We start from the raw sequence: 115,343 nt of genomic DNA, 5'->3' as shown, positions 1-115,343 counted from the left end.
CCGCAGCCCTACGACGAGGCCGAGCATACGGGCCGATCCGTGGTTACGCGCGAGTAGCGAATTGGCGCAGCCCGGTCGACGCCGGTGCTCACCGGCCATGTTCGGGCTGGGGTGCGATGGGGTTGCCCTGCCAGCGGGTCGAGTCGGGCACGCGGTCTCCGCGCATCACCAGCGACGCCGGCCCGACGGTGGCGCCCGGTCCGATGGCCGAGGCGGGCAATGCCACGCTGTGCGGGCCGAGGGTGGCGCCGGCGCCGAGGATGACGGTGTCCATGCTCATGATCCGGTCGTGGAACAGGTGGGTCTGCACCACACAGCCGCGGCTCACGGTCGCACCGTCACCGAGGGTCACCAGGTCTGCTTCGGGCAGCCAGTACGTCTCGCACCAGACGCCGCGCCCGATGGTCGCGCCCATCGCCCGCAGCCACAGGTTCAGCACGGCGGTACCGGTGGCGGCGCGGGCGAACCAGGGTGCGGCGACCGTTTCGACGAATGCGTCGGACACCTCGTTGCGCCAGACGAACGAGCTCCACAGCGGGTGTTCGACGACGCCGATGCGGCCGACGACGATCCACTTGGCCGCCGCCGCGATGCCGCCGGCAACGGAACCGGCGACGAGGAGTACGAGCCCGGACAGCAGTGCTGCCCACACGAATCCGATGCTGCCGGTGAGCGCCTCGAGGGCGACGAGCACACCGAGCCCGATCCCGAACGTGATGATCATCGGGATCAGCCGGCAGGTTTCGATCAGGGCTCGGGCGACGCGCAGGCGGGTCGGGGGATCGAAAGTTCGCGACGTCGCGGTTTCGGTGGCCGAACGGCGCAGCCGGACGGGAGGGCTGCCAAGCCAGGACGAACCGGATTTGCCCTTCTTGTCCGGGGTTGCCGAGAGTACCGCGACCAGACCGTTCTTCGGCACGGTGCGTCCGGGTCCGGTCATGCCGGAGTTGCCGAGGAACGCACGTTTGCCGATCTTCGCGGGCTCGATGCGCAGCCATCCGCCGCCGAGTTCGTAGCCTCCGACCATGGTGTCGTCGGCGAGGAACGCGCCGTCCGCGACGGTGGTGTATCGCGGGAGGACCAGTGCCGTCGAGATTTCGGTGTTCTTACCGACCTTGGCGCCGAGCAGCCGCAACCAGAGCGGGGTCAGCAGGCTGGCGTATAGCGGGAACAGGAAGGTGCGGGCGGAGTCCATCAGCCGTTCGGTGGACCATGCCTGCCACCCGATCCGGCTGCGCACCGGGTGATAGCCCTCGCGCAGGCCGAGCCCGAGCAGGCGCACCGCGACGACGGTCATGCCCGCGAACAGGGCGAGGGTGAGGATGGTCGCGGCTGGGAGCATCGGCAGTGCTGTCATCACGGCCGCGCCGAGGTCGTCGGCGTCGCGGATCCACCACCCGAGCAGGACGAGACCGCCGGCAAGCGCGAGCAGGGGCATCGCCGCTACCGCGAGGGAGGTCAGGCCGTAGATGGGTACCCATTTCGAGGCACGCGGCGGCCGGTTCTCCGGCCAGGGGTGCACGGCCTTGCCGACCTTGACTGCGGGCGAGCCCGCCCACCGCTGACCTGCCGTGACTTTTCCGGTGACCGCGGACCCCGGGGCCACCTCCGCGTGCGCCCCGATGCGGGCGCCGGGAAACAGGGTCGAGCGGGCACCGACCGACGCCCCGGCTCCGATGCGGATCGATCCGACGTGGACGACGTCGCCGTCGATCCAGTACCCGGACAGATCTGTCTCGGGTTCGATCGAGCAGCCCTCGCCGAGTTCGATCATTCCGGTGACCGGGGGAAGGGTGTGCAGGTCCACCCGCCGACCGATATTCGCGCCGAGCGCCCGAGCGAAGTAGACCATCCAGGTGGCGCCGGACAGGTTCGCCGCCCCACTCGCCTCGATCAGCCGCTCGGCGACCCAGATACGGACGTGTTCGGGACCGCCGCGGCGGTAGGTGCCCGGTTCGATCCTCCGTAGAAGCAGCCGGGAGCCGGACGCGGCGATCGCCATCCGGCCGACCGGGGTGATGAAGACGAGGAACATCACCAGTACCGGCCACCACGACAGCGTCGGCGCCCACGGCGCGGGCGAAGCCCAGGCCAGAACGTTGTTCGCCATTGCCAGCCAGGTGATCCATTGCAGGCCGGTGAGGGTGGTCAGCGGGACGGTCGCCGCGATCTGTGCCCATTGGGTTGCCCGCGGTGTCGGCGCGACAGTGCGTGGTTCGACGGCAGCGGTGGGTGCGAGTTCGTCGAGGAACTGGGCCAGTGAGCCGAGACGTGGGTGGTCGTAGAGTTGTGCGACGGTCACCTCGGGGAAGCGTTCGCGCAGGGCGCTGACCAGCTGGGCGGCGCTCAGCGAGCCCCCGCCGATGGCGAAGAAGTCGTCGTCTTCGCCGCCGATCTCGGCGCCGAGGATTCGGGTCCAGAGCCCGGCGATCCACGCCGCGGTTCCGTCGAGACCCGAGGCCTGCGCGTCGGGCCCACGGGACCCGGGCAGTGGCCACGGCAGCGCACCGCGGTCCACCTTGCCCGAGGTGCGGGTGGGTAGCTCGTCTACCCGTGCCAGCCGGGGTACGAGGGCTGCCGGAAGCTGCTGCGCCAGTTGCGCGCGGGCATGGGTGAGGTCGAATCCCTCCGGTGCGGCGAGGTATCCGATGAGCATCCCGGTGCCGGCTTCGGACGTGCGCACCGTGGCGGCCGCTGCGGTGACTCCGGGTAACGCGTGGAGGGCCGCGTCGATCTCACCGAGTTCGATGCGCCGCCCGCCCAGCTTGACCTGGTCGTCCGCGCGGCCCTGGAACAACAGTCCCTCGCGGTCGAGTCGCACCAGGTCGCCGCTGCGGTAGGCGCGATCCCAGCCGAGCGAGGGCATCGGCGCGTACTTCTCGGCGTCCTTGGCCGGATCCAGGTAGCGGGCGAGGCCGACCCCGCCGATCACGAGTTCCCCGACCTCGCCGTCGGCTACTCGGCGGCCGCCCGCGTCGACGACGGCGAGGTCCCACCCGTCGAGCGGGAGCCCGACGCGCACCGGGCCGATCCCGGTCATCTGTGCGGCGCAGGCGACCACGGTGGCCTCGGTGGGGCCGTAGGTGTTCCACACCTCGCGGCCATCGACCGCGAGCCGCCGAGCAAGCTCGGGCGGGCAGGCCTCGCCGCCGAAGATCAGCAACCGCACGGAGTCGAGGGCCTCCGCGGGCCAGAGCGCGGCCAGCGTCGGGACCGTGGAGACAACGGTGATCGACCGCGAGATCAGCCACGGTCCGAGATCCATCCCGCTGCGCACCAGCGAACGGGGCGCCGGGACCAGGCAGGCGCCGTGCCGCCACGCCAACCACATCTCTTCGCAGGAGGCGTCGAACGCCACCGACAGTCCGGCCAGCACCCGATCGCCCGGACCGAGCGGGGCGTCGCGCACGAACAGCCTCGCCTCGGCGTCCACGAAGGCGGCGGCGTTTCGGTGCGTGACGGCCACCCCTTTCGGGGTGCCGGTGGACCCGGAGGTGAAGATGATCCACGCATCGTTCGACGGTTCCGGGGCCCGGACCTCGACCGCACTGCTGTCCGAGGTTTCGATACCGTCGGCGGTGACGACCGACTTGACCGCGGACTCGCCGAACACGAGCTCGGCCCGCTCGGGCGGGTCGTCCGCGTCGACCGGGACGTACGCGGCGCCGGCGGCGAGAACGGACAGGATCGCCAGGTACAGCTCCCGCGAACCCGACGGCATCCGAATGCCGACCCGGTCGCCCGGCCCGACACCACCGGCAGCCAACTCGCGGGCGCCCGCGGTGATCCGTTCGACCAGTTCCGCGTAGCTCAGTGCGACTTCACCGTCGTCGATCGCGGGGGCGTCGGGGTGATGCTCGGCGGTGTCGGTGAGGATGTCGATGAGGGTTCGCGGGACGGGTGCGAGGTCACCGGCGGTGAACGGGTCGAGACGCGTGGGGGCAGACAATGTGCGGGCTCCTTGTGGAACGGCTCCGGCTTGCGCGAAGGAATCCGCGGGGCCGGGATGAGAACGGTGCAGTGGACACCGTGGAAACCGGGGGCTGTGCCGGCTAAGTGGGTGGGGCGGCGTACTTCTTCGGTAGGCCCAGCGCCTTCAGGACCAGGCGCTGCAAGCTCCGGCGTTCCTTCGCCGAGAGGTTGCCGTAGAGCTGATCGAATGCCTTCTCGACCAACTCGTCGCTACGCTCCCTGACCTGCCGGCCTGCTGTCGTCAACGACAGCACGTGCTTGCGCCGGTCCTTGGCGTTCTTGGTGCGGGCCACGAATCCGCGTTCCTCGAGGTCGTCGAGCAGTCGCACCATGTCGCTGCGGTCGATGCCCAGAACATCGGCGAGCTGCTTCTGGGACAGCTCGCCGGGCTCCTCGAGGCAGCAGAGGATCCACTGCGTCCGCAGATTCAGTCCCTCGGCCGCCAGTACGGCCTCGAGGTCCTCGCGTCCCACCCGATGCAGCTGCGCCACCACGAAAGTGGGGTTTCGCAGCAAGCGCTCCGGGGGCGTCGTGGATGCAGGCATGAAGCCCACCATAACAGTAGTGGGGATTTGAGATCATGGATAATCCCCACTATTTGCAGGCATCGCCCGAACCGTGCGCCTCGGCTAGTCCCGGTAGGAGGGTGCGGGCGGGCCGGTGACCGGGCCGAGGACGGTCAACCACCGGTCGTAGAGACTCATCCACGTTCCGTCCGCGCGCATCCGCTCGAGGGTGCCGTTCACCACCCGCACCAGCGCGGTGTTGGTCTTGTTGATGCCTATGCCGTACGGCTCGGTTTCCAGTGGCGGACCGACGATCTGGAGAGTCGGGTCCTGGGCGGCCAGGCCCGCGAGGATGGAGTCGTCCGTGCTGACGGCGTCGGCCTGCCGTTGCTGGAGAACCATCAGGCAGTCGGCCCAGTCGGGAACTGCGACGATCGTGGCCTGCGGCTGGACCCGCTGAATCGTGGCGAGTGAGGTGGTGTCGGCGGCGGCGCACACCCGTTTACCGGCCAGGTCCGCGGGCCCGGAGATTTCCGACCCGTAGGGTACCAGCACACGCTGGTACGCCTCGAAGTACACCGTGGAGAACGCCACCCGCTCGGCGCGCTGACACGTGATCGTGATGGTTTGCGCGACGATATCGACCTGATTCTTCTCGAGCGCGTCGAAGCGGCCGCCGGGGGTGAGGAGTCGGAACTCGACCTTCGCCGGGTCGCCGAGGAGGTCGTGCGCGACCTCCCCCGCCACGTCCACGTCGAATCCTTCGAGAGTGTCGGTGTTCGGGTCACGGAAGCTGAACAGGTTGGTGCTCTGGTCGACGCCGACGATCAGCCGGTCCCGCGCGAGGATGTCGGCGACCAGCCTCCCCGGTGGCGCGGCGCCCGCCTGGACGGATGGCGCCGGACGCAGGCTTGCCAACGCCCCGCACTCGGACGGCGCCACCGGCGCTGCGGGGGTGGCACCCGATGGCGGGATGATCTGCGTCCCGTCCGGCAGGGACAATTCCGTGTAGTCGCCCGTCACGGCGGGAGTGACGGGTTCGGGGGCAGCACAACCGGCGAGCACGGCCCCGACAGCCACGAGCACGCCGACAAGGCCACGAACGCGAGAGGCTCGACGACCGTGGACATGCTCGACGCGGGGACTCGTCACCATCCCACTCACCTCGCCGGAGGCATCAGTGGTACTCGTTCAGTCTGGGCCAGATGCCCCCGCCGACGGCGAACCCGGAGAGCACACCGAGCACGACGGCACCGACAGTCAACAGCGAAGTCGAGCGATACGCCTCGGTCGTGGCCTCGCGTTCCTCGCTCCTCAATCGATTGATCGCGGACTGCAACGCCTCGTCGAGTGCGGAGAACTGGGCGGTCGGCGCGAGCGCCCCGGGATCGACCGCCATGGCCGACGCCGCCGGATAATCCCCGTTCACGAGTTTCTGCTGCAGCAACTCGTGGGTGCTCCGCCAGCCCTCGAGCGCCGCGGTAGCGTCTGAGTTCCGGTGTTGTTCGAGTATCCCGGACAGGACCGTGGAATGCCGCGAGAAGTCGACCTCGGATTGTGGGTCCGAACCGCGCTGCAAGACCCCGAGCATCTCATCCGCCCGTGCCTGTTGCGCCAGGATCCGGGCCGCCGCGATCGCGCTGAGTGGTTCCGCCCCAGCGGTCCTCGCGCGCTCCCCCGCCGACGTGGACATCCCGAACGCCGTCATCGACCACACCAGGAGGCTCGCCATGAGGAGTGTGGCCACGATCAGGCCGGGGTTGAACAGCCGTCGGCTCTTGCGGGTCAGGTACACGTGCGCGAGCACGAGCCCGACGAGAGCGGAGGTCGTCACAGCGAAAGCGGCCACCGGCAGCCTGGTTGTGCGCGCCTGTGTGGTGGCCACCGACTTCCACTGCTCGGCGCAAAGGCGGTGCGCCAGCGGAAGGATGGTGCCCTGCATCATCGACGAAGCGTTGCGGAGATACGTGATTCCGATCGGATTTCCCCAGCGATCGTTCGCGCGGGCGGTGGAGACCAGACTGGTGTACTCGGCGAAGCGCCTCGACACCTCCGACAGCAGGCCGAGCGCTTCCGCGTCCGCGGGATCGACGCCGTTCGAGGCGGTCACCAACGCATTGGAGGCATCACCGACGGCCTGGTTGTAGCGTTCGCGCACCGCCACCGGTTCGACCCCGCCGAAGATGAAGGAGGTCGTCGCGGCGGCGTCCGCGATCGACAGCGAACTGTAGAGGTTCTGCGCCGCGTCGGCGAGAGGTTCCGAGTAGGTCCGCAAGGCGTCGATTTCCTGTTGACGGGCGGCGTTGACCGCCGAAGTCACGGTCCCCGCGGCGAGGGCGGCCACAACGAGGACCACCGCGAGCACCGACAACCGTCCGGGCGTCGACGTGAGAAAACCCCGCCAGGACGGCCGAAGCCGTTGAGGCTCGATGAGCAGGGACTCGTCCAGCGCGTGCGGGTCGTCGGCAACGGTGTCTCCGCGTAGGAACACCACTCCTCCTCGCTGATCGGCGGTCGGTCAGTGCGACTCGTCGATCGGCGTCTCGTCCGGGATGGCCCAGCCACCGGCCATGAGGTGGGCGTGGACCCGGTCGACATCGGCGTCGAGGGGCTTCTCGTCGGTGACCTTGGCGATCATCACCTGGATGTCCGGCCTGCCGATCGGGAGGTCGCCCTGGTCGACCAGTGTTGCGGTGATCTCGCGGACCTCCTCGTCGGACAGTCGCCGGCGCAGCAGGGCTATCAGGGGGATGTAGTCGGTCTCGGGCACGCCCTGTGGATAGCCGGCGCGCAACCATTCGATGATGTTGCTCAGCAAGGGCGGCAGGGCCTTCACGAGTGGAGGCTTCTCCTCGATCGGTGCCGCTAGCGGCCAGCCGCCTGCGGCGAGGCGAGAGGCCACCCGCTTGACGTCGTCCTCACCGGGATGTTCGTGCGCCAGTCGGGCGATGGCCTCCTCGATCTCCCCGCGGTCGATCCTGCCGTCCTCGAGGGCATGCCCGTCCGGGGCCGACAACTCGTCGACGATCTCGCTCACCTCGGTGTCGGTGAGCCTGCGGTGCAGGACGGCGAACAACGCGATGTAGTCCTCGCGGGGCACCCCGTGCGGGTAACCGTCGCGCACCCATCGCAGGACCTTCGCCGGAACTGAGGTGATCGGTTTCCGTACCACTGCACGCGTCCTTTCCGGGGTCAGAAGATGTGGATTCCGAAATCGTGGGCGAGAAAGTCCTTCATGATGAAGAGGATTCCGGCGACGACCGCGACGAGGATCACCGCGAAGCATGCCGACCCGGCGATCCAGGCGGTCGGTGTGCGTGCGGCGCCGTTTCCGTCCGTGGATGGCGTTACCCCCAGCGACAGGAACCGGATTCCGAGCGCGAAGACGGCGGGCAGGCCGGCACCGAAGAGCAGGCCGATGAGCACGACCTGCCAGAGCGAGTCCACGGTGTCCATGAACAGATTCACGATGCCTGCCTCTCAGACCTGAGCCGAATGCGAGGTGTGCGTCTTCTCGGACGGCGGGGTCAGGCCACCGTCCCACTCCTCGTTCACGTTCGAGGTGTCGATCGGGTTCCGCCGCGAGCGCAGGTACATGGCGCCTGCGGCCACCAGGAGCAGCGCGAACACCACGAGAACACCGGGCAGTCCGCCGATGGCATCGGCGATCACCCAGCACACGGCCCCGACCACAGCGGCGGAGGGAAGGGTGAACAACCACGCGACTGCCATGCGTCCGGCGACGCCCCACCGGACCTCCGCCCCGGACTTGCCGATTCCCGTTCCGAGGATCGACCCGGTTGCAACCTGTGTCGTCGACAGCGGCAAGCCGAAGTGGCTGGAGGTGAGGATGATGGCGGCCGAGGACGACTCGGCGGCCATGCCCTGGGGCGACGCGATCTCGACGAGACCCTTGCCGAGTGTCCGGATGATCCGCCAACCGCCGAGGTAGGTCCCCAGGGCGATCGCGAGGGCGCAGGACAGCTTTACCCAGAACGGCATCGCGGTGTCGGCGGTGATGGTGCCGTGCGCCACCAGCGCCAGAAAGATGATGCCCATCGTCTTCTGGGCGTCGTTGGTGCCGTGCGCGAGCGAGACCAGAGAGGCCGACCCGATCTGTCCCCAGCGGAATCCGTCCTCTTTGGCATTCTCCTCGACGCCGGCGGTGATGCGGTAGATCAGCCAGGTGCCGATGGCAGCGACCAGCGCTGCGACCACGGGTGCGAGGACGGCGGGGATGACGATTTTGCTCATCACGCCCGACCACTCGACGCCGCCCATCCCCAGGGCTGCGATGGTTGCACCGATGAGCCCGCCGAACAGGGCGTGCGACGAACTCGACGGTATGCCGAGTAGCCAGGTCGCGAGGTTCCACAAGATGCCCCCGACGAGGCCCGCGAAGACGATGATCAGCAGCGCCTGCCCGCCCGTGTCGCCGAGGTTGACGATGCCCTTGGCGACGGTGGCCGCCACCTCGACCGACAGGAACGCGCCAACCAGGTTCAGGATCGCCGAGAGGGTAACCGCGACACGGGGTTTGAGTGCCCCGGTGGCGATCGACGTGGCCATGGCGTTCGCGGTGTCGTGGAAACCGTTGGTGAAATCGAAACCGAGTGCAGTGACGACGACGATGAGAAGAACGAGAGATTCTGCGTTCACTGTTCCAGTGTCGTCGGGATGGACTCGGCAAACCAGTCTCCACCTGGGTGTTCATGGTGTGTTCAACTCCGGGTAATCGCAATGAGATCGCCGAGTCGAAGTACTACGGCGGCGCCTGGCCCGGGGTCGAGGTGCCGCATCCTGACGGGTCGAGATCGGTTGCCGCGACACTCCCTCGGCGTAGGCGTCACCCAGAAGTGTCGGAGGCGACGTATCAGGAACGTCTGAGTGAACGTTCTCGGGAGCCTTCGGTGGTCGAATCCCAGCACATGCCATGTGCGACCAGGCCCCGCGCGCGATGCGGCAAACGCGACCGTGCCAAGAACTACCAGGTCAACGGATGGCGGACCACACGAAACGCTCGTGAACTCTCGAACAACACAAAGACATCGGAGGGCCCGAATGGTTACGCTGCGCATGCTTTTTCGTATCGGTTGCAGTACGAACTGAATGGGGATCGGCATGACGAACATCAGCACAGCTCGACCCGGGCACAGACAATTCACCCGCCTGGCGGCGGTCGCAGGTATCGCAGTGCTCGCCATGGTGATGGGTAACGGCACCGCCTCGGCCGGTGTCGACAACGCCAGTTCCGTCATCGACGCGGACGGCAACCGCATCGAGGTCCTGCAGGGCGACACGCAGTATCAGGTCGTTCCGCCGCTCGACGGCGTACCGACCAGCGTCGAGTTCTTCCACAACGGGTATGCCGGAGTGAACATCAGCGGTCCCGACGCCGCGGAGTTCGAGGGCACCCAGCTGACCGTCGGCTACCAGATCGGCTACCCGGTTGCGCTGGCAGGCGCGACCATCGTCCTCAATTCGCCCGGCCTCGGGTTCGCGATCGGGTCGGACACCGGCATCGACCTGGGGCTCGTCCCCGACTTCACGCTGGATCTGAGCGCGGGGACCAACGCGGAGCTGGCGGGTGACATCATCCCGTCGCAGGAGCTGGACATCGACCTGGAGCCGGGCGGTATCACCACGGTCCCGCTGCTCGAGGGCCAGGAGTTCGACGGACCCGAGGCGCTGGTGCGGATGCAGGGCGTTCACGGTTCCATCTCCGGAGCTATCGGACCGGTCACCATCCGGCCGTACGCGATGGCGGTGACGGAGAACGGCGACACCGTCATGACCTACGGTGTGCCGCAGAAGCTCAACTGAACGAGATCCCGAACAGGTTTCGGTGGAGCGCGCCGGGGTCGCCATCTCGATCGTGGATGGGGACCCCGGCGCGACGACGCCTACGACGTCACCAGTTCCTGGATCTTCTCGCGGGCAGCCCGCTCGACGAGCAGGGGCACGAAGTCGCGTACCTTCCGGTCCGCAAAGTGGCTGTGCGCAGAGCGCACTACCTCGTCGATGGCCTCCCGGGAGATGTCCGGGTAACGCGTCTCGAGGCGATCGATGACCCTGGTGACGTGGAGCTGCTCTTCATCGTTCAACATTCAACAATCTTCCGCCGAACTCGGCGACGGGGTCAAGCCGCAACGAAGTCACCGGTTCGCCGCGTCCTCATCGGCTCCCGCCCGGGCCGAGACGCCGTTCACGCCGCCGGCCGGGCCGCTGACATGGGCAAACTCACCGCAAGGCAGCGCCTGCCGCTCTCGCTCCGCAGTGCGCGACACGTGGGATGCACGCACTGTGTGAGCGAATCTGTGACGAAGTGCATTCTTCATACCTGCCGCCTCCGACCCCTCGCTTCGACCTGCGAGCAGAACTCACCGAGTCGGCGAAGGAACGCTGATCAAAAGCTGCTGATCTGCAACCCCTTTCGTTGCGAACGATGGATCAGGTCATCGACCACGCAAGGTAGGGCCTGAGGAGTTTCCTATCGCGCGGGCACACTCCTCCTATCGTCGCTGCATGCCGCCGCCCCGGCGCGGGTCGGGTCGGGAATTCGGGGTGCGGTGTTCACCGCACCGTCATCCCCGGCTGCTGTGGTGTCTCCGGGAAACACGGAACAACCGAGGAGATGCGGGTGGCGCGGATAAGACTCGAAGGTGTGTCGAAACAGTTCGGCACCGCGCGGGTGGTGCGTGATGTCGACCTGGACATCGCCGACGGAGAGTTCATGGTCCTTCTCGGCCCGAGCGGGTGCGGGAAGTCGACGCTGCTGCGTCTGATCGCCGGGCTCGAGAGCCCGTCGTCGGGTCGCATCCTATTGGGCGAGAACGACATCACCAGGACACCGCCGCGACAGCGGGACGTTGCGATGGTCTTCCAAAGCTATGCTTTGTACCCGCACCTGACCGTCGCGAAGAACATCGGCTTCCCCTTGCGTGCACGCAGACGGTCGAAGGACGAGATCCGGGAACGGATCACCACCGTCGCGTCGGCGCTCGGCCTGCAAAGCCATCTGGACCGGCGCCCGGCCCAGCTTTCCGGTGGGCAACGTCAGCGGGTGGCGCTGGCCCGGGCGATGGTTCGCGACCCAGGTGCCTTCCTCATGGACGAGCCGCTGTCGAATCTCGATGCCGCGTTGCGCAGCGCTACCCGCACCGAGCTCATCGACCTGCACCACCGTCTGGGATCGACGTTCCTGTACGTCACCCACGACCAGGTCGAGGCGATGACGATGGCGACACGGATCGCACTGCTGAACAACGGGAGGATCGAGCAGGTCGGTACACCGACCGAGCTGTACGACACTCCGCGTTCGACGTTCGTCGCCGCATTCCTCGGCGCGCCACCGATGAACCTGTTCGACGCAACAGTCATCGAGCGGGCCGGGGAACTCCACCTCGTCGCCGACGGCGTCGACGCGCCCCTCGGGCTGTTCGCCGGCTCGGCGACCGGACCGCAGAAGGTGACCGCAGGCATCCGGCCGGAACGCATCCGGCTGAACGGCGCCGATACCCGACTCCGCGGTGTCGTCACCGCCTCGGAGAACCTGGGCAGCGAAGAGATCCTGCACGTCACCGTGGGCAGCAACGTCATTCGCGTCCGCGCTCCGCGCCCGGCTGCCGCCGAGGTCGGCGACGCCGCCGCGCTGAGTGTCGGTCCCGCCGACATTCAGCTCTTCGACTCCGGGACCGGCCGCCGGCTGGTCTGGCACGTTCCTCACGATCACGGTGCATCTCCACGCGATGCCTCGCTGTCGGTGGCATGAGCACCGGCACGATTCACGAGCCCCGCCCACACACGAACAACAGGAGAACCATAGTGAAGAAGACCCTGCCCGGGCTGGGCGCCCTGGTGACCAGCGCGTTGGTCCTGACCGCCTGCGGCGGCCTCGGCACCACAACCACGGATTCCGCGGCGAGCAGCACCGATCCGGTGCCGGAACTCGCTCCGGACCAGAACGTGTCGATCGTGTTCGAAAGCTACAACTACGGTATGGCGGGTGCGTGGACCGATACCTTCAACGCCCTGATCGACGACTTCACCAAGCAGAATCCGAACATCCACGTCACGGCGCAGAAGCCGCAGGGCAACAGCCCGAACCCGGCAACCGACACGATTTCGAGCATCCAGAGCCAGACGGTGGCCGGATCGCCGCCGGACGTCGCGCAGCTCGGGTTCAGCGACCTGGACTTCACGATCCACCAGCTCGGCGCCCACTCGCTCGACGACCTTGTCGGCAAGGACGCGGTGCAGAAGAACTTCGACGGTGCGAAATACCCGTACGCCCCGACTGCGCGCACCCTGGGTGACTGGGAAGGCTCCACCTACGGCGTGCCCTTCGTCTTCTCGACCCCGGTGTTCTATTACAACGCAACACTGTTCGAGCAGGCCGGGCTCGACCCCGCGGCACCACCGAAGACGTGGGACGAGGTCGCGGCCGCGGCGGACGCGATCACGACGAAGACCGGTAAGGGCGGCGTCTACCTCGACTGCCTGACCAAGACCGCGAAGGACTGGTGCTTCCAGAGCCTCGTCCGGTCCAACGGCGGACGGGTCATCGCCGAGGACCGGTCGTCGCTCACGTTCGCAGACGACCCCGCGGTGCAGGTCGCGGACATGGCGCAGAACCTGGTGCAGTCGGGATCGACACCCAAGCTCAGCCAGCAGCAGGGCTACGAGGCCTTCGCCCGCGGAGATATCGGCATGATCCTCGAGACCAGCGCGATCCAGGGCACCTTCGTCAAGGGCGCCAAGGACAAGTGGGACCTGCGCGCCACCACGATGCCCTCCTTCGCCGGCACGACCCCCGTTCCCACCAACTCCGGAGCGTCCCTGTTTACATTCGCATCCGATCCCGCCAAGCAGCGCGCCTCATGGGAGCTGATCAAGTACCTCACCAGCGAAGAGGCCTACACCAAGATCGCGCAGGGAATCGGGTACCTCCCGTTGCGCACCGGACTCGTCGACGACCCGGCCGGGTTGAAGGACTGGGCGCAGAAGAACCCGCTGCTCGCGCCTAACATCGCCCAGCTCGGCTCGATGGAGCCGTGGATCTCGATGCCCGGCAACAACTACCTGCAGATGCGAGACGGCATGATGGACGCCGTCGAGGCGGTCGTCTACCAGGACGCCGACCCGAAATCCACCCTCGACGCCGCCCAGAAGCAGGCCACCGCGCTTCTGCCCACCCAGTGACCCCCGCAGACGTCACGGTGATTCACCTGACGGACACCCACATCCGCGCCGCGGGCGACCTCGTCCACGGCACGATCGACACCCTCGACAACCTCACCCGCGCCCTCGACCGCATCGTCGGATCCCGGCAGCGCGTGGACGCGGTGGTGTTGTCGGGCGATCTCAGCGACAACGGGGCACCGGAGGCCTACCGGCGGTTGCGGAAGGTTGTCGAGCCGGCGGCCGCCGAACTCGGTGCGCAAATCGTCTACGCGATGGGCAATCACGACGACCGCACCGCCTTCCACGCCGAACTGCTCGGACTCGACTCCGGCAGTGGTGATCTCGAGGCCCCGCACGACGCAGTCCACGACATCCACGGTCTCCGGGTGATCGTGCTCGACAGCACCACGCCCGGTAGGCACGAGGGTTGGCTGACGGACGCGCAGCTCGCGTGGCTCGACGAGGAACTGTCCCAGACCAGTGAGCGGGGAACGCTCCTCGTCCTTCACCACCCGCCGATTCCGTCACCGGTCGCCACCGTGAACTACCTGCGCCTTCGAGACCCCGACCGGCTCGAGGCGGTTCTGGCCGGCTCCGATGTGCGGATGATCCTCTGCGGGCACTCCCATGTGACGAGCTCAGGGGCGGTGGCAGGGATCCCGGTGTGGGTCGGCCCGGCCCTGTCCTACCGGGTGGATCCAATCGCGGCAAAGGACAGTCACCGCGGCGTCGCCGGCTACGGGTTCAGCCGAATCGACGTCCTCGAATCCACGGTGGTCGCCACCGCGGTCGAGGCGACCCCGGCCGAGGTGGTCTACGACATACCCGAACAGGACATGCTTGCCCGGTTGCGTGCGCTCGCGCTCGAGGCGGGCTGAGGAGGCGATCGTGTTCGTTGCCGTACCGGACCTCGCTGACGTGGCAGTACCCGCTCAGGCGCCGGCGGCGGTCCCGGCCGTCCGTCACCACCCCCTCCGGGGGGTGGTGCGGGCGGCCGCCCCCTACCTGTATCTCACGCCTGCGGTCGCGCTGCTGGTCGTGTGGACATACCGCCCGCTCGTTCAGGCGGCCCAACTCTCCACCTACTCCTGGAACCTGCTTCCGACCACTCCCATGGTTCCCGTCGGCACGGACAACTACCGCCGGCTGCTCGAGCTGCCGGCGGTCGGTGACTCCGTCTGGCGGACAGTCGTCCTCATCGTCGGGCTGTTGCCGTTCACGCTCGTGCTACCGGTGGTCGTCGGATTCGCCACCCGCGGCGTGCACGGGCGAGCCCGGACGATCTACCAGAGCCTGATCTTCGCGCCCTTCCTCGTCGCCCCGGTCGCGAGCGCGGCCGTGTGGCAATGGCTCCTCGACCCGGGTGCCGGAATCGTGAACCGGGTGCTGGGCTCGGACACCAACTGGATCCACGAACCGGCGACGGCGCAGTGGGTGATCGTCGCCATCACCGGGTGGCATTTCATGGGTTTCGCCGTGCTGGTGGTGTCGGCCGGGATGGCCGGCATCAGCGGGGACTACGCCGAGGCCGCGCAGGTCGACGGGGCGACGCGGCGGCAGATCGACTGGTGGATCACCCTGCCGCTGCTGTCGCCCACGCTGGTGTTCCTCGGACTCATGACGGTGCTGCTGAGCGCGCAGTGGACCTTCCCGCTCATCGACACCCTGACTCAGGGCGGACCGTCGCGGGCGACGACCAACATCTACTATCTGTTGTGGGACTACGGGTTCCACAGCTTCGACGCGGGCCTGAGCGCCGCCGCGGGCATCATGCTGTTCATCGGATTCGGTCTCGTTGCGGGCGTTCTCGTGTGGATCTCGGAAAGGATCTCGTTCCATGACGACTAGCGAGTCACTCGTACCCGAGCCGTTGTGGCGGCGGGCGCGGGGGCATGCCGTCCTCGTCGCCATCGCAGGCGTGTGCATATTTCCCATCTACTGGCTGCTCGCAACGTCGCTGCGACGGCCCGACGACGTCGGCTCCCTCTCCCCCGTTCCGTGGCCGCTGTCACTGGGGAACTACGTGGACGCGACCGAGAAGGTCGACGTGATCCGACTGCTCGCCAACACGTTCGCCGTCTCCGCGGTCTCGGCAGCTGGTCAGCTCCTCGTCGCCCTGCTGGCCTCGTACGCGTTCGCGATGTATTCGTTCCGCTTCCAGCGGCTGCTCTACCTCGCGTTCGTCGGAACCTGGTTGGTGCCCTTCCAGGTCACGATGCTCCCCAACTATGTACTGCTGTACCAAATGGGACTGATCAACAACCTTGCCGGCGTGATCGTGCCGACGCTGTGCTCCGCGCTGGGTGTCCTGATGCTCCGCCAGCACATGGCCGGCTTCCCGAAAGAACTGGTCGCGGCGGCGAAGCTGGACGGCCGTTCGTCGTGGTCGATCCTCTGGACCGTCGTGGTGCCGAATCTGCGTCCCGCATTGGCGGCGCTGTCGATCCTGTTGTTCATCAATGCCTGGAACGAATACTTCTGGCCCGCGGTGGTCCTGCAGCGCAGCAACGCCGTCGTGCAGTTGGGGCTGAGGAGTTTCATGGGAACCGAGGGAAACGACTGGGGGCCGATGATGGCCGTCGCAGGTCTGGCGTGCCTACCGGTGTTCGCGCTCTACGTCGTCCTGCAGCGGCACATCGTCAACGCGTTCGTCCGTTCCGGTCTGAAATAGGTCTCGGAACGCGGGGCGGAACGGCGACCAGGCGGTCCTCGCCGCGGTCCAGATCGTCGGAATCGTCGACGCAGTCGAGGAAGGAGCACACCGCAGGATTCACCTCGACGGCCCGCCACACCGCATACAAGTCGATCGTCGGAATCGGATCGACCAATCTCACCGCCACAGTATTCACGCCCATCGCATCGAGTCCGCCCGAACTGGCGCGCGGCAGCGACGCGAACCCGACCAACGGCTTGACCGACACGATGTGCGCCGTCGCACCCGGGTCGTCGGCGGTCTGGGCGACATCGAGCGAGATCCGACTGTCGGACGCCGCACCGAAGATGGAGTCGTACATTGCGGGGCACTGATCGCGAGAGAACATCACGCACGCCTGGGTCGCCAACTCCGCGAACGGAACCGCAGCCCGCCCCGCCCATCTGTGGCCCTTGCCTACGATGGCGACGAGCGGAATCTTCCGCAAGACCCGGCGGTACCGGAAGTCGGCCGTCCGCGGATGCCCGTACACGAGCGCGATGTCGAGCGTGCCGTCCGCGAGATCGACGAGCTGCGGTCCGGTTCGCTTCTCCCACAACGACACCACGACGTCCGGGTGCTCTGCGCTCATCCGGGCCAGCGCCGCCGGCAGGACGTGCTTACTGGCCGGCATGTTGTATCCGATGTCGAGGGTTCCCGAGCGGCCGTCCGCGGTGGCTTTCGCTATCCGCGCCGCCCTCTCCATCTGGGAGACGATCAGCCTGGCCTGTGCGACGAATTCCCGGCCTGCGGAGGTCAACCTGACCTCATGGGAGTTCCGCGCCACGAGTCTCACCCCGAGAGACTTCTCGAGCTTCTGTAGTTGCGCGCTGAGGGACGGCTGGGAGAGATGCAGCCGTGAGGCGGCCCGACCGAAATGTAGTTCCTCGGCAATCGTGATGAACGCGACGAGATGTCTGAACTCCATAGTCACTCCCCGGCGACGAGCGCCGCCTCGATGTCCGGTAGCTCGCTCTACAAGGCTAGCGTCGAGCCGAAACCAGGGGTGAACTGCGCGGGCACGGTCCTCGCCGCGGACGTGACCGGTAAACGAACGTCTCGGGAACAGACGACCCGGACCGACGGTTTGGGCTCGGCAGCTGAGGGCAAGCTGTGTAGGAGGGCGTTCGGCCGATGATTCGGCTGACCGCTCGTGCCACACGACAAACAGGAGATGTCATGCAGAAAGCGTTGATTTTCGCAGCGGGCGCGGCCGTAGGCTTCGTCGTGGGCACTCGGTCCGGCCGACAAACCTACGAGAAGATGAGGCATCAGTCGCTCGAACTCTGGCACAACCCCACCGTGCAGGAGAAGGTGAGCAACGCGACGGAGACCGTGAAGGACAAGGCTCCGCAGGTGCAGCACAAGGTCGGCGAACTAGCGAAGAAGGCTACCCACCACGGCACCGACACGGGCTCGGCGAGCGTCCCCACCAACGGGGTGTCACTGGGTGAAGCTACAACCCCCACTCCGACGGCCACGGCACCGGCGACCGTTACTCCGCCTACGGACGGCAAGCACACCCAGGGCCCGAACTGACCGGGCAGGCGGCGGTGCGGCAGTTGATGCGCGTCGACGGCTACGCCATTCGATCGCATTGTGATTGCGTCCGTCGAATGCAGTGGCGACTATGGATCTATGGGCGGATTCGGAGGCGACATCCACGGCGGGCAGGGCCGTGGTGGATTCGAGCGGCGATTGCGGGCGGAGCTCGAACGGGTGGCGAGGGATCTGGGCGCCGAGCACGCGAGCATTCACGGCACCCTCGAGTTGATCATCCGGGCGGCAATCGAGATCGTGCCCGGCGCCGAGCACGCGGGTATCACCCTGGTGACCAGGGGCTCCTCGCCCGAGTCCCGAGCTGCAACGTCGGAGCTTCCGAAGGCGATCGACGACCTGCAGCACCGACTGGGTGACGGCCCCTGTATTCAGGCGATCTGGGAACACGAGACCGTGCTGGTGCCGGACATGGAACACGAGACCCGGTGGCAGCGGTTCGCACCGGCAGCAGCGGCGGCCGGCGCACGATCGATGCTGGCGTTTCAGCTCTACGCCACCGAACAGACCATGGGTGCATTGAACTTGCACTCGACCCGGGCACACGCGTTCGACGATGCCGCAGTCAGCGTCGGTGGTTCCCTGGCCACGCATGCCGCGATCGCGCTGATCGCGTCCCTCCGTGAGCAGCAACTCCGCGATGCCATCGCCTCACGCGACGTCATCGGCCAGGCCAAGGGAATGCTGATGGAACGCTACTCGATCGACACCGAACGGGCCTTTGCCATCTTGAAGGCGCAGTCTCAAAACACGAACGAGCCGCTCCATGACGTGGCCCGGAAGATGGTGGAGAGTGAGCGTCCGCCGGGCATCTGAACGTGTTCGGGGTAGGCGTGGTCGTCCGCGGTCACCGACAATCCAAACCCCTCGTGACGGAGGTCAACGGTCTGCGGTTGCAGGCGAGCGATCAACCCTCGCAGACGGACCCATCACCTATCTCGAAGCCACCCTCGACGACCGCTGCAGCGCCTCCAGGTCCGATCGATGACACCGGCGGGCGGGCCCGATCTCGGGTTCAGCCGTGTGGCATCGGGGTATTCAACCGTCAGGTGCTGTGATGTTCCGGATCATCAGAGGGCTCAGGCTGCGCCGGTTCAGAACCGAGAGCCGGCGCGGCCGCCCCGCCGTCGAAGTGACAGCATCGCCCACGGGGACCGCACGAGCTCGACAGCATCCGCGTCGACCCTCTGTCACTTCTTGTCTTCGGCTTTGCCGACGCCTCCTTGATGCGCGGGACCCACTCCGGAGTCGCTGCCCTCGGTCTCGGCGGCATGTGCGGCGGGCTTCTCCTCGGCCGGCGATGCCACCGCGCCGCGTGGGGTCTGCCCGGGTTTCGGTGACTGCATTCCGCCGGAGTCCACATGGTCGTCGTGCTCCGGGCGTCCTTCCTTCGTGCTGGTCGTCCGGCCGTCGTACGGCGGTGTCGCCGGCTCCGCATCGCCGGGAGGCAGCGAACCGCCTGCGGGCGCAGGGTTCGTGCCCGGCTCCGCGGTGGAGGTGACCTCTTCCTGATCCAGAGACCCCGGCTTACGGTCTGTCTGGCCTGCTCCAGCCTGGTCCGGGCCCGCGTCTCGTGAGCCCTCGGGGCCACGCTCGGACTGTGGTTCTTCGTGCAACTGCTTGCCTGCTTCGGTACCCATGATCACTCCTTCCCGACGCCGCAGAACGCCGGATTCCTACTTCGTTTTGTGGTGGACATCTGTTGTAGCTATGCCCTGGGACGTGAATGCGAAACCGCGTCTCTCGATGGGACAAGGTTTGGTGCAGCGCTCATCTTGATTCGTTTTGCGAACGTGTGGGCACTCCGAGAAGAGCGGACCGTTCAGCAACGATGCGGCGCCGATCCCACGGATTTCCAGCGAGGAGCTACGCCGTGCCCAAGAAGAACCCACCCATTCCCGGAACTCCCGGCTCCGGTACCCCGACGCTCGCCGAGCCCACGGAACCCACCGAGCCGTTGCCCCCCAAGCCTGATCAGCGGGCTCCCGCGCTGGGCACCGCAACCGGGCAACCCGTCGAAGGTCCGGACACGGCCCGCGGTCAGCAGGGTGAGCACCTCACCACGGCCCAGGGCGCGCGGCTGTACGACACCGATCACTCGCTCAGGGCGGGAACCCGGGGACCGACACTGCTCCAGGACCACCATCTCCGTGAGAAGATCACGCACTTCGATCACGAGCGGATCCCGGAGCGGGTGGTGCACGCACGCGGTGCGGCCGCCCACGGCGTCTTCCGCGGATACGGTTCCGCCGAGCCGATCAGCAAGGCGGCGTTCCTCGGCAAGGACGTCGAGACGCCGGTGTTCGTCCGGTTCTCCACCGTCCTCGGCTCCCGAGGGTCGGCCGACGCCGTCCGCGACACCCGAGGGTTCGCGACCAAGTTCTACACCGGCGAAGGCACTTTCGACCTGGTGGGAAACAACATTCCGGTGTTCTTCATCCAGGACGGCATCAAGTTTCCCGACGTCATTCACGCCGCCAAGCCGCACCCCGATCGCGAGATTCCGCAGGCGCAGAGCGCGCACGACACGTTCTGGGACTTCGTGTCCCTGCACACCGAAGCCACCGCGCACACGTTGTGGAACATGTCCGACCGCGGCATCCCGCGGTCGTACCGGATGATGGAAGGCTTCGGCGTCAACACCTTTCGGATGGTGAACGCGGCGGGCGAGAGTTCGCTTGTGAAGTTCCACTGGAAGCCGAAACTCGGTGTGCACTCACTGGTGTGGGAAGAAGCGCAGATCGTCAACGGCATGGACCCCGACTATCACCGCCGCGACCTCGCCGACGCGATCGAGTCCGGCGCGTACCCGGAATGGGAACTGGGCATCCAGGCGTTCCCGGACACACCGGACCAGACGTTCGAAGGCATCGACCTGCTCGACCCGACCAAGATGGTGCCCGAGGAACTGGCCCCCGTGCAGCCGATCGGGCTGATGACGCTCGACGCGAATCCGACGAACTTCTTCGCCGAGACCGAGCAGGTGGCGTTCCATCCCGGGCACCTCGTTCCCGGGATCGACGTCACCGACGACCCGCTTCTGCAGGCGCGGCTGTTCTCCTACCTCGACACCCAGATCACTCGGCTCGGTGGGCCCAACTTCGGGCAGATACCGATCAATCGGCCCCACGCCGAGGTCAACGACATGCTGCGCGACGGCATGCACCAGACGGGAGTCCATCCCGGTGTCGCGCCGTATCGGCCCAATTCTCTCGACGCCGGTTGCCCGTTCCTGGCCGGCGCGGACACGGCCTTCGTCGAGGTGCCGGTGCCGATGCCGGAGTCGACGAAACTACGCGCCGCCCCCGCTAGCTTCGACGACCACTTCTCGCAAGCCCGACTGTTCTACGCCAGCCTCAGCCCAGTCGAGCAGGCGCACGTCGCGGAGGCCTACACGTTCGAGTTGGGCAAGTGCTACGAGCAGGTGATCAAGGAGCGCGCCCTCGGGGTCGTCGCGAACATCGACCCCGGACTGTGCGAGCAGGTGGCCGCGGGTCTCGGCCTCCCGGCGCCGGAACCGACCGTCGCCTACGACGTGGCTCCCACGCCCAGTCCCGCGCTGTCGCAGGTCGGTGCCGAGTGGCCGTTGGACGGTCGGATCATCGGCATCGTCGCCGACGACGAGTCGGATCTGTCCGAGGTGGCCGACGCGGTCGAGACGATCGGTAAGAACGGCATGGTGCCGCTCGTCATCGGACCGCACGGTGGCGAATTGGGGTCGGGCAAGGGCGCCGTGCCGGTGTCCCGGACGTTCCTCACGATGCGGTCGGTGGAGTTCGACGCCATTCTCGTCGCGGCGCCGGCGTCGGACCCGCGGGTGCAGGTGTTGCTGACGGAAGCGTTCCGGCACTGCAAGGCGATCGGGGGATGGGCCGCCGGTCGCGGCCTCCTCGAAGCGGCGAATATCCCGGCCGAGGCTCCGGGCATCGTGATCGCCGACGACGCGTCCGCACTGTTCGACGGCATCACTGCGCTGATGAAGTCCCACCGGGTCTGGGAGCGCCAGGTGTGACGTGATCCGTGGGGGGCCGGCCCATCAGTGGCTGCTCCGGCAGCGTCGCAGTTGGCCGGACAGGTACCGCTTGGCGCGGCGATGCCCACCCACGGTGTCGAGTTCGAGGTCCAGCGCGGTCAGGAGCGTCGCGAGCAGGCTCGCCTGCGGAGCCCAGCCGTGTCGGCTCCGGCACTGCGCGAGCCAGTCGACCGGACCGGTGTGTCCGCGGTCCGAGTTGCACCGCGGACACGCGGCGGCCTCGTTGGCCGCGATGCTGGGACCGCCTTTGAGTCGTGGCACGAGGTGTTCGGTGGTCGGCGGAATCAACGGTCCGAAAAGGCGGCCGCACCACAGGCATCGTCCGCCCTGTCTGTCGACAGCGAGGGCGAGTCTGGCGGTGCGGTCCACCCGTCGATCGTGACCGATCCGCTCACCGATCGCCAGTGCTCCGCCGGTCCGCGGGCCGAAACCATTGTCGCTACATGGTCTCCTCCGCCGTGTGTGTCGTGAACGGCAGCACGAGGCGGGACCGGTGCGCGGCGTCCCGGTAGATCTTGTGGGTGACCGGGCGGCCCACCGGCAGATGGAAGGCATCCGGCGGCAGCAGTGCGTTGTGCGCGTCGGCCAGCGGTTCGTTGTTCGAGAGCTCCACCGTGAGAAGGTGTCCCGGCTGGAACGTCGCGGCAAACGGGTAGAGGCGCAGCACATACTCCTCGATCGTCCCCGGCTCGACCGGCACGGCGCGGGTATGCGGGTGGTACGGGTTGCCCTCGGTGGTGCGCTCGTCCAGCTCGCGGTGCGAGGCCTTGAGGTACCCGGACGTGATCAGCTGACGCTTGCCGCCCGGAGCCTCGTCCCACAGGCGCAGGATGAAATTCGTGTCCTCCTGGTCGATCTCCGCGAAGATGTGTGCGGCGCCGGTGCCGATCAGTTCCGTGGGCTCCTCGAACGGCTCGGTGCTCCAGCGCAGCATCGCCACCGTGTCGGTGACCGTCAGCGGCGCCTGGTAGAAGCCGTCAGGGGCGGCGTATTCCGCACCCATCGGCTCGGGCTCCGTGGACAGCTTGCCGCGCGGGCGCAGGTACAGCGACTGGTGCTCCACGTCCTTCGGCGGCCACTGACTGCCGGTGACGTGCGTCCGTGAGCCCTCGACGAAGACGTTCACCGCGGGCTCGTCCATGATCCCGTTGTCGATGCCCTTGATCCAGTAGTCGTACCAGCGGAACATCTTGTCGTGCTCCTCGATGAAGGGGCGCGACTGCATGGGCGGGTACGGACCGATGTCCAGCTTCTTCGGGCCCTTCAGCGCGTCGAAGAGTTCGATCGTGCCGTCGACCGTCCAGCCGCGGCCCTGGTCGATCTGCAGGTAGACGGGGATGTCGATGTTCGGGGCCAGCGTGGTGGGGTTGCGCTCCTCGTACCAGTCCCCGTCCAGGTCGTTCATGACGATGTCGAACCAGGCCTCGTGGTGCTTCGGGTAGTTCAACACGTGGACCAGGTTCGGCCAGGCGGCCACATCCGGATCCTCGAGCCGCTGGCCGACGCGTTCCTTCATCTCCTCGGGGGAGTACGTCTCGAGCATGCGGGACTTGACGTTGTCGGTGAAGGCCCAGCCGGAGTCGCCGCCGCGGCCCTCGCGCGCGGCACGCGGCATGAACCACATGATGCCTCCGTGGTAGGTGGTCTCGTAGAAGTCGTAGTGACCGCCGCTCACGAAGATCGCCTTCAGATGCGGCGGACGCTCCGCGGCGGCGAGCACCTGCATCGAACCGAAGTAGGAGATCCCGATCATGCCGACGTTACCGTCGCACCACGGCTGCTCGGCCACCCACTCGATGAAGTCGTACGCGTCCTGACCCAGGGACACGCCGCCGGCGTTGTAGTTGCCGATGTGCTCGCCGTCGGAGCCGCCGGAGCCGCGGAGATCGCCGATCACGTGGACGTAGTCCTCTTTGACGACGCGTGCGATGTCGCCCGCCTCGATGCAGCCGTCCCACATCGGGCTGGGGCGTCGCTGCGGCGGCGTGGTGAGCGCGAGGGCCTGCAGTTCCTTGCCGTACGGGCTCAGAGCCACCAGCGCGGGCCGGGGCTTGTCCTCCACACCGGAGTACGAGTCGGCGACGAGGGTGACCCCGTCCCGCATCGGCACCCGGAGGTCCTTGCGGACGGCGATCTTCTGCCCACCCGCGTCAAGCGTTCGAAAATCCGTCATGAGTGCACGACTCTCTTTCTCTGTCAAAATTTCTGGTCGAACTGCGTGCGATGGCCGTGCAGCGTCGTGAAGAACGGGGACGGTTCGAGCGTGGGGTCCCCCTCGTAGCCGAGTTCCTCCGCCACACGGGCGAACGGCGAGTACGCCGAGTCCGTCTCCTGCAGACCGTTCTGCAGATGCCGATGGGCCACGTCGCTGACCCGCGCCTGAATGTCCAAGCTCTCCTGGAGGGCCTGCCGCGCCTGCTCGCTGTCGAGCTCGACACCATAGGCCACACCGTCCGCCCGGCGGTACGGATGCCCCAGATACAGTTGCTGCGGACGGATCTCGTCACGAAGATACTGCACGCTCGACCGGTAGGCGACCGGATCCTCGTAGCCGGGAAAGCCGTTTGCGGCGCCGTGGACCTGCACGGCGTCGCCGACGAACACGGAGTTCTGGCCGTCGACCACATAGGCGACCGATCCGGCGGTGTGGCCCGGGATCGCATGCACCGAGACGGTGACATCTCCACCGAGGGACAGGGTCTCGCCGCCCCGGAGCAACATGGACGGCTCCATCTCTCCCGAGATGACCGCCTGCGCCGTCGACGTCTGCTTCGCAGCGCCCTGCGGGTCGTTCAGGTACTGCCCACGCACCGCCACGTACTCGTCCACGTGCGCCTGCCGCGATCGCAACAGGTGCGCGTCGGCCGCGTGGATCACGACCCGGGCACGCCTGCCCGTGAGTTCCCACAGAGCGTGTGCCCCGCCGAGGTGGTCGATGTGGCCGTGAGTCAACAGGATCCAGCGAACGTCCTCGATCCGGCGACCGAGAGCCTCGAGCGCGGGGGCCATTCCCTCGGCGGGCGACGAGGCGATCCCGGTGTCGACGATCGCCGGCTCGGGGGCGTCGATGAAGAAGCTGTACAGGCCGAATCGACCCCACGGCGAGACGAGGGGGTGAATCTTCACGTCCTGCGTCACGTCACGCCCCCGACGTGGACTGAAGGAAGTCGGCCGTCTCCTCGAACACCTTCCGGTATTCCGGGATCCAGGAGAAGTTCTGGACGAAACCGTGATTGGCGCGGGCATAGCGGCTGACCGTCGCTTTCACTCCGGCCTCGTTCAGCCGCTCGCCGTAGAGTTCACCCTCGTCGCGCATGGGGTCGAACTCGGCGGTGACGATCAGCGCCGGGGGCAGCCCGGTCAGATCGTCGCGCTTGATCGGCGACACGAGCGGGTCTGCCGGATCGGCACCGCTGTCGAAATAGAAGGCGTTGAAGGCCTTCAGCCCCGCGGTCTCGACGCCGTATCCTTCGGCGTTCTCCCGCAGGGAGTCGTAGCGGTCGATGTCGAAGTCCAGGTCCAGGGACGGGTAGAACAGGACCTGGTGCGTGATGCGATCGAAGCCCTCGTCGTGGGCCATCGCGGCGACGGCGGCGACGAAGGTGCCGCCCGAACTGTCGCCGGCCAGCGCGAGCGTCGAGCCGTCCCACTTCAGGGCCGCGCCGTTCTCCGCGACCCACCGCACCACCCCGAGGCAGTCCTGGAGGCCGGCCGGGAACGCCGCCTCGGGCGCCCGGCGGTAGCCGACGGAGACGACCTTCATCCCGGTCTCCTTCGCCAGGGACCGCGCGACGTGGTCGTGCGTGTCCAGGCTTCCGAGGAAGAACGCGCCGCCGTGGAGGTACACCAGCAGTCCGTAGGAGTCGGCGTCGACCGGGGTGTAGATCCGGACCGGCACGTCCCCTGCGGTGGTGTCCTCGACTGCGTGAAGCGGCAGGCGCTCCTCGACGGGAGCGACCTGTGCTTCCTCGCCGGCGCGCATGGCCGCCGGGTCGAGCGGGCCCTCGGGCGGGGCGGGCAGGTTGGCGATCACCTGGGCGATCTGGGGGTGTAGCGGCATTTCGGTGACCTCGTTTCTACTTCGCGACGGGCTGCTGAGTGGCGGGCTTCTGACCGGGGAAGACGTCGTCGACCTCGTCCTCGGTCCACCCCTGACGCGAGATGCGCTGCAGCTCGTCGGTCACCGGCTTGCGGGTCGCCTGGTACAGCGCCAGCGCCTCCTTGACGGAGCCGGCCTCCTGCAGGGCGTCGGCGAGTGCGCCGGCGTCCAGGATCGCCGAGTTCGCACCCTGCCCCTGGTGATGCAGCATCGAGTGCGCCGCGTCGCCGACGAGGACGACCGAGTCGGAGTGCCAACGCTCGACCGGGTCGATGTCGTAGACCGCGCGAATGCTCACGGTGTCCAGGTCGAGGCCGCGCGCGATGCTCACGATCCGCTCGTCGAAGCCCTCGACGGTTGCCACGATGTCGTCCTTCGTGATCTGCGGCGCCCAGGTACCGTCCGGGCACAGCGCGGTGATGTCGAAGGACACCTGACCCCGGTGGCGCAACGGCAGCAGGTAGACCTTCGTACCCCTGCCGATATACATCCGGAGGTTGTCGTCGACGACCATCCCGTGGGCGTCGTCGACGGAGATCACCGCGCGGTAGGCGTGCTCCCCGGAGAACACCGGGTCCTTCTCGCTGAAAAGCTGCTGGCGCACAACCGACTTGATTCCGTCGGCGCCGATGATCAGATCGGCCTCGACGGTCTCGGCATTCGCGAAGGTGAGGACGGAGCGATCGCCCCTGTCCTCGACGGTCTCGAGTTTGTGACCGAGGTGCACCATGCCCTCGGGGAGCACGCCCAGGAGTGCGTCGATGAAGTCTCCGCGGTGGATCAGGTGCGTCTTGGTCTCAGCGGCGAAGTCGTCGATTCCCGGCCACGCCTCCTTCATGATCGGATCGCCGGTGGCGGTGAGGATCTCGAAGTAGTCGCTCGGCGAGCTGACCTTCGCGATCGCGTCGAAAATCCCCCACTGGCGGAAGCGGTTCATGGTGGAAGGACGCAGACCGATGCCGGCGCCGACCTCCCGAACCGCGGAGGCCTGCTCGTACACAGTGACGTCGGCGCCGAGCAGGCTCAGGGCCTTGGCTGCCGCAGCGCCGGCGTATCCCGCGCCGACGATGGCGATGTTCAAGTTCTTCAGATCCGTTGGCTGCATGGTTCTCGTCCTTGTCAGTTCTGGATGGTCAAGAAATCGGCGGGATTCTCGACGAACAGCGTGGTGATCGTGGCCTCGTCGATGCCGGCCTCACGCAGGTCGGGGATGAGGTCCTCGAAGAGGTAGTTCACGGTGTGGCCCTTGACTCCCGGCCACCCGAGCGGGCTGCAGTTGGCGTCGACGCCGGCAAGCGCCTGGTTCAGGTGGCCCCGGGCGAGGAACCGGAGGAAGTGGTCCAGGCGCTCCTTGCGCGGGCGGGCCCAGAACGGCGGGTCCTCGAGTTCGGTCTCGTACCCGAAGGTGTCGAAGCCGACGCGACCGCCCTGCTCGGCGATCCAGGTGTCGCGGGTCTTCTCGGCGTTCACGCCGTCGTCGACGTGCCCGAACAGCACGCGGTCCAGCGGCAGGCCCTCTTCGTGGAAGATCGCGATGGCGTTCTCGGCGTCGATGGCCAGATGGGTCAGGATCGGCACTCCGGTGCTCAGGGCAGCGCGGGCGGCGGCTCGGTAGATTCGCTTGTCCAGCTCCGTCATTCGGCCACCGCGACTCACCCCGACCTTGATGACGCCGGCGCGGCTGCCGGTGTCCCCGATGCCGACGGTGATCTCGTGGACGAACTGCCGCGTCAGGTAGTCGACGCTTGCCCGTTCGAAGAACGGCAGGGCGGTGTCGCCGCCGACGAATCCGGTGCAGGCGACGATGTGGACGCCGGTCTTCGCGGACAGCGACTTGTAGTAGTCGACGTCACGACCGTTGCAGATTCCGGTGACGTCGACGAAGGTCCCGCCCCCGTAATCGTGGAACTTGCGGAGTTTCGGGACGGTCTCCTGGTACCGCTCCTCGGGGGTCTTCCACCACCTCGTATCCAGCTCGGAGCCGGGCATGCCGTATCCGATGTGCTCGTGGATGGCGACGATGCCCAACTCCTCGGTCGGGATCGGCCCCAGAACTGTATTGACTCTCGACACAACACTCCCCTTCGGGAAAGACGAAACTTCGATTGTGGATTTCGCGCGGTCAGCGCACCGACAGCAGTTCGCGCGGGTTGTCCACGAGGATGCGCTGGACGTCCGCGTCGCCGAGCCCCTGCGCGGTGAGGAGGGGTACGAACGTCGACAGGACGTAACTGAACGGAAGATCGCGCTGCGGATGACCCTTGGCCACGCCGATCGCGTTGCTCGAGAGCAGGATCCGGTTCCCGTGCCCGGACTCGACGAGTTCGCACACCACGGCGGCGCGCTCGTCGTCGGCGATGTGCGCATCATTTTCGGAGCCCACGTGGTCCAGTGCGACGAAGGCGCCGCGGCGGGCGATCTCGAGTGGTGCGCCGGCGGCGACCGCGTCCTTGCGGTCGAGCCCGCCGACGACGACGCGATGGGCCGGTAGCGTCTCGTCCGCGACGATCTCGAGGTCGGCCGCCGCGTCCCTCCCGTAGCGGAGGGAGACCGCGACTCCCGTCTGCAGCGCGGCCCGGGCGGCGCCGCGGAACAGGCTCTCGTCGGTGAGGGTCATGCCTTCGCGCGTCGCGGTCGTGGTCACCAGACCCGCGGCGCCCCACCGCTCGACACGTGGGATCACCATGCCCTCGGTGATCTCCTTGGTGAAGAGGTCGGCGAACTTCTCCGCGGGCCACGGCGTAGGCGGATTGGTCTGCGGCGTCAGGAAATAGCCGCCGAGCATCTCTTCCGGGCCCATGCCCGTCGACGCGACGATGTGCACGCCGGTCGAGCGGGAGAGTGCCTGGTACAGCCTCACGTCGCGACCGTGGAACATTCCGGTGCTGTCGACGATCGTCCGTCCGCCGTGGTCTCGGAAATCCGTCAGCTTCGCCGCCAGGATCTCGAAGATCTCGGCGCGGTCCATGGCGATGTCGAACGCATGCTCTGCGCCGGGAACCACGGAGAGCAGCGCCTCGTGAACCGAGACGACTCCCAGCTCGGCAGCGGGAACCGGGCCGAGGACGGTGTTGACGGTGTTGCTCTCGGCGGTCTGGGAGCCCTTCATCGGCACTTCCTTTCGTCAACGTCATGTCTGCATGACGTGCTGCGCATCACAGTAGAGATTCACATTACGGACTGTCAAGTGAGTGAATGAACCGACATGTGACTTTGCGGGCAGGTTCGTGGCTGTACTGCGGATAGAATCCGGCCATGTCTCTCCGTGCCGCACAGAAGCAGATGACCTATGAGCTCTTCCTCGCGAAGGCGCTCGAGCTGTTCGGCGGGAAGGGCTACTCCGCGACCACGATCGACGACATCGCCACCGCCGCAGGTTCGACCCGGACGACCTTCTACCTGCACTTCTCGTCCAAGGCCGAGGTGATGAGCGCGCTCCTGACGAAGGTCGACGCGATCCTCACCACCGCCGACGACCCCACGCTGACCGCAGTGGTCGCCTCCGGCTCACGCGACCTGATCCGGGAGTGGCTGGACCGCAAGTTCTCGCAATGGGACGAGATCAAGCCCTACCTCACCGCGTCCTTCCAGGCCGCACACGAGCCGGACGTCGCGGCCAAGACCGAGCAGTGGTTCGAGGACGCGGTCGGTCAGATGACCGAGGGGCTGGACCGGGCGAAGCGCTTCCCGCCGGACCGTCGCCAGGTCCGCTGCGTGCTCGCCTTCGGCCAGCTCGAGTACCTCTCGCGCCGCTACTTCTCGGTCGGCTGGCGGATCCCCCGCGAGGTCTGCCTCGACGAACTCACCGACTCCTGGTGCCACCTGCTCGCATCGGACAACTGAGAGTCGAAAGTCGTCGCGTCGACGAGGATCTCCCGTAACCAGCCGACGAACGCCGCATCTGCCAGGCGCGGGTTCCACACCATGTCGACCCCCAACGGCGAGACCGGCAGCGGGAACTCCTCGATCCGGAGGTCCACCCGTTCACGCATCGCGACAGCGACCCGGAGGGTATGCACCGCAACCCCACCGGCCGTCGCCACCAGATGCGGGATGAGCAGGTGGTCGGAGATGAGTTGCCCGATCCGGTACTGCACGCCGTGCGCGTCCATCGCCGCGTACGGCGCCACCCGGTGCCGGGAGTCGTAGGTGACGTGCGGCAGCGAGGTGAGCAGGTCCAGTGCAGATGCCTCGGGATCGCTGTCCGGATGGGCGATCACCACCCAACGGTTCTCGTAGAGCCGCTCCCGCGGGTACGGCGACGTGAACGCCTCGGACAGGAGCACGACGTCCACCCCGTCGTCGGTGAAATCGCTTGCCTGAGGCTGGACGAAGTTGCGCACCCGGAGGGTCGCATTCGGTGCTCGCTCGGCGATCAGTCGTGCCACACCGGGCCCGACCACGAATGCCGTGCTGGTGGTCATAGCCACCGTGATGGTACGAGGGTCGTGGGCAGGGTCGAAGCCCGGGAAATTCACCACCTGCGCGGTCTGCCGCAGCACTTCCCGCAGTGGCGCGATGAGTTCCAAGGCACGGGGGGTGAGCACCAGGCCGCTGCCCTGCCGCGTCACCAGGTCGTCACCGATCATTCGGCGCATCCGTCCCAGGGCATGACTCATCGCGGGTTGGGACATGCCGACCCGGGCCGCGGCGCGGGTGACAGATCCCTCCTCGAGTAGTGCCAGCAGCGGCACCAGCAGGTTGAGGTTGACCGAGGCGAGCCGCTCCAGGCCGAGATCACTCGAATGATCCCCGGGTTGGTTCATCCACACGAAGTTACGCGTCCTCCTCCCGAACCGTCGGCGTCATGCTCCGGCCGAGGCCATCCGGCGCAGTTTCGGGATCGGGATCCGGTGGTTGACGGCGACCGCGACACCGTGACCGTCGTCGTGGGTCCAGCGCATCACCGACGGCCCGTGTGGGCTGTCCCCGAGAAGGAAGTCGGGTTCACCGGCAGCCGGTAGGTGACCGGCGGCCTTGAGGTTCAACCCGAACTGCTCGGTCCAGAAGTACGGATCGAGGTCGAGTTCGGGCGCCTCGTCGCCGGTCAGAAGCGCGAGGGCAGCGACCTTGGCCTGTTCGATGGCGCTGCTCCACAGCGGAATTCGACGTACTCCAGTCCGCGTCGGGACGGCCGCGACGTCCCCGGCAGCGACGATGACGGGCCTGATTCGCCCCCGCGAGTCCGCCTCGAGGCGGCCGCCGGTCATCAGTCCGCTGGTGGCCAGCCACTCCGTGTTGGGGATGTCACCGACCGCACTGACGAGCAGGTCGGCCTCGACGCGTGATCCGTCCCGCAGGACCACCCCACGCGCATCGTCGATCCCGGCGGCCGAGCCGACGACGACAGTGAGTCCCCGGGCGACCGCGGCCGCGGTGAACGCGTCGGACAGGCAAGGCCCCAGATGCGACAGCATCGGCCGGCCGGCGGCCACCAGCGTCACCGGGCATCCCGCCGACAGGGCTGCGGATGCGATCTCCATCCCCAGCGGACCGGCTCCGACAACCGCGACCGACGGCCGGGCGGCCAGCCGTTCCCGGAGAACCAGGGCATCGTCCAGGGTGCGCAGGGTCAGCTCCGGGCTGTGGTCGCCACCCAGACGCCGGGCCCTGGAACCGGTGGCGATCACCAGTCCGTCGTAGGGCAGGTCCGAGCCGTCGTCGAGACTCACCCGGCGGGACTCGACGTCGAGGCCGACTGCCGCCACCCCGAGCACCTCGGCGGCGTCGTGCGTGGGCAGTGCCAGTTCGTGGGAACCACCACCGTCGACCAGGAGCGCCTTGGAGAGCGCGGGCCGCGAGTACGCCGCCCGGGGTTCGTCCCCCACGATGGTCAGGTCGCCGTCGAAACCTGCGGCACGGAGGCTGTCACACGCGGTCTGGCCGGCGATCCCGTTGCCGATGACCAGAATTCGCCTGGGAGCATCGGTGAGTTTCATGCGAGTTTGAGTGCGGCGACGGGGCAGACCCGGACAGCGGCGCCGGCGTTCGCGATCTCGGGGCTTCCCTCAGGGAGGTCCTCCACGTCGAGGATCAGTTCGCCCTCGTCGTCGAGGTGCATCAAGTCGGGAGCGATCTCTTCGCACAGTCCGTGTCCCTCACAACGGGGCCGGTCGATCACGATCTTCATGCTGGGACCACCTTCAGGATCTCGAGTGTGTCGATGGAGCGGGTGATGTTGCTGGGCAACCGAACCGGTTCGGCGGCCACCAGACGCTGAGCGTGATCGGCCAGCGCCCCGATGACGGCGTGGGCTTCCAAACGGGCCAGGCCCTGGCCGGCGCAGCCGTGCGGGCCGTAACCGAAAGAGAGGTGGTCGACCGGGTTCCGTTCGATTAGAAAGGCGTTCGGGTTCTCGTAACGGCGCGGGTCGCGGTTGCCTGCACCGAAGAGGATCGCCACCTGGGACCCGGCCGGCACCACGGTGCCGTCGATGATTACGTCCCGGGTGACGAGGCGCCCCCAGGCATGCACCGGCGCCCAGAATCGGAGTATCTCGTTGAAGGCTGCCGGCACCAGGGCGGAATCCGTTCGGACCAGGTCGAATTGGTCGGGAAACGCCGAGAAGAGCGCGACGATGTTGCCGAGCGCGGCGATCGTGGTGTCCACACCCGCGCCCAGATACTGGTGGATGATGTGGCCGGCGGTGCCGGGAGGAATGGCGCCCCGGTCCTCGGCATCGAAGATGCCGCGCCCGACCGAGCCCGGCGCCAGATCCTCGGCCCGGACCCCGGTGCACCAACCGTAGAGTTCGCCGGCGATCGGGAAGTTCTCCGCAGTCCGCTGGTTCATCGGGCCGATGACCTCCATCGCGGCTCGTCCCCATCGCAGCATGTTGTCGCGCACCTCGCCGGTGAAGCCGATCAGGTCCGCGACGACCTCGAGCGGAAGAGCGCGGGCCAGCGCGTCGATGGCCTCGAACGAGCCCCGGGCAACCAGGTCCGCGACCAGCGCATCGGCCTTGATCTGGATCTGGTCTCTCAGTCCCCGCAGCGCCCGGGGGGAGAGGTTCTCGGTGAGGGTCGCGCGCAATTCGGTGTGGATCGGCGGGTCGGAGGCCAGCGACGTGCCTTGCAGCGCCTCGTTGACCATGGGGTTGAAGCCGATCGTCCGGGACGAGAACGTGCCGGGGTCGGCCAGAGCGTCGCGGATGGCGTCGTATCGGGTCAGGGCATAGACGTCGTTGGCGGGCAGATGCACCACCGCGCCGAGATCGCGGAGTTCGGCGTACGTCGGATAGGGGTCGGTCAGGATGTCGTCGGCGAAGAGGTCGATATCGGAACTCGCGGGAGTGCTGGTCATGCACCCAGTGAAGTGACTCCACTCACATAAATCTAACTCATATTATGTATATAGGAACATGCAGGAGATTGATGTCAGCGTCCAGTGTTCTCCGCCGCCGAGCGAAACTCGTTGTGCCCCTCCTGGATTTCCGGTGTCGACTCCGCCGGGGGCGGGCCGTTCCGGGCTGCACGTCTGCCCGATCCCTACTACGGCGGTCGCCACAGAGGGAGGTACGCGCGGGGTGTCTGCCGCGCGAGCACTCGATATCCCTATCGGGCATGCCGGGACTCGGCCGGATGAGGGTCGATCGGTCTCACCTTCGCGCGGTGATGGCGTCGGCGGCGTCGTGTAGCGCCCGGGAGACGGCGTGCATGCCGGGGGTGTACTGCCGGCGGGCGAGTGAGGCGATGTAGATCGAGCGTGTCGGCACTCGGTCGGTGGGAAGAAATCGCACCGCGTGTACGTCGGGGCGATGGTGTGCGACGGCCAGACGCGGAACCATGGCGATGCCGACTCCCGCGGCGACCATCGCTTCGATCTCTTGGTAGTCGTGGGCCTCGTAGACGACGTTCGGGGTGAATCCGGCCGTCTCGCAGCTACGGTAAAGCACTTCGGCGGCCGGGTGGTCGGCGTTGCGGATGATCCACTTCGCCGATCGCAGCGATGCCACCGCGACATTGTCGGCGTGCGGCCCGTCGAGCGGGACGAGCAGAACCGTTTCGTCCTCCATCAGCGGCGCGAGGGCCAGGGATTTCTCGGCTTCCTCGGTCCAGTCGTAACTCCAGAGCAACGCCATTTCGACCTCGCTCGAATGAAGCATTTCCAACAGTCGCGGGCGGACCGCGGATTGGACGCGCACGTCGATGCCGGGCCAGTGGGCGTGATAGTCCTTCAGCGCGTCCGAGAGCAGAGAGGCGCTGACGGTAGGAAACGAGCCGAGTCGGACGGTGCCACGCTCGAGCCCCAGCAGAGCTTCCAGGTCGCCACGGGCAGCGCGCATCTCCTGACGGAACAGTCGCGCACGCGTGACGAGAATTTCACCGGCCTCCGTCAACCGGACGCCTCGAGGCAGACGGGTCAATACCGGCTGCCGGATCTCCTGTTCCAGCTTGGCGATGCGCTGCGACGCGGCGGACGGCGTGACGTTAGCGCGTTCGGCGCCGCCGGTGAGCGATCCGGCCTCGGCTATGTCGAGGAGCAGGAACATTGTCACCACATCGAACGAGTTGCGCATCGATACCTCCAACAAGCCTTTAATCTTGCTAAACCCCGCCGTAGAAATACGACATTGTCATAAACATAACCCGCTCATAGTGTGATCTGGGTAATGATCAAGCGAAGGATGTGACATGCAGACGATCGCTTCTCGCCAACCACCCGGGATCACAGCACGGAATCGCCTTGTCGGTCGCCCAGTGCGCTCACTGCAGCTCACGTCGGTCGGCATCGATGAGGTGCTGCAACCCGGTGCGGTGTGGGCGGCCGACGCCGTCGACAGTCACCTCGGGCGGCGGCGTGCACCGTGCACTGCGCCGGCGGGAGTGACAGCTCCCGATCCACATCGCTCGGCTCCGCCCCATATTTACGTTTGTCCGTCGCGACCGGCCGCCGACCAGGCGCCGTTCGATCCGCCCCGCAGCGAACCGAAAGTACGCCCATGACTTCCATCGAGATACTGCCACTGATCGCGCTGGTGGCAATGTTCGTGATAGCCACCTTCTTCCCCATCAACATCGGCATTTTGGGGTTCATCGGCGCTTTCGTCGTGGGGGCGTTCCTCCTCGGCTACGACGACAAGGAAATCCTCGCCGAGTTCCCCAGTTCGATCGTGCTGACGATCATCGGCGTCACCTACTTCTTCGGTATGGCGAAGAAGAACGGGACCATCGATCTGCTCGTCAATGCCTGTATACGTGGCGTTCGCGGACGAGTGACGATCGTCCCGTGGGTGTTCTTCTTCTGTGCCTCGGTGCTCACAGCCCTGGGCACGTTCAGCCCTGCCGCGGTCGCATTGATCTCGCCGGCGGCGATGTCGTTCGCCGCCCGGACCCGGATGAGTCCGCTGGTGATGGGCATCATGACGATCAACGGCGCGCACGCCGGAGCGTTCTCGCCGATCTCGGTCTCGGGTGTCCTCGTCCGCGACATCGTCGAATCGAGCGGCCTGACGATCGCCCCCTGGACCCTGTTCTTCGCCAGCTACGGCATCAACCTGCTGCTCTCGGTCCTGACCGTGGTCGGCTACTCAGTCCTCGCCCGGGTACGGAACCTCGAATTCACCGCCACCGGCGCGAGCGACGGCATCGACTCCGACGGCGGCGGGAGGGCACTGCGCACCCCCACCGCGGGACCCGGTGGAACCCCGACCGGCGGATCGTCCGGTGCGGGTGGTACCCAGGTACTCATCCGGACACCGCGCACCGAGGCCGTCACCGACCACGCCGTGCAGCCGGTCACCGGGGTCCAGAAGCTCACCCTCGTCCTGATCGCCGCAGTGTTGGTGCTGGTCCTGGTCCTGCATATGCCGATCAGCTTCGTCGCCATCGCGGCCGGTGCGATCCTCGCCTTCACCGACCTGTCCAAGCAGAGTGAGGCCATCGCCGGTATCAGCTGGTCCACGGTCCTGCTCGTCGCCGGCATGGTCACCTACATCTCGCTGATGCAGGAGATCGGAACGATCGACCACCTCGCCGCGATGGCGATCACCATCGGCGCACCGCTACTGGTCGCTATCGTCCTCTGCTACGTCATCGGCGTCACCTCGGCCTTCGCATCGTCGACGGCGCTTCTCACCGCCGTCATCCCGCTCGCGCTTCCACTGCTGCAAACCGGCGCACTTCCGGTCGTCGGAGTCGTGGCCGCCCTCGCCATCTCCGCCACCGTCGTCGACGTCTCCCCGTTCTCGACCAACGGCGCACTCGTCCTCGCCAACGCCCAGAACATCGAGCGGCCCCGGTTCTACCGCCAGCTGCTCCTCAACGCGGGCATCGTGGTCGCGATCGCACCGGCGCTGTGCTGGCTGCTGCTGGTGGCCGTCCCGACTCTGGTCTGACGCACAGACAGCACCCGCGAGGGTTTAACTGAAGTTAACCCTCATCGACTTATTCGCCATTGTTCTCCACCCTGATATCAGTCAGGGTGGGTAGTGGGACACCGCTGGGAAGCACGCTCCCCATCCGATCAGAGCCTCCAGCGGTGCCTCACAAACTCTTCGAACCCGAAAGGTGGGCCGGACCGTGTTCACACTTCATGGAACTTGGATGCGGGGAGGCACCAGCAAGTGCTGGCTGTTCAACGCATTCGACGTCGATCCGCTCATTGCCCAGGCCGGTGGCCTGAACGCCATCTTGACGTCGGCATTCGGATCGGGTGATCCGCGTCAGCTCGACGGTGTCGGCGGCGGCAGCTCGACCACATCGAAGGCGGCGATCGTGCGCCGCTCCAGCGAGCCCGGAATCGACGTCGACTACCTGTTCGCGCAGGTCGCTATCGGTGACCGCCAGGTCGAATGGGGCAGCAACTGCGGGAACTGCGCCACGGCGATCGGGTTGTACGCATTGCAGTCCGGGTTCGTTCCGGTCGACTCCAGGGCGACGACTGTGCGGATGCGTAACCAGAACACCGGCGCGATCCTGAACGCCGAGATCGCCACCCCAGGCGGGATGATCCCCACCGAGGGCGACGCGGCCGTGCCCGGTACCAGCGCGTTGGGTGTCCCGGTGGGGCTCACCTTCGCCGGTCTCGCCGCCGGTGCGGCCACACTGCTGCCCACCGGCGCGGCCGCCGACCAGATCTCGATTGCCGACCACACCTACCGCGCCACGATGGTCGTCGCCGGAGCCCCGGCGGCGTTGTTCAACGCCGCCGACCTCGGGCTGACCGGCGCGGAGGACAACCAGACGATCGCCGAACACCTGCCGTTGCTTCTCCGGCTGCGACAGGAATCATCATTGCGGATGGGACTGAGCAAGCCGGGAGATCCTATCTCCCATGCGATTCCGAAAGTCGGAGTCGTGGGCCCGCCGGCGGACTACCGCACCAGTGCCGGCGTCGACATCAGCGCCGACGACTACGACATCTCGGTCCGGATGCTGTCGATGCTCGCCCCGCACCCGGCGATCGGGCTCACATCCGCGGTCGCCGTCGCCGCGGCATCCACCGTGACCGGTGGTGTCGTCACCGACAACACGCAGGTCCGGTGGCCGGGATCACTGCGGGTGGGGACACCCGCCGGAGTACTCGACGTCGACCTCTCCGTTTCCCCCGACGGGGTACTCGAATCGGTCACCCTGCGCCGGGCGGCACGCCGCATCGCATCGGCGGAACTGTTCGTCACCGCCCCGGCGCCGGCTCCGGCACTGGTCGGCTCCGCGCGGTGAAGACTCCGCACGGCCCCGCGATGTGTGAGGACGCCTGATGCCCGAGAAGATCGCGATCGCGCCCAGACCGATCGACACGCGGATCGCCCGATCCTGGCTCCTGGTCAACGGCACCCGAACCGACCTGTTCGACCAGGCCGAACGCTCCTGCGCGGACCAGATCGTCCTCGACATCGAGGACGCCGTCGACCCTCAACTGAAATCCACCGCGCGGGAGGACGTTGCCGCCTGGCTCGAGAACACCTCGGCCTGGGTGCGGATCAACGACCGGTCCTCGGCGTACTGGAGTGATGACGTCGATCGCCTCGCCGGCCTTCCTGGACTGGCGGGCGTGATGCTCGCCAAGACCGAAGCGGCGGAACATGTCACCGAAACCTTCGACCGACTCGGCGGAGCCACCCCGGTGCTCGCGTTGGTCGAATCCGCCCTCGGCATCGACAGGGCCGGTGATATCGCCCGCGCTCGCGGCGTGTTCCGGCTCGCCTTCGGCAGCGGCGACTATCGCCGCGACACCGGCACCAGCGCCGACGACCTCGCCATGGCCTACCCCCGCTCCCGGCTGGTCGTCGCCAGCCGAATCGGCAATCTGCCCGGACCGATCGACGGTCCCACCGTCAGCAACAGTCACACCGTGCTGCGTAAACAGTCCGCGGTGTCCGTGTCCCTCGGTTTGACCGGGAAGCTGTGTCTGGACACCGAACAACTGCCAGTGATCAACGAGTCGATCAGCCCCACGCCCTCGGACGTGACGTGGGCGCGGGAGTTTCTCGCCGATTTCGCAGCCCGCGGCCGGGTTGTGCGCGACGGCAGCGACCCGCCTCGGCTCGGTCGGGCCGAGACGATCACCCGCCTCGCCGACGCGTTCGGAATCTGCCGGAGTTGACCGGTCCTATCCGGTTTCGAATCCCTCCTGTAGCTGGTGGGCGGCGGCAGTGCACACCGCGATTCCTTCCTGCGCGGCTGGGCTCAGCCGCCGCTCGGTCAGGTGCGCGACCAGGATCCGCCGTTGCGGTGGGCGAGTCGCGAGGGGGATCGACCGGACATCGGGCCGGAGGTTGAGCACAGCCAGGCGGGGTGCGATGGCTACCCCGAGTTCGACGGCGACCATCGCCTGCACCTCACCGTAGTCGTGCGCGAAGACGCTTGTGCGTGGTGTGAAACCGCCTTGCTGACAGAGTTTTTCGAGCGTCTGCGCGACCGGGTGATCGTCGGCGCGGACCACCCACGACTCGTCGCGCAATTCGGCGATCCGGATCGAGTCGCGGTCGGCCAGGCGGTGCCGTTCCGACACCAGCAGCACGGTCGGATCGTTCATCAGGTGGTGGTAGGTCAACGTCGGGTCGTCGACGCGGTTCCATTCGTAGTCCCACAGCAGCGACAGTTCGGTCTCCCGGCGGCGAAGTGCATCGACCAGTTGCGCGAATCGGCCGCTGAGCACCTTCAACTCGACGCCCGGGTGCCGAGTCTTGAATTCCTTGACCACCAGCGGCAGCAGTGACGACCCCGCCGTGGGGAAGGTGCCTATCGCCAGCAGACCCGCGCGCAGTCCCTTGATCTCCGCGAGTTCGGCATTGGCAGCCTCGAGTTCGATCAGGATGCGTTCGGTGTGCCGGACCACCGACCGCCCGGCCTCGGTCAGCACGATGCCCCGCGCGTGCCGCTCGAGAAGCGGTTGCCCGGCCTCCTTCTCCAACTTAGCGATCTGTTGGGAGACAGCCGAAGTGGTGTACCCGAGCGCCGCCGCCGCCGCGGTGATCGAGCCGTGCTCGGCGACCTCGCGCAGCGTGAACATCCTGTTCGTGTCCAGCACCCACCCACCTCCTGACTTTAGAGAAAGTTAACGTCTGTCGACATACCCGTGATTGTAGTTGAACCGTGCGAGTGTCAGTCTGAAGTGGCGGCAGCGGCGGCTCGGCACTCCCCAACCGCACCGTGACACCTGTTGGTACCCACCTGTCGGGCGGCACTCGTCCGCGGCGAAGCGCCGCACCCCGTATCGATTCCCCCACACGCGAGGACAGCCTATGACTGCACACCCGAGCGACATCCACTCGCCTGACGACCAGGCCGACGAGAGCACGGGCGACGGCTCATCTCCGGCGCCCGGTCCGCTGCACGGCATCCGAGTCCTCGACATCAGTACCGTCTACGCCGCACCGATCACCGCCATGCTGCTCGGCGACTACGGGGCGGACGTGATCAAGATCGAGCACCCCACCGGCGATCCGGCCCGCACACACGGAGCCCGGAAGGACGGACACGGGCTGTGGTGGAAGGTCATCTCACGGAACAAGACATGCATCACCCTCAATCTCAGCACCACCGACGGTCAGCAGATGCTCCGCGACCTCGTCGTCGACGCCGACGTACTGGTGGAGAACTTCCGTCCCGGCGTTCTCGAGAAATGGGAACTGGGCCCGGATCGGCTCCGTGCTCTCAACCCGGGGCTGGTCATGCTGCGGGTCACCGGCTTCGGTCAATCCGGCCCCTACGCAGAACGCCGAGCATTCGGGACCCTCGCCGAGGCGATGAGTGGATTTGCCCACCAAACAGGTGGCGAGGACGGTCCGCCGACGCTGCCGCCCTTCGGCCTCGCCGACGGTGTCGCCGGACTCGCCGGCGCCTTCGGCGTCGTGACCGCGCTGCTGCACCGCATCGGCCCGGCTGGCGACGGAAAGGGGCAGGTCATCGACCTGTCTCTGCTCGAACCGCTGCTCGGGATCCTGGGCCCCGGACCCACCGCGTACGACCAGCTCGGCACCATCGCCGGCCGCAACGGCAACCGATCCCCCAACAACGCCCCGCGCAACACCTACCTCACCAAGGACGGGCGGTGGGTCGCCATCTCCGCGAGCGCCACCTCCGTGGCTGCGCGGGTCATGCGACTGGTCGGCCGACCCGACATCGTCGACCAGCCCTGGTTCGACTCCGCCGGCGAACGCAGCCGCAACGGCGACCTGCTCGACGAGGCGGTCGCGAAATGGATCGTAGACAGACCGCTCGACGAGGTCACGGCCGAATTCGAACGCGTCGGCGCCGCACTGGCACCGATTTACGACGTCGCGCAACTGATGAACGATCCGCACGTCCTCGCCCGCGACTGCATCACCACCGTCGACGACGACGACCTCGGCCCGATCAAGATGCAGAACCTCATGATCCGCATGCTCGGAACACCCGGTTCGATCAACTTCGCCGGCCGCCGCCTCGGGCAGGACAACCAGCAGTTCTATCACGACACCCTGGGCATCGACCCGGACCGACTGACCAGGCTCACCGAGAAGGGAGTCCTCTGATGGACCGCAGCTACCTATTCGCCCCCGGCCACAACCGAAAACTCCTCGGAAAGGTGTTCGATGCGGGCGCGGACGCTGTCATCCTCGACCTCGAGGACGCGGTCCCGCTGACCGACAAGGCCACCGCCAGGGCGAACGTCGCATCCGCCGTCACCACCCACACCGCGTGGGTGCGCATCAACGCCCCAGGCACCGAACTCGCCGAAGCCGACCTCGATGCCGTCGCCGCATCGGCGCACGGCATCCGAATCCCCAAAGTCGAGACACTCGACGACATCCGCTGGGTTGCAGACCGGGCACCCGGAAAGCCCCTGATCTGCGCCATCGAAACCGCGAAAGGCGTCGCCAACGCCTACGCGATCGCCGACCACCCCGCAGTGACACACATCGCGCTCGGCGGCATCGACCTGCAGAAAGACCTCGGCACAGGCGGCGGAGACATCCCCATGCAGTACGTGCGATCCCACCTCGTCGTCGCCGCTCGCGCCGCCGGCATCGCCCCGCCGATCGACAGCGTCTACCCGCACATCGAAGACACCGACGGACTCCTCCGCCAGGCCACCCACAGCCGCGCCCTCGGCCTGTTCGGCAAGTCCGCCATCCATCCCGCTCAGCTACCGGCCATCCACACCACATTCAGTCCGCAACAGAACGAAATCGACTGGGCTCGAAAGGTTGTCGACGCATTCGAGAATGCAGGCGGAGCCGCGGTGCGACTGCCCGGAGGCGAATTCGTGGACCTCCCCGTCGCGGAGCGGGCAAGGAGAATCCTGGATTCCGCACACGCATGACGTACCGAACGTCCACGATCCGTGCTCCGGAATTGGCAGAAGGACGATCCGAACCGTGAAACCCCTGGCCTCATACTGTGGACGGTGCGGCGCGACATCAAAGCCCCTCGTCGCCGCCGAGGGGCCCTTGGGCAAGGCATACCTCAACCGGCGGCGATTCTCACATCAAGCCGACATCCTGCCACTACTGTCCTGGGCCGGGTACAGCTAGTTCCTCGGGCGATCAGACTGCAGACTCGGGGTCCCTGAGGCGGCGCCGTCGGCCACGTCTTGGTCAGTCTTCCGGGCGCCAAGCTTGCCCGAGCCGTCACCCGCGGTCTCGATGCCGATCTCTCGATTGTGCTCGATTCGTCCCAAGAGTCGGTCGCATGTGTGTTGCGCTGATAGTCGTCAGGAAAGCTCTTCACAGGAAAGTGCCAGCGACTTCACGGGTTGACCGGATTCTGCGCTCTTACGCTCCTCCCATGCGAACTCAGAACTCCCGTGTCACCTCACCGAAGAAGTTGATCGTCGCGTCCTCGATGACGATGCTTCTCGGACTCTCGATCGTGGCGTGCGGGACGGACAACGACAGCACCACCACCCCAACCGCCACCTCCGCTTCGAGTTCTGTCGCATCCACTGCTGCCACCGCCGACGCGGGCACCGTCGTCGCCGGCGCCGAGGCTTTCGCGACGACGCTGACCGACGATCAGAAAGCATCACTACAACAAGAGTATTCGCTCGAGAATGCGCAGAAGTGGTCGAATCTGCCGCAGGCACTGCTCCGAGGCGGTCAGGGGCGGATCGGCCTGCAACTCAGTGAACTCGACGACACTCAAATCACCGCGCTCGACACCCTCTTGCAGGCCGTCACCGGATCGGCGGCGGGCGACGGGTACGACGAGATCCAACAGCTGCTCAACGCGGACGACTACCTCGCGGCCAACGGCGGCGGAACCGACTACGGCCGCGGCAATTACTACATCGCCTTCCTCGGCACCCCGTCCGATTCCGGGACGTGGGAATTGCAGTTCGGCGGCCACCATCTGGCCTTCGCCAACACCTACATCGACGGCGCGCTCGTCGGTGCGACCCCGTCGTTCCGCGGGGTCGAACCGTTCGGCACCTTCGAGCAGAACGGCACGTCCAATTCCCCTCTCGCCAACGAGCAGTCTTCGTTCGCGGCGATGCTCGCGGGAATGTCCACCGAGGAGCTGGCCACAGCGAAGCTCGATTCCGTGTACAGCGATCTGGTCCTCAAACCCGGTAACGACTGGGCATTCCCGACCACCAAGGAAGGCGTGCAGGTCTCGACGTTCACACCGGAACAGAAGCAACTGGTCATGGCCGCGATCGCCACCTACGTCGACGACATCGACGACGCGGACGCGGCCACCATCCTGGCGAAGTACGAAAGCGAGCTGGACCAGACCTACGTCTCGTACTCGGGTAGCACCGGTGTGACAGAGCAGAACGACTACGTGCGGATCGACGGACCGTCGGTCTGGATCGAGTTCTCGATGCAGCACGGCATCGTGCTGTCCGGTAATCACCCGCACTCGGTGTGGCGTGATCGGACGACGGATTACGGCGGAACGCAGGAGTGATCGCCCCGCTCGAGATGCGCCGGTCAACTCCCCCTCGACTGCGCAAGTCGGCCGCGGGGTTGTTGGTGGTGCTCTCTTCGATCGGAGTGTGGCTGGTGGGTGGCACCGCACACGCTCACGTTCTACCGACCACCACCATCGAGCTCGATGTTCGTTCCGGGGAAATCGATGCCGCACTGACGATTCCACTGAGCGACCTGGAGGCGGCAAGCGGGATCGACCTCGGATCCGCCGGCCAGGCCGAGGTCGACGCGCATTCGAGCGAACTAGTGGACTATCTCGAGGACCATTTCGTGCCGACCGCGCTGGACGGCCGGCCGTGGGCGGTCACGTTCGACGAATTCACCGTCGGCTCAGCGGAGGACCTCGGTACCGGAATCTATGACACGCTCACGACGACGGCGCATCTGGTTCCACCCGCCGGAGCCGATGAACGCTCGTTCGATCTCGGCTACGACGCAGTGATCCATCGCGTGGTCACCCATGTCGTCCTGGTCACCGTTCGATCCGACTGGTCCACGGGAACAATAGATTCCGGGCGAGAGATCGGCACCGTCGGAGTGGACTCCGTCACCGGCGACATCACGCCACTGACAGTACACCTCGACGACGGAAGCGCCTGGCAGGGATTCGTCAGTATGGTCTCGCTCGGCATCACGCACATCCGGGAGGGAACTGATCACCAGCTGTTCCTGCTCACGTTGTTGCTACCCGCTCCGTTGCTCGTCGCCGCCCGGCGGTGGGGTGGTCCAGCGCGGCCCGTGGTGGCGGTGCGGAAGATAGCTGCGATCACGCTGGCTTTCACCGTCGGCCACTCGGTCACTCTCGCATTGGGCACGATCGGCTTTCCGGTTCCGCAGCAGCCCGTCGAGGTGCTCATTGCGATCAGCATTCTCGTCGCTGCCGTTCACGCGATAGTGCCGATCTTTGCCGGCCGCGGGGCGTTGATAGCGGGGATCTTCGGTCTCGTCCACGGTCTCGCGTTCTCCGCGACGCTCACCGAGCTGGATCTCACCGGCGGGCAACTCGCAGTGAGCCTGCTGGGTTTCAACATCGGCATCGAACTCATGCAACTCGCCGTCGTTGCTGTCGTACTGCCGCCGCTCATCGTGCTCGCGCGGACCCGCACCTACCATCCCGTTCGGGTATCCGCGGCCGTGCTGGCCGCGGCAGCAGCAGTCGGATGGGTGTTCGATCGGATTGGTTTTCCCAACCTCGTCGCCAGCGTCGCGGACAGCCTGGCCGACGTGTCCCCGTATATCGTTGCTGCACTGTGGATTGCCGCTGCGTCCGTCGCCATGGCACGGCGCTCGGGTGGCCGACCAATGGCAGCGATGTCGCCGGTGCCCCGCGCGTCGTCGAGAGTGTGACCGGGCGGCTGTTCTACGTGTGCGGGGCTGCGTCGGGACGGCCGGGCCAGACGCGTTCCGCAAGCGTGAGGACCGGGGGCAGGGCCGGGTTGTCGGAGGTCGGGCGCCACGCCATGCGCAGATGGATCGGCAGGGTCTCGTCGAGCACCCGCAGGAAGTGCACATGCGGGTCCGTCACGTTCTCAGCCACGGACGATACCGTCAGGGAGCATCCGACTTCGGCACCCACCAGCGCCATGGCGGTCCACGAATCGGGTGCCCTCTGCACGATGTCGGGATCGAACCCTGCCCCCAGGCTCAGTCTGCGCAGCCGGTCACCCAGGACCGAGCCCTCGTGCGGAGGCAGGGCCACGAACGGCTCTCCGGCAAGTTCCGCCACGTGCACCTCCCTTCTCGAGGCGAGCGGGTGGGATGCCGGGACGGCCACGACGAGGTGTTCCTCGACAATGATGCGGGACTGGACACCGGCGGGCACGAAATCCCACCGGCCGAGGCTGACGTCGACCTCGCCCCGGAGAACTCGGGCAAGGGCCGGGAGTGCGAAATCCTGGCTGTGGAGCCGTAATTCAATCCCCGGGTGGGCCTTCCTGACCTCCCGGGCGAGCACTCCCACGAGTACGTGGGTCGAGGCACCGGCATAGGCGAACGTGACAGTCCCTGCCTCCCCCTGATCGGCGGCCAGCGCGGTGGCGCGGGCCCGTTTCTCGGCGGCGAGCAACTCCTGGGCGGGTGCCACCAGCGCTGTTCCTGCCGCGGTCAGCCGGACGCTGCGTGTGCTCCGGATGAAGAGGTCGGTTCCGAGGTCGCGCTCGAGTTGTCGCACTATCCGGCTGACCGGCGGCTGCGCGAGGTGGAGCCGCTCGGCGGCCCGCCCGAAATGTAGTTCCTCGGCCACGGCGAGGAACACCCGCAGTTGTTGGAAGTCCATCTCAAGATTATTTCACGAATTGAAATAGTTCGGCCACCAGTAAGTATTGGACGCGAAGTAATGGCGGTGGGATGGTTGAGGGGATTTCCCACACGGAAGAAGCCTCATGACACTGCAGAGCAACGACACCGCCATCGCCCCGGAGGCCACCGAAGATCGGCAACCGGGACGACAGCACCAGGATGCCTTCGGCCGCAACGCAAGCGGTCCGTTGGCCGGAATCGTTGTCGCCGATTTCAGTAGGGTCCTTGCCGGGCCCTACTGCACCATGCTTCTCGCAGACATGGGCGCCACCGTCATCAAGGTCGAGAGCCCGTCCGGTGATGAAACACGTGCGTGGAAACCGCCGGTCTTCGACGGCCAGTCCACGTATTACCTGTCGATCAACCGGAACAAGAGGTCGATCGCGTTGGACTTCGGCGACCCCGCCGATCTCGAGACGGCCCGCGGCATTGCAGAGAGCGCCGACGTCGTCGTCGAGAACTTCAAGCCGGGCGGACTGGACCGCTTCGGCCTGGAGTATGCGTCCATCAGGGAACGCAATCCCGCTGTCGTGTATGCGTCCATTACCGGATTCGGCTCGGCCGGAGGAGCAGCGCTGCCCGGATACGACCTGCTCGTCCAGGCGATGTCCGGACTGATGAGCCTCACCGGAGATCCGGATCTCCCCGCCTACCGCTCCGGCGTCGCGGTCTTCGACGTCATCACCGGACTCCATGCCGCCATCGGCGTCCTCTCCGCGCTGCACGAGCGCGGCCGGAGTGGCCGGGGCCAGCGCATCGAGGTGAACCTCATGTCCTCGGCGCTGTCAGGCATGGTCAATCAGACCGCCGGGTTCCTGCTCAGCGGAAATGTGCCGACCCGCATGGGCAATGAGCATCCCAGCATCTACCCCTACGAGCCGCTGCCCACCGCGGACGGCGACATCGTCCTCGCCATCGGAAACGATAGGCAGTTCCGGACTCTGTGCGATGTCATCGGTGCGCCCGAGCTGGCTGCGGACCCCAGGTTTGCGACACCACCCGACCGTAGCCACAACCGTTCGGCACTGCGCCCCATCCTGCAGGAATTGTTGGCCGCCAAGCCTGCTTCCGAATGGTTCGACAACTTCACCGAGGCACGGTTGCCGTGTGCCCCGATCAACGATGTCCGCGGCGGAATCGAATTCGCGCAGCGCCTCGGGCTGGAACCCGTCGTGGAGGTGGGAGACGGCGAAGAAGCGCTTCCCGGGGTCCGCAACCCGATCACATTCTCGGCGACGCCGGCCAGTTACGACCTCGTGCCGCCCGGCATCGACGCCGACCGGGGTGACATCCTCGGGTGGCTGCACGAGGTCGCTCCCCGAACCTAGTCGGAAGTCAGCAGCGCACGAGCCTGAAGGATTTCCTGTTCGACGTCGTCGTCGAGACCGCCGGCGGGCAGGGCACCGATTTCGCCGCGGAGCAGACCGACATCCTTGAGCAGCAGGTCGTACTGGACGTCGACGAGGTTGTCGCTCATCCAGCTCTGGCCGGTCGACACACCGATGACGTCGAAAAGGCCCTTGGCGGGCATTCCGAGCTGGCCCGCGAGATTGAGCATCCGTGCGGTGGCGGCCAGGTTGTAGGTGGCCAGCGCGTTGTTGAGCAGCTTGACCAGGGCCGGCTGACCGTAGGACTCCATGCGGAATACGCGGCCGGAGATGTCGGTCAGCAGCCGGTCCTCGGCGGGGGTGGCGTCGGGTCCGGCGAGGAAGATGGTCATCGAGCCTTGGCGTGCACCCTGGGGGCCGCCCGATACGGGGGCTTCGAAGACGCGCCAGTTGTTCGGGGCCTCGGACATGATCTTCCGGGCGTCTTCCGGCGCCAGCGTGGTGTGGACGAAGACGGTCAGCGGCCGTGCGGTGTGGTCCCGGAGCGCCGCGAACACGGACGAGACCTGGTCCGCCAGCCGCACCGCGACGTGAACGCTGTCCACGGACGGCCACTCGGGAGCCGCCAGGTCGCTGCCGGCCGGCGACTGGGTCTCCTCCGACCACTCGCGGACGCGCTCCGTGTCGAAGTCGTAGCCGTACGCATCCTGCCCCAGCTGGGCGAGATGCGCACCGATGTTTCCGCCGATGGGTCCGAGTCCAATTATCAAGTGCATGAACGTTCCTGGAGTGTGAGTGAGAAGTGTGTGAACGAAAGTGCCGGACCGGCATGGCGAGTCATCGAGCTGTCGGCGGGATCGGCAGGCGCCACGAGGGCGCCGCGGTGGGGCGAATCGGCTCAGTCCGTGGGGGACTCCGGTGCAAGACCCCGCTCTGCCATGACCGCCTTGACGAGCGTCAGGCCGTTGAGCACGCGCGGAAACCCGATGTACGGGATGCAGTGAATCAGGGCACCGACGATCTTCTCCTTGGTCAGGCCCACGTTGAAGCCGGTGTTGATATGCAACTTCAACTGGGGTTCGGTGCCCAGGGCGACCAGTGTGGAGATGGTCACGAGCGTCTGCTCCTGCTGGCTCAGGCCAATTCGGGAGTAGATGTCTCCGAAGGCGAAGGAGACGATGTAGTCGGACAGGTCCGCGTCCAGACGCTTGTAGGACTCCACGAGCTTGACGTGGTCGAAGGTGTTGGAGTGCTCGGGGGAGACGAGCTCCATCATGCGGTCGAGGCCGCGCTGGTAGCGATCTGTGGCCATGGGGTATTCCTCATCAGCTTGTCGGAGAAAGAATATTCACCGTGCACCACGCCTTGGCTGGTTTCACCGAGGCGTGGTGCACGTGGGCGCCGGTCGGTGGCTGGCGGATGATGTAACTATCGCTATCCCTTTGGGTTTCGCACCAATTTCTTGTTGGAGAACTCGTTGAAACCGTACCGGGCCAGCTCGCGGCCGACGCCGGAGCCCTTGACGCCGCCGAACGGCAGGTCCGGCGAGCTCTTGCTGGTGCTGTTGATCCACACCATGCCGGTCTCGAGTTCCTGGGCCACGCGGTCGGCCTTTTCCGGGTCCGAGGTGAACACGCTGGACGAGAGGCCGAACGGGGAGTCGTTGGCCAGGCCGATGGCCTCGTCCATCGACCCGACGCGGTGGACGACGGCCACCGGACCGAACAACTCCTCGCTGAACGCGCGCATCTCACGCGTGACGCCTGTCAGGACGGTGGGCGGGTAGTAGGCCCCGGCCCCGTCTGGCCGGATGCCGCCCAGCAGGGCGTCGGCACCGTGTGAGATCGCGTCCTGGACAAGCTCGTCCAGTTCCTCGGCTCCCGAGTTCGAAGCCAGCGGTCCGAGCTTCGTCTCGGGGCTGGTCGGGTCACCGGGCTGCCAGCCGGTCATCCCGTCGACGAGTTTCCGCACGAACTCGTCGTACACGTGTTCATCGACGAGGAACCGCTTCGACGCGGTGCAGGCCTGCCCGCCGTTACCGAGCCGGCCGACGACGGCGGCGGCCGCCGCGGCGTCGACATCGGCGTCGTCGAGCACGATGAACGGGTCCGAGCCACCGAGTTCCAGCACGCACTTCTTCATGTGTCGGCCGGCGACCTCGCCGACAGCGGACCCAGCCTTCTCGGATCCGGTCAGCGAAACACCCTGGACACGTGGATCCGCAACGGTATTCGCGACCTGCACAGAGGAGATGAGGGCGTTGAGGTACACGCCCGCGGGCAAACCGGCCTCGGCGAGGACCCGTTCGATGGCGAGGGCGGACTGCGGGCAGTTCCGCGCGTGCTTGAGGATGATCGTGTTGCCCAGGGCGATGTTCGGGGCGGCGAAGCGTGCCACCTGGTAGTAGGGGTAGTTCCACGGCATGACCCCTACGAGCGGGCCGATCGGCTCGGTGCGGACGACGGCCGTGCCGGACCCGGTGATGTCGAGGGGCTCGTCCGCCGTGTACTCCTCCACATGGTCGGCGTAGTACTGGTAGATCGAGGCGACCAGCTCCACCTCGCCCTTGGCCTGCGCGATGGGCTTGCCCATTTCCAAGGTGAGGAGCTTGGCCAGCTCGTCGGCCTGTTCACGGTGGATCTCGGCGGCGCGCGTGAGGACGACGCGGCGCTGCTCCAGCGGTGTGGTGCGCCAGGAGCGGTATGCCGCCGTGCTGCGTCCGATGAGATCGTCCAGTTCCGCATCCGAGATCTCCGGGTACTGCGCGTTCTGGTCCCCGGTGACCGGGTCGATGGTGGTGTACACACCCATGGGTGGTTCTCCTGTGTGGTGGTGAAGGGTGTCAGGCCGCGATCGTGTCGGCCGACTCGAAGCCGCGGTATCCGTTGGCGGTGACGTCGGCGAGGACGGCGCGGTAGTTGCCCAGGCCGCCGAGGTAGAAGAGGACGCTGGGTTTCTTGCCGGGGATGTTGGCGCCGAAGATCCACGAGTCGACCTTGGTGAACACCGTCATGTTGGCGATTTCGGTGCAGGTGTCGGTCCATTCGGTCTCGGCCTCGGGTGTGGGCTCGATCGCGCGGAGCCCGGTGCGTTCGGCGTGGTCGATGGTGTCGCTGATCCACTCGACCTGGGTCTCGATGCTCGGCGGCAGGTTGGTGAACGGGCCGTTGGGGCCGAGCACCATGAACCAGTTGGGGAAGTTCGCGGTGGTGATGCCCAGGTAGCTGGTGGGCTGTCCGTTCCAGTGGTCGTTGATGTTCAGGCCGCTGCGGCCGCGGATCTGCATGCGGCGGTAGTTGCCGTCGACGGCGTCGAATCCGGTGGCGAACACGAGCACGTCCAGTTCGTGCAGGACGCCGTCCTCGGTGATCACGCCGTTGGCGGTGACCTCGCGGATGGGGTTTTCCTTGATGGCGACGGCTTCGACGTTGGGCCGGTTGAAGACCTGGTGGTAACCGTCATCGCACAGGGGGCGGCGGGCGAACAGGCCGGTCGGGGTCAGTTTGCGGGCGGTTTCCGGGTCCTCGATGACCTCGGCGGTCTTGGAGCGGATGAACGATGCTGCGGTCTCGTTGGCTTCCTCGTCGGTGGCGATGTCGCCGAAGGTGGCGAACATGAAGCGGAAGCCGCCGCCGTGCTGCCATGCCTCCTCGTAGACGCGGTGGCGTTCCTGCTCGGTGACGCTCATCGCCGGCACGGTGGACTCCTCGAAGCCGAAGGCCACGGAGGAATCCTTGACCTGTGTCCAGATCCGGTCGTAGTCGGCCTTGACGGCGTCGATCTGCTCGGTCGTCACGGGGCGTTTGCCGACCGGGACGGAGTACTGGGGGGTGCGGACGAACACGGTCAGGTGTTCGACCTCCGGTGCGAGGGCGGTGATGACCTGCTGGCCGGTGGAGCCGGTGCCGATCACGCCCACACGGCGGCCGGCGAGGTCCTTGCCCTCGGGCCAGGCGGCGGTGTGGATGGTTTCGCCTTCGAAGGTGTCCAGACCGGGCAGGTTCGGGAGGTTGATGGCGGAAAGCAGTCCGACGGCGTTGACGACGTAGGTGGCCCGGTACACGGCGCCGGTGTCGGTGGTGACCTCCCACAGGGCCTCGTCATCGAGGTAGACGGCGGAGGTGACCTCGGTGCCGAAGCGGAAGTGGCGGCGCAGGTCGAAACGGTCGACGACGCCCTCGAGGTATTCGAGGATCTCGGGCTGGGTGATGTACGTGTGTTTCCAAGTGCCGTCCTGCAGCAAGTCCTCGTCGAAGGAGAACCGATAGACGTGGCTCTCGGTGTCGGAGAGGGCACCCGGGTAGCGGTTCCAGTACCAGGTGCCACCGGGACCGTCTGCCTTGTCGAAACCCACTGTGGTCAGGCCGAGTTCGTTGTGCAGCTTGTGGACGGCGTAGATGCCGCCGAAACCGGCGCCGATGACGACGGCGTCGACGATCTGGGGAGTGATCTGTGTAGGCATGGCGAACTCCTGTGTCGTTCTGATGCGGGAAAGAAGGCGGTGAAAGATATAGGGGCCCTGGGTGTTACGCGCGATACCAGGTGGCGAGCTTCTCGAACTCCTCGGCGACGAGGGCGGAGCGGCCGGCGAGGAACGGGTAGACGTGCTGCTGGCCTTCCCCGATGGACAGGGTGACATCCACACCTGCTTCCTTGGCGCGCTCCTCCACTCGGGTGGCGTTGTCGAGGAGCGATTCCACGCTGCCGGCCGTGATGTACAGCCGCGGGAAACCGGTGAAGTCGGCGTGCAGCGGGTTCGCCAGCGGGGTCTTCGGGTCGACGGCGCCCCCGAGGACGCCGGCGATCATGCCTTCGAGCAGTTCCGGGGTGATCAGGGCGTCGGTGTCGTTGTTGGTGAGGAGGGTTTCGCCCTTGTTCTCCATGTCGAGCCACGGGGAGAAGGCGATGACCCCGCCGGGGCCCTGCTTGCCCTGTTCCCGGAGGGCCATGGCGATGGCGATGGCGAGGTTGCCGCCGGCGGAATCACCGATAGTGGTGATGTCGCGCGGGGCGATGCCGGATGCGACGAGTGCATCGAAAGCGGCCACACCGTCCTCTACCTGGGCAGGGTGCTGAAACTCGGGGGCCCGGCGGTAGTCCAGCACGAAGCTGACGGCGCCGACCGCCTTGGCGACGTGGGCCGCGAGCTTGCGGTGGCTGGACGCCGAGCCGACGGCGAATCCGCCGCCGTGCGTGTACAGAAGCACCTTCGACGTGTCCGCTCCCTCCGGCAGGCACCAGATGCCGGGGACGCCGCCGACGGTGTCCTCGCGGTACGTCACGCCCTCCGGCTCGACGGTCGGCTGGTGCCACTCGTCGAACATGGAACGGAACAGCCGCATGGTCAGGTCCGGCGTCGCCGCCATGATCTGGGACCAATCGACGTAGAGGTCGCGCAGCACGTCCCGGCCCTCGGCATCGGCGGAAGTGACGCTGAGCTGTTCGGAGATGTTGGTGGTCATGGTTGCCTTTGATTCGGTTTCGGACCAGGTGGGTTATGCCTCGTCCGTGTTCTGTGTCCTACCTGCCGCGGCCGTCCCGATGTGATGGCCGCCACGGCTCCTGAATCAAACGTAGGAGCATGTTCCGACTCACCTGTGTTCCGATGTGAAACACATTGCGCCTCGAATTTCTGCACATGATGAGGGGACACCCGACAGCCACACCCTGAAAGAGGGACTCTTGATGCATGCATTCGCCGTCCACCCCGACGACCCCACGATCCATGATTTGGAAATTCCGACCCCGAGGCCAGAGGGCCGGAAGGTCCTTTTGAAGGTCACGCGGGCCGGTGTTTGCCACACCGATACCCATCTGCGGGCGGGCGGCTACGATCTGGGCAGCCGCGGGTTGATGAGCATGAAGGACCGCGGTATCGAGTACCCGATGGTGCTCGGCCACGAGGTCGTCGGCATCGTCGAACAGGTGGGTGAAGACGTCGAATCCGTTCGTCCGGGCGACGCGCGGCTGATCTACCCGTGGATCGGCTGCGGCGAGTGCCGCCACTGCCGCGAAGGCAACGACAACCGTTGTGCTGCAGGAAGAAACCTGGGCGTGGCCTGCCACGGCGGCTACGCCGAATACATCCTCGTGCCCGACGAGAAGTACCTCGTCGACATCGACGGCATCGACCCGAGTTGGGCTGCCACCCTGGCCTGCTCGGGCCTCACCGCCTACAGCGCCGTGGACAAGATACTCCCCCTCGAACCGGACGAGCCGGTCGTCCTCTTCGGCGCGGGAGGTCTGGGCCTCACGGCCGTCGCATTGCTCCGTGCCCGGGGTCACCGCAACATCTGCGCGGTCGATGTCGCCGAGGGAAATCTCTCCCTGGCCCGGGACATGGGCGCGTCGAGTACGGTCCTTTCCGGGCCCGGCAGTGGGGCCAAAGACATCCGACGCGCGGCCGGGGGACCTGCCAGCGCCGTCGTCGACTTCGTCAACAACGGCGTCACGGCCACGTCGGCTTTCGAGCTCCTGACCAAGGCGGGGCACATGGTCCAGGTCGGGCTCTTCGGCGGCGAAGTGACCATCCCAACCGCACTGCTGGCCCTGCGCATGATCCATATCGAAGGCAGCTTCGTAGGGACTCTCTCGCAGCTGCAGGACCTGGTGCGGATCGCGCGAAGCGGAAAGCTGCCCAACATCCCGGTCGTCGAACGGGCGCTGTCCGCGTCCGAGGTATCCCGCGCCCTGGACGACCTCACCGCCGGGGGCGTTGCTGGACGCATCGTCTTGACTGCTTGACACTGGGATGGTGATGGAAAAGTCACGCCGCGAGGACGAGGTCCGGAGTGCCCGGGAACTGCTGATCACGCAGGGACTGGTCCGGGCTTCCGTTCCCGCGTCCCTCGTCGCCGAGGAGATCGAGCAGAGCTGGCGCCGCTCGGTCTCGCACCGCGTCGATCCCGGGGCCGGACCCCACATTCTGGGGGAGATCGACCCGGACAGCGCCATCCTGCGTGCCGCAGGCCGGATCCTGGACCAATGGCAGACCAACCTCACCGACTCGCGGATGACCCTCTTCCTGGCTGACGAGGCCGGCCGCATCGTTTCCCGCCGCATCGTCGACGCTCAGGACGAGCGGACACTGGACCGGGCCAGCGCAGTGGAAGGATTCGACTTCTCCGAACAGTCCTTGGGCACGAACGGGCTGGGCACTCCCATCGAGTCGCGCGGGATCGTATTCGTCCGCGGCACCGAGCATTTCAACGACGCCCTCGCCAAACTCGCGTGCGCGGGCGCTCCGATCAAGCACCCCATCACCGGCCGGATCGTGGGCTCGCTCTCCATCGCCTCCCACGTCGACGCCGCCAGCCCTTTGATGGTCGCGATGGTGCGGCAGGCCGGATATCAGATCGCCGAAGCGCTCGAGCTGATGGCCGACTCCCGGGACCTCGAGCTGGCGCGCACCTACCGCCTCTTCCGGTCCTCGCGGCACCCCGTCCTCGTCATGAACTCGGAAACGGTCATGACTGACCTGCCCGCCCTTGCCCACTTCGACGCGGAGTCCCACGCCGACTTGTGGGAAAAGCTACGCCGCCACCGCTGGGATCAGGACGAGCTGCAGCTCGAGTTGCCCACGCTCGGCGCCGAGGCCATGGTTCGGCGCCTCGGCCGCGCCGGTCAGGACGCGATCTTCGCGCTGGAGTTCACGGAGCAGGCCGCAGCGGCCGAAGCCGGACAGATGACCGTCGCCCACAACCCGGACAGTGCGGCCGTACCTGCCGGCGGCGTTGCGCTGGACGGTGTGACGTCCCATCGGACCCGGCCGACCCCGTACACCGACGTGCAACGGCAGCTGAGCGTTTCCTCAGACATCGACGGGCTCATTCGCGTCGTGGGAGGCCCCGGCACCGGCAAACGCCACCAGGCCGCGAGATGGCTTCGCCAACACACCAGCCAGGAGCCCGAGGTCGTCACCGCCCGCGACCTCGCCGCAGACGACGCGGTCTGGGTCGGCGGGGAAGCCGCGTTGCGCGGAGGCCGCGGGATCGTCGTGGTGGGAGGAGACGATCTCTCCGATGACCTGCGTGCGCGTCTCGTTGACTTCGCCAGGCTCCCGCGGCCGGGAGTTCCACCGGGTGCCCGGATCGTCCTCACCGAATGCACCGGCGATGCAGACAAAGTCGGAGCAGATGGCGGTCCGTCCGCGGTGCGCGTCCCCTCCCTCACAGAACTGCGCGACGAGCTGCCCGACATCGTGCGCGCGGTCGCTGCTGAGCTCTTCCCAGGCGCGCCGGCTCTGCGGTTCTCCCCCGCTGCGCTCCAGTGTCTGTTGGCCTGGCGTTGGCCCGGCAACGTCGCCGAGCTGACCCGGCTCCTCACCGCCCTCCCGTATCCGGTTCGCAGCGGCCTGATTCAGACCAAGGATCTGCCCGCACCCATGCGGCAGACGGCCTTGTCCTCGCTGAGCCGCTACGAGCAGGCGGAGCGCGAGACGATCGAGGGCGCCCTGCGCGAAGCCGACGGCAACAAGGCGCGCGCCGCCAAGATTCTGGGCATCGGCCGCACTACCCTGTACCGCAAGATGCGGGCCCTGAAAATCAATGCCGAGGAACGAATGATCGCACCCGGTCCGTGATCCCGGGGCGATCCGGCACGACTGAACAGCCCCCGATAATCCAGCCGGGGGGCTGTTCATCGTCCTCGAAGGACTAACTCGTGGTGGCGGCCGCAGAGCGCTCGGAAGGATCGAGATTTTCGGAGGGCAGTCGACCCAGCAGTTCCGCACTTCGCGGACCACCGAGCAATTCTGCGGGAGTCTTCGACGTCTCACGCATTCCGATAACCGCGATCCCAGCGATTCCGGTGGCAATCGCACCGAACATTGCAACCGGAAGCCAGCCCGACGGGCCCGCGCCGAGGAGCACGGCTGCGATGAGCGGTGCGAATCCTGCAAGGAGGTTACCGATCTGGTTGCTGACCGCCATGCCGGTGAATCGAACGGGTGCCGGGAATTGCTCGGCGAAGAACGACGTCCACACGCCGTTGTAGCAGCTGAAGAACAGCGACATGTTGATGAACGCGAAGATTGCGATCAGCAGGATATTCGTTGTCGAAATCGCCCACAGGTACGCGAAGATGGTCAGCGCACCGCCGACAGCGCCGATCAGCATCGTTCGCTTCCGGCCGATCACGTCGGAGAGGTAGCCGGCCGCAGGGATGCTGACAATCGACAACGCTATTGCTCCGGAAATGACGGCGAGCATTGCGCCCCGATCCACCCCGACCGAGGTGGCGTACGACAGGCTGAACACGGCAAACAGGGTTTGCATCGACGCCATCAGTGATGCTCCGGCGACTCGGATCACGTCGCGCCAGTGATACGTGATTACGTCGTTCAGCGGTCGCTTCCGAACTTGGCTTCCTTCGCGAGCTTCGGTGAACGCGGGAGTTTCGTCGAGATGGCTTCGCACGTAATAGGTGATGACGACGACTACGGCGCTGAGCCAGAAGGGAATTCTCCAGCCCCAGGTGTACAGCGCGTCGTGGGGCAGCATCGCCACCGGGAGGAACACGACGGTGGCCAGTGAGCAGCCGACGGCGTAGCCGACCATGACGAAACTCGTGAAGAATCCCCGGCGCCCCACCGGGGAATGCTCCACGGTCAACGTCGATGCTCCCGCCGATTCGGCCCCCGCGGAGAATCCTTGAACGATGCGGAGGGCGACGAGCAGTACCGGGGCAAACAGGCCCACCTGTGCGTATGTGGGAAGGCACCCGATGGCGAAGGACGCGATGCCCATCATCACGACTGTGGCCAGCATGACGCGTTTGCGGCCGAGTCGGTCGCCGAAGTGTCCCATCACCACCGCGCCGACAGGTCGGGCTACGTAACCCACAGCGAACGTCGCGAATGATGCGATGAGCGCGACGGCGGGATCACCAGAGGGGAAGAACAACACGTTGAAGACCAGAGCGGCTGCGGCGCCGTACACGAAGAAGTCGTAGTACTCCAGTGCGCTGCCGAGGAGCGCGGCTGTCGCTGCACGACGGGGAGTCATCGCAGGCGGCGACGATGTTGTACGTGTCATGTGTTTCTCCTGAAACAGACTCGGGGATAGCAGGGCGGGGCCCGAGGACGTGTGTGACCCTCGGCAGCGGATGGGCGACATTGTGATGGCCGCCACGGCGTGTGGATCAAACGTAAGAGCATGTTGCAACCCACCTGTGTTCCACTTTGGAACACCACGACACCTCGGTAGCTGAGCGATCCTGGAAGCACCCACCACACGCCGCACCCGGCGTCCCGAGGCTCGCCGGCTGCGTGAGCTGACGATTGGTTCGATTTTCAGGAGACAACCGTGACCGCCACCGTAAGCAGTGATCCGACAACGCAGTTGGATGACGACGACTTCCGCGACATCCTTTCCCATACCCGGGCGTTCGTCCGGAACGTGGTGGTTCCGCGTGAGCAGGAGATCGACGAGACGGATGCGATCCCCGCCGACGTCCGGGCCGCAGCGAAGGACATGGGCCTGTTCGGCTTTGCCATTCCCCAGCAGTGGGGTGGTCTCGGGATGAACCTGATCCAGGATGTCGAACTGGCGATGGAATTGGGGTACACCACCCTCGCCCTTCGGTCGATGTTCGGTACCAACAACGGCATCGCGGGTCAGGTACTGGTCAACTACGGCACGGACGAGCAGCAGACGACCTGGCTCGAGGACATCGCGTCCGGCGACGTTGTCGCCTCGTTCGCCCTCACCGAGGCCGGCGCCGGCTCCAACCCGGCCGGGCTGGGCACCAAGGCGGTGCGCGACGGCGACGACTGGCTGATCACCGGCGAGAAACGCTTCATCACCAACGCCCTGATCGCGAATCTGTTCGTGGTGTTCGCCCGCACCCGGCCCGCCGACGGTGATGGCCCGGGCATCGCCGTGTTCCTGGTCCCGGCCGATGCTGACGGCGTGCATGTGGGCGGCAAGGACCGCAAGATGGGGCACGCCGGGTCCACCACGGCGACCGTGCATTTCGACGACGTGCGGGTGCCGTCCTCGGCTCTCGTGGGTGGCAGTGAGGATGTCGGCTATCGTGCGGCGATGAGGTCGCTGGCCCGTGGCCGCGTGCACGTCGCGGCGCTGGCGGTCGGGCAGGCGCAGCGTGCGCTCGACGAGTCGGTGGCCTACGCGGCGACCGCAACGCAGGGCGGCAGCGCCATCGGGGACTTCCAGTTGGTGCAGGCGATGATCGCCGATCAGCAAACCGGCGTCATGGCGGGGCGGGCGCTGGTGCGTGACGCCGCCCGGGCCTGGGTCGAGGGCACCGACCGGCGGATCGCCCCGTCGGTCGCGAAGCTGTACTGCACCGAGATGGTCGGGAAGGTTGCCGACCTGGCGGTGCAGATTCACGGTGGCAGCGGGTACATGCGCGAGGTCGCCGTGGAGCGGATCTACCGGGACGTCCGGCTGCTGCGCTTGTACGAGGGCACCAGCGAGATCCAGCGCCTGATCATCGGCGGCGGCCTGGTCAAGCAGGCCGGCAACACCGCAGGCGGGCAGCGATGAGCGAACCGACCCTGGAGGATCTCTTCCCGCGCAGGGGCGAAGTCACTCTCGATTCCGGCGACTGGTGGGCGCGTGCCGCGTGCCGTGATGCCGAACTGGCAGTGTTCTTTTCGCCTGACGATGAACGCGGCCATGCCCGCGACCGCCGCGAAACACGGGCGCGGCAGATTTGCCGGCCCTGCCCCGTTCTCGCGCAGTGCGGCAATCACGCACTCGTGATGGGTGAAACCTACGGTGTCTGGGGTGGCATGACTGAAGGGGATCGACGAAAGCGCAGCCGCCGACCCCGACGCGGTGAGCGTCGACCGCTCGAATCCCTGCACACGCGAACCGTTGCCGACGTCCCGCGGATCCGACGGTCCGCACTGTCCCTTCCGTAGCCGCCGATCGATCGCACGCCGGTGGGGCGCCCGTACCTGATGGACGAGAAGACCCTTCCTCATCTCGAAGTCGTACATTTCGAACTCCGGGAGACCGGCCCGGCCGGTACCCCTCTTGCGGTCGCGGGGATACTCTGGGTTCACCCGCCCGCCGACGACGGGATGACTCGAGCCTGGCACCGGTGTGGTGACGCCCGACCGGGATGGGGCGTGCGATGGCCGAATTCGATCCGTTTGCCACCCAGCGTGACAACGCCGGGGACATAACCGCAGAGTTGGAAGCCGCCGGATTCACCGACCTCGAAGAAATCGGCCGCGGCGGGTTCGGGGTCGTCTACCGATGCCGTCAGCCGCATCTGGACCGCCTGGCCGCGGTGAAGGTACTGGCCGCGGACCCGGACCCGGACCCCGAGAAACTGGAGCGGTTCCTGCGCGAGCAGCGGGCGATGGGCCGACTGTCCGGGCACCCCCACATCGTCACCATTCTGCAGGTCGGCACCACCCCGGCGGGCCGACCGTACCTCGTGATGCCGTATCACCGGTACGGGTCGCTCGACGCCACGATCCGCCGCACCGGCCCGCTGAACTGGGCCGATACGCTGAATCTGGGGATCGCGTTGGCCGGGGCGCTCGAGACCGCCCACCAGGCCGGGGTCGTGCACCGCGACGTGAAACCGGCGAACATCTTGCTGACCGAATACGGCGACGCGCAGTTGGCCGATTTCGGGATCGCCCGAATTCCGGGGGGCTTCGAGACCGGTACCGGTGTGATCACTGGTTCGCCCGCGTTCACCGCCCCCGAGGTCCTCGCCGGGCAGAGCCCCACCCCGGCATCGGACGTCTACAGCCTGGGCGCGAGCTTGTTCTGCGCGCTCACCGGGCACGCCGCGTTCGAACGCCGCAGCGGCGAACAGCTCGTCGCCCAGTTTGTGCGGATCACTACCGAGCCGGTGCCGGACTTGCGGGATCCGTCCATTCCCGATGCGGTGACGGCGGTGATCGGGCACGCCATGGCCGCCGAACCGACGGCTCGCCCACGCACGGCGGCGGAGTTCGGGGACGAGTTGCGCGACACTCAGGCCCGGGCGGGAGCGCTTGCCGACGAGGACCCGCCGCTCCGTGGTCCCGCAGATGTGCACGTGGGCTCGCCGAAATCCGTGCCCGTGCCGACCGAGACACCCGCAGGCACGCAACGGACGCGGCTTGCGCCGCCGACTCCGGCGACGAAATTCCGGCCACCCATCGCACCGAAGGCCCTGGTGCGCCGGGCACGGCTGCTCGAGGCTCTGCGGGCCGCGCGGCGGCGCCGGCTGGTGCTCATTCACGCGCCCGCCGGGTACGGCAAGTCCACCCTCGCCGCCCAGTGGCGCGAGGTGCTCGCCGCCGGAGGCACGGCGGTGGCGTGGCTCTCCGTCGACAACGACGACAACAACCTCGTGTGGTTTCTCGCGCATCTGATCGAGGCGATCCGGCGTGTGCAGCCCACTCTGGGCCACGATCTCGGTCAGGTTCTCGAGGACCGCGGCGACGACGCCGACCGTTACGTGCTGACCGCACTCGTCGAGGAGGTGCACGAGCGGGGGATGCCGGTGGCGGTCGTGATCGACGACTGGCACCGGGTCACCGATTCCGCGACCCTCGCCGCCCTTGACTACCTGCTCGACAACGGCTGCCACCACCTTCAGCTCATTGTCACCAGCCGGACCCGATCCGGACTGCCTCTCGGCCGAATGAAGGTTCGCGACGAACTGGTCGAGGTCACCGCCGCGGACCTGCGTTTCGACCTCGACGAATCCACCCGATTTCTCGTCGACGTGAACGGACTCGCGCTGGCCGATTCCGAGCTCGCCGCGCTGACACGCTCCACCGACGGATGGGTCGCCGCTCTGCAGCTCGCGTCCCTGTCGCTCCGCGGCCGATCCGATGCGGGCGAATTGATCGCCCACCTGTCCGGGCGACACCATGCCATCGGCGAGTTCCTGGCCGAGAATGTGCTGAGCGCCCTCGAACCCGAACTTCTCGACTTCCTGATGGCCACCTCGATTCCGGAACGAATCTGCGGCGACCTCGCGGGGGTCCTTGCAGACACGACCCGCGGGCAGGCGCTGCTCGAGGAGGTCGAAGAGCGGGATCTGTTCCTGCGCAGCCTCGACGACGACCGGGACTGGTTCCGCTATCACCATCTGTTCGCCGAGTTTCTCCGACGCCGGCTCGAGCGCGACGCACCCGAGCAGCTCGCACGGTTGCACCGGAGAGCGTCGGACTGGTTCGCCGACCACCACGCGCTCGGCGAGGCGGTCGATCATGCGCTGGCCGCCGGAGATGACGACCGTGCCGTGGACCTGATCGAGTCGCACGCGATGAGCCTGATCGAAAGCTCGAAGATGGGGACGGTCCTCGCTCTGGTCGCGAAACTGCCCGCACTCCTCGCACAGAACCGTGCCCGGCTCCAGCTGATCGTGGCATGGGCCAACGTCCTGCTGCACCGACTCGAGCCGATGCAGGCGGCCCTGGCGCGGGTCGAGGCCGCCCTCGACGAGCACACCCTGACCGAGGCGCAGGCGATCGATCTGCGGGTGGAGGCAGCAGTCATCGCCGATGTCGGTCGGTGCCACGCCGACGTCATCGACGGGGCCGGCGAGCAGGTCCGCGAATGTTTGAAACGACCGAACACCCTGCCGCCCTTTGTCGACGCCGCCGCAGCCGACGTCACTTCCTTCGCCGACATCTGCACCTTCGACTTCGACGCCGCCCGTCGACAGCAGAACTGGGCACGGCCCTACCACCAGCAGACCCACGGCCCGCACTTCGGGATGATCGGGCACTGTTTCGCCGGTATCGCCGCCAACGAGCTCCTCGACATCACCGCCGCCGAGGACCACTTCCGGGCCGCCTGGGACCTCGCCGTTGTCACCGTCGGTGTCCACTCGTATGCGGCCCAGCTGTCCGGCGCCCTCCTCGGTGACCTGCTGTATCAGCAGGGCAAGATCGATGAGGCCGAGCGCCTGCTGGATGCCAGTTACCGCCTCGGCGCCGAGGGCGGCGTCGTGGATTTCATGCTCGCCAGTTACGGCACCGGAGCCCGGATCAAGGCCCTGCGCGGGGACATGCCCGCGGCTGCGCAGCGGTTGGACGAGGGCGCAGACACCGCCCGGAAGTTGTCACTGCCGCGGCTCGCCGCGCGAATCGACAGAGCGGATCCGCTGCGGATTGGAACCGGGCACCGAATTCCACACTCGGACAGATCGATCGACGTCAGGACGACAACCTACCGACATCAGCACACGAACAACCGAAATCGACGAAGACTCCCAGATCCGGCTGCTCCTGACCGCCCGCGCCTACGACGAAGCCTGTGCCCGGGTGGAGGCGGTGGTACGGACACTCGAAACAGCGCGGCGACCGCGGGCCCTCCTCGAGGCAAGGGTGCTGCACGCCCGGTGCCTGGCCGCCGCGGGAAGGGCCACGGACGCAACACAGGTCCTCATTCCCGTTGCCGCCGACTGCGCCGAGTACGGCCTGCCACGCCTGGTGGCCGACGGCGGCGAACCCGTCACCGGACTCCTCACCGGGATCGCCGACGATCAACGCGACGGCCGCTGGCGGCCCGAATGGCCGTCCATCCCGGAGGCCTTCCTTGCCCAGACGCGCCCGCACTAGTGTCGCGGAGTACGCGCCGTGCGCCCGAGAGTTATTCGTACCGTGCGCAATTGAACTGCTGACCCGACGCCGTTGTGCGTAAGCGCTTCACCGAAGAAACACCCATCGACGGGTGATCCACGCATGTAGCGGGCCGGTCAGCGCTACTGGACGGTTGAAACCTCGGGGAGTGGAGGCAGCGGCCGGGAGGCGACGTCTCGTGCCTCGTCGGGGACGACTCCAACCATGCACAGCATCGCCTGGGCGAAGACTTCGTCGGTACGGTCCTGTGTCGGCGCCGACACCACGTGATGCAGGGTCGACAGCAGGGCGCCGAACACGCATGCCGTGGCGATCTCCACATCGGGAATCGTGAATCGTCCACTGTCGACGCCCTTGCGCAGGTCGCGCGCGGCCCGGGGGCCGAGAATGTCGATGAGCTTGGGATGAGCCACACCGAGACGTACCACGAACCACCCCCACAGGGGATTGCTGATCGCGTGGCGCACGAGGTGACGCAGCGACGAGGAAAATACCTCCGCAGCGTCGGTCATGTCGGCGGTCATCAAATCCATTCTGGCGCCGAGTGATTCGATCGATTCCTCGGCCACGGCCTCGACGATCTCGTCACGGGAGTGGAAGTAGTTGTAGAACGTCCCGGCGCCGAGGTCGGCGGCTTCGGTGATGTCGGACAGACCTACTGCGTCGACGCCGCGTTCGGCCACGAGGGTGCGCGCGGCGTCGATGAGCCGTGCACGGGTCTTCTCGCGTCGGCGCTGGTGGCGCGACGCCTGAGTGGGCGTTGCGGAGCTGTTCGACGGTGTGGGCACGTCGCAAACGCTACGCGATCGCCGTGCGAGCGAGGACTGGGATGGCCTCTAGATGAGCAAAGGCCCATAAATGAGGCATTGCTCATTATTGAAGAGTATGTCACCATTGCTTCATTCCTATGACCCAGCTCACTCTCGAAGAGGAAGTGCAATGACGGACACCCAGACGGCTCAGGTGGACCTCGCGTACGACGCCGATGTGGCAGTGGTGGGCTGTGGCCCCGTCGGAGCGCTGCTGGCGGTACTGCTCGGTCAGCACGGTCACCGCGTCACGATCGTCGACAAGTGGCCCGAGCCCTACGACCAGCCCCGCGCGGTCACCTACGACCACGAAATTGCCCGCATCCTCGCGATTCTGGGCATCGACTCGGACAACGATCCGGCGGTCGAGTACCACGACGATCTCTACTACTGGCGTAACGCGGAAGGGGAAACTCTCCTCGAGGTCGACTGGAAGTCCATCGCAGCATCGGGGTGGCGCACGCGGTACTGGTTCTCCCAGCCCGAACTCGAGAAGCGGCTACGTGACGTCGCCGCGACCGTGCCGAGCGTGACGATTCGGCGCGGCTGGCTGGCGACCGGCCTCGACCAGAACGACGACGGGATCGTGCTGTCCGGGCAGGTCACCGGTGCGAACGGCGACTCGGCGGCCGAGGTGATCCGCGCAAAGTACGTCGTCGGCGCGGACGGGGCGAACAGCTTCGTCCGGACGGCACTGGGCCTGGACTTCGCTGACCACGGGTTCTTCTTCGACTGGCTGATCCTCGACATGATCATGCCGGACATCTCGGGTCTGGACCTCGGTCCGAAGCACTGGCAGCTGTGCGACCCGGTCCGGCCGACGACGATCGTCCCGGGCGGCCCCGGCCGCCGCCGCTGGGAGTACATGGTGCTGCCCGGGGAGAACCCCGTTGAACTCGCCTCCGAGCAGTCCGCGTGGCGTCTGCTCGAGCCGTGGGGCGTCACCCCGGCCAACGCCGAACTCGAGCGTTCGGCGGTCTACCGATTCCAGGCACGGTGGGCGGAGACGTGGCGCAACGGCCGCGGCCTGATCGCCGGCGATGCGGCGCATCTGATGCCGCCGTTCGCCGGCGAGGGCATGTGCGCCGGCCTTCGGGATGCGGTGGCCCTGGCGTGGCGCCTGGATCTCGTGCTGTCCGGCACGTCCGGCGAAAACGTGCTCGATTCCTACGGCACCGAACGCAAGGGACACGTCCAGCACTACATCGACTTCTCGATGCGCCTGGGCAAGATAATCTGCATTGCCGACGCCGACGACGCGGTCGTCCGGGATCGGCAGATGATCGCCGAACTCGCCGCCTCCGACGGCACCCCGGTCGACACCGACATCGCCTCGCTCGGTCCGGGGCTGTGGCACACCGGCACCGCACATGCCGGGGAACTGTCCGTCCAGGGCATCGTGGAGGCGGATGGTCGACGGGGCCGATTCGACGACGTCGCGGGCCGCGGCTGGACCGTGATCGGCCGCGGCGCATCCGTGGCCGACGTGCTCACCGACGAGCAGCGCCGACTGTGGGAAAGTCTGGACGGACGCTGCGTCCGGATCGGGACGGCAGGTACGGACTGCGACGTGGTCGACGTGGACGGCACCTACGAGAGGTGGCTCGATGAGATCGGCGCCGACTTCGTGATCCTGCGCCCAGATTTCTACGTCGCGGCCACCGCAGCCGATGCGGCAACACTGCGGGAATCGCTCGACACGATTCTCGACGGGCTCCACCTGACCGCCACCGATCGCGCACCGGTCGCGACCCGATGAAGGGAGCTATCCCCATGAATCTGAATTTCGATCACGTCACCCTCGGACAGCGGGTGCTGTTCGGATCCGGACGCGCCGCCGACAACGTCGCGGCGGAAGTGGCCCGGCTCGCCGCCCGGCGCGTCATGGTCATCGCCTCACGCTCCGAAGCCGCGACCGCGGAGGCGGTCACACAGCACATCGATGTGGCCGTGTTCCACGACGACGTCGCCCCGCACGTCCCGATCGCCAAGGCCGAATCGGCCCGTGCGGTTGCGACGGACAACTCGATCGACCTGCTGGTGTGTATCGGTGGTGGCTCGACCACCGGCCTGGCCAAGGCGGTCGCCCTGACGACGGGGTTGCCGATCGTCGCGGTGCCCACCACGTACGCCGGCTCCGAGGCCACCAACGTCTGGGGCCTGACCGAGGCCGCCCGCAAAACGACCGGTGTGGACGACAAAGTGCTGCCCGTGACGGTGATCTACGACGCGCACCTGACGCTGTCGCTCCCGGTCGAGCTGTCGGTCGCGTCCGGCCTCAACGGTATGGCCCACTGCATCGACTCGATGTGGGCGCCGCGCACCGACCCGATCAACCGTGCGCTGGCCGCCGAAGGCATCCGGGCGCTCGCCGAGGGACTGCCCGCGATCAAGGACGATCCGCAGGACCTGACCGGACGTGAGCAGGCCCTGTACGGCGCCTACCTGTCCGCGGTCGCGTTCGCCTCCGCGGGATCGGGTCTGCATCACAAGATCTGCCACGTCCTCGGCGGCGCCTACGACCTGCCCCACGCCCAAACCCATGCGACGGTGCTGCCCTACGTGCTCGCCTTCAACGCCCCCGCTGCGCCCGAGGCGGAGCGGAGAATCGCCGCGGCATTCGGAACCCACGCAGCTGTCGCGGGACTCAACGCTCTACGGGAGACGCTCGACGCCCCCCTCGCCCTGAAGGACTACGGCCTCGACGAGACGCAGATTCCCGAGGCCGTCGAGTTGATCCTGCCCTTCGTCCCCGACTCGAATCCCCGCCCGGTGACCGCCACCGATCTCGAAGCTCTCCTGCGTGCAGCCCACGCAGGCGCCACCCCTGTGCTGTGAAAGGAACACCGATCATGACCACCGACACCGCTGAATCGATCAGCCCGCAGCAGCAGGCGCTCGAGGACGAACTCGTCGCCACCGTCGTCGCCTCGTTCGACGACACCCCCGATCCGCGACTGAAGGAAGTCATACAGTCGCTGACCCGGCACCTGCACGCATTCATCCGCGACGTGCGCCTGACGGAGGAGGAATGGAACAAGGGGATCGAATTCCTCACCGCCGTCGGACACATCACCGACGACAAGCGCCAGGAATTCGTCCTGCTCTCCGACGTGCTCGGCGCATCCATGCAGACCATCGCCGTCAACAACCAGGCACACAAGGGCGCCACCGACGCGACGGTCTTCGGTCCGTTCTTCGTCGACGACGCACCCGAGATCCCGCTGGGCGGCGATATCGCCGGTGGCGCAACGGGACAGCCGTGCTGGGTCGAAGGCACCGTCACCGACACCGACGGCAACCCTGTGGCCGGCGCCCGCATCGAGGTATGGGAGTGCGACGACGACGGATACTACGACGTGCAATACACCGACGAACGGGTTGCCGGTCGAGCGCACTTATCCACCGATGACCAAGGGCAGTACCGATTCTGGGGACTGACACCCGTTCCCTACCCCATCCCGCACGACGGGCCGGTAGGCAAGATGCTCGAGGCCGTGGGCCGTTCTCCGGTCCGCGCGGCGCACCTGCACTTCATGGTCACCGCCGACGGTCTGCGACCCCTGGTCACACACATCTTCGTCGAAGGCGACCCGCAGATCGAGATCGGCGACAGCGTCTTCGGCGTCAAGGACTCCCTGATCAAGGAGTTTGCGGCGCAGGCGCCCGGCACACCTACCCCGGACGGCCGCAGACTCGGCGACCAGCCCTGGGCGCGAGCGCGTTTCGACATCGTCCTGGCGCCCGCAGGCGTCTGAATGCGGCGCACGGCGTCGTTGCCGGAATGTCGTGACACTGCTCGACCCGTCGTCGGCGATGCTGGACAAAGCTCACCAGCGACTCCAGCGGCTGCCATGGCGTGCTCGGGTACCTGGATCGGGCTGCTGGGGGTGCCGACTCGCGCCGACACGGTGGAGGAACTCAGCGAACTCGTGCGGAGCCGCGGCGTGGAGCCAGTGCGCTGGTATGGGGTGTGGCTGTTCGTCGACTGGCTCGATTTCAGTGGAGCCCAGTTGGACCCGAACGATTCGAAGCGGGTGGAAGCGGCGGCCGCGGTCGAACTCGAAGCCGGCCGACGAGATCCCTACCGCCAACTCAGTCGCGTCTTTCATCTCGTCGGACGCAGAGGTCCGAGCTGACGGGACACGCAACGGAGTGAGTTCGGAGGCGAGGGCTCGAGGTCGGCGCCCCGACGACCGACGATCACGCGGTAGCGCTGCCGCGAGCGAATTGTGCCGAGCCGTTGACACCCCACCACTAAAATGAGAACCTATTCGCATATTTGGAATCTGACACGGCTGGGCCAGCAACAACGACGTTCGGCGCAGTTCTCGGATCTCTGGACACCTTCTGAGGAGAACTCATGGCTGACAAGTCTCTGGCCCTGGTAGCGGATCTCGGCGAAAGCTTCGGCAACTACACCATCGGCGACGACGATGCGGTGCTGGATCTGGTGACCATGGCCAACGTTGCGTGCGGTTTCCACGCCGGTGACCCGCGGGTCATGGAGCGGACGGTCCGTGCCTGCATCGAGCGGGGCGTCGAGATCGGTGCCCATCCCGGATACCCTGACCTGGTCGGATTCGGCCGCCGGGCGATGGCGTGTACCGAAGACGAGATCCGCACCGACACCCTGTACCAGATGGGTGCGTTGAGCGCCTTCGTGAAGGCGCAAGGTGGCACGCTCAGCCACGTCAACCCGCACGGCCGGATGGGCAACCTCACGGTCACCGACCCGGTGCACGCCCGGGGTGTCGCGGACGCCGTCGCTGCCTTCGACCCGGAACTGATCGTCGTCACGCAGGAGGGCCTGCTCGCTGACGAAGCGCGCGCCCGGGGACTGCGGGTTGCCCTCGTCTTCCTCGCCGACCGCGGGTACGAGAACGACGGCACCCCCGTGTTGCGCACCGAGCCAGGCGCCTTGCTGCACGACGCCGACGAGGTGGCTGCCCGTACCGTGCGGATGGCGAAGGAGGGTGTCGTGCGCACTGTGCACGGCATCGACATCCCGCAGGAATGCGACCTCGTCCTGCTGCACGGCGACAACGCGGAGGCCATCGTCAACGCGAACAAGCTGCGCTCCGCGTTGGTGGACGCCCACGTGGCCGTCAAGCCGCTGCGTGAGGTGCTGGCCGACAAAGCTCGCGCCGTCACGGTCTGATCCGATGCTGCCCTCCGCAACGCCGGCAATCACACAGATCGTCTACGGCGACGCTGCGGTCATGATCGAGGTATCGGGTTCGGATCTCGAGACCCGGCGCGCCGTCACGCGTGCGCTGCGGAAGGCGGTGCTCACCGACACGCCTCGGGGAGTCGTCGACGTGGTCGGCGGACTCGAATCGGTACTGGTGCGTTTCGACTGCGCCCAAGTGGTTCACAACGACGTCTCGCGCGATCTCGACCGCCTGATCGGGACCATCGTGCACACCGAGGGTGACGACACGGCCGCGAGACATTTTCTGGTGCCGACGGTATTCGGTGGTGAGCACGGACCCGACCTGGCGCTCGTCGCCGGTGAACTCGGCCTGACCGAAGACGAACTCGTCGACCTGTTCACGTCGGCGTCCATGACCGTCGACGTTCTCGGCTCGGGAATTGCACCCATGATGCACGGTGCCACCTTCCCGGGTTCGGTGGCCCGCTGCCGGACGCCCCGCGCCAACGTCGCCGCGGGCGCTGTCATGGTGGCGGGCCACAATGCCATCATCGGTCCGGCGCCCGGGCCGAGCGGCTGGCGCATCCTCGGCCGAACTCCGCTCGCTCTGTTCGACATTCACCGTGATCCGGTCGTCCACTACGCGCCGGGAGACATATTCCGTTTCAGGGCCGTCTCCGAGTCCGAGTGGTCCATGCTGGCCGGACGTCCTCTCGAACCGGTAGGTGCCTTGACATCATGACCGCAGATGCTGAAATCATTGTCCAGCAACCGGGTTGGCTGACCACACTGCAGGACCTGGGCCGGGCCGGGTCGGAGCACCTCGGCGTGCCGGTGAGCGGGGCGTCCGACCAGTACTCCGCCGCCGCCGGCAACGTGCTCGTCGGCAATGCCCGGGGCGCCACGCTGATCGAGATCATGGCCACCGAGTTCTCGGCGACCGTCACGGCCGATCTGCTGATCGCGGTCACCGGAGCGACAGCCGACGTCCGGGTGTCAGGGCACCCCGTTCCGATGTGGGCGCCACTGTGCGTCCCGGCGGGATCTCAGATCACGATCCGCAACGTGCGGAACGGTATTCGAACCTACCTGTGCGTGAACGGGGAACTGGAAACCGATCACTTTCTCGGAAGCGCCGCCCCGGATGCGCGCATGGGTTTTCCGCAACGGCTGGGAGCCGGACAGCGGGTCCGGCTTCGGACGGACTACGTCGACTTCGTTCACCCGTACGCGCAGCAGCCGTTGCTCCGGCTCCCGGTTCGGATCCCCGACCGGCGCCGCGATAGCTGGGTCGTCGACGTGACCGACGGTCCGGAAACAGCTGCAGTCGAGGGTATTCGGGATCTTCTCGAGTCTTCCGAGTACACGGTGACCGATCGGTCGAATCACGTCGGGCTGCGATTGTCGGGTCCGGTCGCGCACCCCGAGGGTCTCGACGAGATCATCTCCCACGGGGTCCCCATCGGGGGCGTGGAGATTCCACACTCGGACGAGCTGATCATCCTCGGGCGAGCGCGGTCGCTGACCGCCGGATACCCGATCGTGGCGGTGGTGACGTCCTCGTCGATGTCGGTTCTCGGCCAGGCCGGCCCGGGGCAAAAGCTCCGAATCCGTTGGAGCAGTATGGAAGATGCGATCGCCACGTACCGCTCGCAGCAGGCGGACCTCGACGAGCTGGAGGAGGCGGTGCGGCGGGTGTTCGACGCCGTGAACCTGCCGCATCACACCCGGGTGGTCCAGCCGACCGCCTGAGGCCCACGCACCGTACCGAGGCCCTGGAGCACCGCTCCGGGGCCTCAGTGGCATGCCTGGACGCTCCCTTGTTTTGCTGGAGTTCGCACATCGGCCGCGCGCGTCACCGGATCTTTACAAACAGGTCTTGACGCGGACATAACCAAGTGTGAAGCTGCTCTCAATCGAAAAACATTTCTCACTCTGTCGGTGGTTGATCCCGCGAGTCGAGATGAACCGAAGGGAAGCCCCGATGTCTGAACTGGATGGCGCACAACTCCGCATCTCCGCCGGCTGGACCCGGCCGGCGCCGGAGCTGGTCGCAGAGTTCGCCCGATTCCAGGTCGCCAATCTCGGCGACGCGATGGAGCGCCTGGGAATCTGCGACTCCGGCATCTCCCCGATCTGGCCCGGCGCGAAGTTCGTGGGCACGGCGCTCCCCATCCTCACGACGGCGGGCGACAACGCAGCCATCATCAAGGCGCAGGAGTTCATCCAGCCCGGTGACGTGGTCATGGTCAATGGCGCGGGTGACCTCGGCCGCGCTCTCATCGGTGACAACCTCGTCCAGCGCTTCGCGGCACGTGGTGCGGCCGGTGCGGTCGTCGACGGGTGCGTCCGCGACCGCGACACCATCGAGAACCTCGGTTTTCCGGTCTTCGCGCGGGGCGTGACCCCGGCCGGACCCTTCAAGAACGGACCCGGCGTGATCGGTGAGGACGTCGCGATCGGCGGCGTCGTCTTCCATCCCGGTGACATCGTCTGCGCCGACAGCGACGGCATCATCGTCATTCCGCCCGCACGTGCCCGCGAAGTGCTCGATGCCGTTCTCGCGGTGGTCGCGCGTGAAGAGGCCCTGGACGCCGAGGTCGCTGCGGCGACCTTCAGCTGACAGATGCCCGTGTCCGCCACATCAGCGATAATCCCGGAGAAAGGGAACGCAAGGTCATGACTGTCACCAATCCACCCGCGACCGATTCCGACAACCGGAAGGTAGTCAAGAAGGTCACCATCGCCGGGGGTATCGGCTCGTTCGTCGAGTGGTACGACTACGGCATCTACGGTCTGCTCGTACCCACCCTCGCTCTCGTGTTCGCCCCGGGAAACGGCAGCTCGGGTGGCATCATGCTCACCTACGTCGGGTTCCTCATCAGTTTCCTGGTGCGGCCCTTCGGCGGTGTCATCTCGGGCTACCTCGGCGACAAGCTGGGCCGTAAGACTCTCCTCGCCTTCCTGCTGCTGATGATTTCCGGTTCCACCGCTGCCATCGGCATGATTCCGAGCTTCGAGACGATCGGCTGGGCCGCGCCGATCCTGCTCATCTGCATGCGGATGATCCAGGGCTTCTCCGCCGGCGGCGAGGCGTCGGGCGCCATGTCGTTCGTGGGCGAGTACGCCGACGACGACAAGCGTGGCCGCACCACCTGCTGGCTGCCCATGGGCTCGTTCGCGGCACTGCTGGCGGGCAGCCTGATCTCCAGCGCGATCATCCAGCTGCTGGGCCAGGACGTGCTCGAATCCTGGGCGTGGCGCATCCCGTTCCTGCTGGCAGTGCCCATGGGTCTGGTCGGCTTCTACATCCGGAACCGGCTCGAGGACACCCCGCGATTCCAGGCCCTGCGTGAGGCCAAGGTGGTCGAACGGAACCCGCTGAAGGTGGCGCTCACCTCGAAGCGGCACCTGAAGGCCATCGCCATGACCATCGCGCTTCCCGCGCTCAACGGCCCCGGCTACTACATCCTCTTCGTGTATATGCCGACCTACCTGAAGAAGGAACAGGGTTTCAGCCAGCTCCAGGGACTGCTGGTGACCGCGGTGAGCCTGGTGGCGATCCTCGTCGCGATCCCCTACGCAGCGCGGCTCTCCGACCGCATCGGGCGCAAGCCGGTGCTGCTGTACTCCGCGATCGCCATGGGCCTTGCGTCCTACCCGTGTTTCCAGATGATCTCGACGGGCAACCTCGGCACCGCGGCGCTGGCGGGAATCATTCTCGCCGCACTGTTCGCCGGACATGCCGGTGTGATCCAGGTCCAGCTCGTCGAACTCTTCCCGACCAACGTGCGCTACAGCGCGTACAGCATCGGGTTCAACATCACGACCGTCGTGTTCGGTGGCAGCGCCCCACTGGTCATGAACTGGCTCATCGGACTGACGGGCGACAAGAGCATCCCGGCGTACGCGGTGATCCTGACGGCGATCATCACCGCGCTGACGGCGCTGAAGCTCGTCGAAACCGCCGGCCGGCCCCTGCAGGACACGTAGACCCGGCGTTCGTACGACCAGGCCGGGGCGGAGACCACCGACGGTATCCGCCCCGGCCCCTCGCCGTTTCTCGGCGCACGACACGAAAGGACCCCGAAATGGGATTGCTCGACGGAAAGATTGCCCTGGTCACCGGTGCCGGAACCGGGATAGGCCGGGAATCGGCGATCAAGCTCGCGACCGAGGGCGCCACCGTCGTCCTGGTCGGCCGCCGGGAGGCGGTACTCGCCGAGGTCGCCGCCGCGATCACCGAGGCCGGCGGCGCCGCACTGGTGAAGCCGGCGCACATCGAGGACAGCGAGCAGATTCACTCGTTGATCCATTCGGTGCAGAGCGAGGCCGGTCCGATCGACATCCTGGTGAACAATGCCGGCGCGGGCGGAAGGGTGCTCAACGTCCGGTGGACGAGCGAGGACGAATGGAACGAGATCCTCGGTGTGAATCTCACCGCCGTGTATCTGCTGACTCAGGCGGTGTTGCCCAGCATGCTCGAGCGGGGCGCAGGCACGATCGTCACCGTATCCTCACTGGCCGCCGCTAATCCCAATCTGCTGGGCGGTGCGGCGTACGGCGCCGCGAAGGCCGGCGTCCGGAACTTCATGACCTACCTGCACAACACGTTCCGCAACGACGGCATCCGCGCCACCTGCATCCTGCCCGGCGAAGTGAGCACCCCGATCATGGACAACCGGGCCAACCCGCCCAGCCAGGACGTGCGTGACGCCATGGTCCAACCCGACGACGTCGCCCGCGCGGTGCACCTCGCCGCCACACTCCCGTCGCGGACGGTCATCCCCGAACTCGTCATCGCCCCGACCCGTCAGCGCGACATCTCCGGCGATCTCGAGGTCAGCCGGTGGAAGGGAGCGCCGGAAGACATCCTGAGAGCCCTTGACGCGCACCAAGACAGATGAGAAAATATTCGCATATGCGATGCAGTGCTCAATTGAGATCGTGCAGATTCCGGAAGGATCGGTAGACCTGTGATCAACTTTGCCCCCTCGGACGCGGTGATCCGGGTCGAAGAAGCCTCACTCCGGACTCAGCAGCCACAGTCCGGCGGTGACATGGTGTCCCTCGCCATGGGCGAACCCGATTTCGACACCCCGGAGCGGATCCGTCGCTCGGCAGCCGCTGCACTCGAGGCCGGCCACACCCACTACGCCGCCCAGCTCGGCGACGCCGATCTGCGCGCCGCGGTCGCGGACCAGGTGAGCGCACTCGCCGGAACGACCTTCGGGTCCGATCAGATTCTCGTCACCCACGGCGGTACGGGCGGACTCGCGGCGGCGATCCTCGCAACCGTGAACCCGGGAGACAAGGTCGTGATTCCCGACCCCACCTACTCGCTGTACGCGGATCTCGTTCATCTGGCCGGTGGCGTGTGCGTGCCGGTGGCGCTGCAGGACGACCTGCACTGGGACCTCGACTCGCTGGCCGCTGCACTCGCCGGCGCGAAGCTCTTCGTGTTCTGCAACCCCTCCAACCCCACCGGCGTCGTGCACCGCACCAAGGAACTCGAGGTACTCGGGGAGATCCTCCGGAAGTCCGACACGCTGGTGATCGCCGACGAGGCCTATAGCGAACTCGTCTACGGCAGTGAGCCTTTCACCTCGGCACTGCAGATTCCCGAGTTGGTCGAGAGAACCCTGTACTGCCAAACCTTCTCGAAGAGTTACGCCATGACCGGGTGGCGGGTGGGATACCTGGCCGGGTCGAGTGCGGTCGTCGCCGCCTGCGCCCGGGTGCACAACAGCAACAACGGTTCGGTCAACACGGCCGTCCAACGTGCCGCCCTCACCGCGCTCACCGATTGCGCCGACGACGTCGCCGCCATGCGGGAGGCCTACCGGGCGCGTCGGATCCTCATGCGTGAGGCCCTGTCCCAGGTTCCCGGGCTGGAGGTGGGAGACCCCGAGGGCGCCTTCTATTTCTTCCCGAAATACTCGGCCGACGTCCCCTCCGTCGAGGTCGTGCGGATCCTCCGCGAGCACGGCGTCGCGGTCCGGCCCGGCAGCGAGTTCGGCGCTCACGGCGAAGGTCACCTGCGCCTGTCCTACGCTGCGAGTTCGGAGGCGATCACCGAAGGCGTGGCCCGGCTGGCTCGCGGGCTGGCCTCGCTGGCGTAGGAACGAGGGAGAGGATCATGACGATGGCCAAGAAGCCGATGCGCAGTGACACCGAACGGAATCGGCGCAGCCTGATCCAGGCAGCCGTCAAGTTGTCCTCCGGCAACGACGAGCCTGTCAACATGACCGAGGTCGCCAAGGCCGCCGAGGTCTCGCCGGCCACCGCGTACCGCCAGTTCAGTTCGGTCGACGACATTCTCGGCGAGTACCGGTTCGAGGTCGGTTGCCGGATGCGGGACTACGCGCGCACGCTCGACACGGTCGGACTGGAACGGCTCGAGGAGCTCTGCCGGTGCTGGGTGGGACTCGTCGTCGAGCACGGTGAGGCCATGGTCGCCACCAGGTCGCGGCACGGCTACCTGGAACGGCTGCGCGAGGACACCTACTACCTGACCGTGCAGGCGGAGGCATTGCTCGAGCCATTGCAGCAGTCGGCGCGAGAGCTCGGCATCGCCGACATCGGCGACGAGGCCCTGTTCCTTTGGAACCTCCTGTTCGACCCGCGAGAGATCTTCGACCTGCTCAACACGGTGGGCCTGTCGGCCGATCAGGTGGGCACCCAGCTCTTCGCCGCACTGCGCGGCGCCCTGACCGGCTGGGCCGCCGCCCGCGGCGAGCAGGACCTGTCCCGGTCCTGGTCCAACGGGGTCAGAACGTGACGGCCCCGCAGATCGTCGTGATGGGGGTCGCCGGCTGCGGCAAAACCTCGGTGGCTCAGGCCATCTCCGAGATCACCGGGGCGCGGCTCGGCGAGGCCGACGAACTCCATCCCGCGTCGAACATCGACAAGATGAGCCGCGGAATCCCGCTCACGGACGACGACCGCGGGCCGTGGCTCGAGGACATCGCCCGATGGCTCGCCGCTGGCGCCGAAACCGGGATTCCCGGCGTAATTGCCTGTTCCGCGCTCAAACGGCGCTACCGGGACGTACTCCGGTCGGGTGGCGCACCGATCTTCTTCGTTCATCTGCGAGCCGACCGGGACCTCATCGCGGTACGCATGAACGCCCGCACCGACCATTTCATGCCGACGAGCCTCCTCGACTCCCAGTTCGCGATCCTCGAGCGACTGCAGCCCGGCGAAATCGGGATCGAACTCGAGGCCCTACAGACTCCCGCCGACCTGGCCCGGGCAGCACTCGACGCGAGTGGACTGCACACGGATCAGGACCGGCCGACCTTCATCGGAGGACCAGCGTGACCAGCCACCCCGCGTTCGACATCGAAAATCAGATCGCGCTCGTCACCGGATCGAGTCGAGGAATCGGCTTCGCCCTGGCAGAAGGACTCGCACAGGCCGGTGCCGTCGTCGTACTCAACGGCCGGAACTCCGACGCGCTCGAGCTGGCCCGCAAGCAGATCCACGAACGCACCGGGGCGAACGTGTTCGCCTACGCGTTCGACGTCACCGACGCGGCCCAGGTCGCCGACGCCGCGACCGCGATCGAGAAAGAAGTCGGCCCCGTCCGGATCCTGGTGAACAACACCGGCGTACAGCACCGCAGTCCGCTCCTCGAATTCAGTGAGGACGACTTCCGGCGGGTACTCGACACCAACCTCACCAGTGCGTTCCTCGTGGGACGTGAATTCGCCCGCGCGATGGTGCAACGCGGGGTCGGGAAGATCGTCAACATCTGCTCGATCCAGAGCGATCTCGCCCGGCCCGGTATCGCACCGTACGCCGCGAGCAAGGGTGGCCTGAAGATGCTGACCCGTGGAATGTGTGCGGACTGGGCACCGCACGGGCTGTGCGTGAACGCCATAGCGCCGGGCTACTTCGACACCGAACTGACCTCGGCCCTGGTCCAGGATGCCGACTTCTCCGCTTGGCTGGCGGGGCGCACCCCGGCCGGACGCTGGGGCCGCCCCGACGAGTTGGTCGGTGCCCTGTTGTTCCTGGCCTCGGGCGCATCGGATTTCGTGAACGGCCAGATTCTGTACGTCGACGGCGGTATGACCGCGGTCGTCTAGAGACCACACCGAGTTTCATCGAAGAGCGGAGCGCAGAACACATGCGGGCTTGTGTCGTACACGGAGCACACGACCTCAGGGTCGAGGACATCGACGTCCCGGCGCCCGGGCGAGGTCAGATTGCGGTGGACGTCGCCTACGGCGGCGTCTGCGGGTCCGATCTGCACTACGCCCATCGCGGCGGCGTCGGCGACTTCCTCGTCCGGGAGCCGATGGTCCTCGGACACGAGGTGGTCGGCACCGTCGCCGCACTCGGGGACGGGGTCGACGGCCCCGAGGCCGGCACACCCGTCGCCGTGCACCCCGCCACCCCGTGCGGCAAGTGCCCCGAATGCCTCGACCGCCGCGAGAACGTGTGCCGTGACACCCGGTACCTGGGAAGCGCGGCCCGCCTCCCGCACGTGCAGGGCGGCTTCGCCCAGCGAATCGTGCTGCCCGCCCATCAGATCCGTGCGCTCCCTGACGGGCTGAGCCTCGAAACCGCGGTACTGGCGGAGCCGTTGTCCGTGGCACTGCACGCCGTCGCCCGCGCAGGAGACGTCACGGGCCGCTCGGTGTTCGTCACCGGCGCAGGACCCATCGGGTGTCTCGCCGTCGCTGCCCTGCGCGCGGCGGGCGCCCGGGAGGTCATCGTGTCCGACCTCGTCCCCGAAACCCTCGCGGTAGCCAGAGCTGTCGGCGCAACCGCGGTCGTGCGGGCCGACGACCCCGACGCGGCGCCGACCGACATCGACATCGCTGTCGAAGCCTCCGGTGCGCCCGCCGCTCTCGGCGCGTGTGTCCGCGCCGTCCGCCGCGGCGGTCGTGTCGTGCAACTCGGTCTGCTCCCGCCCGGCGACGTCACCTTCCCCGGAAATCTTCTCGTCACCAAGGAGATCGAGCTCGTCGGAGCATTTCGCTTCGGCTCGGAGTTCGACGACGCACTGGCACTGCTCGCCTCCGGGCTCCCCGTCGAACCCGTTCTCACCCATCGCTTCCCGCTCGATCAGAGCGAACAAGCATTCACCGTCGCCCGCGACCGCACCCAGGCCAGCAAGGTCGTCCTCGACTTCCGCTGAACAGCCCCGGGCCCGACCCTTCGAGGGATACCCATGTCTTCATCCACTGCAACGTCCACCCCGACCGTGCATCTCGGCCCCGATCAGCCGCCGCTTCTCGTCGACGCCATCACGGCGGGCGGAGGGCAGCTGACCGGGCTGCACGACGCCGACGCCGTCGTCTGGACGGGGGCGCCGAGCGACTTCCCGACGCTGCCCACGCAAGTCCGGTGGGTGCAGTTGCCGTCGGCGGGTGTCGAATCCTGGTTCCAGTCCGGTGTCGTCGACGCAGGCAGTGATCGAGTGTGGACGTCCGCAGCAGGCGCGTACGCGGACAGTGTGGCCGAGCATGCCCTGGCACTGCTCCTTGCCGGCGTGCGGGCGCTGCCGGGTCAACTCGCGGCAACGTCTTGGGACCAGGCGGGTTTCGGGGCGCAGGTCCGGACCCTGCGCGGTTCACTCGTGGCGATCGTCGGCTGCGGTGGCATCGGGCGCGCGCTGATCCCGCTCCTGTCGGCGGTCGGTGCGCACACCCTTGCCGTGACCCGTTCCGGCAGAACGGTTCCCGGCACCGTCGAGACTCTGCCGGCGGAGCGCACGGCCGAGGTCTGGGGTCGGGCGGATCACGTGGTGCTCGGTGCACCCGCCACGGGCCAGACCAAGTACCTGCTGGGTGCACAGGAGCTCGCGCAGATGAAGTCGACGGCCTGGGTGGTCAACATTGCCCGTGGCTCGCTGATCGACACCGATGCCCTCGTGGAGGCACTCACCGAGGGTCGGATCGGCGGCGCCGCGCTCGACGTCACCGAACCCGAACCGCTGCCCGACGGTCACCCGCTCTGGACCCTCCCGAACGCCATCATCACCCCGCATGTGGCCAACCCGCCGTCCGCGCTGGCACCCGCGTTCGCCCAGCACGTCAGCGACAACGTGTCCCGCTTCGCCCGCGGACAGGCCCTCGCCGCGGTCATCGACCCCGCCAGCGGCTACTGATCCCGTAACCCGGTTCTCCTCCCCGTCCCTCGGTCCCTGGAGCGTGATTTGCCGTGACGGCCACGACACCTTCCGATCTCTCCTCCACCGTCCCTAGCGTCGGGATCTCTCCCGGCCTCGCCTTCGGACTCGTGCGGCCGCCCCTCACGGTCCTCACGCACGCCGCGGCCTCGGCTGCCGGAACGACGGTCCTCCGGGTGGTCGCCGACGATCATCCGGACGTGCCGGCACTCGTGGCTGCGTGCGCGGTACAGGCGGGATCGGTGGTGCTCGACATCGAGTGGTCCTCGGTCGGCGTGCGCCGGGCCGAGGACGGGGCCCTCCTGGACGCCGCTCCCGGGGCTCGCCCCGGTGAGGGTGACACCATCGCGGAAATACGGCTGACCCTCGAACTCGCCGAGACCACCGGCGATCGGCGCGTACGCGCGACCGAGCGCCTCGTCCGCGATCTCGCCGCCGACCTCACCCTGGTCGCGGACGGTGCGCAGCCGTTGCATTTCGACCACATCCGGGAGAAGGCGGTCTCGGCTCTCGATCGAGCGGGAGTCGAACGACGTGCACCCGCATACGACATCGCACTCCGGATCGTCGACGCCCTCCCCGTCGCCGATCTCCTGCTCCCCGCCGCCGACGAGGTACTCGAGTGGGTTGTGACCGCGGCCCGGGACGCGGCGGCCATCGACGTCCGCGTGCTGACCGTGCCCGCCCCGCTGCCCCACAGCACCACCTGTCTTGTTCTGGTGCCCCTGCGCCGGCTGGACCACCGGCTGGGGGCGGTGGCCACCGCCATCGTCGAACGGCAGTTCGGCGGGCGGGCAGCGATGGGTGAGCTGTCCGTTGCGGGATCGGTGTTGGCTGTGCTCCGCTTCGATGTGCGCTCCACTTCCCAGCCGGATCGGGCACCACGGACATCCTTCACCGTGGGCGGCGCGATCGAGGACGAGCTGCGTGCGACGATCAAGACCTGGGACGACTCGTTCCGAGAGGCCCTCGGCCAACATTCGGGCACCGCAACCTCGGACAGTGCGCAGCGGTACGCGGAAGCCTTGCCGGAGGCCTACAAGAAGGAGCACGGCGTCGAGCGGGCCGCGGTAGACGCGGCCACCCTCGAATCGCTTCCGCCGAACTCCTCATCCCTGTCGCTCTACCGCATTTCCGGAAGCACCCAGACGCCGTGGCGATGCACCCTCTACGTGGCGGGGCAACCGGTCACCCTGAGCCGGGTACTACCGTTGTTGCACTCCCTCGCTGTCGAGGTGGTCGACGAGCACCCCTACCCGGTTCGTCGTAGCGACGGAACACAGTGCTGGATTTACGATTTCGGTATCACATTCGACGGTGACGCCGCACGTGCCGGAGCGGGAGATGACGCGGACGACCTCACGTCCCGGTTCTCCGCCGCCTTCGCGGCGATGTGGGACGGGTGTGCCGAGATCGACGGATTCAACGCGCTCGTTCTTCGTGCAGGGCTCGATTGGCGTCAGGCCGCGATGCTGCGGGCATATGCCAGGTATCTGCGGCAGGCCGCGTTCCCCTACTCACAGGATCACATCGCTCGAGTCCTGAGCCGTCACACCGACATCGTCCGCCAGATCGTCACCCTCTTCACGATGCAGTTCGACCCCGATGCTGCGAGCGAAGCCGCCTCCGACGCGATGGCGCAACAGTTGAATGACACCATCGACGCGATCCCGGAGATCGATTCCGACCGGATCCTCCGCTCCTTTCTGCGACTGGTACGGGCCACCCTGAGAACCAATTACTTCTCCGGTGCCGCACACCAATCGACCCGCCGGGCCCTTGCGTTCAAACTTGATCCCCGGTCGATACCCGAACTACCCTCCCCACGTCCACGATTCGAGATCTTCGTGTACTCGCCGTGGGTCGAAGGGGTCCATCTGCGGTTCGGCGCCATCGCGCGCGGAGGACTGCGATGGTCCGACAGACTCGAGGACTTCCGCACCGAAATTCTTGGGCTGGTCAAGGCGCAGGCCGTCAAGAACGCGGTCATCGTGCCCGTCGGCGCGAAAGGCGGCTTCGTGGTGAAGAAGCCGCCCGTCGGTACCGGCGACCCGGACGCCGATCGCACGGCCAGGCTCGGTGAGGGAATCACATGCTATCGGGAGTTCATTGCGGGGCTGCTCGACCTGACCGACAACGTCGACCGCGAGACGGGAACCGTTCTCGCACCGGACGGAGTGGTGCGGCGCGACGGCGACGACACGTATCTCGTCGTTGCCGCTGACAAGGGAACCGCGGCCTTCTCTGACATCGCCAACGAGGTTGCCACGCAGTACGGGTTCTGGCTGGGCGATGCATTCGCATCCGGCGGATCGGCCGGCTACGACCACAAAGGCATGGGTATCACGGCGAAGGGAGCATGGAAGAGCGTCGAGCGACACTTCCGCGAACTCGGCGTCGACACCCGCACCGACGCGTTCACCGTGGTCGGGATCGGCGACATGAGCGGCGACGTGTTCGGAAACGGGATGCTCCTCTCTCCCGTTCTCCGGCTCGTGGCGGCATTCGACCATCGGCACATCTTCGTCGACCCGGACCCTGACCCCTCCAGGTCGTACGCCGAACGCGCGCGACTGTTCGATCTGCCCACCTCGTCCTGGGACGACTACGACCGCTCCATCCTCAGCGAGGGCGGGGGTATCTGGGCCCGCACGGAGAAGTCGATACCGATCGATTCCCGGATGAGAGCCGCACTTGCACTGCCGGATTCGACGAACTTGCTGTCTCCCACCGACCTGATCGCCGCGATTCTGCGGGCACCGGTCGACCTTCTCTGGAACGGTGGCATCGGGACGTACGTCAAGGCGAGCACCGAGTCCCATGCCGACGTGGGCGACAAGGCCAACGACGGTGTCCGCGTCGACGCCCGCGCCGTGCGAGCCCGCGTGATCGGCGAAGGCGGAAATCTCGGCGTGACCGCACTGGGGCGGACGGAGTATGCGCTCGCCGGCGGGAGGATCAACTCCGACGCCCTGGACAACTCGGCAGGAGTCGATTGCTCCGACCACGAGGTGAACATCAAGATCCTCCTCGACACCGCGGTGAGCGCCGGCACTCTGGACAAGGATCAGCGGAACCCGTTGCTGGCGTCGATGACCGATGACGTCGCCGCATTGGTCCTCGCCGACAACACCTCGCAGAACGAACTGCTGGGCACCACTCGCGCGGTCGCGGCGAGGTCGCTGTCCGTGCATCGGCGTCAGATCACCGCGCTCGAACGTCACCGCGGTCTCGTTCGAGCCCACGAGGCTCTACCGAGCGATGAGGATCTGGGCGTTCGCGCCGCGACCGGCACAGGGTTGGTTTCGCCGGAGTTGTCCACACTTCTCGCGCACGTCAAACTCGCGCTGAAAGAGGATCTGCTCGCAGGGCAGCTCCCCGATACCGGTGAGCTGGCGAACAGGCTCCCCCAATACTTCCCCACGCAGGTACGCGACAAGATCGCGCCCGGCACCGCACACCCTCTCGCTCGCGAGATCGTCACGGCGATGGTGATCAACGAAGTCGTCGACGACGGCGGGCTCTCCTACGTCCACCGGCTCCTCGAAGACTGCGCCGCATCGACTGAAGATGCCGTGCGAGCGTTCACGATCACCGCGGATGTCTTCGATCTGCGTTCGGTGTGGGGCGAGATTCGCCGGACGGAAATGCCGACCGCCGCGTCCGACCTTCTGAAGGCCGAGTCGCGGAGGTTGCTCGGCCGGGGTTCGAGATGGTTCCTGGCGAATCGCCCCCAGCCGTTGGCCATCGGAGCTGAGATCGCGCGGTTCGCGGGTGCCGTTCGCCGGCTGACTCCGGTACTGCCCTCCTGGTTGCAGGGTGCCGATGTCGACAACGTCCGTCGCAGGGCTGCTCCGGCCATCGAGGCCGGAGCGCCGCAGGATCTCGCCCACCGGGTGTTCCGCTCGCTCGATGTGTTCTCGCTGCTCGACATCGTGGAGATCGCGGAAGTGTCGGAGAGGGATTCGACGGAGGTCGGTGCGGTGTATTGGGCGTTGAACGCGCACCTCGAGGCGGGGCGGCTCCTCACGTCCGTCACCGCGCTCGACCGAGGTGACCGTTGGCACGCACTCGCCCGACAGGCATTACGCGATGACCTGTACTCGTCGATGCGTGCACTGTGCCTCGATGTTCTCGCAAGCAGCGAGCCCGGCCAGGATCCGCAGGACAGCATCGCCGAGTGGGAGGCCGGCAATTCGGCCCGGCTCGAAAGAGCGAGGGCCACCCTGCAGAGCGTCTTCGAGAGCAATGCCTTCGACTTGGCGACACTGTCGGTCACCGCCCGTCAATTGCGCAGTATGGTGCGGACGCCGCACTCGTCGGCCACTGCGCACTAGGGAGGTTCGCCTGATGACGAAACTAGCCGCGCCGAAGTCTTTCAAGGGAGCCGCCATTCGTGGAAGCCGGAGCGAGACCACCCCATTCGGTGTGCCGCCGGACCCCCTCACGACCGAAGTCCCCCGTCACGATGACGCTACCGGTGCGATGAAAATTCGCTGAGCTCTCCGATGCCTTCCAGAGGCAAGGGTCGGTTATCGGCCACGCTCTTCATGACGAGGGTTGAGCTGATGCGCCCGACGCCGGGGGGTGGCGAGACGTTCGTCGTATCGCATCTGGAGCCGGGATTCCGGCCACAGCACGCGCTGGCCCTGATATGTGTGACGGCTCGGATCGACCGGCGTCGATCCGAGCCCTCGAAGGCGTAAGACCTAACTGTCGACCGTCGTCTTCTTCAGACCGAAGGCGACGAGCAGGACCAGGACGGCGAGGTAGCCGAAATACCACGGGCCCATGCCGTGCCCACTCAGCCAGGTGAGCAGGAGGGGTGCAGGTCCGCCGAAGATCGCTGTGGCCAGGTTGTACGGGGCACCCACTCCCATGGCCCTCATCCGACTCGGAAACTGTTCGGTCATGATCACTGCGAGCACCGAAAACATGCAGGCCGTCAACGTCAGAAGCGCCAGATCGACGACTAGGCTCTGCCACCACACGCCCGCCAGCGCGAGACTCAGAGGGACAATCGCCACCGCTCCACCGACAGCGAAAATCATTCCGAAGACTCGCCGGCCGACGCGATCCGACAGATGCCCGAAGGTCGGCAACAGGAACATGAACACCACGAGAGCAACGGTGTGGACACCGAAGGTTGTATCGGCAGGCAGTCCGATGGACTTGATCAGGTGCGTCGGCATGTACGAGACGAAGGTGTAGAACGCCGTTGCAGATCCCGACATCAGCAGGAACACTCGCAGAGTCTCACGCGGATACTCGGACAGCAGGGCCGCGAGGCCGGATCGCTTCTTCGTCGGTTCCGCGGGGTGGCCAGTGTCGAGCGTCTCTGCCATGGCCGACCGGACCCACAGACCGGCCAAACCTGCGGCGCCTCCGATCAGGAAGGGGATGCGCCAGCCCCAGTCGCTCAGCGCTTCAGTCGACATCGCCTCCGCAAGAACGAATCCGAGCAGCGTTGCCAGCACGATTCCGGCTACAACCGTCGTGTACCACAGGCTGGTGTAGAGGCCCCGACGGTTGGCCGGAGCAATCTCGTACAGGTAGGCCATGGCACCGCCGGACTCACCGCCGGCCGCGAAACCCTGGATCATGCGTGCAGCCACCAGAATGATCGGGGCAAAAACACCGATGGTTTCGTAAGTCGGCGAGATTCCGATCGCGAAGGTGGGAACAGCCATCAGCACGATCGTCAGAGTCAGTGCGCGTTTTCGCCCCCGCCGGTCGGCGTAGCTTCCAATCAGCCATCCGCCGAGAGGACGGACGAAGAATCCGACAGCAAAAACCACAAAGGTGGACAACAGAGCCGCGGTGGGGTCACTGGCAGGAAAGAACAAGGGAGAGAGGTACACAGCGAACGTGGCGTAGATGGTCAAGTCGAACCACTCGACCACATTGCCGACAGCGGCTGCTGCCAGTGGGCGCAGTCGTGTACGCGACGGATTAAACGTCGATGGTGATACTACTGTCATGACGTGCCTCTCGGTACGAATCACACTCGATAAGTACCGTGACTGTAGCCACATTCCTCTCGGAACGATAGGGGGTACGAATAATATTTCTAAAGTACCCCCTCGGACATTTGCGAACCTGCTTCGCGGGAGTCATCCGTCGCTACGACATATTATTTCGTTGCAGCACAATGCCCTTCAATCAGTTGCCCGTGCTGACGCCATCCACGAACCGCCCCGGGGGGCCCTGTTCTCGCCTACTCGGTGCGCAACAGACCGTGGAGCAGAAGGTCACCGAGTTCTCCGAAGGCGTCGGCTGCGGACAGGCCGGTGCGCTCGAGCAGCACCCCGGATTGGACGGCGTCGATCGCCAGCGCCACGAGCTGGGCCGCGAACGCGGCATCGGTTGCGCGGAAGTCCCCGGCTTCGACTCCCTCGTCTATCAATTCGCGCACTCGCATCGCTGCTTGGGCGGTGTTGCGGGCATAGATCTCGGCTGTGGGCCGGTAGGAGACCATGTCTTCGTAGAAGGCCCTCGAGTTGCGCCGCATCGCCGACGCCACGCCTCCGAGGTAGGTCGTGATGCGCGTGCGTGGGTCCGACTCGGCAGCAACGGTAATTTCGATCTGCTCTGCAGCGGCGCCGAAGAAGCGTTTGGTCGCTGCGACGACGAGCTGTTCCTTCGTCGACGCCACGCTGTACAGGGTTGCCTTCGAGCACCGTAAACGCTGGGTGAGGTCGTCGACGGTGACCGACGTGAACCCTTCGGTCAGGAAGATCTCCTCGATCCGCGCCAGCAACTCGTCCCGACGGGCGGTGTCGACGCGTCGACGGCGGGGGGTGTTCATCGCCGCGCGGTTCGGCGTCGCTCCTGCACGTGCCATGCGGTCGAGTGTTTCACAAACGGACGGACCTCCTCGAATCCATGGGTCTTCCCTTCCCCCGCGACGGTGGGTACATTATTGGGTACTGTCTAGTAATCTAACGTACCCAACAAGGAGTTGTCTGTGTCCGCCGAAATCGACGCGCGATTGCGCGAGATCCTGTCCTCGTATTCCGGTGAGGCCGCGAACGTGGCGTGGCTGCTGTGCGATCGGCATCCACCGCTGTCCGTGGCCCTGACCGTCGTCGACGAGGACGTGTCGACCACCCGATACACCTACGGCGACCTCGCCGACTCGTCGCGCCGATTCGCGCAGGTACTCGCCGATCGGGGGATTGGACGGGGCGATCGGGTTGCCACGCTGATGGGTAAGAGCGCCGATCTGGTCACCGTGCTGCTCGGCATCTGGCGGGTCGGCGCGGTGTACGTTCCGCTCTTCACCGCATTCGCCGAGGATGCGGTGACCTCCCGTCTGACGAATGCCGAGACCAAGCTGGTTGTCGTCGACGCCGCGCTCCGGTCCAAGGTCGTCACCAACGCCGCGTGGGATGTCCTGGTGGCTGGCGGCGACGAAGACAGCCTGACCGCGGCACTGGCATCGATGAACACCGATACACCCCCGCCCGTTGCGGTCGGTGGCACTAGCCCCTTGGTGCACATGTTCACCTCGGGTACCACCGGAACTCCGAAAGGCGTGGTCCACCCGGTTGGCTACATTGCCGGATGGCACAGCTACCTCGAATTCGCGCTCGGCGTCACCGACGACAGCGTGTTCTGGTGCGCGGCGGACCCGGGCTGGGCCTACGGGCTCTACACCGCAATCGTCGCGCCGCTGGCAGCCGGTGTTCCGACCATCCTGGCCCGCGGTGGTTTCTCCGCTGCCTCCACCTGGTCGGTGCTCTCCCGCCTGGGGGTGACTGACTACGCCGCGGCGCCAACCGTGTACCGGGGCCTGCGCTCCGAAAGTGGAGCTCGCCCCGACGATTTGGCCCTGCGCCGCCTTTCGAGCGCCGGGGAGCCTCTGACACCGGAGGTCAACGGTTGGGCCGAAACTGAACTCGGCTTGCTCGTCCACGATCACTACGGGCAAACCGAACTGGGGATGCCCGCCGGTTTCCCACATCACCCCGACTTCGCGGTACCAATGGTCCCCGGGGCAATGGGCGTGGCGCTGCCCGGGTGGGAACTCACCGTCCTCGCCGATGACCACGACGAGCCCGCGGCCACCGGCACGATCGGGCGCCTGGCCGTCGTCGTCACCGGCAGCCCGATGATGATGTTCACCGAATACGCGGGCGGACGCGGCGATGCGGGCCGATTCACCGCCGACAGGGCCTATTTTCTCACCGGTGACACCGCCCGCATCGACAGTGACGGGCTGCTCCGGTTCTCCTCCCGCGACGATGACGTCATCATCATGGCCGGTTACCGCATCGGCCCCTTCGACGTCGAATCCGTGCTCGCCCAGCACCCGCAGGTCCGCGAATGCGCCGTGGTCGCCGCACCCGACCAGGTACGCGGCGAAGTGATCGAGGCCTTCGTCGTCCGGGGAGCCAATTCCACCGCCGACGACGAGCTGGTCCACGAGTTGCAGCAGTGGGTGAAAACGAAATACGCCGCCCACGCCTATCCCCGCCGGGTGCACTTCGTCGACACCCTCCCCAAGACCGCCAGCGGAAAGATCCAGCGCGCCCAGCTCCGTCAACAGCGCCGCGTCGAACTGTCTCGTCAGGAAGCCCACTCATGACCGACAAACCCGCTATGCCGCTGGACGTGACCCATATCGGCGCCACCCGGATCCTCACCCTCAACCGGCCGGACCGGCGAAACGCTCTGAACGACACGCTGGTCGCGGCACTCGACACCGCGCTGTCCGATGCCGAGGATGACCGCGACACCCGAGCGGTCCTCCTCACCGGTGCCGGGAAGAGCTTCTGTGCCGGAGCCGACCTGCAATATTTCCTGCAGCTACACGCCGCCGGCCGGACTCCCCTGGAATTCCTCCGGGACGTCTCAGCCCTCGCCACCCGGCTGGAGACGAGCCCGCTACCCGTCGTCGCAGCGATCCATGGGCACGCCGTCGCCGGCGGACTGGAACTCGCGCTCGCCTGCGACGTCGTCATCTCGACCCCGACAGCACGGATCGGCGACGGTCACGTCCGCAACAACCTCCTCCCCGCCGGCGGCGCCAGCGTGCGCCTGCCCCGCAAGGTCGGCGACTCCATGGCCCGCTGGATGGCCCTGACCGGTGAGTTGGTCACCGCCGCCGATCTGAAGCACACGGGATGGCTGCACGCGATCGTCGTCGAGCACGAGTTGCTCAACGCCGCCCTGACGGCCGCGGACACACTCGCCGCGCACGCGGGCGCAGCCCAGTCCGCTTACAAGCAACTACTCGCGGAGTCCAACGAACTTGACGAAAAGCAAAGCCTTGCACGTGAACTCGACACCTTCGACGTCCACTGGAAGGCCAGTGACGTTCCCACCGCTCTGAACGACTTCCTGCAGGGCAGGACGACCACCACGAATTCCCCTCGACTCGAATCAGGAACACGATGAATCGCTACACCGACCAGGTAGTACTGATCACCGGCGCCGGACAAGGACTCGGTGCCGCGATGGCCGACCGCTTCGCCTCCGAAGGTGCCACCGTCGCCATCGCCGAAATCAACGACGCCACAGGACAGGCGCTGGCCGCAGAGCTGTCCTCCCGATACGGGCGTCCCGTCACCAGCCACCCCGTCGACGTTGCCTCAGACACCGACGTCCAGGACTGGGTCGACACGATCGTCCGTACCCACGGACGCATTGATGCCCTGGTCAACAACGCCGGGATCATCCGCGACAATCGGATCGAGAAGATGAGTGTCGACGACTGGCACGCCGTCATCGACGTGTCGCTGACCGGATCGTTTCTCTGCGCCCAAGCTGTCCTGCCACACATGCGTGCCCGCGCCTACGGGCGAATCGTCTCATTCAGCTCCATGAGCTGGCGCGGAAACTTCGGACAGGCAAACTACGTCGCCGCGAAGGCCGGCATCGTCGGACTCACCCGCACCATCGCGCTAGAAGCCGCCCTCGACGGCATCACCGCCAACGCCATCGCACCTGGACTCATCGAAACCCCCATGCTCGCCTCCATGAACGCTCCCGCCCGCGACAAACTCGTCTCCAAGGTCCCACAGCGGCGAACCGGCAACCCGAACGACATCGCCGAGGCTGCTGCCTACCTGTGCTCCCCCGCCGCCGGCTACGTCAGCGGCATCGTCCTCGACGTCGACGGCGGCCTCGGCATCGGATCATCCATCCGCTGATTCGGAGCGACAGCGCCCAAACTCGAGCGCCTGCGCCGAAGACGCATGCGGCGGCCTCGTTGGACTCGCAGTACTCGAAGGCGATGCCCCGTTCGCGGACATCGGACGGGTGCTCTTTGAGCCGTTCCGGGGAGGTGATGCTGTTCGGCGTTGCGGCAGCTATGTCCGCGCTGACGAGGCGTCCCTCGCGAGCGAGACCCCTGTAGTTCGCCGCCGGAACAGTCGTAGTCGCTGGCTCGGGACCTGCGGCGTCGTCCCAGGACCGCACAAAACCGCAGCCTTCGGACGAGTTCGCGCATCGCATCGTCGTAGGTACCCGGTCACCCCGTAGTGGGATGGTCGGAGGCAGATCAGGTTTCGCTGGCTCGGACTGCCGACGTCGTGGCACGAGGGACGAGCGTTGGCGTCAACGTGATGACTTGTGTTTTGGCGTCTTCGTCGCTGAGCCGGGCCTGCAGGAGTTTGCTAGCGATCTCACCAGCCTGAGCACGCGGATAGTCGACAGTGGTCAGCGATACGAAACCCGATCGCGCAACCGTGGTGTTGTCGAATCCCGCCACGGAAAGCTGCGAGGGAACGTCCACACCGACGGCTCGCGCCCCGGAAAGTACGCCGAGGGCGGACAGGTCATTCGCCGCGAAAATTGCAGTCGGCCGGGGGTGGTTGCCGTAAAGCTGTTCGAAGCCGGCTCGACCGGCTTCTTCGGTATATTCACCTGGGCAAATCTGGATGTGTTGTTCTAGCCCGTGAGTGCGCATGGTGTCGGCGTACGCGCGGCGTCGGGTGGCGGCTCCGGCGCCTTTACCGCCATCCACGTGCGCGATTCGCTGGTGGCCGAGGGAAATGAGGTGTTCGGTCACCAGTCGTGCGCCGAGCCGGTCGTCGATGACCACCGAGTCCAGACCACGAATGCGGCGGCCGATCACCACGGTGGGAACTACTCGGCCGTACTTTTCGATTTCAGGGGCCGGCATCTGGGTGCCGACCAGCACGACGGCATCTACCCGGTGCGCGAGGAAGGACTCCACCGCGGCTCTCTCCCGCGTGACGTCCCGGAATCCGGACGCCAGAATCAATTGTTCGGGTCGGTCTTCCGTGCCGTCTGCCAGGCCGTCCAGAATTTCCGCGAACAACGGGTTGTGCAGGTCTGAGATCAGAACGCCCACCGTGCCGGAGTGCGCGCTGGCCAGGCGCCGGGCATTGAGGTTGGGCCGGTAACCGAGTTCCTCCGCGGCGGCGAGAACACGCTCTCGGCTGCGGGCCGCGACCCTCGAAGAGTTCCGCAGCGCCAAACTTACGAGAGCTCGGGAGACGCCGGCGCGCGCGGCGACGTCATCCAGGGTGACGGGCAATGAAACCTCCTGGAATAAGGATGTGGGGTTGACGAAAAATGTGAAGCGCTTCACACTATAGCGAATTAGAGCGCTTCAACACAGCTCAGGCCGCTGACGAGCACCTCAACGCGGCGACAGACACAGGAGGAGACCCAGAATGCCCTACGCCAATATCGGCCCAATCGAACTCTGCTACGAAATCACCGGCCCCGAAGACGGTGAGCCGCTGCTGCTGATCCACGGCCTTGGTGCGCAGCTGGTCGCCTGGTACCCCGGCTTCTGCCGCGCCCTGGAGGACGAGGGTTTCAGGGTGATTCGGTTCGACAACCGGGATGTGGGACTGTCGTCGAAGCTCGATGACACACCCGACTATCACCTACAGGACATGACCTCCGATGTGGAGGGGTTGCTGGTCACGTTGGGGCTCGACGCGGTGCACGTCGTCGGCCAGTCGATGGGGGGCATGATTGCCCAGCAACTTGCGATCGCGCATCCTGAGCGCGTGCGGAGCCTCTGTTCGATCTACTCCGCTCCGAGCACGGAGTTTCTGACCCAGGAACTCCAGGCAGTCCTTCAACGACCGGCAATACTCGATCGTGAGGGGACGATCCGCCAGTGGATCGAAACGGAACGGCTATCCGGTCTCGACGGGTTCGACGAGAGCCGAATCTACGACTTCGCCGCCGCGATCTACGATCGCAGCTACTGCCCGGCGGGATTCGAGCGGCAGTCACGAGCGTTGCTGACGGCACCCGACCAGCGGCCTGGTCTGGCGCAACTGACCATCCCGACGGCGGTGATCCACGGCAGGGATGACCGCCTGATCAGTTACCGGGGCGGTATCGCGACGGCAATGGCGGTCCCCGGTGCCGAACTCCACCTCTACGCCGGGATGGGCCATCAGGTCGCGCCTCACCTGTGGAGCGACTACGTGCGCGTCATCACCCGAAACATCGAACGGGCCGAACCCGATCGTGCCGAAATCCCAACTGCCGCAATGCCATATCCGACATCGGGAGACCGCGGTGACGCATCGCCCGTGCGAACATCTGCCGTGCTGACCGAAGCGATCTAGCAGCGAAGGCACGGATGGCACGACGTCGTACCCGCACATCTCCACCCATGGACCACCACATCCGCTGCTCTTCATTCCCGAACCCCAGCTCACTCCAGAAGGAACGTCACATGCCCAGCATCGGCACGGCCCCGACAGCTCCCCCGCACGTACCGCTACCCCCTGATCGTCCCGGACCGCACACTAGACGCCTGGGAATGGTGGCATTCGTAGCCACCTTCGGTGGGTTGCTGTTCGGCTATGACACGGGTGTCATCAACGGCGCCGTGGGTCCCATGAAGGCCGACCTCGGACTCACCACGCTCACCGAAGCCCTCGTGGTCAGCATCCTGGTCTTCGGAGCCGCGATCGGGGCTGTCGTCGGAGGGAAACTCTCGGACAGATTCGGTCGCCGCCACAACATTCTGCTGCTCGCCGGCATCTTCATCGTCAGCACGGTGGGCTGCGCGCTGGCACCGACCTGGCCGGTACTCGCGGTGTTCCGCTTCGCACTCGGTGTCGCCGTCGGCGGCGCCTCGACGACCGTGCCGGTCTATCTCGCCGAAGTCGCTCCCGCGGAGCGCCGCGGCAGCCTCGTCACCCGCAACGAAATCATGATCGTCTCGGGACAATTCGCCGCATTCATCATCAACGCGATCATCATGAACGTGTGGGGCGAACACACGTCGGTCTGGCGGTACATGCTCGTGGTATCGGTGCTACCGGCGATCGCGCTGCTCATCGGCATGCTGCGCATGCCCGAAAGCCCCCGCTGGCTGTCCTCCCAGCAACGCGACGCGGATGCACTCGCGGTGCTCAAACAGGTGCGGTCCCCCGAGCGCGCGGAAGCCGAGATGGCCGAGGTCCGCGCCCTGGCGACAGAGGAACGGCAGGCGCAGACCGGTGGATGGGCCGACCTCTCGGTGCCCTGGATTCGCAGACTGGTCGTCATCGGTGCCGCCCTCGGCATCTTAGGACAGCTCACCGGCGTCAACTCGATCATGTACTACGGCACCCAACTGCTGCAGACCGCCGGATTCTCCAGCAACGGCGCCATTGTCGCCAACACGGCTAACGGCCTGTTCGGCGTATTCGGGGTCATCGTCGGCATCATGCTCATCAACAAGATCAACCGACGCACTATGCTCACAATCGGGTTCGCACTTATCACCTTGTTCCACGTCCTGGTCGGACTGTCTGCGATGTTGCTGCCCGATTCCGCGGCCAAGCCCTACATCATCCTGTTTTTCATTGTGGCGTTCGTGTTCTCACTACAGGGATTCATCGGCCCGCTGGTGTGGCTGCTGCTGTCGGAGATCTTCCCGCTGAAGATCCGCAGCTTTGCCATGGGACTGTGCGTATTCATGCTGTGGCTGACCAACGCCGGCATCACCTTCGCGTTCCCGCCGACCGTGGCGGCATTGGGCATCGCCCCGACATTCTTCATCTTCGCGGCGATGGGCGTCCTCGGCATCGTCTTCGCGCTCAAAATGGTGCCCGAGACCCGAGGCAAGACCCTCGAGGAATTCGAGGACGAAATGCGCGCTCGGTACTCATGAGCAGCAGATCAGCACCAGCGTAGCCGAAATCCGCGGTCCGGCCTCCGCCATCGGGCGGGTATGTGGTTGGCGCAGAGCAGGACAACGCCGCAGGAGGCAGGACGTCGCCGTTCGACTGAACGGCGACGTAGCTCACGCATGATGTGAGTGAGCGCAATCGCGTTCACCGACGCGGCCGTTTGGTACACGACCGCCACTAGGGCGGCGATTACCGCCGACCGCCGACACATTCTTGCCACAGAAGCCCCTGCGCCCAAGAACGATCTACAGCGATCACCACGTTCGCCGGTAGTGCGCGAATGTGCCCGCAGCAAGCGGAATCAGGTGTGATTGGAAGCCCCTTACGTGTGATGACCGGCCCGTCAGTTCGTGGAACTGCCAAGCCCCGCATTTTTGCTCGCTATAGGTGAACACCCCTCCACCCATCCATGCTCGGGGTGTTCACCCAATAGGGCCTGTTGTGTTCACCTATTAAAGATGTTTCGGTAATAGGGTGTGTCGTTGCACGGGATTCACACTGCGCTGCTGGATCATTGATGAATGGCAGGTAAGGAAACCGGTTCGCGCGAGGGATCGGATGCCCGGAAAGTCAAGCAGCGCGGCGGTCGCCGGAATCTCGAGGCGTTGCGTGACCGGCGGATGCGGGCGGCGGAGATGTTCGCCGCGGGACGACGACAGGTCGATGTCGCGGTCGAGTTGGAGGTCTCCCAGCAGACCGCCTCACGCTGGTATCGACAGTGGACCGAAGGGGGCAACGAGGCGTTGGAAGGTGCCGGTCGCGCGGGACGCCGACCCCGGCTCGATGACGCCCAGATCGAGGCGATCCGAGAGGAACTGCTCAAAGGACCCCAAGCTCATGGCTTCGCGACCGGGGTGTGGACCCTGGGCCGGGTCGCGATCGTGATCGAGCGGCTCACCGGCGTGACCTACGGACCCACCCAGACCTGGACGATCCTGCGGACCAGGCTGGGCTGGAGCCGGCAACGTCCCGCACGGCGGGCAGTCGAACGCGACGAGGACGCCATCGTCGCCTGGCGTGAGAACGAGTGGCCGCGGATAAAAAAATAGCGCGGCGCCGAGGTGCGTGGATCTGCTTCCAGGACGAAAGCGGTGTGTCGCTGCTCCCGGTGGTCCGAGCAACCTGGGCGCCGAAAGGTGTGACACCTGTGTTGCATCACCGATTCTCGTGGAAACGAATGTCCATGGCCGGAGTCCTGGCCTATCGACACGATCGCAGTCGCAGCGCATTCGTGTTCTCCATGACCGACGGCTCCTACAACACCGACAAGCTCATCGAGTTCCCCGCCGAACTCCGCGCCCACTTCGCCGGCGAGAAGGTCATCGTGATCTGGGACGGGCTCATGGCCCATCGATCCAAGGCGATGACCGCGTGGCTGGCCACCCAACGCGACTGGCTCCACGTCGAACGCCTCCCTGCGTATGCCCCCGAGCTCAATCCCATCGAACAAGCATGGGGCAACATGAAATCCACCGAACTCGCCAACCTCTGCCCCGACATCCTCGACGAGGTCCGCATCGCGACCGAGACTGGCCTCACCCGGATCGGCTCGAACTTCGACCTGTGCCACAGCTTCCTCGACCACACCGGACTTTCCTTATGATCACCACTCACTCAATTACCGAAACGTCTTTAGTCAGGAAGGGTCGGCGGGTAGAAGACGCCGACGATCCAGATGGTGTCGCTGCCCCCGGGACCGGGGTGTGTGCCGCCCGCGCGACGGCGCGCTCTCCACTCCGGATGGCGCGGCGATCGGCATGACTTCATCAACCGCCGCAGCGCGTCGTTGACGGTCTTGTAGCTGATGACGACGTGGGCGGGCAGTCCCACCTCCCGGCGTTGCGAGTTCGACCATCCCCGCTCGACTTCGGCGACCTTCGTCTGGTGCATCGGCAAACCCGAGCACCGTGTCAGCAGGTACGCGGCGAGGAACGCATCAGCGGTGAAGACCCGGTGCGCGCCGCGATGGTGGTCGAACACCTCCCGCACGAAATCATGCGCCGCGCAGTTCTCGATCACCGCGGCACCGCGCATGCCCATCCGCGCCTCCGCGTTCGGTCCCCGGAACGGCCCGGGCAAGGCCGTTCCCAGGAACCTGCGTATCGCCAGGTGGTTGAGTGCCCCTTCCGGCAGGCCAGAAACGTCGCGGTCCGGTAACCGCTACAGGGCGTAGTGCAGTGCCAGCGCTCGGACAGCAGTCGGAGACGAGACCAAGCCTGGTCAGGGCTGAAGGTTGTCTGTCGGCCCTCAATCCGCGGTGGTACCGCGAGAAGAATTCAACCGTTTCAACTGCGGTGATGCAATATTGCACATCCCCATTGCAGGTTAGGTGATTCCACGATCATCCATGCGCGGGCACACTGATTACCGTTCCCGGCGGAGAGCGACGCGAAGCGACATGATCCCCGGGGTTCATCCACGAGCCGTTTGTTCGAATCGATGCCCCAGGTGGGTTTCCTCGGCCCCGTGCGTGGAATGTCGGCTATCACACCGCTAGGAGTACAGATGAGCAAGATCGCTTTCCTCGGCCTCGGAAACATGGGCTTGGGTATGGCCACGAATCTGGTGCGCAACGGCCACACAGTCATCGGATTCGATCCCTCGCCGGCGGCAGCGGAGAAGGCGGCATCACGCGGAATCGGCTCTGCTGCATCTCTTGTCGACGCAGCAGAGAATGCCGACGTGATCATCACGATGCTGCCCAGCGGCAAACACGTGCTCGACGTCTATGCCGACCTGGTCCCGGCCGCGCCGCAGGGGACCCTCTTCCTGGACTGCTCGACGATCGACGTCGCCGACGCGCGGGCCGCCGCTGAACTGGCTGTCGACGCCGGGCACCGGGCGGTTGACGCCCCGGTATCCGGAGGAACCGTCGCTGCGGACGGCGGGACCCTCACGTTCATGGTCGGCGGCCCGGCCGACGCGGTGGACCAGGCCGGCGCGCTCCTGGACGCCATGGGGGCCCGTATCGTCCGCTGCGGCGACTCCGGAGCGGGTCAGGCTGCGAAAATCTGCAACAACATGATCCTGGGGATCTCGATGATCGCCGTCAGCGAAGCTTTCGCGCTGGGCGCGAAGCTGGGCCTGACCGACCAGGCACTGTTCGACGTCTCGTCGACCGCGTCCGGTCAGTGCTGGGCGTTGACGACGAATTGCCCGGTTCCCGGACCGGTTCCCACGAGTCCCGCCAACCGCGACTATGCTGGCGGGTTCGCGAGCGCGTTGATGCTCAAGGACCTTCGACTCGCGCAAGCCGCCGCGGCGGACAACGGTGTCGACACGACGCTCGGACGGCGCGCCACCGAACTCTACGAGCAGTTCGTCGCCCACGACGGCCCCGGTCGCGACTTCTCTGCGATCGTGACGGCGATCCGCGCCGGTGCTCTCGACACGCAGACGCAACCGTCCTAGCAATTCCCACGTAGACCTCGCCCCCTGCTGCGGTGCCGGGCGGGAGGCACTGCTCGATGTGAAAGGAATTGGTTGTGCGCATCATCCTGACGGGGCCGCCGGGAGCGGGTAAAGGTACTCAGGCGCAGTTGCTTTCGACGGCACTGCAGCTCCCCCACATCTCGACTGGCGATCTGTTCCGTAGCCATATCACGCGGGGCACGGAATTGGGGCAGACGGCGAAATCGTTCCTCGATGCGGGCGAGCTGGTCCCGGACGAGGTCACCATCGGGATGGTGGCGGACCGCCTCGCTGCCGACGACACGGCCACGGGATTCATCCTGGACGGCTTCCCCCGCACCGTGACTCAGGCGACTGCCCTCGATGAGCTCCTCGGCGGGCAGCTGAGCCAGATCGACGCCGTCCTGGACTTTTCGATAACGGACGATGTAGTCGTCGCGCGGATGCTGGCCCGTGGCCGCGCCGACGACACCGAGGACGTCATTCGTCGTCGTCTGCGGGTCTATCACGACGAAACCCGACCGCTGCTCGACTACTACGCACCAGTTCTTCTGTCGGTCGATGCAGAAGATGAGGTCGACGTGGTCTATGCCCACGCGATCGGCGCGCTGTCCGAGCGCGGACGCGTCGCTCCGTCCACCTAGCACTGTTTCCTGCACTTCAGCAGAGCCATCCGTATATCAAGGAGATTCCGACATGACCTCCACACAAACCTCACTCGCTGAGCTCCACATTCCCGAGGCCCGCGACTACCCCATGTTCGTCGACGGGGCCTGGGTGGAAGCCCTTTCCGGTCAGTGGAGTGAGGTGACCACCCCGGTTCTGCGTGAGCAAGTGATCGGCCGTGTCCCGTCCTCGAGCACTGAGGACGTCGATCGGGCGGTGCGTGCCGCGCAGAGGGCCTTCCCCCAGTGGCGGTCTCAGCACTTCACCGCGCGGGGCCGGATCCTGGGCCAGATCGCCGACGCCATCGACGCGCGCGCCGAGGAACTGGCTCGCCTGACCGCCCTCGACACCGGCAACGCGCTGCGCACTCAGGCGCGTCCCGAGGTCGCCACCCTGGCGAACCTGTTCCGGTACTTCGCCGGTGTTGCCGGCGAGATCAAGGGCACGGTTCTGCCCGCCGGCGACGATCAGCTCCAGTACTCCCGGCAGGAGCCGCTCGGTGTCATCGGGTGCATCCTGCCTTGGAATTCACCGCTGATGATCGCCGGATTCAAGATCCCCGCTGCCCTCGTCGCGGGCAACACCGTCGTAGTCAAGGCGGCCGAGGCTGCCCCGCTGAGCGTGTTGCTGCTCGCCGAGATCTGCGCCGAGTTCCTGCCGGCCGGTGTGCTCAACGTCATCACCGGATCCGGCAGGGTCGCCGGCGAGGCGATGGTCCAGCACCCCGAGGTCGACAAGATCTCGTTCACCGGCTCGACCGAGGTGGGTCGCCACGTTGCCCGCGAGGCAGGTGGCCGTCTCGCGCACGTCTCCCTCGAACTCGGCGGCAAGAATCCCTCCATCGTCTTCCCCGACGTGGACATCAACGACGACTTCATCAACCAGCTGCTGCTCTCGACCCGGGTGCACCGGCAGGGACAGAGCTGCACCGCCGGCTCCCGGTTGTTCCTGCACCAGGACATCTACGACGAGGTCCTCGACCGGCTGGTGAACACGTTGGCCGCCCTGAAGGTCGGGAACCCGCTGGATGAGTCCACGGACATGGGCGCCATCATCAACGAGACACAGTTCGCCTCCGTCTGCGGATTCCTCGACGACGGCCTGAGCTCGACCAAGGTTGCCACCGTCCTCGACGGCTCCCCCGACAAGCTCGGCAACCCCGACGGCTACTACATGGGACCGACCGTGTTCTCCGGCGCCGACAACTCCTGGCGCCTGTCCCGTGAGGAAATCTTCGGGCCCGCGCTCGTCGCGATCCCGTGGAACGACCACTCCGACGTCATCGAGATGGCCAACGACTCGCACTACGGTCTGGCCGCCTACGTGTGGACACACAACCTCGATCTGGCGCTGTCTACCGCACATGCCCTCGAAACCGGGTGGGTGCAGGTCAACCAGGGCGGCGGCCAGATGGTCGGCCAGTCCTACGGCGGATACAAGCAGAGTGGCCTCGGCCGCGAAGTGTCGCTCGAGGGCATGATCGCCGGATTCACCCAGACCAAGCAGGTCAACGTGCGCCTGCGCACACTCTGAGAAGGGAGAGCACCATGACTGTCGGACCTCTCGGCGACATCCTCGTCCTCGACCTCTCCCGCGCTTTGGCGGGGCCCATCGCCGCAATGATGCTCGGTGACCTCGGAGCCCGCGTGATCAAGGTCGAAGCCCCGGGCACCGGCGACGACTCCCGCACCTGGGGGCCGCCGTTCGTCGGGCCGCAAGATGACCCGCAGTCGTCGTACTTCATGTCGGCGAACCGGAACAAGGAATCGATCGTCCTCGACCTCAAATCCGAGCACGGTAAGGACGCGCTCCGTCGCCTGATCCGGCGCGCGGACGTGCTGATCGAGAACCTGCGGCCCGGCGCATTCGACCGGCTCGGATTTGCAGCCGACGTGCTCGAGGAGCTCAACCCGCGCCTGATCACGTTGTCGATCACCGGCTTCGGGCATGACGGGCCGGAGGGATCCCGCGCCGGCTACGACCAGATCGCCCAGGGCGAGGCCGGGCTGATGTCGGTGACCGGTGACCCCGACGGGGAACCGACGCGGATCGGAGTCCCGATCGCCGACGTCCTCGCCGGTGTCCACGGCGCCACGGGTGTGTCGGCCGCACTGGCATCGAGAGAAAAGACCGGCAAGGGCATGGTCGTGCGGACGTCCCTGTTGGCCGCGGCGGTCAGCGCCCACACCTTCCAGGGCACCAAGTGGACGGTCGGTGGACAGGTCGCGCAGCGGTCCGGCAACCATCACCCGCAGATCGCACCGTACGGCAGCTTCCGCTGCGCAGACGGATACGTTCAGATCGCGGTCGGCAGCGAGGCGATCTGGGCGAAATTCGCCCCGGTGGCCGGTCTGTCCGCCCAGGATCCGCGGTTCGCCGTCAACCGGGATCGGGTCGCGGCGCGGGATGCGTTGATCGCCGCGATCGAGTCCGACTTCGCCGGCCGCAGTCGGGTCGATGTCCTCGCCGAACTCGAGGCCGCGGGTGTTCCCGCGGGGTCGATCCGAACGATCGACGAGGTCTACGAATGGGAGCAGACCCGCAGCCAGGGGCTGCTGGTGCAGGTCGAGCACCCCGTGGCGGGGCCGGTGCAGTTGCCGGGTCCGTCCTTGCGGATGGAAACGGCCTACGGTGAATCGTTGGTGCGGTCCGCGCACTCCGCGCCGCCGGTGCTCGGACAGCACACCGAACAGATTCTCGACTGGCTCGACTCGGTCGACACCACCGATCCGCTCGATGCCATGGTGCCCGCGCAGGCGTGATTTCGGTGAGAGCCCGGCTGTCACACCGGTCAGCGGCGTTGCAGGAGTCTGCGTCCTGCGACGCCGCCCCGGGTGGGCCCGGCAATTACACGGTGGGGACCAGTTCTTCTCGCCGACTGCGCGCCTCTTCCTGAATCGCCTGCCGGACCGCTTGTACCGCCGGATTGGTGAGGCTTTCGCGGCGCGCGGCCAGGGAGAAGGCGAGCCGAACGTCGACGGCATCGGGCAGAATCCTGCGCAGATCGGCATGCTGATCCGCCATGAACGCGGGCAACAGCCCGATGCCCCCGCCGGAACGCGTGGCGGCAACATGAGCGAAGATGTTGGTGGACATGAACTTTGCTGCGACGCCGGGCAGATGTCGGCTCAAGTCGAGATCCCCGACCTGCAGCAGGGAGTCGACGAAGAAGACCAGCGGATGAGCGGTCAGCTCTTCCAGGCTGCCGGGTTCGCCGTGGTCGCGGAAGTACTGTTCGCTGCCGTACAACCCCAGCGAGTACTGGCAAACACGTTCGGAGACAAGCCGGCTGGTGATCGGTGTGCCCACCGCGACAGCGAGGTCGAACCCCGATTGATAGAGATTCAATTGCCTTGTATCCGTGATCAACTCGACGACAAGGTGTGGGTGACTCATCCGCAGCTTGGCCAGTGCGGGAGCGACGAACAACGACCCGAATCCGTCCGGAGCAGTGATCCGGATGGTTCCCCGCAGTGAGTTTTCACCGATGCCGAGGACCACGTCGGCGGCTTCCTGAACGGCTTCCTCGATCAGTCGCGCCTTCTCCGCAATCGACCGGCCGACATCGGTCAGCTCCCAGCTGTCGGCGCTGCGCTGCAGCAGTCGGACACCCAAGGCCTTCTCGAGGGCGCGTATTCGCCGCGAGACGGTGGTGTGGTCGACGCCCAGGTCCAGCGCCGCGGATTGCCGGCGACCGGTTCGCGCGACCGCGAGCAGATACCGAAGGTCATCCGAGCGGATGTTGCGGACGTCGATCACGGTCGGCCTCCCGGTGCGGCGGTCGATGCACGTCGGGTTGCGGAGAGTAGCTGTTGCAGATCGTCGTGGAGACGACGCATCACCTGCGGGTCCACGAGGGCGACGGCATCGAGGGCTCGGGTCGCCGAGACGGCCACCTCGCGGCCCTTGTCCGTGATCGTGACCAGGGTCGAGCGGCGATCGGAGCGATTGATCGCCCGTACGGCCAACCCGGAACCTTCGAGTCCTTCGATCAGCGTTCCGATGGTGGTGGGATGCCTGTCCAGGGCGCGGACGATCCGCACCATGGGCAGCGGAGCGTTCGCGGCGACCATTATGGCCAAGACCTCGTACCGGGCGAAGGACAGTCCGAGCGGACGCAACGCGGAGTCGAGTTGATGGCTGATCAGCTTCTGCGTCTGCAGTACGGCGGCGATCAGCGTATACGGCGCCACAGCGTCGGCTGCCGGCGCCGAGTGGGGTGGTTGCGCAATGGCCACCGGAAGCCTCCTAGTTATCCGGAATGGGCGTCGAATGAACGCCCTGAGTGTGTACTTCTCGAAACTCGCCGTCGGCGACGGGACTGTATCGGCGCTTCCCGTGTCGAAGCGTGTCGGTTTGGAGTGGGTCACACCCACTGGCAATTTGCATGGATGTCCAACTATAGTACTTCCAACCTCCCCGATCTGAAAGGGTCGATTCATATGTTCACCTTGACCGATGACGAGCGGGCGATCAGCGACACCGCCCGCGACTTCGCGGCCGAGCATCTCGCGCCGCACGCCGTGGAGTGGGATCAGGCCAAGCATTTCCCCGTGGACGTTCTCCGTAAGGCGGCGTCGTTGGGGATGGGTGGGATCTATATCCGCGAGGACGTGGGTGGATCGGAGCTGACTCGTGTCGATGCGGCCCGGATCTTCGAGCAGCTGGCGAAGGGGTGCCCGTCGATCGCCGCGTACATTTCCATCCACAACATGGTGACGTGGATGATCGACAGGTTCGGCACCGACGAGCAGCGGCACGCGTGGGTGCCGGGGTTGTGTTCGATGGATCAGCTGGGCAGTTACTGCCTGACCGAGCCGGGTGCCGGTTCGGATGCGGCGGCGCTGAGTACCCGGGCGGTCCGCGTCGGCGACGACTACGTGCTGAATGGGGTCAAGCAGTTCATTTCCGGTGCGGGCACGTCCGATGTGTACGTGGTGATGGCCCGCACCGGGGAGGGCGGGCCTCGCGGGATTTCGGCGTTCATCGTGCCGAAGGGTTCGCCGGGTCTGTCGTTCGGGCCGAACGAGGTGAAGATGGGCTGGAATGCCCAGCCCACCCGTCAGGTGATCTTCGAGGACGTGCGGGTGCCGGCGGCGAATCTGCTCGGCGCCGAGGGTGGTGGGTTCCGGATCGCGATGGCGGGCCTCAACGGTGGCCGGCTCAACATCGCGGCGTGCTCGGTGGGCGGGGCGCAGACCGCTTTGGACAAGGCCGTCGCCTACCTGTCGGACCGGAAGGCGTTCGGGTCGCCGCTGATCGAATCGCAGGCGCTGCAGTTTCAGCTCGCGGACATGCGCACCGAGCTGGAGGCGGCCCGCACTTTGTTGTGGCGGGCGGCGGCCGCGCTCGAGGACGGCGCTCCCGACGTCGTCGAACTGTGTGCCATGGCGAAGCGGTTCGCCACCGACACCGGTTTCGAGGTGGCCAACAGGGCGCTGCAACTGCACGGTGGGTACGGCTATCTTGCCGAGTACGGAATCGAGAAGATCGTCCGCGACCTGCGGGTCCATCAGATCCTCGAGGGCAGCAACGAGATCATGCGGGTGGTCATCGCCCGGAGCGTCGTCGGCGGCGCGGGTAAGGGAAAGCCAGGACAGGGAAAGCAGGGAGCGGCATGAGTGACGCGGTATCGGCGGAACCGGAAGTTCTGATCGGCAAGAGCGGCGGGCTGGGCCGCATCGTGTTGAATCGGCCGAAGGCGATCAACGCCCTCAATCATGCGATGGTGCGGCGGATCGCGGCGGCGCTGGCGGAGTGGTCCGGCGACGACGAGGTGCGCGCGGTGGTCCTCACCGGCGCCGGCGAGCGTGGCCTGTGCGCGGGCGGCGACATCGTGTCGATCTATCACGACGCGAAGGAGGGTGGCACCGGTTCGCGGGAGTTCTGGCGTGAGGAGTACATCCTCAACGCGGCCATCGCGGGTTACGGCAAGCCGTATGTGGCGATCATGGACGGCATCGTGATGGGTGGCGGGGTCGGGGTGTCGGCGCACGGCAGTGTGCGGATCGTCACCGAGCGGTCGATGATCGGGATGCCCGAGACCGGGATCGGTTTCGTCCCGGACGTCGGGGGCACCTATCTGCTGGCCCGTACCCCGGGGGAGTTGGGCACGCACATCGCGTTGACGACGGCGCGGCTCGGTGCCGGCGACGCGATCGCATGCGGTTTCGCCGACCACTTCCTCCCATCCGAGAGGATCGACGGGTTCGTGCAGAGGCTGACGGAAACATCGGTGGACGAGGCCCTGGCCGCGTTCACCGAACCGGCTCCGGCCTCGGAGCTGCTGGCGCAGCGGGGCTGGATCGACGCCGCGTACTCGGCCGACAGTGTCGCCGAGATCGTGGCCCGGTTGCGCGGCAGTGGGGTGCCCGAGGCGGAGAAGGCGGCCGGGCAGGTGCGCTCGAAGTCGCCGACCGCGTGCGCGGTCACGTTGGCCTCGCTGCGCCGGGCGCGGCGGGCCGGCAGCCTCGAGGAGGTGCTCAATGACGAATTCCGGGTGTCGGTGGCCTGCCTGAGCTCGCCCGACCTCGTCGAGGGAATTCGGGCGCAGGTCGTGGACAAGGACCGCAACCCGCGGTGGTCGCCCGCCACGATCGAGGAGGTCGACCCGGCGCGGGTCGACGCGTTCTTCGCACCGCTCGGCGACCTCGAACTCGGGCTCACCCCACCCACGACAACCGGAGACAACCTGTGACCGACTACGACACCATCCTCCTCGACCGCAAGGGCCGGGTCGGGATCATCACCCTCAACCGCCCGAAAGCCCTCAACGCGTTGAACACCCAGCTTCTACGCGAACTCGTGATCGCCGTCGAAGAACTCGACTCCGACAGCGACATCGGGGCCATCCTCATCACCGGCTCCGACCGCGCGTTCGCCGCCGGCGCCGATATCAAGGAAATGCAAACCAAGTCGTACATGGACGTCTACCTGGACGACTTCTTCTCCATCGGCGACCGCATCGCCGCCGCACGCAAACCCATCATCGCCGCAGTAGCGGGATACGCCCTCGGCGGCGGATGCGAGTTGGCAATGATGTGCGACATCCTCCTCGCCGCGGACACCGCCAAGTTCGGTCAGCCCGAGATCAAGCTCGGCGTCATCCCCGGCATCGGCGGCTCGCAGCGACTGACCCGCGCCGTCGGTAAGGCAAAGGCGATGGAGCTGTGCCTGACCGGCCGCACCATGGACGCCGAGGAAGCCGAACGCGCCGGACTCGTGTCCCGGATCGTCCCTGCCGCCGACCTGTTCGACGAAGCACTGCAGACGGCCACCACGGTCGCCGAGATGTCGCTGCCCGTCGCAATGATGGCGAAGGAAGCAGTCAACCGGGCATTCGAAACCACCCTCACCGAAGGGATCCGCTTCGAACGGCGAGTGTTCCACTCCACCTTCGCCACCGAGGACCAGAAGGAAGGCATGGCCGCGTTCGTGGAGAAGCGCACGCCGGAGTTCGCACACCGCTAGTTTCTGCCTGGCACGAGCGCCCCGCACCGAGTACCCGGTGCGGGGCCTTCGTGTGTGTGAACAAATTCTTTCCAGCGATTGTCGCCAGCTCGCAAATTCTTGCCTCCACATGGGGGCGCATCACAAATAATCGGGAAAATCTTCCGGACTCGAAGAATTACCGGCCATCAGCCCCGCCGGTGTCCACGAACTCAGCGAACGCGGCCACGAAGTCGTCATCGAATCCGGCGCCGGCATCGGCTCGTCCTTCGCCGACGAGGACTTCAAAGCCGCAGGCGCCCAGATCCTCTCGACCGCCGACCAGGTATGGGACACCGCCGATCTGCTCCTGAAGGTCAAAGAACCCATCGCTGAGGAATACGCCCGCCTGCGCCAGGACCAGGTGCTCTTCACCTACCTGCACCTCGCCGCGTCCAAGGACTGCACCGACGCCCTGCTCGCGTCGAAGACCACCTCCATCGCCCGCCTCCGCGAGATCGACGCCCAGTACCACGGCCAGGTCAAGACCATCACCTCCAACAGCCTCGAACTCGAGCAGGCCGTCCAGGGCGCCGACCTGGTCATCGGTGCGGTCCTCGTCCCGGGCGCCAAGGCACCCACCCTCGTCTCCAACACCCTCGTCTCCCGGATGAAGCCCGGCTCGGTCCTCGTCGACATCGCCATCGACCAGGGCGGCTGCTTCGAGGACTCGAAGCCCACCACGCACGCCGAGCCCACCTACCAGGTCCACGACTCCGTCTTCTACTGCGTCGCCAACATGCCCGGCGCCGTCCCCCGCACCTCCACATACGCGCTCACCAACGCCACCCTCCCCTACGTCGTCGCCCTCGCCGACAAGGGCTGGAAAGAGGCCACCGCGACCGTTCCCGGACTCGCCGAGGGACTGTCCACCCACGACGGACAGTGCTGTCCACCGAGGTTGCCGAGGCGCACGGATACACCGCTGCCAAGAGTTTCGGCTCCTGAAGTTGTAGAGGTCATCCCTCGGCGCGGAACGCCGTAACGGAGCGGTTCTACAGTGACAAACCTCAATGGTAGAGCGTTCATCCATTACCTTTCCCAGCCCGTGCTCGTACCGTCGGCTGGGCGACAGTTTCGGGTTGACCATTCGCCATCCCGGCAGGCAACCCGATTGGCTAGCAACGATACCCGAGCTCGGGGTCAGGAGGATCAGCAATGACAACAGCAGAAACGATCGCAACTCAGCACGATGGTCGTGCCGAAGGTGCCAACATTCTCGTCCCGCAGGACGGGGTTCCCCAGCCTCCGGAGGGATTGTCAATCGAGGAGGAGAGGCTGCTCCGCAAGAGAGAACTGGCTGCGTCCTTCCGCTTGTTCGGCAAGTTCGGTTTCGGTGAAGGCGTCGCCGGCCACATGACGGTCCGCGATCCCGAACTCACCGACCACTTCTGGGTCAACCCCTTTACGAAGAGCTTCAAGCAAATTCGCGTATCCGACCTCATCCTGGTGAGCCATGAAGGCAACGTCGTCGAGGGTCGCGGGACAGTGAATCGAGCAGGATTTTTCATCCATTCCGAGGTCCATGCTGCGCGACCTGACGTTGTCGCGGCCGCCCATACGCACTCGGTATATGGGCGCGCTCTGGCGTCGTTGGGTCAGAAAATCCTTCCCCTGAACCAGGATTCGGCGGCCTTCTACGAGGATCACGCGCTGTACGACTTCTACGGCGGCCCGGCCAGCTACCGGGAGGAAGGGCAGAGGATCGCCGCAGCTCTTGGGGGCATGAAGGCCGCAGTCCTTCAACACCACGGCCTGATCACGACTGGGCAGTCGGTCAGCGAGGCGGCGTGGTGGTTCATCGCCATGGAACGCTGCGCCCAGGTGCAACTGGCAGTCTTGGCGGCCGGCAAGCCACTGGAAATGGACGCAGAGACCGCCAAGTTCACCTATGAGGAAGTAGGAACTCCGTTCGCGGGGTGGCTGAGCTTTCGCCCGCTTTGGGACGAGATCACCACCGAACAACCCGATCTCTTCGACTGACGACATCGCTGCGACACCTGTCCGAAGGGGGCTGCCGACCCGGCTGCCCCCTTCAGTCGTACATGACCCGCGACTCGACCAGAACTTGACGGTCGACCGCAGAGGCACCCGATCGAATGAACAACAAAGTTCACAACAGGAGCCGGAGCAAGCCCGATTCTGTGCTTGCTCCGGCTCCGCGATGAGCTCATCCCATACCGGCAGGTCAGCGCGCTTCCACGACATCCTTCGAAGAGCGGGCCGAGGCGGATCCGTCAGTACTGGCGCTTCGCCGCTGCAGAACAATGGTGAGAATCGCCGCTACCAGCATGACTGCACCCACTACCCAGAGCCCGGCTTTCACACTGCCGGTGAGATCGGTGAGCCACCCCGTCACGTATGGCGCACCGAAGCCGGACATGTTGCCGATCGAGTTGACCATCGCGATCCCAGCCGCCGCACTTGTCCCGGTGAGAAACGTTGTGGGGAGATACCAGAATACAGGCATCGCACAGAGCACGCCGACGGCACACAGGGTTACCACAGCCATCGCCGCGAACGGTGAATTCATGTACAGCGCCACCGGTATCGTCACCGCGGCGAGCAACGTCGGTGCGGCCACGTGCCAAACCCGCTCACCCGTCCGGTCCGAGTGCCGACTCCACAACACCATCGCCACCGAACCGATGAGGAATGGCACCGCGACAATCAGCCCGGTCTGGAACACCGAGAACTTGGTGCCGAAAGTTGTTGCGAGGCCTGAGACGATGGTGGGCAGGAAGAAGCTGAGAGCGTACATGCCGTAACTGATGCCGAAGTACACGATCCCGAATCCGAGGACGCGAGTGTTGCGCAGCGTCTGCAGAAGCGAGGTGGGAGTGTGGCGCCCTGCAGTCTCCCGCTCTTCGGCGGACATCGTAGCGATGAGCCACTCGCGTTCGTCGTGATCCAGCCATTTCGCCTGGGACGGTCGGTCCGTCAGGTAGAACCACACCGCGACTGCGAGTAGCACCGCTGGCAAACCCTCGAGCAAATACATCACTCGCCAGCCCGACAGCCCGAAGAGTCCGTCACCGAACTGCATGATCGCGGCAGACAAAGGGGCACCGATCACCGACGAAGCCGGAAGAGTCAAGAGAAACAACCCGAGCAGCCGTACTCGGTACTTCTTCGGGAACCAGAACGTCAGATACAGCATGACGCCGGGGAAGAACCCTGCCTCGGCGATCCCGAGGAGGACTCGCAGGATATACAGGCTCCCGACGTTCGGGACGAAAGCGAGTGCGGCGGCGAGAATGCCCCAAGTGAACATGATTCGGGCGATCCACATTCGGGCGCCGAACCGGTGAAGCGCAAGATTGCTCGGCACCTCGAAGAGGAGATAGCCGACGAAGAACAGGCCTGAGGCGAGACCGAACATCGTCTCGGTCATGCCGAGTTCCGCACTCATGGTGAGCTTCGCAAATCCCACATTCGTCCGGTCGAGGTAGTTGACGAAGTAGAGCACCGCCAGAAAGGGAATCAGCCGGCGTGTCACCTTCTTCACCACTCGGGTTTCGAGTGCGGTGGCACCGGCTTTGGTCGTCGTCATTCGAATTGACTCCTCGTTGGCATGCGAGAGAAACGGGCGTTACCCACCTCGCTAGCAAGGGGACCTGCCTGGACAGGGCAGCGCGGCCGAGGTGATGGCAGACACACTACGAATCCAAGGTGGCGCAGGCTACGGACATTTGGTCTGACATGTCACTCAATAAATGGAGAGGATCTACGTCGGGTTGCATTGTCCTCCCCGTGAAGCCTCGGCTCTCAGGTGGCGGGGAAATGGTGGGCGACTGCCCATCGCTGCACCCGAAGGCACCGCCTGGCTCGCTTCCCCGGGGCCGAACAACTTCTTTCCACTCATCTCCCTCAGCAGGCAATTCTTTTCCTCTGAACGTCGCTGTATCGCAGATGATTGGAAAAACTTTGCCGGGGTGAGCAACTACTCTTCCTCTATCAGGTGCTGTGAGCCGTCACACACAACCGGCGACGTCATGGCGGCGAACCTGTCACCGTGCCGTGGACGCCGTTCACGAGCTTCTGGCGGGCTCCGATCTGGACGGTGATGACGTCCGCTCGAGGCCTGTTGTTGTACCGACCGACACTGAGGAAACCCACATGACCACCCTTGTACGTGAGCGACCCGTAGCGGTCATCGGCGCGGGCGCGATCGGCCTCTCACTGGCCTCCGCACTGGCCCGAACAGGCCGGCCGATCACCGTCTGCGGCGGACGGGAACCCATCGACCGCATCGAGATCACCGAAGACGGGGTCACACAAACCTGGCCTGTCCGGCACGCGACCGATCCTGCCGACATCGTGGGCCACACCACCGCGATCGTCGCGGTGAAGGCTCACCACACGCCCTCAGTCGCGAACTGGCTACGCGCCGTTGCACACCCTGAATCCACCGTTCTGGTCGCGCAGAACGGCGTCGAGCTGAATGAGCGTGTTCTGCCCTACGTCTCGGCCGCCAAGGTGGTACCGAGCGTCGTCTACCTGAATGTGGAGCGTACCGCCCCCGGGCAGGCAATCCTCCGTCGAGTCGGCGCACTCGACCTGGCTGTGCCCGACGACGAGGCGAGTTCCGCGATCGCCACCGACCTGACCGCGGGTGGGATGCGCCTGTCGACAGAGCCTGACCTGAAAACTGTCGCCTGGGCGAAACTACTCACCAATATCACCGCGAATCCGTTGACCGCCCTCACCGGTCGACGTGCCGACGTCATGCGCGATCCCGCTGTCGCGGACATCGCTCGAACAATCATGCGCGAGGCCGTCGCAGTCGGCCGTGCCGACGGTGCCGCACTCACCGACGAGCACGCCGACCACGCGATGCAGTGGCTCCAGAACGTTCCGGCGGGCAGCACCACCTCCATGCGGCAAGATCGCTTGGCAGGCAGGGCCCTCGAGTACGACGCACTCACCGGAGCGGTGGTGCGGATAGCAGAACGCCACGGCATCGACGTGCCGGTCAACCGTCTCGTCCTTTCACTAGTTGCCGCAATCAAGCCGGAGGTCGAAGCATGAACCTTTCACAACGCGCACAGTCTGTTGCCCCCTTCTACGCGATGGAGTTCGGCAAGCATGCCGCCGCGCTGGAGTCCCAAGGGCACCACGTCGTCAAGCTCAGTATCGGCGAGCCGGATTTCGGAGCGCCCCCTGCGGTCCTGACCGCGATGCGGGAGGTCATGGATGGCCGGCCCTTGACTTATACGGCGGCAGTCGGTCTCCCACAACTGAGACAGGCGATCGCCAACTTCTATCTCTCCCAACACGGCGTCACGGTCGACCCGGCCCGGGTAGTCGTGACTTCGGGGGCTTCTGCCGCGTTGTTGCTGGCCGCCGCGGCTCTGGTCGATCCGGGCGACGAGTGGATCATCGGTGACCCCTCCTATCCCTGCAACCGTCAGATCGTCGAAAGCTTCGGTGCGAGTGTACGACTCGTCCGGGCTGGTGCGGCTACCCGCTTTCAGCTGGATTCGGCATCGGTTCGTGCGAACTGGACCGAGCGCACGCGCGGGGTCATGGTTGCCACCCCGTCCAACCCGACGGGCACCTCGGTTCCGGCCGACGAGTTGGCCGCCATCTGTGCGTACGCCCGCGAGCGGGGCGCCTGGCGCATTGTCGACGAGATCTATCTCAACCTCAGCGATCATGACGAGGATGGTCGCCCGCCGCGAAGTGTGCTGTCTTTCGATCCGGATGCCGTTGTCATCAACAGTTTCTCGAAGTACTTCGGCATGACGGGGTGGCGTCTCGGGTGGTGCGTCGTTCCCGAGATCCTTGTGCCGGCAATGGAGCGTCTGGCGCAGAACTACTTTCTCTGTGCTTCCGCTCCCGCGCAGCACGCCGCTATGGCATGCTTCGAAGCCGAATCCCTCGCAGTCTGCGAGTCCCGTCGCGTCGAGTTCGCTGAGCGACGGGCGTATGTCCTCGATGGCCTGCAGCAAATCGGACTCCCCGTTCCCGTTCCCCCGGACGGCGCGTTCTATGTCTACTTCGACGTCAGTCATACCGGCCTGACTTCCTGGCAGTTCTGCGAGCGTGCCCTCGAAGAGGCGCACGTCGCACTCACTCCGGGCAAGGACTTCGGCATGCATACTGCCGACTCGCACGTCCGGCTGTCGTACGCGGCGTCGATCGACGATCTTCGCGAGGGAATTCTGCGCCTCGGAAAGTTCGTCGCCTCCCTCGGGTGAACTGACGGCGGTTTGTCATCTCGGTTCTGGACATTCCCAGACCGATGGCAGGGGTTCCACATGGCGATCTGGATCGAGACGATCACTTGAATCTGGCTTGGCCGCATCGGACGTCGACAGCACAGCCCGCTGTCGCATGATCGGTGCGGTCGGCCACGCCGACGAGGTGCAGTTTCGAATATGAACATCTGCGTCTTTCCGCTGCCCAATTTCCCAAGGAGCTTCTCTTGAGCAACCCGCTGACCCGAAGAAAGTCCGTCGAACAGTCGATGGCCGATGCGAACGAGCCCGGCAGTCGACTGAAAAAGAGCTTGACCTGGTGGGACCTCACGGTCTTCGGTGTGTCGGTCGTGATCGGAGCCGGAATTTTCACCATCACCGCATCGATCGCAGGAAACAAGGCGGGGCCTGCGATATCGCTGTCCTTCGTCATGGCTGCGATCGCGTGCGGATTGGCCGCACTGTGTTACTCCGAGTTCGCCTCCACAGTTCCGGTTGCCGGCTCGGCCTACACCTTTGGATACGCAACCTTCGGCGAATTCCTTGCCTGGATCCTCGGGTGGGATCTAAGCCAGCACGCCGTACCACCCGTAACTGGAGTCGCCGCCGCCGGTGATCAGCGAGAACAGGCTCGACTCGATTGACTTGCCGCCGGTCGGAGCGGGTACCGATTGAGGCACGAACGGTGTGTAGTTGTCTGCCTTGATGTAGAAGAATCCGACGACGATGACCAGGAGAACCACGCCGACCTTGACGGCTGTGATGATGGTGCCGCAGCATCGATCGTCTTCATGGCCTTCATCGGATTCGACGCCGTCGCAACCACCGCGGAGGAAACCAAGAACCCGAAGCGAGATGTTCCGCGCGGAATCTTGGGCTCTCTCGCCGTAGTCACCGTGCTCTACTTCCTGGTGACCGTCGTGGTAACCGGAATGGTCAGCTACACCGACCTCGCGACATCGGCCGGGAACGGGCAACCGAAGAATCTCGCATACGCATTCGGGCAGAACGGTGTGATCTGGGCGGAAAAGGCGATATCGGTCGGGGCCCTCGCCGGTCTGACCACCGTCGTGATGGTGTTGATGCTGGGCCAGTCCCGGGTGCTGTTCGCGATGTCCCGCGACGGGCTGCTTCCCCGGCCCCTGGCCAAGACGGGCCGCTTCGGTACGCCGGCACGCATTCAGGTGGTCGTCGGCATCATTGTCGCCATCGTGGCTGCAGTCTTCCCCATCGAGAAACTCGAAGAGATGGTCAATGTCGGTACGCTGTTCGCCTTCACCGTCGTTGCCGCCGGTGTCATCGTGCTGCGGCGTACCCGGCCCGATCTGCCACGTGGATTCTCCGTACCGTGGATGCCGGTTATTCCGGTTCTCGCGATCGTCTCCTGCCTGTGGCTGATGCTCAATCTTTCGGCTCTCACGTGGATCCGCTTCCTCATCTGGATGGTGATCGGGGGTGCCGTCTACTTCGGCTACGGTCTCCGGCACTCGATGGTGGGTAAACAGGAGCGGGGCGAGACCGTGACAATCAGTGGCACCAGCGCAGCATCGACCGAGCAACACCAGGGCAGCGAACCAGTGCCAACCTCCCCGGTCTGAGCTCGAACGTCCGTCGTGGTTTCGGCGCCGACTGCTGGAACCACGACGGGACCGCCGGAAGTACTGGGCCCACTCCGGGGCCACGACGACCATCGAAACAACGAAGTTGGCGGTAGAACACATGACGGCGCATCACGACGACGGTGGTTGGTTGCAACTCGTTCTCGACGAGGCATCGGCCGAGGACTTGACTTGGCATACACAGTGTCTCGTCGACCAAGGCAGACCATCCGAAGCCGTCGACCGTCAGCGATCGATGGCAGCACGAGCCATCGAACTGCTGAGACAGCGGCGGCAACGAAGCACCGAGCTGTCTGCGCTCAACACGATCGCAAGCAGGCTGTCGGCCGTTCCTGACCTAGGTTCACTTCTCCAGGAAATCGTCGACCAGGCGCGGATGCTCCTGGGGGTCGACCTGGCGTATCTCAGCCTGATCGATGCGCAGGTGATGCGGATCGAGGTCACCAGCGGGACGGTCTCCTCTGCGCTGCAGGGAGTCACACACCCGCTGACGTTGGGGTTGGTCGCCGAGGCGATCCGTCGAGGAGAACCGGTCACAACCAGCAGCTACCTCGATGACCGGAGTTTCGTCCACGAAGCCGGCGCCGACACGACCATGTCCGCGGAGGGCGTACAAGCTCTCATCGGCGCGCCATTGGCCTCGGGTGGGCATCCGATCGGAATGCTGTTCGCCGCGGTCCGCGAGCATCGAACCTTCGGAATCGATGCAACGGAGCTGATGGTTTCCCTCGCGGCCCACGCGGCCGTCGCCATCGAGAATGCAGCCAAATCCGAGCGTCTGAGAGCGGCAAATCAGGATCTCGAACAGCGAAGCCGTGAATTGGAACAAGTGCTGCGGTGGGACGAGTCCTTCACCCAGCTCGTCCTGCGGGGCGGTGGTGTCACGGATCTTGTTACCGAAATCTCCCGCATCACCGGAACCGTTGTGACGTTCGTCCGTTCGATCGAAACCCACCCGCACGGCACAACGGCACGGCCCATCCTTGCCGGCGGAAATACGCTCGGCTATCTCCTGATCGATGACCAGGCTCAACCCGACCGCAGGTTCCTCGAGCGGGCCGACTCCGCGCTGGCACTGGCATGCATGGCCGAGGACGCGGTCAAGGAAGCATCCCGGCGAACGCAGGATTCCGTCCTCATTGCCCTTCTGGGGCGAACCAATTTGGAGGCGGCAGAGTTTCGGCAACAGGCATGGATCGCCGGGATCAACCCGGACGTCGAGTACGTCGTGATCGTTGCTGAAGAACAGCACCATCAACTGGGAGGCCGCCTGCGTCTGCTACTGGAGGAAGTGCGGTGGCCAGCTGGGACGGTGATCGCCGAGTATGGCACGCGGGTACTTGTCGTCGCACCCGCCACCGCCTCCGAAGGTCTGTCCAGATGCTGGCCGGACTCGCTCGTCGGCAAGGTCACAGCCGGGATCGGGTCTGCTGTCGAGGCGCCGAAGATCGCCACCAGCCACATCGAGGCCCAGGAAACGCTCGACGTGATGTTCGCGCTCGGGCGCAGTGGTCAGATCGGCACCAGTGCGGATCTCGGTCTCTACCGGATACTTCTCGGGGGTGCCTCAGAAGCCCAGATCACCAAACTCATCACCGACACCCTCGGCCCCTTGCTCGAAGAAGAAGCTCGGCGCAAGACCCCGCTGCTGCAGACGCTCGCGGAATACCTTCGCCTGCATCAGCGTCGCTCGGCGACTGCACACGCGCTCAACGTTCATGTCAACACCCTCGATCAGCGACTCCTCGCAATCGACCGGATCCTCGGACCGGATTGGCGGTCGAGTGACCGATCAACCGACCTGCAAGTTGTTCTCCGTTTGCGGTCGAGTGCACACCGTCTCGGTGAACGACACCATCGCCGCGACTTCTCCTGACGTCGAAAGGGTGCGGTCCCGCAGCGATGCACCGAACCTCGGTGCCAACGCTGCGGGGACCAATCACCGCTCGCTCATTGTTATTTCGGAGCCATGCGGATAGCACCGTCGAGGCGGATGGTTTCACCGTTGAGCATGGCGTTGTCGATGATGTGCGCTGCGAGGGCAGCATATTCGGTGGCTTTGCCGAGCCGGGACGGGTGCGGCACCTGCTGTCCGAGGGAATTCTGCGCTTCCTCGGGCAGCCCTGCCGACATGGGGGTTTCGAAGATTCCGGGCGCGATGGTCATTACTCGGATCTGGTGACGAGCGAGTTCGCGGGCGATCGGCAGCGTCATCGCCGCGACTCCGCCCTTCGAGGCTGCGTAGGCGGGCTGCCCGATCTGCCCGTCGAATGCGGCGACCGATGCGGTATCGATGATGACGCCACGTTCGCCCTGGACGGGATCGGTTGCCGCGATCTTCTGCGCGGCGAGGCGGAGGACGTTGAAGGTGCCGACCAGGTTGATGCGGATGACTCGCTCGAAGTCGGCGAGAGGCAGTGCTCCGGTCTTACCGAGAACCTTGCCTGGCGTCCCGACGCCGGCACAGTTGACGACCACGCGCAGATCGCCGAGGGACGCAGCAAAGTCGATCGCCGCGACGACATCCGCCTCCGAGGTGACGTCGGCCGGCGCGAAGTGGGCACCCTCTCCGATCTCCTTGGCGGCGATATCCCCGCCGGACGACGGTAGATCGAGAAGCACGACCTGAGCGCCGCGCTCGTGTAGTGCCCTGGCGGTGGCGTTACCCAACCCGGATGCTCCGCCGGTCACGACCGCGACCGATCCCGAGATATTCATGCAATTCTCCTCTGTGTGAATGGTGGGAAAGCGTTGATGCGCGATGAATTTGGGGTGTCGACAGACCGGCGCATCGCCACGCTGGGTGAGATGACAGCTTCGGGTCAGATGCGTTCGATGATGGTGGCGTTGGCCATGCCCGCGCCCTCGCACATGGTCTGCAGGCCGTAGCGTCCGCCGGTGGCCTCGAGGTTGTTGACCAGGGTGCTCAGCAGGCGGGTGCCCGAGGAACCGAGGGCGTGCCCGAGCGCGATGGCGCCGCCCCAGGGGTTGAGCTTGGCCGGGTCTGCGCCGAACTCGTGCGCCCACGCCAGCGGCACCGGCGCGAACGCCTCGTTGACCTCGTAGGCGTCGATGTCGTCGATGCTCAGTCCCGACCTCGCGAGGATCTTCTTGGTCGCCGGGATCG

Annotated in this window: 97 protein-coding genes and 4 pseudogenes; 60 read left to right on the top strand and 41 right to left on the bottom strand. The window is 66.2% G+C overall.

Annotated features, from left to right (window positions below; genetic code table 11):
* Positions 1–88 precede the first annotated feature (88 nt).
* The 8 genes and pseudogenes from ACFVJ3_RS05985 to ACFVJ3_RS05950 all read right to left on the bottom strand — a co-directional run bounded on the left by ACFVJ3_RS05985 (position 89) and on the right by ACFVJ3_RS05950 (position 9,137).
* A complete protein-coding gene (locus tag ACFVJ3_RS05985; RefSeq protein ID WP_378451318.1) occupies positions 89–4,021 on the bottom strand; it encodes a Pls/PosA family non-ribosomal peptide synthetase in 3,933 nt (1,310 codons plus the stop codon).
* Between the two features lie 31 nt (positions 4,022–4,052).
* The gene (locus tag ACFVJ3_RS05980; protein WP_378451196.1) at positions 4,053–4,517 is read right to left on the bottom strand and encodes a MarR family winged helix-turn-helix transcriptional regulator; all 465 of its coding nucleotides are present in this window, start codon (positions 4,515–4,517) and stop codon (positions 4,053–4,055) included.
* 84 nt (positions 4,518–4,601) lie between these two features.
* On the bottom strand, positions 4,602–5,633 hold the full coding sequence (locus ACFVJ3_RS05975; RefSeq protein WP_378451195.1) for a glutamate ABC transporter substrate-binding protein: 1,032 nt from the start codon (positions 5,631–5,633) through the stop codon (positions 4,602–4,604).
* 22 nt (positions 5,634–5,655) lie between these two features.
* Positions 5,656–6,969 (bottom strand): hypothetical protein, encoded by a 1,314-nt coding sequence (locus tag ACFVJ3_RS05970; protein WP_378451194.1) that lies wholly within the window; start codon positions 6,967–6,969, stop codon positions 5,656–5,658.
* Positions 6,970–6,996: 27 nt separating this feature from the next.
* Positions 6,997–7,314: a DUF3349 domain-containing protein gene (locus ACFVJ3_RS05965; protein ID WP_378451317.1), complete on the bottom strand. Its 318-nt coding sequence runs from the start codon at positions 7,312–7,314 to the stop codon at positions 6,997–6,999.
* A gap of 87 nt (positions 7,315–7,401) precedes the next feature.
* Positions 7,402–7,764 (bottom strand): annotated as a pseudogene (locus ACFVJ3_RS05960) (DUF3349 domain-containing protein); the annotation flags it as partial.
* Entirely contained in the window at positions 7,671–7,946 is a 276-nt protein-coding gene (locus tag ACFVJ3_RS05955; protein ID WP_378451193.1) for a hypothetical protein, read from the bottom strand. The gene ACFVJ3_RS05955 and the pseudogene ACFVJ3_RS05960, both read right to left, overlap by 94 nt.
* Positions 7,947–7,958: 12 nt before the next feature.
* The gene (locus ACFVJ3_RS05950; protein WP_378451192.1) at positions 7,959–9,137 is read right to left on the bottom strand and encodes an anion permease; all 1,179 of its coding nucleotides are present in this window, start codon (positions 9,135–9,137) and stop codon (positions 7,959–7,961) included.
* A gap of 462 nt (positions 9,138–9,599) precedes the next feature.
* Between ACFVJ3_RS05950 and ACFVJ3_RS05945 the strand changes: the two genes are divergently transcribed.
* Complete coding sequence (locus tag ACFVJ3_RS05945) at positions 9,600–10,301, top strand: MspA family porin (RefSeq protein ID WP_378451191.1); 702 nt, start codon at positions 9,600–9,602, stop codon at positions 10,299–10,301.
* An 80-nt stretch (positions 10,302–10,381) separates the two neighbouring features.
* Here the strand turns inward: ACFVJ3_RS05945 and ACFVJ3_RS05940 are convergent, their stop codons facing one another.
* Positions 10,382–10,585 (bottom strand): three-helix bundle dimerization domain-containing protein, encoded by a 204-nt coding sequence (locus ACFVJ3_RS05940; protein ID WP_378451190.1) that lies wholly within the window; start codon positions 10,583–10,585, stop codon positions 10,382–10,384.
* 533 nt (positions 10,586–11,118) lie between these two features.
* Between ACFVJ3_RS05940 and ACFVJ3_RS05935 the strand changes: the two genes are divergently transcribed.
* From ACFVJ3_RS05935 to ACFVJ3_RS05915, 5 genes are read left to right on the top strand one after another with little or no spacing between them, the layout of a single operon-like run.
* Positions 11,119–12,249 (top strand): ABC transporter ATP-binding protein, encoded by a 1,131-nt coding sequence (locus ACFVJ3_RS05935; RefSeq protein ID WP_378451189.1) that lies wholly within the window; start codon positions 11,119–11,121, stop codon positions 12,247–12,249.
* Between the two features lie 53 nt (positions 12,250–12,302).
* A complete protein-coding gene (locus ACFVJ3_RS05930) occupies positions 12,303–13,679 on the top strand; it encodes an ABC transporter substrate-binding protein (protein WP_378451188.1) in 1,377 nt (458 codons plus the stop codon).
* Positions 13,676–14,539 carry a metallophosphoesterase gene (locus tag ACFVJ3_RS05925; protein ID WP_378451187.1) on the top strand — a complete coding sequence of 288 codons (864 nt, stop codon included), beginning with the start codon at positions 13,676–13,678 and terminating at the stop codon, positions 14,537–14,539. The genes ACFVJ3_RS05930 and ACFVJ3_RS05925 overlap by 4 nt, the downstream gene beginning before the upstream one ends.
* Before the next feature lie 10 nt (positions 14,540–14,549).
* Positions 14,550–15,509 (top strand): carbohydrate ABC transporter permease, encoded by a 960-nt coding sequence (locus tag ACFVJ3_RS05920; RefSeq protein ID WP_378451186.1) that lies wholly within the window; start codon positions 14,550–14,552, stop codon positions 15,507–15,509.
* Entirely contained in the window at positions 15,499–16,332 is an 834-nt protein-coding gene (locus ACFVJ3_RS05915) for a carbohydrate ABC transporter permease (RefSeq protein WP_378451185.1), read from the top strand. The genes ACFVJ3_RS05920 and ACFVJ3_RS05915 overlap by 11 nt, the downstream gene beginning before the upstream one ends.
* On the opposite strand, the gene ACFVJ3_RS05910 is transcribed toward ACFVJ3_RS05915, so the two are convergent.
* Positions 16,301–17,281, bottom strand: a complete 981-nt coding sequence (locus ACFVJ3_RS05910; protein WP_378451184.1) for a LysR substrate-binding domain-containing protein — start codon at positions 17,279–17,281, stop codon at positions 16,301–16,303. The genes ACFVJ3_RS05915 and ACFVJ3_RS05910 overlap by 32 nt on opposite strands.
* Before the next feature lie 251 nt (positions 17,282–17,532).
* Here ACFVJ3_RS05910 and ACFVJ3_RS05905 point away from each other — a divergent pair, with 251 nt between their 5' ends.
* Together ACFVJ3_RS05905 and ACFVJ3_RS05900 are read left to right on the top strand one after the other, a co-directional pair.
* Positions 17,533–17,892 carry a YtxH domain-containing protein gene (locus ACFVJ3_RS05905; protein ID WP_378451183.1) on the top strand — a complete coding sequence of 120 codons (360 nt, stop codon included), beginning with the start codon at positions 17,533–17,535 and terminating at the stop codon, positions 17,890–17,892.
* Between the two features lie 99 nt (positions 17,893–17,991).
* Positions 17,992–18,726, top strand: a complete 735-nt coding sequence (locus ACFVJ3_RS05900; RefSeq protein WP_378451182.1) for a GAF and ANTAR domain-containing protein — start codon at positions 17,992–17,994, stop codon at positions 18,724–18,726.
* A gap of 374 nt (positions 18,727–19,100) precedes the next feature.
* Here the strand turns inward: ACFVJ3_RS05900 and ACFVJ3_RS05895 are convergent, their stop codons facing one another.
* A complete protein-coding gene (locus ACFVJ3_RS05895) occupies positions 19,101–19,550 on the bottom strand; it encodes a hypothetical protein (RefSeq protein ID WP_378451181.1) in 450 nt (149 codons plus the stop codon).
* Between the two features lie 191 nt (positions 19,551–19,741).
* On the opposite strand from ACFVJ3_RS05895, the gene ACFVJ3_RS05890 reads away from it, so the two are divergent.
* Entirely contained in the window at positions 19,742–21,922 is a 2,181-nt protein-coding gene (locus ACFVJ3_RS05890; protein WP_378451180.1) for a catalase, read from the top strand.
* A 24-nt stretch (positions 21,923–21,946) separates the two neighbouring features.
* On the opposite strand, the gene ACFVJ3_RS05885 is transcribed toward ACFVJ3_RS05890, so the two are convergent.
* The 7 genes from ACFVJ3_RS05885 to ACFVJ3_RS05855 form a co-directional block, all read right to left on the bottom strand.
* Entirely contained in the window at positions 21,947–22,312 is a 366-nt protein-coding gene (locus ACFVJ3_RS05885) for an HNH endonuclease (protein WP_378451179.1), read from the bottom strand.
* A 70-nt stretch (positions 22,313–22,382) separates the two neighbouring features.
* A complete protein-coding gene (locus ACFVJ3_RS05880) occupies positions 22,383–24,116 on the bottom strand; it encodes a CocE/NonD family hydrolase (protein WP_378451178.1) in 1,734 nt (577 codons plus the stop codon).
* A 23-nt stretch (positions 24,117–24,139) separates the two neighbouring features.
* Positions 24,140–25,081, bottom strand: coding sequence for an MBL fold metallo-hydrolase (locus ACFVJ3_RS05875; RefSeq protein ID WP_378451177.1), 942 nt, complete (start codon positions 25,079–25,081; stop codon positions 24,140–24,142).
* A gap of 1 nt (position 25,082) precedes the next feature.
* A complete protein-coding gene (locus ACFVJ3_RS05870; protein WP_378451176.1) occupies positions 25,083–26,003 on the bottom strand; it encodes an alpha/beta hydrolase in 921 nt (306 codons plus the stop codon).
* 16 nt (positions 26,004–26,019) lie between these two features.
* Positions 26,020–27,147 carry an FAD-dependent oxidoreductase gene (locus ACFVJ3_RS05865; protein WP_378451175.1) on the bottom strand — a complete coding sequence of 376 codons (1,128 nt, stop codon included), beginning with the start codon at positions 27,145–27,147 and terminating at the stop codon, positions 26,020–26,022.
* A 14-nt stretch (positions 27,148–27,161) separates the two neighbouring features.
* Positions 27,162–28,115, bottom strand: a complete 954-nt coding sequence (locus ACFVJ3_RS05860) for a phosphotriesterase (RefSeq protein WP_378451174.1) — start codon at positions 28,113–28,115, stop codon at positions 27,162–27,164.
* 49 nt (positions 28,116–28,164) lie between these two features.
* Complete coding sequence (locus ACFVJ3_RS05855; protein WP_378451173.1) at positions 28,165–29,151, bottom strand: phosphotriesterase; 987 nt, start codon at positions 29,149–29,151, stop codon at positions 28,165–28,167.
* 146 nt (positions 29,152–29,297) lie between these two features.
* On the opposite strand from ACFVJ3_RS05855, the gene ACFVJ3_RS05850 reads away from it, so the two are divergent.
* Positions 29,298–29,885: a TetR/AcrR family transcriptional regulator gene (locus ACFVJ3_RS05850; RefSeq protein WP_268788845.1), complete on the top strand. Its 588-nt coding sequence runs from the start codon at positions 29,298–29,300 to the stop codon at positions 29,883–29,885.
* Here the strand turns inward: ACFVJ3_RS05850 and ACFVJ3_RS05845 are convergent.
* The 5 genes from ACFVJ3_RS05845 to ACFVJ3_RS05825 form a co-directional block, all read right to left on the bottom strand.
* Positions 29,795–30,808, bottom strand: a complete 1,014-nt coding sequence (locus ACFVJ3_RS05845) for a LysR family transcriptional regulator (RefSeq protein WP_378451172.1) — start codon at positions 30,806–30,808, stop codon at positions 29,795–29,797. The genes ACFVJ3_RS05850 and ACFVJ3_RS05845 overlap by 91 nt on opposite strands.
* A 39-nt stretch (positions 30,809–30,847) precedes the next feature.
* Entirely contained in the window at positions 30,848–31,981 is a 1,134-nt protein-coding gene (locus ACFVJ3_RS05840; RefSeq protein WP_378451171.1) for an NAD(P)/FAD-dependent oxidoreductase, read from the bottom strand.
* The gene (locus ACFVJ3_RS05835) at positions 31,978–32,172 is read right to left on the bottom strand and encodes a ferredoxin (RefSeq protein WP_378451170.1); all 195 of its coding nucleotides are present in this window, start codon (positions 32,170–32,172) and stop codon (positions 31,978–31,980) included. The genes ACFVJ3_RS05840 and ACFVJ3_RS05835 overlap by 4 nt, the downstream gene beginning before the upstream one ends.
* A complete protein-coding gene (locus ACFVJ3_RS05830; RefSeq protein WP_378451169.1) occupies positions 32,169–33,344 on the bottom strand; it encodes a cytochrome P450 in 1,176 nt (391 codons plus the stop codon). Before ACFVJ3_RS05830 ends, ACFVJ3_RS05835 begins: the two co-directional genes overlap by 4 nt.
* Before the next feature lie 295 nt (positions 33,345–33,639).
* Positions 33,640–34,560: a LysR family transcriptional regulator gene (locus tag ACFVJ3_RS05825; RefSeq protein ID WP_378451168.1), complete on the bottom strand. Its 921-nt coding sequence runs from the start codon at positions 34,558–34,560 to the stop codon at positions 33,640–33,642.
* Positions 34,561–34,983: 423 nt separating this feature from the next.
* Between ACFVJ3_RS05825 and ACFVJ3_RS05820 the strand changes: the two genes are divergently transcribed.
* The 3 genes from ACFVJ3_RS05820 (at position 34,984) to ACFVJ3_RS05810 (ending at position 38,588) form a co-directional block, all read left to right on the top strand.
* A complete protein-coding gene (locus ACFVJ3_RS05820; protein WP_378451167.1) occupies positions 34,984–36,378 on the top strand; it encodes an SLC13 family permease in 1,395 nt (464 codons plus the stop codon).
* A 208-nt stretch (positions 36,379–36,586) separates the two neighbouring features.
* On the top strand, positions 36,587–37,705 hold the full coding sequence (locus tag ACFVJ3_RS05815; RefSeq protein WP_378451166.1) for a PrpF domain-containing protein: 1,119 nt from the start codon (positions 36,587–36,589) through the stop codon (positions 37,703–37,705).
* 37 nt (positions 37,706–37,742) lie between these two features.
* Positions 37,743–38,588: an HpcH/HpaI aldolase/citrate lyase family protein gene (locus ACFVJ3_RS05810; RefSeq protein ID WP_378451165.1), complete on the top strand. Its 846-nt coding sequence runs from the start codon at positions 37,743–37,745 to the stop codon at positions 38,586–38,588.
* A gap of 6 nt (positions 38,589–38,594) precedes the next feature.
* Here ACFVJ3_RS05810 and ACFVJ3_RS05805 read toward each other — a convergent pair whose 3' ends face one another.
* Positions 38,595–39,515, bottom strand: a complete 921-nt coding sequence (locus ACFVJ3_RS05805; RefSeq protein ID WP_378451164.1) for a LysR family transcriptional regulator — start codon at positions 39,513–39,515, stop codon at positions 38,595–38,597.
* A gap of 214 nt (positions 39,516–39,729) precedes the next feature.
* On the opposite strand from ACFVJ3_RS05805, the gene ACFVJ3_RS05800 reads away from it, so the two are divergent.
* The 4 genes from ACFVJ3_RS05800 (at position 39,730) to ACFVJ3_RS05785 (ending at position 44,751) form a co-directional block, all read left to right on the top strand.
* Entirely contained in the window at positions 39,730–41,001 is a 1,272-nt protein-coding gene (locus ACFVJ3_RS05800; RefSeq protein WP_378451163.1) for a CaiB/BaiF CoA transferase family protein, read from the top strand.
* Positions 41,001–41,792: an HpcH/HpaI aldolase/citrate lyase family protein gene (locus ACFVJ3_RS05795; protein ID WP_378451162.1), complete on the top strand. Its 792-nt coding sequence runs from the start codon at positions 41,001–41,003 to the stop codon at positions 41,790–41,792. Before ACFVJ3_RS05800 ends, ACFVJ3_RS05795 begins: the two co-directional genes overlap by 1 nt.
* 464 nt (positions 41,793–42,256) lie before the next feature.
* Positions 42,257–43,381, top strand: a complete 1,125-nt coding sequence (locus tag ACFVJ3_RS05790; protein ID WP_378451161.1) for a DUF3500 domain-containing protein — start codon at positions 42,257–42,259, stop codon at positions 43,379–43,381.
* Positions 43,378–44,751: a HupE/UreJ family protein gene (locus tag ACFVJ3_RS05785; RefSeq protein WP_378451160.1), complete on the top strand. Its 1,374-nt coding sequence runs from the start codon at positions 43,378–43,380 to the stop codon at positions 44,749–44,751. The genes ACFVJ3_RS05790 and ACFVJ3_RS05785 overlap by 4 nt, the downstream gene beginning before the upstream one ends.
* A gap of 13 nt (positions 44,752–44,764) precedes the next feature.
* Here ACFVJ3_RS05785 and ACFVJ3_RS05780 read toward each other — a convergent pair whose 3' ends face one another.
* Entirely contained in the window at positions 44,765–45,679 is a 915-nt protein-coding gene (locus tag ACFVJ3_RS05780; RefSeq protein ID WP_378451159.1) for a LysR substrate-binding domain-containing protein, read from the bottom strand.
* Positions 45,680–45,785: 106 nt separating this feature from the next.
* On the opposite strand from ACFVJ3_RS05780, the gene ACFVJ3_RS05775 reads away from it, so the two are divergent.
* Complete coding sequence (locus ACFVJ3_RS05775; protein ID WP_378451158.1) at positions 45,786–47,030, top strand: CaiB/BaiF CoA transferase family protein; 1,245 nt, start codon at positions 45,786–45,788, stop codon at positions 47,028–47,030.
* Here ACFVJ3_RS05775 and ACFVJ3_RS05770 read toward each other — a convergent pair.
* From ACFVJ3_RS05770 to ACFVJ3_RS05750, 5 genes are all read right to left on the bottom strand, one after another.
* Positions 47,027–47,806, bottom strand: coding sequence for an NAD(P)-binding domain-containing protein (locus tag ACFVJ3_RS05770; RefSeq protein WP_378451157.1), 780 nt, complete (start codon positions 47,804–47,806; stop codon positions 47,027–47,029). The two genes, ACFVJ3_RS05775 and ACFVJ3_RS05770, sit on opposite strands and share 4 nt — an antisense overlap.
* A 122-nt stretch (positions 47,807–47,928) precedes the next feature.
* Positions 47,929–48,342: a carboxymuconolactone decarboxylase family protein gene (locus ACFVJ3_RS05765; protein ID WP_378451156.1), complete on the bottom strand. Its 414-nt coding sequence runs from the start codon at positions 48,340–48,342 to the stop codon at positions 47,929–47,931.
* A gap of 122 nt (positions 48,343–48,464) precedes the next feature.
* A complete protein-coding gene (locus tag ACFVJ3_RS05760) occupies positions 48,465–49,841 on the bottom strand; it encodes an NAD-dependent succinate-semialdehyde dehydrogenase (RefSeq protein WP_378451155.1) in 1,377 nt (458 codons plus the stop codon).
* 31 nt (positions 49,842–49,872) lie between these two features.
* A complete protein-coding gene (locus ACFVJ3_RS05755) occupies positions 49,873–51,492 on the bottom strand; it encodes a flavin-containing monooxygenase (RefSeq protein WP_378451154.1) in 1,620 nt (539 codons plus the stop codon).
* Between the two features lie 64 nt (positions 51,493–51,556).
* Positions 51,557–52,492, bottom strand: coding sequence for an alpha/beta hydrolase (locus ACFVJ3_RS05750; protein WP_378451153.1), 936 nt, complete (start codon positions 52,490–52,492; stop codon positions 51,557–51,559).
* Positions 52,493–52,715: 223 nt separating this feature from the next.
* Between ACFVJ3_RS05750 and ACFVJ3_RS05745 the strand changes: the two genes are divergently transcribed.
* Positions 52,716–53,774: an alcohol dehydrogenase gene (locus ACFVJ3_RS05745; RefSeq protein ID WP_378451152.1), complete on the top strand. Its 1,059-nt coding sequence runs from the start codon at positions 52,716–52,718 to the stop codon at positions 53,772–53,774.
* A gap of 13 nt (positions 53,775–53,787) precedes the next feature.
* Entirely contained in the window at positions 53,788–55,611 is a 1,824-nt protein-coding gene (locus tag ACFVJ3_RS05740; RefSeq protein WP_378451151.1) for a helix-turn-helix domain-containing protein, read from the top strand.
* A gap of 73 nt (positions 55,612–55,684) precedes the next feature.
* On the opposite strand, the gene ACFVJ3_RS05735 is transcribed toward ACFVJ3_RS05740, so the two are convergent.
* A complete protein-coding gene (locus ACFVJ3_RS05735) occupies positions 55,685–57,064 on the bottom strand; it encodes an MFS transporter (protein ID WP_378451150.1) in 1,380 nt (459 codons plus the stop codon).
* Positions 57,065–57,334: 270 nt separating this feature from the next.
* On the opposite strand from ACFVJ3_RS05735, the gene ACFVJ3_RS05730 reads away from it, so the two are divergent.
* The 3 genes and pseudogenes from ACFVJ3_RS05730 (at position 57,335) to ACFVJ3_RS05720 (ending at position 62,577) form a co-directional block, all read left to right on the top strand.
* On the top strand, positions 57,335–58,537 hold the full coding sequence (locus ACFVJ3_RS05730) for an acyl-CoA dehydrogenase family protein (protein ID WP_378451149.1): 1,203 nt from the start codon (positions 57,335–57,337) through the stop codon (positions 58,535–58,537).
* A complete protein-coding gene (locus tag ACFVJ3_RS05725) occupies positions 58,534–58,917 on the top strand; it encodes a WhiB family transcriptional regulator (protein ID WP_378451148.1) in 384 nt (127 codons plus the stop codon). Before ACFVJ3_RS05730 ends, ACFVJ3_RS05725 begins: the two co-directional genes overlap by 4 nt.
* A gap of 215 nt (positions 58,918–59,132) precedes the next feature.
* Positions 59,133–62,577 (top strand): annotated as a pseudogene (locus ACFVJ3_RS05720) (protein kinase).
* A 143-nt stretch (positions 62,578–62,720) separates the two neighbouring features.
* Here the strand turns inward: ACFVJ3_RS05720 and ACFVJ3_RS05715 are convergent.
* Complete coding sequence (locus ACFVJ3_RS05715; protein ID WP_378451147.1) at positions 62,721–63,386, bottom strand: TetR/AcrR family transcriptional regulator; 666 nt, start codon at positions 63,384–63,386, stop codon at positions 62,721–62,723.
* 151 nt (positions 63,387–63,537) lie between these two features.
* On the opposite strand from ACFVJ3_RS05715, the gene ACFVJ3_RS05710 reads away from it, so the two are divergent.
* From ACFVJ3_RS05710 to ACFVJ3_RS05630, 17 genes are all read left to right on the top strand, one after another.
* Positions 63,538–65,166, top strand: a complete 1,629-nt coding sequence (locus ACFVJ3_RS05710) for a bifunctional 3-(3-hydroxy-phenyl)propionate/3-hydroxycinnamic acid hydroxylase (protein ID WP_378451146.1) — start codon at positions 63,538–63,540, stop codon at positions 65,164–65,166.
* Positions 65,167–65,180: 14 nt separating this feature from the next.
* On the top strand, positions 65,181–66,245 hold the full coding sequence (locus ACFVJ3_RS05705) for a maleylacetate reductase (protein ID WP_378451145.1): 1,065 nt from the start codon (positions 65,181–65,183) through the stop codon (positions 66,243–66,245).
* A 14-nt stretch (positions 66,246–66,259) separates the two neighbouring features.
* Complete coding sequence (locus ACFVJ3_RS05700; protein WP_378451144.1) at positions 66,260–67,165, top strand: dioxygenase; 906 nt, start codon at positions 66,260–66,262, stop codon at positions 67,163–67,165.
* 96 nt (positions 67,166–67,261) lie between these two features.
* Positions 67,262–67,546 (top strand): hypothetical protein, encoded by a 285-nt coding sequence (locus ACFVJ3_RS05695; protein ID WP_378451143.1) that lies wholly within the window; start codon positions 67,262–67,264, stop codon positions 67,544–67,546.
* A gap of 224 nt (positions 67,547–67,770) precedes the next feature.
* Complete coding sequence (locus tag ACFVJ3_RS05690; protein ID WP_378451142.1) at positions 67,771–68,568, top strand: LamB/YcsF family protein; 798 nt, start codon at positions 67,771–67,773, stop codon at positions 68,566–68,568.
* Between the two features lie 4 nt (positions 68,569–68,572).
* The gene (locus ACFVJ3_RS05685) at positions 68,573–69,304 is read left to right on the top strand and encodes an allophanate hydrolase subunit 1 (RefSeq protein ID WP_378451141.1); all 732 of its coding nucleotides are present in this window, start codon (positions 68,573–68,575) and stop codon (positions 69,302–69,304) included.
* Positions 69,301–70,314 (top strand): biotin-dependent carboxyltransferase family protein, encoded by a 1,014-nt coding sequence (locus ACFVJ3_RS05680; RefSeq protein ID WP_378451140.1) that lies wholly within the window; start codon positions 69,301–69,303, stop codon positions 70,312–70,314. Before ACFVJ3_RS05685 ends, ACFVJ3_RS05680 begins: the two co-directional genes overlap by 4 nt.
* Positions 70,315–70,546: 232 nt before the next feature.
* Entirely contained in the window at positions 70,547–71,185 is a 639-nt protein-coding gene (locus ACFVJ3_RS05675; protein WP_378451139.1) for a hypothetical protein, read from the top strand.
* A 56-nt stretch (positions 71,186–71,241) separates the two neighbouring features.
* Complete coding sequence (locus ACFVJ3_RS05670) at positions 71,242–72,555, top strand: MFS transporter (RefSeq protein ID WP_378451138.1); 1,314 nt, start codon at positions 71,242–71,244, stop codon at positions 72,553–72,555.
* A 98-nt stretch (positions 72,556–72,653) separates the two neighbouring features.
* Entirely contained in the window at positions 72,654–73,469 is an 816-nt protein-coding gene (locus ACFVJ3_RS05665) for an SDR family oxidoreductase (RefSeq protein ID WP_378451137.1), read from the top strand.
* A 69-nt stretch (positions 73,470–73,538) separates the two neighbouring features.
* Positions 73,539–74,684 (top strand): pyridoxal phosphate-dependent aminotransferase, encoded by a 1,146-nt coding sequence (locus ACFVJ3_RS05660; protein ID WP_378451136.1) that lies wholly within the window; start codon positions 73,539–73,541, stop codon positions 74,682–74,684.
* Between the two features lie 17 nt (positions 74,685–74,701).
* On the top strand, positions 74,702–75,343 hold the full coding sequence (locus ACFVJ3_RS05655; protein WP_378451135.1) for a TetR/AcrR family transcriptional regulator: 642 nt from the start codon (positions 74,702–74,704) through the stop codon (positions 75,341–75,343).
* Positions 75,344–75,363: 20 nt separating this feature from the next.
* Complete coding sequence (locus ACFVJ3_RS05650; RefSeq protein WP_378451316.1) at positions 75,364–75,885, top strand: gluconokinase; 522 nt, start codon at positions 75,364–75,366, stop codon at positions 75,883–75,885.
* Entirely contained in the window at positions 75,882–76,655 is a 774-nt protein-coding gene (locus ACFVJ3_RS05645; protein ID WP_378451134.1) for a glucose 1-dehydrogenase, read from the top strand. The genes ACFVJ3_RS05650 and ACFVJ3_RS05645 overlap by 4 nt, the downstream gene beginning before the upstream one ends.
* Before the next feature lie 41 nt (positions 76,656–76,696).
* On the top strand, positions 76,697–77,713 hold the full coding sequence (locus ACFVJ3_RS05640) for an L-idonate 5-dehydrogenase (RefSeq protein ID WP_378451133.1): 1,017 nt from the start codon (positions 76,697–76,699) through the stop codon (positions 77,711–77,713).
* Between the two features lie 33 nt (positions 77,714–77,746).
* Positions 77,747–78,685 carry a D-isomer specific 2-hydroxyacid dehydrogenase family protein gene (locus ACFVJ3_RS05635; protein WP_378451132.1) on the top strand — a complete coding sequence of 313 codons (939 nt, stop codon included), beginning with the start codon at positions 77,747–77,749 and terminating at the stop codon, positions 78,683–78,685.
* 53 nt (positions 78,686–78,738) lie between these two features.
* Positions 78,739–83,043 (top strand): NAD-glutamate dehydrogenase, encoded by a 4,305-nt coding sequence (locus tag ACFVJ3_RS05630; protein WP_378451131.1) that lies wholly within the window; start codon positions 78,739–78,741, stop codon positions 83,041–83,043.
* 372 nt (positions 83,044–83,415) lie between these two features.
* Here the strand turns inward: ACFVJ3_RS05630 and ACFVJ3_RS05625 are convergent, their stop codons facing one another.
* The gene (locus ACFVJ3_RS05625; RefSeq protein ID WP_378451130.1) at positions 83,416–84,687 is read right to left on the bottom strand and encodes an MFS transporter; all 1,272 of its coding nucleotides are present in this window, start codon (positions 84,685–84,687) and stop codon (positions 83,416–83,418) included.
* 236 nt (positions 84,688–84,923) lie between these two features.
* Entirely contained in the window at positions 84,924–85,550 is a 627-nt protein-coding gene (locus ACFVJ3_RS05620) for a TetR/AcrR family transcriptional regulator (RefSeq protein WP_378451129.1), read from the bottom strand.
* Positions 85,551–85,673: 123 nt separating this feature from the next.
* Here ACFVJ3_RS05620 and ACFVJ3_RS05615 point away from each other — a divergent pair, with 123 nt between their 5' ends.
* From ACFVJ3_RS05615 to ACFVJ3_RS05605, 3 genes are read left to right on the top strand one after another with little or no spacing between them, the layout of a single operon-like run.
* A complete protein-coding gene (locus tag ACFVJ3_RS05615) occupies positions 85,674–87,296 on the top strand; it encodes an AMP-binding protein (protein WP_378451128.1) in 1,623 nt (540 codons plus the stop codon).
* A complete protein-coding gene (locus ACFVJ3_RS05610; protein ID WP_378451127.1) occupies positions 87,293–88,108 on the top strand; it encodes an enoyl-CoA hydratase/isomerase family protein in 816 nt (271 codons plus the stop codon). Before ACFVJ3_RS05615 ends, ACFVJ3_RS05610 begins: the two co-directional genes overlap by 4 nt.
* Entirely contained in the window at positions 88,105–88,863 is a 759-nt protein-coding gene (locus ACFVJ3_RS05605) for an SDR family oxidoreductase (protein WP_378451126.1), read from the top strand. The genes ACFVJ3_RS05610 and ACFVJ3_RS05605 overlap by 4 nt, the downstream gene beginning before the upstream one ends.
* A gap of 350 nt (positions 88,864–89,213) precedes the next feature.
* On the opposite strand, the gene ACFVJ3_RS05600 is transcribed toward ACFVJ3_RS05605, so the two are convergent.
* Positions 89,214–90,215, bottom strand: coding sequence for a LacI family DNA-binding transcriptional regulator (locus ACFVJ3_RS05600; protein WP_378451125.1), 1,002 nt, complete (start codon positions 90,213–90,215; stop codon positions 89,214–89,216).
* Positions 90,216–90,354: 139 nt separating this feature from the next.
* Here ACFVJ3_RS05600 and ACFVJ3_RS05595 point away from each other — a divergent pair, with 139 nt between their 5' ends.
* The 4 genes from ACFVJ3_RS05595 (at position 90,355) to ACFVJ3_RS05580 (ending at position 94,432) form a co-directional block, all read left to right on the top strand.
* On the top strand, positions 90,355–91,272 hold the full coding sequence (locus ACFVJ3_RS05595) for an alpha/beta fold hydrolase (RefSeq protein ID WP_378451124.1): 918 nt from the start codon (positions 90,355–90,357) through the stop codon (positions 91,270–91,272).
* A gap of 110 nt (positions 91,273–91,382) precedes the next feature.
* A complete protein-coding gene (locus tag ACFVJ3_RS05590; RefSeq protein WP_378451123.1) occupies positions 91,383–92,810 on the top strand; it encodes a sugar porter family MFS transporter in 1,428 nt (475 codons plus the stop codon).
* A gap of 540 nt (positions 92,811–93,350) precedes the next feature.
* Positions 93,351–93,878 carry a winged helix-turn-helix domain-containing protein gene (locus ACFVJ3_RS05585; RefSeq protein WP_378451122.1) on the top strand — a complete coding sequence of 176 codons (528 nt, stop codon included), beginning with the start codon at positions 93,351–93,353 and terminating at the stop codon, positions 93,876–93,878.
* Positions 93,857–94,432: an IS630 family transposase gene (locus ACFVJ3_RS05580; protein ID WP_378451121.1), complete on the top strand. Its 576-nt coding sequence runs from the start codon at positions 93,857–93,859 to the stop codon at positions 94,430–94,432. Before ACFVJ3_RS05585 ends, ACFVJ3_RS05580 begins: the two co-directional genes overlap by 22 nt.
* A 29-nt stretch (positions 94,433–94,461) precedes the next feature.
* On the opposite strand, the gene ACFVJ3_RS05575 is transcribed toward ACFVJ3_RS05580, so the two are convergent.
* Positions 94,462–94,869 (bottom strand): hypothetical protein, encoded by a 408-nt coding sequence (locus tag ACFVJ3_RS05575; RefSeq protein WP_378451120.1) that lies wholly within the window; start codon positions 94,867–94,869, stop codon positions 94,462–94,464.
* A 465-nt stretch (positions 94,870–95,334) separates the two neighbouring features.
* Between ACFVJ3_RS05575 and mmsB the strand changes: the two genes are divergently transcribed.
* The 4 genes from mmsB (at position 95,335) to ACFVJ3_RS05555 (ending at position 99,668) form a co-directional block, all read left to right on the top strand.
* Entirely contained in the window at positions 95,335–96,240 is a 906-nt protein-coding gene (gene mmsB, locus ACFVJ3_RS05570; protein ID WP_378451119.1) for a 3-hydroxyisobutyrate dehydrogenase, read from the top strand.
* A gap of 74 nt (positions 96,241–96,314) precedes the next feature.
* Positions 96,315–96,884: an adenylate kinase gene (locus ACFVJ3_RS05565; RefSeq protein ID WP_378451118.1), complete on the top strand. Its 570-nt coding sequence runs from the start codon at positions 96,315–96,317 to the stop codon at positions 96,882–96,884.
* Between the two features lie 52 nt (positions 96,885–96,936).
* A complete protein-coding gene (locus ACFVJ3_RS05560) occupies positions 96,937–98,439 on the top strand; it encodes an aldehyde dehydrogenase family protein (protein WP_378451117.1) in 1,503 nt (500 codons plus the stop codon).
* Between the two features lie 14 nt (positions 98,440–98,453).
* Positions 98,454–99,668 carry a CaiB/BaiF CoA transferase family protein gene (locus ACFVJ3_RS05555; RefSeq protein WP_378451116.1) on the top strand — a complete coding sequence of 405 codons (1,215 nt, stop codon included), beginning with the start codon at positions 98,454–98,456 and terminating at the stop codon, positions 99,666–99,668.
* Positions 99,669–99,753: 85 nt separating this feature from the next.
* Here the strand turns inward: ACFVJ3_RS05555 and ACFVJ3_RS05550 are convergent, their stop codons facing one another.
* Both ACFVJ3_RS05550 and ACFVJ3_RS05545 read right to left on the bottom strand, forming a co-directional pair.
* Positions 99,754–100,665 carry a LysR family transcriptional regulator gene (locus ACFVJ3_RS05550; protein WP_378451115.1) on the bottom strand — a complete coding sequence of 304 codons (912 nt, stop codon included), beginning with the start codon at positions 100,663–100,665 and terminating at the stop codon, positions 99,754–99,756.
* Positions 100,662–101,144, bottom strand: a complete 483-nt coding sequence (locus tag ACFVJ3_RS05545; RefSeq protein ID WP_378451114.1) for a MarR family winged helix-turn-helix transcriptional regulator — start codon at positions 101,142–101,144, stop codon at positions 100,662–100,664. Before ACFVJ3_RS05545 ends, ACFVJ3_RS05550 begins: the two co-directional genes overlap by 4 nt.
* Before the next feature lie 204 nt (positions 101,145–101,348).
* On the opposite strand from ACFVJ3_RS05545, the gene ACFVJ3_RS05540 reads away from it, so the two are divergent.
* The 5 genes from ACFVJ3_RS05540 to ACFVJ3_RS05520 all read left to right on the top strand — a co-directional run bounded on the left by ACFVJ3_RS05540 (position 101,349) and on the right by ACFVJ3_RS05520 (position 106,377).
* Complete coding sequence (locus ACFVJ3_RS05540) at positions 101,349–102,527, top strand: isobutyryl-CoA dehydrogenase (protein WP_378451113.1); 1,179 nt, start codon at positions 101,349–101,351, stop codon at positions 102,525–102,527.
* The gene (locus tag ACFVJ3_RS05535; protein ID WP_378451112.1) at positions 102,524–103,603 is read left to right on the top strand and encodes an enoyl-CoA hydratase/isomerase family protein; all 1,080 of its coding nucleotides are present in this window, start codon (positions 102,524–102,526) and stop codon (positions 103,601–103,603) included. Before ACFVJ3_RS05540 ends, ACFVJ3_RS05535 begins: the two co-directional genes overlap by 4 nt.
* Positions 103,600–104,376, top strand: coding sequence for an enoyl-CoA hydratase (locus ACFVJ3_RS05530; protein ID WP_378451111.1), 777 nt, complete (start codon positions 103,600–103,602; stop codon positions 104,374–104,376). The genes ACFVJ3_RS05535 and ACFVJ3_RS05530 overlap by 4 nt, the downstream gene beginning before the upstream one ends.
* A 166-nt stretch (positions 104,377–104,542) precedes the next feature.
* Positions 104,543–105,379 (top strand): alanine dehydrogenase, encoded by an 837-nt coding sequence (locus tag ACFVJ3_RS05525; RefSeq protein ID WP_378451315.1) that lies wholly within the window; start codon positions 104,543–104,545, stop codon positions 105,377–105,379.
* A gap of 173 nt (positions 105,380–105,552) precedes the next feature.
* A complete protein-coding gene (locus ACFVJ3_RS05520; RefSeq protein ID WP_378451110.1) occupies positions 105,553–106,377 on the top strand; it encodes a class II aldolase/adducin family protein in 825 nt (274 codons plus the stop codon).
* Between the two features lie 205 nt (positions 106,378–106,582).
* On the opposite strand, the gene ACFVJ3_RS05515 is transcribed toward ACFVJ3_RS05520, so the two are convergent.
* Positions 106,583–107,947 carry an MFS transporter gene (locus ACFVJ3_RS05515; protein ID WP_378451109.1) on the bottom strand — a complete coding sequence of 455 codons (1,365 nt, stop codon included), beginning with the start codon at positions 107,945–107,947 and terminating at the stop codon, positions 106,583–106,585.
* A gap of 566 nt (positions 107,948–108,513) precedes the next feature.
* Between ACFVJ3_RS05515 and ACFVJ3_RS05510 the strand changes: the two genes are divergently transcribed.
* The 4 genes and pseudogenes from ACFVJ3_RS05510 to ACFVJ3_RS05495 all read left to right on the top strand — a co-directional run bounded on the left by ACFVJ3_RS05510 (position 108,514) and on the right by ACFVJ3_RS05495 (position 114,092).
* Positions 108,514–109,425, top strand: coding sequence for a 2-dehydropantoate 2-reductase (locus tag ACFVJ3_RS05510; RefSeq protein WP_378451108.1), 912 nt, complete (start codon positions 108,514–108,516; stop codon positions 109,423–109,425).
* Complete coding sequence (locus tag ACFVJ3_RS05505; RefSeq protein ID WP_378451107.1) at positions 109,422–110,597, top strand: pyridoxal phosphate-dependent aminotransferase; 1,176 nt, start codon at positions 109,422–109,424, stop codon at positions 110,595–110,597. Before ACFVJ3_RS05510 ends, ACFVJ3_RS05505 begins: the two co-directional genes overlap by 4 nt.
* 269 nt (positions 110,598–110,866) lie before the next feature.
* A pseudogene (locus tag ACFVJ3_RS05500) lies at positions 110,867–112,195 on the top strand (APC family permease).
* Between the two features lie 121 nt (positions 112,196–112,316).
* A complete protein-coding gene (locus tag ACFVJ3_RS05495; protein WP_378451106.1) occupies positions 112,317–114,092 on the top strand; it encodes a helix-turn-helix domain-containing protein in 1,776 nt (591 codons plus the stop codon).
* An 80-nt stretch (positions 114,093–114,172) separates the two neighbouring features.
* Here the strand turns inward: ACFVJ3_RS05495 and ACFVJ3_RS05490 are convergent, their stop codons facing one another.
* Positions 114,173–114,934 carry an SDR family NAD(P)-dependent oxidoreductase gene (locus tag ACFVJ3_RS05490; RefSeq protein ID WP_378451105.1) on the bottom strand — a complete coding sequence of 254 codons (762 nt, stop codon included), beginning with the start codon at positions 114,932–114,934 and terminating at the stop codon, positions 114,173–114,175.
* A gap of 104 nt (positions 114,935–115,038) precedes the next feature.
* A pseudogene (locus tag ACFVJ3_RS05485) lies at positions 115,039–115,343 on the bottom strand (steroid 3-ketoacyl-CoA thiolase); the annotation flags it as partial.

This window comes from Rhodococcus sp. NPDC127593 (assembly GCF_042671975.1).
GTDB lineage: Bacteria > Actinomycetota > Actinomycetes > Mycobacteriales > Mycobacteriaceae > Rhodococcus_F.
This window is presented reverse-complemented; position numbering and strand designations above follow the sequence as displayed.

Bases quoted from the DNA above. Each gene is read 5' to 3' on its own strand.
- ACFVJ3_RS05980 (WP_378451196.1), bottom strand. From the start codon at position 4,517: ATGCCTGCATCCACGACGCCCCCGGAGCGCTTGCTGCGAAACCCCACT.
- ACFVJ3_RS05975 (WP_378451195.1), bottom strand. From the start codon at position 5,633: ATGGTGACGAGTCCCCGCGTCGAGCATGTCCACGGTCGTCGAGCCTCT.
- ACFVJ3_RS05945 (WP_378451191.1), top strand. From the start codon at position 9,600: ATGACGAACATCAGCACAGCTCGACCCGGGCACAGACAATTCACCCGC.
- ACFVJ3_RS05940 (WP_378451190.1), bottom strand. From the start codon at position 10,585: ATGTTGAACGATGAAGAGCAGCTCCACGTCACCAGGGTCATCGATCGC.
- ACFVJ3_RS05915 (WP_378451185.1), top strand. From the start codon at position 15,499: ATGACGACTAGCGAGTCACTCGTACCCGAGCCGTTGTGGCGGCGGGCG.
- ACFVJ3_RS05910 (WP_378451184.1), bottom strand. From the start codon at position 17,281: ATGGAGTTCAGACATCTCGTCGCGTTCATCACGATTGCCGAGGAACTA.
- ACFVJ3_RS05905 (WP_378451183.1), top strand. From the start codon at position 17,533: ATGCAGAAAGCGTTGATTTTCGCAGCGGGCGCGGCCGTAGGCTTCGTC.
- ACFVJ3_RS05900 (WP_378451182.1), top strand. From the start codon at position 17,992: ATGGGCGGATTCGGAGGCGACATCCACGGCGGGCAGGGCCGTGGTGGA.
- ACFVJ3_RS05895 (WP_378451181.1), bottom strand. From the start codon at position 19,550: ATGGGTACCGAAGCAGGCAAGCAGTTGCACGAAGAACCACAGTCCGAG.
- ACFVJ3_RS05890 (WP_378451180.1), top strand. From the start codon at position 19,742: ATGCGGCGCCGATCCCACGGATTTCCAGCGAGGAGCTACGCCGTGCCC.
- ACFVJ3_RS05880 (WP_378451178.1), bottom strand. From the start codon at position 24,116: ATGACGGATTTTCGAACGCTTGACGCGGGTGGGCAGAAGATCGCCGTC.
- ACFVJ3_RS05870 (WP_378451176.1), bottom strand. From the start codon at position 26,003: ATGCCGCTACACCCCCAGATCGCCCAGGTGATCGCCAACCTGCCCGCC.
- ACFVJ3_RS05865 (WP_378451175.1), bottom strand. From the start codon at position 27,147: ATGCAGCCAACGGATCTGAAGAACTTGAACATCGCCATCGTCGGCGCG.
- ACFVJ3_RS05855 (WP_378451173.1), bottom strand. From the start codon at position 29,151: ATGAAGGGCTCCCAGACCGCCGAGAGCAACACCGTCAACACCGTCCTC.
- ACFVJ3_RS05850 (WP_268788845.1), top strand. From the start codon at position 29,298: ATGTCTCTCCGTGCCGCACAGAAGCAGATGACCTATGAGCTCTTCCTC.
- ACFVJ3_RS05845 (WP_378451172.1), bottom strand. From the start codon at position 30,808: ATGAACCAACCCGGGGATCATTCGAGTGATCTCGGCCTGGAGCGGCTC.
- ACFVJ3_RS05840 (WP_378451171.1), bottom strand. From the start codon at position 31,981: ATGAAACTCACCGATGCTCCCAGGCGAATTCTGGTCATCGGCAACGGG.
- ACFVJ3_RS05835 (WP_378451170.1), bottom strand. From the start codon at position 32,172: ATGAAGATCGTGATCGACCGGCCCCGTTGTGAGGGACACGGACTGTGC.
- ACFVJ3_RS05830 (WP_378451169.1), bottom strand. From the start codon at position 33,344: ATGACCAGCACTCCCGCGAGTTCCGATATCGACCTCTTCGCCGACGAC.
- ACFVJ3_RS05825 (WP_378451168.1), bottom strand. From the start codon at position 34,560: ATGCGCAACTCGTTCGATGTGGTGACAATGTTCCTGCTCCTCGACATA.
- ACFVJ3_RS05820 (WP_378451167.1), top strand. From the start codon at position 34,984: ATGACTTCCATCGAGATACTGCCACTGATCGCGCTGGTGGCAATGTTC.
- ACFVJ3_RS05815 (WP_378451166.1), top strand. From the start codon at position 36,587: ATGCGGGGAGGCACCAGCAAGTGCTGGCTGTTCAACGCATTCGACGTC.
- ACFVJ3_RS05810 (WP_378451165.1), top strand. From the start codon at position 37,743: ATGCCCGAGAAGATCGCGATCGCGCCCAGACCGATCGACACGCGGATC.
- ACFVJ3_RS05800 (WP_378451163.1), top strand. From the start codon at position 39,730: ATGACTGCACACCCGAGCGACATCCACTCGCCTGACGACCAGGCCGAC.
- ACFVJ3_RS05795 (WP_378451162.1), top strand. From the start codon at position 41,001: ATGGACCGCAGCTACCTATTCGCCCCCGGCCACAACCGAAAACTCCTC.
- ACFVJ3_RS05790 (WP_378451161.1), top strand. From the start codon at position 42,257: ATGCGAACTCAGAACTCCCGTGTCACCTCACCGAAGAAGTTGATCGTC.
- ACFVJ3_RS05780 (WP_378451159.1), bottom strand. From the start codon at position 45,679: ATGGACTTCCAACAACTGCGGGTGTTCCTCGCCGTGGCCGAGGAACTA.
- ACFVJ3_RS05775 (WP_378451158.1), top strand. From the start codon at position 45,786: ATGACACTGCAGAGCAACGACACCGCCATCGCCCCGGAGGCCACCGAA.
- ACFVJ3_RS05770 (WP_378451157.1), bottom strand. From the start codon at position 47,806: ATGCACTTGATAATTGGACTCGGACCCATCGGCGGAAACATCGGTGCG.
- ACFVJ3_RS05765 (WP_378451156.1), bottom strand. From the start codon at position 48,342: ATGGCCACAGATCGCTACCAGCGCGGCCTCGACCGCATGATGGAGCTC.
- ACFVJ3_RS05760 (WP_378451155.1), bottom strand. From the start codon at position 49,841: ATGGGTGTGTACACCACCATCGACCCGGTCACCGGGGACCAGAACGCG.
- ACFVJ3_RS05755 (WP_378451154.1), bottom strand. From the start codon at position 51,492: ATGCCTACACAGATCACTCCCCAGATCGTCGACGCCGTCGTCATCGGC.
- ACFVJ3_RS05750 (WP_378451153.1), bottom strand. From the start codon at position 52,492: ATGACCACCAACATCTCCGAACAGCTCAGCGTCACTTCCGCCGATGCC.
- ACFVJ3_RS05745 (WP_378451152.1), top strand. From the start codon at position 52,716: ATGCATGCATTCGCCGTCCACCCCGACGACCCCACGATCCATGATTTG.
- ACFVJ3_RS05740 (WP_378451151.1), top strand. From the start codon at position 53,788: ATGGAAAAGTCACGCCGCGAGGACGAGGTCCGGAGTGCCCGGGAACTG.
- ACFVJ3_RS05735 (WP_378451150.1), bottom strand. From the start codon at position 57,064: ATGACACGTACAACATCGTCGCCGCCTGCGATGACTCCCCGTCGTGCA.
- ACFVJ3_RS05725 (WP_378451148.1), top strand. From the start codon at position 58,534: ATGAGCGAACCGACCCTGGAGGATCTCTTCCCGCGCAGGGGCGAAGTC.
- ACFVJ3_RS05710 (WP_378451146.1), top strand. From the start codon at position 63,538: ATGACGGACACCCAGACGGCTCAGGTGGACCTCGCGTACGACGCCGAT.
- ACFVJ3_RS05705 (WP_378451145.1), top strand. From the start codon at position 65,181: ATGAATCTGAATTTCGATCACGTCACCCTCGGACAGCGGGTGCTGTTC.
- ACFVJ3_RS05700 (WP_378451144.1), top strand. From the start codon at position 66,260: ATGACCACCGACACCGCTGAATCGATCAGCCCGCAGCAGCAGGCGCTC.
- ACFVJ3_RS05695 (WP_378451143.1), top strand. From the start codon at position 67,262: ATGGCGTGCTCGGGTACCTGGATCGGGCTGCTGGGGGTGCCGACTCGC.
- ACFVJ3_RS05690 (WP_378451142.1), top strand. From the start codon at position 67,771: ATGGCTGACAAGTCTCTGGCCCTGGTAGCGGATCTCGGCGAAAGCTTC.
- ACFVJ3_RS05685 (WP_378451141.1), top strand. From the start codon at position 68,573: ATGCTGCCCTCCGCAACGCCGGCAATCACACAGATCGTCTACGGCGAC.
- ACFVJ3_RS05680 (WP_378451140.1), top strand. From the start codon at position 69,301: ATGACCGCAGATGCTGAAATCATTGTCCAGCAACCGGGTTGGCTGACC.
- ACFVJ3_RS05675 (WP_378451139.1), top strand. From the start codon at position 70,547: ATGTCTGAACTGGATGGCGCACAACTCCGCATCTCCGCCGGCTGGACC.
- ACFVJ3_RS05670 (WP_378451138.1), top strand. From the start codon at position 71,242: ATGACTGTCACCAATCCACCCGCGACCGATTCCGACAACCGGAAGGTA.
- ACFVJ3_RS05665 (WP_378451137.1), top strand. From the start codon at position 72,654: ATGGGATTGCTCGACGGAAAGATTGCCCTGGTCACCGGTGCCGGAACC.
- ACFVJ3_RS05655 (WP_378451135.1), top strand. From the start codon at position 74,702: ATGACGATGGCCAAGAAGCCGATGCGCAGTGACACCGAACGGAATCGG.
- ACFVJ3_RS05650 (WP_378451316.1), top strand. From the start codon at position 75,364: ATGGGGGTCGCCGGCTGCGGCAAAACCTCGGTGGCTCAGGCCATCTCC.
- ACFVJ3_RS05640 (WP_378451133.1), top strand. From the start codon at position 76,697: ATGCGGGCTTGTGTCGTACACGGAGCACACGACCTCAGGGTCGAGGAC.
- ACFVJ3_RS05635 (WP_378451132.1), top strand. From the start codon at position 77,747: ATGTCTTCATCCACTGCAACGTCCACCCCGACCGTGCATCTCGGCCCC.
- ACFVJ3_RS05625 (WP_378451130.1), bottom strand. From the start codon at position 84,687: ATGACAGTAGTATCACCATCGACGTTTAATCCGTCGCGTACACGACTG.
- ACFVJ3_RS05620 (WP_378451129.1), bottom strand. From the start codon at position 85,550: ATGGCACGTGCAGGAGCGACGCCGAACCGCGCGGCGATGAACACCCCC.
- ACFVJ3_RS05610 (WP_378451127.1), top strand. From the start codon at position 87,293: ATGACCGACAAACCCGCTATGCCGCTGGACGTGACCCATATCGGCGCC.
- ACFVJ3_RS05605 (WP_378451126.1), top strand. From the start codon at position 88,105: ATGAATCGCTACACCGACCAGGTAGTACTGATCACCGGCGCCGGACAA.
- ACFVJ3_RS05595 (WP_378451124.1), top strand. From the start codon at position 90,355: ATGCCCTACGCCAATATCGGCCCAATCGAACTCTGCTACGAAATCACC.
- ACFVJ3_RS05590 (WP_378451123.1), top strand. From the start codon at position 91,383: ATGCCCAGCATCGGCACGGCCCCGACAGCTCCCCCGCACGTACCGCTA.
- ACFVJ3_RS05585 (WP_378451122.1), top strand. From the start codon at position 93,351: ATGGCAGGTAAGGAAACCGGTTCGCGCGAGGGATCGGATGCCCGGAAA.
- ACFVJ3_RS05575 (WP_378451120.1), bottom strand. From the start codon at position 94,869: ATGGGCATGCGCGGTGCCGCGGTGATCGAGAACTGCGCGGCGCATGAT.
- mmsB (WP_378451119.1), top strand. From the start codon at position 95,335: ATGAGCAAGATCGCTTTCCTCGGCCTCGGAAACATGGGCTTGGGTATG.
- ACFVJ3_RS05560 (WP_378451117.1), top strand. From the start codon at position 96,937: ATGACCTCCACACAAACCTCACTCGCTGAGCTCCACATTCCCGAGGCC.
- ACFVJ3_RS05555 (WP_378451116.1), top strand. From the start codon at position 98,454: ATGACTGTCGGACCTCTCGGCGACATCCTCGTCCTCGACCTCTCCCGC.
- ACFVJ3_RS05540 (WP_378451113.1), top strand. From the start codon at position 101,349: ATGTTCACCTTGACCGATGACGAGCGGGCGATCAGCGACACCGCCCGC.
- ACFVJ3_RS05535 (WP_378451112.1), top strand. From the start codon at position 102,524: ATGAGTGACGCGGTATCGGCGGAACCGGAAGTTCTGATCGGCAAGAGC.
- ACFVJ3_RS05520 (WP_378451110.1), top strand. From the start codon at position 105,553: ATGACAACAGCAGAAACGATCGCAACTCAGCACGATGGTCGTGCCGAA.
- ACFVJ3_RS05515 (WP_378451109.1), bottom strand. From the start codon at position 107,947: ATGACGACGACCAAAGCCGGTGCCACCGCACTCGAAACCCGAGTGGTG.
- ACFVJ3_RS05510 (WP_378451108.1), top strand. From the start codon at position 108,514: ATGACCACCCTTGTACGTGAGCGACCCGTAGCGGTCATCGGCGCGGGC.
- ACFVJ3_RS05505 (WP_378451107.1), top strand. From the start codon at position 109,422: ATGAACCTTTCACAACGCGCACAGTCTGTTGCCCCCTTCTACGCGATG.
- ACFVJ3_RS05495 (WP_378451106.1), top strand. From the start codon at position 112,317: ATGACGGCGCATCACGACGACGGTGGTTGGTTGCAACTCGTTCTCGAC.
- ACFVJ3_RS05490 (WP_378451105.1), bottom strand. From the start codon at position 114,934: ATGAATATCTCGGGATCGGTCGCGGTCGTGACCGGCGGAGCATCCGGG.